Annotated in this window: 99 protein-coding genes, 2 tRNA genes and 1 pseudogene (2 of these 102 cut by a window edge); 46 read left to right on the top strand and 56 right to left on the bottom strand. The window is 75.3% G+C overall.

The window, feature by feature from the left end; genetic code table 11:
• The 6 genes from rho to argS all read right to left on the bottom strand — a co-directional run.
• Positions 1-889, bottom strand: partial view of a transcription termination factor Rho gene (rho, locus tag AB1207_RS16640; protein ID WP_367639501.1) — the start only. Its footprint begins 1292 nt before the window's first position; the window shows 889 of its 2181 coding nt (coding positions 1-889); the start codon lies at positions 887-889; its stop codon lies off the left edge, out of view.
• A gap of 312 nt (positions 890-1201) precedes the next feature.
• Positions 1202-2203, bottom strand: coding sequence for a homoserine kinase (thrB, locus tag AB1207_RS16635; protein ID WP_437178964.1), 1002 nt, complete (start codon positions 2201-2203; stop codon positions 1202-1204).
• Positions 2204-2208: 5 nt separating this feature from the next.
• Complete coding sequence (gene thrC, locus AB1207_RS16630; protein ID WP_367639500.1) at positions 2209-3288, bottom strand: threonine synthase; 1080 nt, start codon at positions 3286-3288, stop codon at positions 2209-2211.
• Positions 3288-4586: a homoserine dehydrogenase gene (locus AB1207_RS16625; RefSeq protein WP_367639499.1), complete on the bottom strand. Its 1299-nt coding sequence runs from the start codon at positions 4584-4586 to the stop codon at positions 3288-3290. The genes thrC and AB1207_RS16625 overlap by 1 nt, the downstream gene beginning before the upstream one ends.
• A 113-nt stretch (positions 4587-4699) precedes the next feature.
• Positions 4700-6091, bottom strand: coding sequence for a diaminopimelate decarboxylase (lysA, locus tag AB1207_RS16620; RefSeq protein ID WP_367639498.1), 1392 nt, complete (start codon positions 6089-6091; stop codon positions 4700-4702).
• A 14-nt stretch (positions 6092-6105) separates the two neighbouring features.
• A complete protein-coding gene (argS, locus tag AB1207_RS16615; RefSeq protein ID WP_367639497.1) occupies positions 6106-7770 on the bottom strand; it encodes an arginine--tRNA ligase in 1665 nt (554 codons plus the stop codon).
• A 129-nt stretch (positions 7771-7899) separates the two neighbouring features.
• Here argS and AB1207_RS16610 point away from each other — a divergent pair.
• Both AB1207_RS16610 and AB1207_RS16605 read left to right on the top strand, forming a co-directional pair.
• Positions 7900-7974 (top strand) — tRNA-Arg (locus tag AB1207_RS16610).
• Between the two features lie 150 nt (positions 7975-8124).
• Positions 8125-8814 (top strand): SprT-like domain-containing protein, encoded by a 690-nt coding sequence (locus tag AB1207_RS16605; protein WP_367639496.1) that lies wholly within the window; start codon positions 8125-8127, stop codon positions 8812-8814.
• Positions 8815-8821: 7 nt separating this feature from the next.
• Here the strand turns inward: AB1207_RS16605 and AB1207_RS16600 are convergent, their stop codons facing one another.
• Together AB1207_RS16600 and AB1207_RS16595 are read right to left on the bottom strand one after the other, a co-directional pair.
• Positions 8822-9313 (bottom strand): glutathione peroxidase, encoded by a 492-nt coding sequence (locus tag AB1207_RS16600; protein WP_367639495.1) that lies wholly within the window; start codon positions 9311-9313, stop codon positions 8822-8824.
• 25 nt (positions 9314-9338) lie between these two features.
• Entirely contained in the window at positions 9339-10397 is a 1059-nt protein-coding gene (locus tag AB1207_RS16595; RefSeq protein WP_367639494.1) for an NAD(P)-binding domain-containing protein, read from the bottom strand.
• A 100-nt stretch (positions 10398-10497) separates the two neighbouring features.
• Between AB1207_RS16595 and AB1207_RS16590 the strand changes: the two genes are divergently transcribed.
• Entirely contained in the window at positions 10498-11058 is a 561-nt protein-coding gene (locus tag AB1207_RS16590; RefSeq protein ID WP_367639493.1) for a phosphoribosyltransferase, read from the top strand.
• Here AB1207_RS16590 and hrpB read toward each other — a convergent pair.
• The 3 genes from hrpB to AB1207_RS16575 are packed head-to-tail and all read right to left on the bottom strand — an operon-like array spanning position 11050 to position 16039.
• Positions 11050-13596 carry an ATP-dependent helicase HrpB gene (gene hrpB, locus AB1207_RS16585; protein ID WP_437178963.1) on the bottom strand — a complete coding sequence of 849 codons (2547 nt, stop codon included), beginning with the start codon at positions 13594-13596 and terminating at the stop codon, positions 11050-11052. The genes AB1207_RS16590 and hrpB overlap by 9 nt on opposite strands.
• Positions 13597-13600: 4 nt before the next feature.
• Positions 13601-14413 carry a hypothetical protein gene (locus tag AB1207_RS16580; protein ID WP_367639491.1) on the bottom strand — a complete coding sequence of 271 codons (813 nt, stop codon included), beginning with the start codon at positions 14411-14413 and terminating at the stop codon, positions 13601-13603.
• A gap of 24 nt (positions 14414-14437) precedes the next feature.
• Complete coding sequence (locus AB1207_RS16575; RefSeq protein ID WP_437178962.1) at positions 14438-16039, bottom strand: DEAD/DEAH box helicase; 1602 nt, start codon at positions 16037-16039, stop codon at positions 14438-14440.
• 247 nt (positions 16040-16286) lie between these two features.
• On the opposite strand from AB1207_RS16575, the gene AB1207_RS16570 reads away from it, so the two are divergent.
• Genes AB1207_RS16570 through AB1207_RS16555 form a run of 4 tightly spaced genes read left to right on the top strand, consistent with a single transcriptional unit; the run spans position 16287 to position 20330 of the window.
• Positions 16287-17372, top strand: coding sequence for a FecCD family ABC transporter permease (locus AB1207_RS16570; protein ID WP_437178961.1), 1086 nt, complete (start codon positions 16287-16289; stop codon positions 17370-17372).
• Positions 17369-18460 (top strand): FecCD family ABC transporter permease, encoded by a 1092-nt coding sequence (locus AB1207_RS16565; RefSeq protein ID WP_367639489.1) that lies wholly within the window; start codon positions 17369-17371, stop codon positions 18458-18460. The genes AB1207_RS16570 and AB1207_RS16565 overlap by 4 nt, the downstream gene beginning before the upstream one ends.
• Positions 18461-18489: 29 nt before the next feature.
• A complete protein-coding gene (locus AB1207_RS16560; protein WP_367639488.1) occupies positions 18490-19338 on the top strand; it encodes an ABC transporter ATP-binding protein in 849 nt (282 codons plus the stop codon).
• A 53-nt stretch (positions 19339-19391) separates the two neighbouring features.
• Positions 19392-20330 carry an NAD(+)/NADH kinase gene (locus AB1207_RS16555; RefSeq protein ID WP_367639487.1) on the top strand — a complete coding sequence of 313 codons (939 nt, stop codon included), beginning with the start codon at positions 19392-19394 and terminating at the stop codon, positions 20328-20330.
• 39 nt (positions 20331-20369) lie between these two features.
• Here the strand turns inward: AB1207_RS16555 and AB1207_RS16550 are convergent, their stop codons facing one another.
• Complete coding sequence (locus AB1207_RS16550; RefSeq protein ID WP_367639486.1) at positions 20370-21227, bottom strand: hypothetical protein; 858 nt, start codon at positions 21225-21227, stop codon at positions 20370-20372.
• Between the two features lie 132 nt (positions 21228-21359).
• Here AB1207_RS16550 and AB1207_RS16545 point away from each other — a divergent pair, with 132 nt between their 5' ends.
• On the top strand, positions 21360-21722 hold the full coding sequence (locus AB1207_RS16545) for a PRC-barrel domain-containing protein (protein WP_367639485.1): 363 nt from the start codon (positions 21360-21362) through the stop codon (positions 21720-21722).
• Between the two features lie 33 nt (positions 21723-21755).
• On the opposite strand, the gene AB1207_RS16540 is transcribed toward AB1207_RS16545, so the two are convergent.
• Together AB1207_RS16540 and AB1207_RS16535 are read right to left on the bottom strand one after the other, a co-directional pair.
• Positions 21756-22808 carry a hemolysin family protein gene (locus AB1207_RS16540; protein ID WP_367639484.1) on the bottom strand — a complete coding sequence of 351 codons (1053 nt, stop codon included), beginning with the start codon at positions 22806-22808 and terminating at the stop codon, positions 21756-21758.
• On the bottom strand, positions 22805-24163 hold the full coding sequence (locus AB1207_RS16535) for a hemolysin family protein (protein WP_367639483.1): 1359 nt from the start codon (positions 24161-24163) through the stop codon (positions 22805-22807). Before AB1207_RS16535 ends, AB1207_RS16540 begins: the two co-directional genes overlap by 4 nt.
• A 193-nt stretch (positions 24164-24356) precedes the next feature.
• Here AB1207_RS16535 and AB1207_RS16530 point away from each other — a divergent pair.
• A pseudogene (locus tag AB1207_RS16530) lies at positions 24357-25292 on the top strand (HD-GYP domain-containing protein); the annotation flags it as partial.
• Positions 25293-25728: 436 nt separating this feature from the next.
• A complete protein-coding gene (locus AB1207_RS16525; RefSeq protein ID WP_367639567.1) occupies positions 25729-26613 on the top strand; it encodes a pentapeptide repeat-containing protein in 885 nt (294 codons plus the stop codon).
• Between the two features lie 24 nt (positions 26614-26637).
• On the opposite strand, the gene AB1207_RS16520 is transcribed toward AB1207_RS16525, so the two are convergent.
• The 3 genes from AB1207_RS16520 to AB1207_RS16510 are packed head-to-tail and all read right to left on the bottom strand — an operon-like array spanning position 26638 to position 30569.
• Positions 26638-27447 (bottom strand): alpha/beta fold hydrolase, encoded by an 810-nt coding sequence (locus tag AB1207_RS16520; protein WP_367639482.1) that lies wholly within the window; start codon positions 27445-27447, stop codon positions 26638-26640.
• A gap of 19 nt (positions 27448-27466) precedes the next feature.
• On the bottom strand, positions 27467-28921 hold the full coding sequence (locus tag AB1207_RS16515) for a GuaB1 family IMP dehydrogenase-related protein (protein ID WP_367639566.1): 1455 nt from the start codon (positions 28919-28921) through the stop codon (positions 27467-27469).
• A 55-nt stretch (positions 28922-28976) separates the two neighbouring features.
• A complete protein-coding gene (locus AB1207_RS16510; protein ID WP_367639481.1) occupies positions 28977-30569 on the bottom strand; it encodes a methyl-accepting chemotaxis protein in 1593 nt (530 codons plus the stop codon).
• Between the two features lie 191 nt (positions 30570-30760).
• Between AB1207_RS16510 and AB1207_RS16505 the strand changes: the two genes are divergently transcribed.
• The 5 genes from AB1207_RS16505 to AB1207_RS16485 all read left to right on the top strand — a co-directional run bounded on the left by AB1207_RS16505 (position 30761) and on the right by AB1207_RS16485 (position 38124).
• Entirely contained in the window at positions 30761-31534 is a 774-nt protein-coding gene (locus AB1207_RS16505; RefSeq protein WP_367639480.1) for a response regulator transcription factor, read from the top strand.
• Positions 31531-32709, top strand: a complete 1179-nt coding sequence (locus AB1207_RS16500) for a sensor histidine kinase (RefSeq protein WP_367639479.1) — start codon at positions 31531-31533, stop codon at positions 32707-32709. Before AB1207_RS16505 ends, AB1207_RS16500 begins: the two co-directional genes overlap by 4 nt.
• Before the next feature lie 100 nt (positions 32710-32809).
• Positions 32810-36652 carry a multifunctional oxoglutarate decarboxylase/oxoglutarate dehydrogenase thiamine pyrophosphate-binding subunit/dihydrolipoyllysine-residue succinyltransferase subunit gene (locus AB1207_RS16495; protein WP_367639565.1) on the top strand — a complete coding sequence of 1281 codons (3843 nt, stop codon included), beginning with the start codon at positions 32810-32812 and terminating at the stop codon, positions 36650-36652.
• Positions 36653-36794: 142 nt separating this feature from the next.
• Positions 36795-37397, top strand: a complete 603-nt coding sequence (locus tag AB1207_RS16490; protein WP_367639478.1) for a GDSL-type esterase/lipase family protein — start codon at positions 36795-36797, stop codon at positions 37395-37397.
• Positions 37398-37416: 19 nt separating this feature from the next.
• Complete coding sequence (locus AB1207_RS16485) at positions 37417-38124, top strand: uridine kinase family protein (RefSeq protein ID WP_367639477.1); 708 nt, start codon at positions 37417-37419, stop codon at positions 38122-38124.
• Here AB1207_RS16485 and AB1207_RS16480 read toward each other — a convergent pair.
• Positions 38063-38815 carry an AAA family ATPase gene (locus AB1207_RS16480; protein WP_367639475.1) on the bottom strand — a complete coding sequence of 251 codons (753 nt, stop codon included), beginning with the start codon at positions 38813-38815 and terminating at the stop codon, positions 38063-38065. The genes AB1207_RS16485 and AB1207_RS16480 overlap by 62 nt on opposite strands.
• A 17-nt stretch (positions 38816-38832) precedes the next feature.
• Between AB1207_RS16480 and AB1207_RS16475 the strand changes: the two genes are divergently transcribed.
• The 4 genes from AB1207_RS16475 (at position 38833) to AB1207_RS16460 (ending at position 43353) form a co-directional block, all read left to right on the top strand.
• Complete coding sequence (locus AB1207_RS16475) at positions 38833-40575, top strand: DUF7800 domain-containing protein (RefSeq protein ID WP_367639474.1); 1743 nt, start codon at positions 38833-38835, stop codon at positions 40573-40575.
• 74 nt (positions 40576-40649) lie between these two features.
• Positions 40650-41579 (top strand): ABC transporter substrate-binding protein, encoded by a 930-nt coding sequence (locus AB1207_RS16470; RefSeq protein WP_367639473.1) that lies wholly within the window; start codon positions 40650-40652, stop codon positions 41577-41579.
• The gene (locus tag AB1207_RS16465) at positions 41576-42553 is read left to right on the top strand and encodes an amino acid ABC transporter permease (RefSeq protein ID WP_367639472.1); all 978 of its coding nucleotides are present in this window, start codon (positions 41576-41578) and stop codon (positions 42551-42553) included. Before AB1207_RS16470 ends, AB1207_RS16465 begins: the two co-directional genes overlap by 4 nt.
• Positions 42550-43353, top strand: coding sequence for an amino acid ABC transporter ATP-binding protein (locus AB1207_RS16460; protein WP_367639471.1), 804 nt, complete (start codon positions 42550-42552; stop codon positions 43351-43353). The genes AB1207_RS16465 and AB1207_RS16460 overlap by 4 nt, the downstream gene beginning before the upstream one ends.
• Here the strand turns inward: AB1207_RS16460 and AB1207_RS16455 are convergent.
• The 4 genes from AB1207_RS16455 to AB1207_RS16440 all read right to left on the bottom strand — a co-directional run bounded on the left by AB1207_RS16455 (position 43350) and on the right by AB1207_RS16440 (position 47053).
• Positions 43350-44156 (bottom strand): alpha/beta fold hydrolase, encoded by an 807-nt coding sequence (locus AB1207_RS16455; protein WP_367639470.1) that lies wholly within the window; start codon positions 44154-44156, stop codon positions 43350-43352. The two genes, AB1207_RS16460 and AB1207_RS16455, sit on opposite strands and share 4 nt — an antisense overlap.
• Before the next feature lie 47 nt (positions 44157-44203).
• The gene (locus AB1207_RS16450) at positions 44204-45145 is read right to left on the bottom strand and encodes a PDR/VanB family oxidoreductase (protein WP_367639564.1); all 942 of its coding nucleotides are present in this window, start codon (positions 45143-45145) and stop codon (positions 44204-44206) included.
• 1 nt (position 45146) lies between these two features.
• Positions 45147-45917 (bottom strand): MOSC domain-containing protein, encoded by a 771-nt coding sequence (locus AB1207_RS16445; RefSeq protein ID WP_367639469.1) that lies wholly within the window; start codon positions 45915-45917, stop codon positions 45147-45149.
• A 260-nt stretch (positions 45918-46177) separates the two neighbouring features.
• Positions 46178-47053 carry a DUF3626 domain-containing protein gene (locus AB1207_RS16440; protein WP_367639468.1) on the bottom strand — a complete coding sequence of 292 codons (876 nt, stop codon included), beginning with the start codon at positions 47051-47053 and terminating at the stop codon, positions 46178-46180.
• 65 nt (positions 47054-47118) lie between these two features.
• Here AB1207_RS16440 and AB1207_RS16435 point away from each other — a divergent pair, with 65 nt between their 5' ends.
• Both AB1207_RS16435 and AB1207_RS16430 read left to right on the top strand, forming a co-directional pair.
• Positions 47119-47637: a DinB family protein gene (locus tag AB1207_RS16435; protein WP_367639467.1), complete on the top strand. Its 519-nt coding sequence runs from the start codon at positions 47119-47121 to the stop codon at positions 47635-47637.
• 44 nt (positions 47638-47681) lie between these two features.
• Complete coding sequence (locus AB1207_RS16430; RefSeq protein WP_367639465.1) at positions 47682-49814, top strand: methyl-accepting chemotaxis protein; 2133 nt, start codon at positions 47682-47684, stop codon at positions 49812-49814.
• Here the strand turns inward: AB1207_RS16430 and AB1207_RS16425 are convergent.
• Together AB1207_RS16425 and AB1207_RS16420 are read right to left on the bottom strand one after the other, a co-directional pair.
• Entirely contained in the window at positions 49796-50671 is an 876-nt protein-coding gene (locus tag AB1207_RS16425; RefSeq protein WP_367639464.1) for a YhjD/YihY/BrkB family envelope integrity protein, read from the bottom strand. The two genes, AB1207_RS16430 and AB1207_RS16425, sit on opposite strands and share 19 nt — an antisense overlap.
• Positions 50668-51672 (bottom strand): GlxA family transcriptional regulator, encoded by a 1005-nt coding sequence (locus AB1207_RS16420; RefSeq protein ID WP_367639463.1) that lies wholly within the window; start codon positions 51670-51672, stop codon positions 50668-50670. Before AB1207_RS16420 ends, AB1207_RS16425 begins: the two co-directional genes overlap by 4 nt.
• 101 nt (positions 51673-51773) lie before the next feature.
• On the opposite strand from AB1207_RS16420, the gene AB1207_RS16415 reads away from it, so the two are divergent.
• Together AB1207_RS16415 and AB1207_RS16410 are read left to right on the top strand one after the other, a co-directional pair.
• Positions 51774-51911, top strand: a complete 138-nt coding sequence (locus tag AB1207_RS16415; protein WP_367639462.1) for a hypothetical protein — start codon at positions 51774-51776, stop codon at positions 51909-51911.
• Positions 51908-52594, top strand: coding sequence for a maleylpyruvate isomerase family mycothiol-dependent enzyme (locus AB1207_RS16410; protein WP_367639461.1), 687 nt, complete (start codon positions 51908-51910; stop codon positions 52592-52594). Before AB1207_RS16415 ends, AB1207_RS16410 begins: the two co-directional genes overlap by 4 nt.
• A 12-nt stretch (positions 52595-52606) precedes the next feature.
• On the opposite strand, the gene AB1207_RS16405 is transcribed toward AB1207_RS16410, so the two are convergent.
• A complete protein-coding gene (locus AB1207_RS16405; RefSeq protein ID WP_437178967.1) occupies positions 52607-53701 on the bottom strand; it encodes a type IV pilus twitching motility protein PilT in 1095 nt (364 codons plus the stop codon).
• Between the two features lie 184 nt (positions 53702-53885).
• Here AB1207_RS16405 and AB1207_RS24505 point away from each other — a divergent pair, with 184 nt between their 5' ends.
• Positions 53886-53960, top strand: coding sequence for a 50S ribosomal protein bL37 (locus tag AB1207_RS24505; protein WP_099052597.1), 75 nt, complete (start codon positions 53886-53888; stop codon positions 53958-53960).
• 69 nt (positions 53961-54029) lie between these two features.
• Here AB1207_RS24505 and rsrA read toward each other — a convergent pair whose 3' ends face one another.
• The 3 genes from rsrA to AB1207_RS16385 form a co-directional block, all read right to left on the bottom strand.
• Complete coding sequence (rsrA, locus tag AB1207_RS16395; protein ID WP_367639459.1) at positions 54030-54332, bottom strand: mycothiol system anti-sigma-R factor; 303 nt, start codon at positions 54330-54332, stop codon at positions 54030-54032.
• Positions 54329-55135 (bottom strand): sigma-70 family RNA polymerase sigma factor, encoded by an 807-nt coding sequence (locus AB1207_RS16390; protein ID WP_367639458.1) that lies wholly within the window; start codon positions 55133-55135, stop codon positions 54329-54331. The genes rsrA and AB1207_RS16390 overlap by 4 nt, the downstream gene beginning before the upstream one ends.
• A 73-nt stretch (positions 55136-55208) precedes the next feature.
• Positions 55209-56048 carry an SOS response-associated peptidase gene (locus AB1207_RS16385; RefSeq protein ID WP_367639457.1) on the bottom strand — a complete coding sequence of 280 codons (840 nt, stop codon included), beginning with the start codon at positions 56046-56048 and terminating at the stop codon, positions 55209-55211.
• 87 nt (positions 56049-56135) lie between these two features.
• On the opposite strand from AB1207_RS16385, the gene AB1207_RS16380 reads away from it, so the two are divergent.
• The 4 genes from AB1207_RS16380 to AB1207_RS16365 all read left to right on the top strand — a co-directional run bounded on the left by AB1207_RS16380 (position 56136) and on the right by AB1207_RS16365 (position 65040).
• Positions 56136-56666 (top strand): DoxX family membrane protein, encoded by a 531-nt coding sequence (locus tag AB1207_RS16380; protein ID WP_367639456.1) that lies wholly within the window; start codon positions 56136-56138, stop codon positions 56664-56666.
• A 100-nt stretch (positions 56667-56766) separates the two neighbouring features.
• The gene (gene aroA, locus AB1207_RS16375) at positions 56767-58158 is read left to right on the top strand and encodes a 3-phosphoshikimate 1-carboxyvinyltransferase (protein ID WP_437178960.1); all 1392 of its coding nucleotides are present in this window, start codon (positions 56767-56769) and stop codon (positions 58156-58158) included.
• Complete coding sequence (rsgA, locus tag AB1207_RS16370) at positions 58155-59204, top strand: ribosome small subunit-dependent GTPase A (RefSeq protein ID WP_367639560.1); 1050 nt, start codon at positions 58155-58157, stop codon at positions 59202-59204. The genes aroA and rsgA overlap by 4 nt, the downstream gene beginning before the upstream one ends.
• Positions 59205-59325: 121 nt before the next feature.
• Entirely contained in the window at positions 59326-65040 is a 5715-nt protein-coding gene (locus AB1207_RS16365; protein ID WP_367639455.1) for a diguanylate cyclase, read from the top strand.
• 10 nt (positions 65041-65050) lie between these two features.
• Here AB1207_RS16365 and AB1207_RS16360 read toward each other — a convergent pair whose 3' ends face one another.
• Positions 65051-65737, bottom strand: a complete 687-nt coding sequence (locus AB1207_RS16360; protein ID WP_367639454.1) for a vitamin K epoxide reductase family protein — start codon at positions 65735-65737, stop codon at positions 65051-65053.
• Between the two features lie 147 nt (positions 65738-65884).
• On the opposite strand from AB1207_RS16360, the gene hisN reads away from it, so the two are divergent.
• The 4 genes from hisN (at position 65885) to AB1207_RS16340 (ending at position 69449) form a co-directional block, all read left to right on the top strand.
• Positions 65885-66697, top strand: a complete 813-nt coding sequence (gene hisN / locus AB1207_RS16355; protein WP_367639453.1) for a histidinol-phosphatase — start codon at positions 65885-65887, stop codon at positions 66695-66697.
• A gap of 7 nt (positions 66698-66704) precedes the next feature.
• The gene (locus AB1207_RS16350; protein ID WP_367639452.1) at positions 66705-67505 is read left to right on the top strand and encodes a CPBP family intramembrane glutamic endopeptidase; all 801 of its coding nucleotides are present in this window, start codon (positions 66705-66707) and stop codon (positions 67503-67505) included.
• Complete coding sequence (locus tag AB1207_RS16345; RefSeq protein WP_367639451.1) at positions 67502-68668, top strand: mechanosensitive ion channel family protein; 1167 nt, start codon at positions 67502-67504, stop codon at positions 68666-68668. Before AB1207_RS16350 ends, AB1207_RS16345 begins: the two co-directional genes overlap by 4 nt.
• 94 nt (positions 68669-68762) lie before the next feature.
• Positions 68763-69449, top strand: coding sequence for a SemiSWEET family transporter (locus tag AB1207_RS16340; RefSeq protein ID WP_367639450.1), 687 nt, complete (start codon positions 68763-68765; stop codon positions 69447-69449).
• Here the strand turns inward: AB1207_RS16340 and AB1207_RS16335 are convergent.
• The 3 genes from AB1207_RS16335 to AB1207_RS16325 form a co-directional block, all read right to left on the bottom strand.
• The gene (locus AB1207_RS16335; RefSeq protein WP_437178959.1) at positions 69433-69915 is read right to left on the bottom strand and encodes a GNAT family N-acetyltransferase; all 483 of its coding nucleotides are present in this window, start codon (positions 69913-69915) and stop codon (positions 69433-69435) included. The two genes, AB1207_RS16340 and AB1207_RS16335, sit on opposite strands and share 17 nt — an antisense overlap.
• 23 nt (positions 69916-69938) lie before the next feature.
• Entirely contained in the window at positions 69939-71372 is a 1434-nt protein-coding gene (locus tag AB1207_RS16330) for a glucose-6-phosphate dehydrogenase (RefSeq protein ID WP_367639449.1), read from the bottom strand.
• Positions 71373-71462: 90 nt separating this feature from the next.
• Positions 71463-71723 (bottom strand): hypothetical protein, encoded by a 261-nt coding sequence (locus tag AB1207_RS16325; RefSeq protein WP_367639448.1) that lies wholly within the window; start codon positions 71721-71723, stop codon positions 71463-71465.
• 333 nt (positions 71724-72056) lie between these two features.
• Here AB1207_RS16325 and AB1207_RS16320 point away from each other — a divergent pair, with 333 nt between their 5' ends.
• Positions 72057-74036 (top strand): anthranilate synthase family protein, encoded by a 1980-nt coding sequence (locus AB1207_RS16320; RefSeq protein ID WP_367639447.1) that lies wholly within the window; start codon positions 72057-72059, stop codon positions 74034-74036.
• Here AB1207_RS16320 and AB1207_RS16315 read toward each other — a convergent pair.
• The 7 genes from AB1207_RS16315 to AB1207_RS16285 form a co-directional block, all read right to left on the bottom strand.
• Positions 74020-74721, bottom strand: a complete 702-nt coding sequence (locus AB1207_RS16315) for a response regulator (RefSeq protein ID WP_367639446.1) — start codon at positions 74719-74721, stop codon at positions 74020-74022. The genes AB1207_RS16320 and AB1207_RS16315 overlap by 17 nt on opposite strands.
• Positions 74718-75923 carry a sensor histidine kinase gene (locus tag AB1207_RS16310; protein ID WP_367639445.1) on the bottom strand — a complete coding sequence of 402 codons (1206 nt, stop codon included), beginning with the start codon at positions 75921-75923 and terminating at the stop codon, positions 74718-74720. Before AB1207_RS16310 ends, AB1207_RS16315 begins: the two co-directional genes overlap by 4 nt.
• A gap of 43 nt (positions 75924-75966) precedes the next feature.
• Positions 75967-76620, bottom strand: coding sequence for a hypothetical protein (locus AB1207_RS16305; protein WP_367639444.1), 654 nt, complete (start codon positions 76618-76620; stop codon positions 75967-75969).
• A gap of 91 nt (positions 76621-76711) precedes the next feature.
• The gene (locus tag AB1207_RS16300; RefSeq protein WP_367639443.1) at positions 76712-79270 is read right to left on the bottom strand and encodes a polynucleotide kinase-phosphatase; all 2559 of its coding nucleotides are present in this window, start codon (positions 79268-79270) and stop codon (positions 76712-76714) included.
• Positions 79267-80682: a 3' terminal RNA ribose 2'-O-methyltransferase Hen1 gene (locus tag AB1207_RS16295; RefSeq protein ID WP_367639442.1), complete on the bottom strand. Its 1416-nt coding sequence runs from the start codon at positions 80680-80682 to the stop codon at positions 79267-79269. The genes AB1207_RS16300 and AB1207_RS16295 overlap by 4 nt, the downstream gene beginning before the upstream one ends.
• Positions 80683-80775: 93 nt before the next feature.
• A tRNA-Met gene (locus tag AB1207_RS16290) sits at positions 80776-80849 on the bottom strand.
• Positions 80850-80913: 64 nt separating this feature from the next.
• Complete coding sequence (locus AB1207_RS16285; RefSeq protein ID WP_367639441.1) at positions 80914-83958, bottom strand: UPF0182 family membrane protein; 3045 nt, start codon at positions 83956-83958, stop codon at positions 80914-80916.
• Positions 83959-84127: 169 nt separating this feature from the next.
• On the opposite strand from AB1207_RS16285, the gene AB1207_RS16280 reads away from it, so the two are divergent.
• On the top strand, positions 84128-84715 hold the full coding sequence (locus tag AB1207_RS16280) for a PPA1309 family protein (RefSeq protein WP_367639440.1): 588 nt from the start codon (positions 84128-84130) through the stop codon (positions 84713-84715).
• A gap of 298 nt (positions 84716-85013) precedes the next feature.
• Here the strand turns inward: AB1207_RS16280 and AB1207_RS16275 are convergent, their stop codons facing one another.
• Entirely contained in the window at positions 85014-86177 is a 1164-nt protein-coding gene (locus AB1207_RS16275) for a YlbL family protein (protein ID WP_367639439.1), read from the bottom strand.
• Positions 86178-86364: 187 nt separating this feature from the next.
• On the opposite strand from AB1207_RS16275, the gene AB1207_RS16270 reads away from it, so the two are divergent.
• Positions 86365-87960 (top strand): zinc-dependent metalloprotease, encoded by a 1596-nt coding sequence (locus AB1207_RS16270; protein WP_367639438.1) that lies wholly within the window; start codon positions 86365-86367, stop codon positions 87958-87960.
• A 30-nt stretch (positions 87961-87990) separates the two neighbouring features.
• On the opposite strand, the gene AB1207_RS16265 is transcribed toward AB1207_RS16270, so the two are convergent.
• The 5 genes from AB1207_RS16265 to AB1207_RS16245 form a co-directional block, all read right to left on the bottom strand.
• Entirely contained in the window at positions 87991-89220 is a 1230-nt protein-coding gene (locus AB1207_RS16265) for an ROK family transcriptional regulator (RefSeq protein WP_367639437.1), read from the bottom strand.
• A gap of 32 nt (positions 89221-89252) precedes the next feature.
• On the bottom strand, positions 89253-90623 hold the full coding sequence (locus tag AB1207_RS16260; RefSeq protein WP_367639436.1) for a sugar ABC transporter permease: 1371 nt from the start codon (positions 90621-90623) through the stop codon (positions 89253-89255).
• A gap of 8 nt (positions 90624-90631) precedes the next feature.
• Positions 90632-91423, bottom strand: a complete 792-nt coding sequence (locus AB1207_RS16255; protein WP_367639435.1) for an ATP-binding cassette domain-containing protein — start codon at positions 91421-91423, stop codon at positions 90632-90634.
• A 74-nt stretch (positions 91424-91497) separates the two neighbouring features.
• Positions 91498-92592 carry a sugar ABC transporter substrate-binding protein gene (locus tag AB1207_RS16250; protein WP_367639434.1) on the bottom strand — a complete coding sequence of 365 codons (1095 nt, stop codon included), beginning with the start codon at positions 92590-92592 and terminating at the stop codon, positions 91498-91500.
• 207 nt (positions 92593-92799) lie between these two features.
• Positions 92800-93531, bottom strand: coding sequence for a M48 metallopeptidase family protein (locus AB1207_RS16245; protein ID WP_437178966.1), 732 nt, complete (start codon positions 93529-93531; stop codon positions 92800-92802).
• A gap of 234 nt (positions 93532-93765) precedes the next feature.
• Between AB1207_RS16245 and AB1207_RS16240 the strand changes: the two genes are divergently transcribed.
• Positions 93766-93924: a DUF5679 domain-containing protein gene (locus AB1207_RS16240; protein WP_366169429.1), complete on the top strand. Its 159-nt coding sequence runs from the start codon at positions 93766-93768 to the stop codon at positions 93922-93924.
• A 68-nt stretch (positions 93925-93992) separates the two neighbouring features.
• Positions 93993-94802, top strand: a complete 810-nt coding sequence (locus AB1207_RS16235) for a hypothetical protein (protein WP_367639433.1) — start codon at positions 93993-93995, stop codon at positions 94800-94802.
• Positions 94803-94827: 25 nt separating this feature from the next.
• Here the strand turns inward: AB1207_RS16235 and AB1207_RS16230 are convergent, their stop codons facing one another.
• From AB1207_RS16230 to AB1207_RS16215, 4 genes are all read right to left on the bottom strand, one after another.
• On the bottom strand, positions 94828-95037 hold the full coding sequence (locus AB1207_RS16230; RefSeq protein ID WP_367639432.1) for a hypothetical protein: 210 nt from the start codon (positions 95035-95037) through the stop codon (positions 94828-94830).
• A 38-nt stretch (positions 95038-95075) separates the two neighbouring features.
• Complete coding sequence (locus AB1207_RS16225) at positions 95076-95342, bottom strand: WhiB family transcriptional regulator (protein WP_367639431.1); 267 nt, start codon at positions 95340-95342, stop codon at positions 95076-95078.
• Between the two features lie 191 nt (positions 95343-95533).
• The gene (locus tag AB1207_RS16220; protein WP_367639430.1) at positions 95534-95806 is read right to left on the bottom strand and encodes a hypothetical protein; all 273 of its coding nucleotides are present in this window, start codon (positions 95804-95806) and stop codon (positions 95534-95536) included.
• A gap of 175 nt (positions 95807-95981) precedes the next feature.
• Positions 95982-98075 carry an ATP-dependent DNA helicase UvrD2 gene (locus AB1207_RS16215; RefSeq protein ID WP_367639429.1) on the bottom strand — a complete coding sequence of 698 codons (2094 nt, stop codon included), beginning with the start codon at positions 98073-98075 and terminating at the stop codon, positions 95982-95984.
• A 320-nt stretch (positions 98076-98395) separates the two neighbouring features.
• On the opposite strand from AB1207_RS16215, the gene AB1207_RS16210 reads away from it, so the two are divergent.
• Positions 98396-98656 (top strand): mycoredoxin, encoded by a 261-nt coding sequence (locus tag AB1207_RS16210; RefSeq protein WP_367639428.1) that lies wholly within the window; start codon positions 98396-98398, stop codon positions 98654-98656.
• 92 nt (positions 98657-98748) lie between these two features.
• Positions 98749-99294, top strand: a complete 546-nt coding sequence (locus AB1207_RS16205; RefSeq protein WP_367639427.1) for a nucleoside/nucleotide kinase family protein — start codon at positions 98749-98751, stop codon at positions 99292-99294.
• Positions 99295-99303: 9 nt separating this feature from the next.
• Here the strand turns inward: AB1207_RS16205 and nudC are convergent, their stop codons facing one another.
• Positions 99304-100275 carry an NAD(+) diphosphatase gene (gene nudC / locus AB1207_RS16200; RefSeq protein ID WP_367639426.1) on the bottom strand — a complete coding sequence of 324 codons (972 nt, stop codon included), beginning with the start codon at positions 100273-100275 and terminating at the stop codon, positions 99304-99306.
• A gap of 41 nt (positions 100276-100316) precedes the next feature.
• On the opposite strand from nudC, the gene AB1207_RS16195 reads away from it, so the two are divergent.
• From AB1207_RS16195 to AB1207_RS16185, 3 genes are read left to right on the top strand one after another with little or no spacing between them, the layout of a single operon-like run.
• Complete coding sequence (locus AB1207_RS16195) at positions 100317-101240, top strand: phosphotransferase (RefSeq protein ID WP_367639425.1); 924 nt, start codon at positions 100317-100319, stop codon at positions 101238-101240.
• Positions 101241-101245: 5 nt separating this feature from the next.
• On the top strand, positions 101246-102025 hold the full coding sequence (locus AB1207_RS16190; protein ID WP_367639424.1) for an endonuclease/exonuclease/phosphatase family protein: 780 nt from the start codon (positions 101246-101248) through the stop codon (positions 102023-102025).
• A 52-nt stretch (positions 102026-102077) separates the two neighbouring features.
• Positions 102078-102851: an NAD-dependent epimerase/dehydratase family protein gene (locus AB1207_RS16185; RefSeq protein ID WP_367639423.1), complete on the top strand. Its 774-nt coding sequence runs from the start codon at positions 102078-102080 to the stop codon at positions 102849-102851.
• A 13-nt stretch (positions 102852-102864) separates the two neighbouring features.
• Here AB1207_RS16185 and AB1207_RS16180 read toward each other — a convergent pair whose 3' ends face one another.
• Positions 102865-103308, bottom strand: coding sequence for a MarR family winged helix-turn-helix transcriptional regulator (locus AB1207_RS16180; RefSeq protein ID WP_367639422.1), 444 nt, complete (start codon positions 103306-103308; stop codon positions 102865-102867).
• Positions 103309-103381: 73 nt separating this feature from the next.
• Here AB1207_RS16180 and AB1207_RS16175 point away from each other — a divergent pair, with 73 nt between their 5' ends.
• Positions 103382-104347, top strand: coding sequence for an NAD(P)H-binding protein (locus AB1207_RS16175; protein WP_367639421.1), 966 nt, complete (start codon positions 103382-103384; stop codon positions 104345-104347).
• 28 nt (positions 104348-104375) lie between these two features.
• Here AB1207_RS16175 and AB1207_RS16170 read toward each other — a convergent pair whose 3' ends face one another.
• The 4 genes from AB1207_RS16170 to AB1207_RS16155 are packed head-to-tail and all read right to left on the bottom strand — an operon-like array spanning position 104376 to position 112478.
• Positions 104376-107753: an ATP-dependent helicase gene (locus AB1207_RS16170; RefSeq protein ID WP_367639420.1), complete on the bottom strand. Its 3378-nt coding sequence runs from the start codon at positions 107751-107753 to the stop codon at positions 104376-104378.
• On the bottom strand, positions 107753-111169 hold the full coding sequence (locus AB1207_RS16165; RefSeq protein ID WP_367639419.1) for an ATP-dependent helicase: 3417 nt from the start codon (positions 111167-111169) through the stop codon (positions 107753-107755). Before AB1207_RS16165 ends, AB1207_RS16170 begins: the two co-directional genes overlap by 1 nt.
• A gap of 56 nt (positions 111170-111225) precedes the next feature.
• Positions 111226-112125 carry a methylenetetrahydrofolate reductase gene (locus tag AB1207_RS16160; RefSeq protein WP_367639418.1) on the bottom strand — a complete coding sequence of 300 codons (900 nt, stop codon included), beginning with the start codon at positions 112123-112125 and terminating at the stop codon, positions 111226-111228.
• Entirely contained in the window at positions 112122-112478 is a 357-nt protein-coding gene (locus tag AB1207_RS16155) for an MGMT family protein (RefSeq protein ID WP_367639417.1), read from the bottom strand. Before AB1207_RS16155 ends, AB1207_RS16160 begins: the two co-directional genes overlap by 4 nt.
• 55 nt (positions 112479-112533) lie before the next feature.
• Between AB1207_RS16155 and AB1207_RS16150 the strand changes: the two genes are divergently transcribed.
• Complete coding sequence (locus tag AB1207_RS16150) at positions 112534-113016, top strand: pyridoxamine 5'-phosphate oxidase family protein (protein WP_367639416.1); 483 nt, start codon at positions 112534-112536, stop codon at positions 113014-113016.
• 3 nt (positions 113017-113019) lie between these two features.
• On the opposite strand, the gene AB1207_RS16145 is transcribed toward AB1207_RS16150, so the two are convergent.
• Positions 113020-113823, bottom strand: a complete 804-nt coding sequence (locus AB1207_RS16145) for a DUF3152 domain-containing protein (RefSeq protein ID WP_367639415.1) — start codon at positions 113821-113823, stop codon at positions 113020-113022.
• Positions 113824-113996: 173 nt separating this feature from the next.
• Between AB1207_RS16145 and AB1207_RS24500 the strand changes: the two genes are divergently transcribed.
• Together AB1207_RS24500 and AB1207_RS16135 are read left to right on the top strand one after the other, a co-directional pair.
• On the top strand, positions 113997-114407 hold the full coding sequence (locus tag AB1207_RS24500) for a DUF3107 domain-containing protein (RefSeq protein ID WP_437178958.1): 411 nt from the start codon (positions 113997-113999) through the stop codon (positions 114405-114407).
• Positions 114404-115343 carry the 5' portion of a DEAD/DEAH box helicase gene (locus AB1207_RS16135; protein ID WP_367639414.1) on the top strand. 734 nt of this gene lie beyond the right edge of the window, so 940 of the gene's 1674 nt are visible here — the first part of the coding sequence; its start codon is at positions 114404-114406; the stop codon falls past the right edge of the window. Before AB1207_RS24500 ends, AB1207_RS16135 begins: the two co-directional genes overlap by 4 nt.

Below are 115343 nucleotides of genomic sequence, written 5' to 3'. Positions count from 1 at the left end.
GACGCTCGGTGCGCTCCGTGCGGTCGCCGGAACGCTCGCTCCGGTCCTCGCGGCCCTCGGGACGGTTGTCGGAGCGACCCTCGCCCCGGTCCGCGCCCCGGTCCGCGGTGCGCTCCGGCCGGTCCTGGCGGTCCTGGCGGTCCTGGCGGTCCTGGCGGTCACGGCGGGACTCGCCGTCGGCGGCGTCGCGACGCGGCATGTTCGGCAGCTCGACCTGCTGGTCGGGCTCACGGACACGGTCACGACGGGCGCGCTCGCGGCGGGACAGGCGCGGGGAGGAGTCCTCGCCACGCTCGCCGCGCTCAGCACGGTCGGAGCGCTCGCCGCGCTCGGGGCGGTCACCGCGGCCGCGGGTGAAGTCGTCGAGCGTGGGCTCGGTGCGCGGGGCGGGGTCGGCCTCGGGGGACGACGGCTGCGCGGGCACCTGGGCCGCGGGCTGCTCGTCGGCGACGGCGGGCTCGGGCGTCGTGGCCGGCGGAGCCCCTGCGGGAGCACCGGCGCGGCGCGACCGCGAGCGGGGAGCCTGCTGGACGGGCTGCTCGGCGGGCTGCTGCTCGGCCGGCTCGGTGGGCTGCTGCACGGCGGCGGGCTGCTCGACCGGCTGCTGCACTGCGGGCTGCTGCACCGTGGGCTGCTGGACGGCGGGGGCCGCGGCGGCGGGAGCCTCCGCACGCGCGCTGCGCTGCGCCGTGCCGGACTCGTGCTCGCGGATGGCGGCGAGCAGGTCCACCTTGCGCATGCGGCCGGTGCCGGTGATGCCCAGCTCGGACGCCAGGGCCTGCAGCTGCGGGAGCCGCAACGCGGACAGGCTGCCCGTGCGGCGCGCGGGCGCCCCGGAGGCGTCTGTCGCCGTGCCGTCGGTGGCGGCGATGTCGGTGGTGTCGGTCACGAAGGTCCTTCCCCCTCGTCGGTGCGACTGACCGGTGGATCCGGCGCTTCGTCGGGTCCGGGGGTGTCGCGGTGACTGCCCGATGGGCAGGATGGGAAATCCACGGCCACGCGAAGAAGCGCGGCGAGAACGTGGAGACGCACCCGGAGACGGGGAACGGACGCAGCAGGGACGGTTCTCGGCTCGAGAGAGCCCCACCGTGAGTGTCCCGCCGTGGGTGCTGCCTCCAATGCTAACACCCGGCGGCGCGGGCGCAGTCACCGTCCCCCGTTCGGCGCACGGCGCGTCGCGCCCCCGATCCGCCGCGGAGCGTCAGGACCAGGCGACGCCGTCGGCGTGCACGGGCCGTGCGTGCACGTCCCACGCGCCCCCCGCGGCCACGGCGCGGACGCGGTCGACACCCGGCGCGTCGGTCAGCACGAGCACGCTCGGCCCCGCACCGGAGACGACGGCCGCCAGACCCTCGGACCGCAACGCCCGCAACAGCTCCGCCGACCGCGGCATCGCCGGGGCCCGCTGGGTCTGGTGCAGGCGCTCCTCGGTCGCGTCGAGCAGGAGCGAGGGGTCGGCCGTCAGCGCGTGCACGAGCAGACCGGCCCGGCCCGCCGTCAGCGCGGCGTCGGCGTGGGGAACGGTGGCGGGCAGCAGCGCCCGCGCCCGCGACGTCGCCAGCTCCTCGGCCGGCACGCACACGACGGCACGCACGTCGGGGTGGACGGGCAGGCGGACCGAGCGCACGGCGTAGGGGTGGGTCGGGTCGTCACCGCGCGTCCAGGCGATGGTGAAGCCGCCGTGCACGGCGGGCGCGGCGTTGTCCGGGTGCCCCTCGCGGCGGGACGCCTCCAGGAGGATGCGCGCCCGGGTCTCCTGCTCGTCCTCGACGACCGCCCCGGCCGCCAGGAGCAGCGCCCGGGCCGCGGCCAGGCCCGCGACGATCGCCGACGCGGACGATCCCAGGCCGCGTCCGTGCGGGATGACGTTGCGGCACACCACGTCCAGCCCGGGGGCGGTGTGCCCGGCGGCGGCCAGCTCCTCGCGCAGGACGCGCACGACGAGGTGGCGCTCGTCGGTCGGCACCGCACCGGCGCCCTGTCCCTCGACGCGCACCCGCAGACCCGCGTCCGCGACCACCTCCGCCCGGACCTCGTCGCAGAGGTCGAGCGCGAGGCCGAAGGCGTCGAACCCCGGCCCGAGGTTCGCGCTCGTCGCCGGCACCCGGACGGTCGCGGTCGTGCCGACCGGCAACGCCGCCAACGACCCTTGGCGGGACGGGCCCGGCACGGGGCCGGACCCGGAGCTGGAGCGGGGGTCCACGCTCCTCAGACCTCCACGCCGATGGCGCGGGCGATCGTGACGGCGTCGGGCTGGACGCGGACCGGCTCGACCGACCCCTCGGCGCCGGCGGCCAGCTGCAGCGCCCACTGCGGGTCCTTGAGCCCGTGCCCGGTCACCGTGATGACGATGGTCTGGCCCGGCTCGACCTCGCCGGCCTCGTGCGCGGCGAGCAGTCCGGCGACCCCCGCAGCGGAGGCGGGTTCGACGAAGACGCCCTCGCGCGCGGACAGCCAGCGGTGCGCGGCGAGGATCTGCTCGTCGCTCACGGCGTCGATGCGGCCGCCGGAGTCGTCGCGGGCGGTGGTGGCCCCGGTCCACGACGCGGGGTGCCCGATGCGGATGGCCGTGGCGATCGTCTCCGGCTCGTCGACGGGGTGGCCCTTGACGATGGGCGCGGCGCCGGCGGCCTGGAAGCCCCACATCTTCGGGGTGCGGGTCGCGACACCGTCCGCCGCGTACTCGGTGTAGCCCTTCCAGTAGGCCGTGATGTTGCCGGCGTTGCCGACGGGCAGGGCGTGGATGTCGGGGGCGTCACCGAGGACGTCGACGACCTCGAAGGCACCCGTCTTCTGGCCCTCGATGCGGTAGGGGTTGACCGAGTTCACGAGTTCGACCGGGTACGCCTCGGCGAGCTTGCGGGCCTGGTTCAGGCAGTCGTCGAAGTTCCCGTCGACCTGCAGGATCGTCGCGCCGTGGGCGACGGCCTGCGACAGCTTGCCCATGGCGATCTTGCCGTCGGGCACGAGGACCGCGCAGCGGATGCCCGCGGCGGTGGCGTAGGCCGCGGCCGAGGCCGAGGTGTTGCCCGTCGAGGCGCAGATGACGACCTCGGCGCCGTTCTCCTTGGCCTTGCTCATGGCCATCGTCATCCCGCGGTCCTTGAAGGACGCGGTCGGGTTGCAGCCCTCGACCTTGATGAGGACGCGGCCGCGCACGAGCTCGGACAGGTGGCGCGCGGGGACCAGCGGCGTGCCGCCCTCGCCCAGGGTGACCACCGGGGTGGCCTCGGTCACGGGCAGCCGGTCCCGGTACTCCTCGATGAGACCCCGCCACACGTGCGCCATCAGGCGTCCCCTCCCTCGACCCGCAGCACACCGGCCACGGAGTCCACGATGTCCAGCTGTTCGAGTTCGTCGACGGTGGCCGACAGGGCCGCGTCGGTGGCGCTGTGCGTCACGACGACCAGGACGGCGCGCCCGGCGTCGTCGTGCCGCTGCTGCACGGCCTCGATGGAGACGCCGTGCGCGGCGAACACGCCCGCGACCTGGGCCAGCACCCCCGGCTTGTCGGCGACGTCGAGGCGCACGTGGTAGCGGGTGACCGTGTCGGCCATGGGCTGCACGGCGAGCTGCGCGTACGCCGACTCCCCCGGCCCCCGGCCGCCGACGACCTTGTGGCGGGCCACGGCGACGACGTCACCCATGACCGCGCTGGCCGTGGGCTGCCCCCCGGCGCCGGGGCCGTAGAACATGAGCTGCCCGGCCGACTCGGCCTCGACGTAGACGGCGTTGAAGGCACCGCGGACGCCCGCGAGCTGGTGCTCGCGCGGCAGCATCGCCGGGTGCACGCGCACGGACACGGCCTCGCCGCCGTCGGCGTCCGTGCCGCGCTCGCAGATCGCCAGCAGCTTGACGACGCAGCCCTGCAGCTGGGCCGCGCGCACGTCCGCCGCGCTGACCTCGGTGATGCCCTCGCGGTGCACGTCGTCGAGGCTGACGCGCGTGTGGAAGGCCAGGGAGGCCAGGATCGCGGCCTTGGCGGCCGCGTCGAAGGCCTCGACGTCGGCGGTCGGATCGGCCTCGGCGTACCCGAGGGCCTGGGCCTGCTCGACGGCCTCGGAGAAGCCCATGCCCGAGGTGTCCATCTGGTCCAGGACGTAGTTCGTCGTCCCGTTGACGATGCCGAGCACGCGCGTGACGCGGTCGCCGACGAGGGACTCGCGCAGGGGACGCAGCAGCGGGATCGCCCCGGCGACGGAGGCCTCGTAGTAGAGGTCGACCCCGGCCTTGGCGGCCGCCTCGTACAGCGCCGGGCCGTCCGCGGCGAGGAGCGCCTTGTTGGCCGTCACGACGGAGGCGCCGTGCTCGACGGCCCGCAGGATGAGCGAGCGCGCGGGCTCGATGCCGCCGATGACCTCCACGACGACGTCGGCGCGCGTCACGAGCTCCTCGGCGTCGGTCGTGAAGAGCGAGGGGTCGACCCCCAGCCCGCGGTCGCGCCCCAGGCGCCGCACCGCGATGCCCACCAGCTCCAGCGGCGCACCCACGCGCGCCGCGAGTTCGTCGGCCTGCGTCGTCAGCAGCCGTGCCACCTCGGTGCCCACGACACCGCACCCGAGCAGCGCGACCTTCACCGGCTCCACAGCGTGTGCTCCCCACTTCCGTCCAGCAACGTCGTCCCGCCGTCCAGCCACTCGTGCCCCGGCCCGTCCGGCAGGAACCGGGCCAACCCTCTCACCCGCGGTGCGCGGGCCCCTCAGCCTGCGTCGAGCGCGAGCAGGTCCTCCGGCGTCTCGCGGCGCACCAGCAGGGACGTCGCCCCGTCCCGCACCGAGACGACCGCCGGTCGCGGCACCTGGTTGTAGTTGCTCGCCATGCTGCGGCAGTAGGCGCCGGTACCGGGCACGGCGAGCAGGTCACCCGCGCCGGCGTCGTCGGGCAGGAACTCGTCGCGCACGACGACGTCCCCGCTCTCGCAGTGCTTCCCGACCACGCGGGACAGCACGCCCGTCGCGTCCGAGGCGCGCGAGGCGATCGTCGCGGAGTAGTCCGCGTCGTAGAGCGCGGTGCGGATGTTGTCGCTCATGCCGCCGTCGACCGAGACGTACCGTCGGCGCGTCCCGCCGTCGAGCTCGACGTCCTTCGTCGCCCCGACCTCGTAGAGCGTGAAGGTGCTCGGGGCCGCGATGGCGCGGCCCGGCTCGACGGAGACGCGGGGCACGGCGATGCCCTGGACGAGGCACTCGCGGGCCACGATCTCGGCCATCCGGCCGGCGATCTCGCGGGGGGCCAGCGGCTTGTCCGCGGAGGTGTAGGCCACGCCGTAGCCGCCGCCGAGGTCGATCTCGGGCAGTTCGACCCCGTGCACGCGCTCCACGCGGCGGTGCAGCTCCAGCAGCCGGCGGGCCGAGACCTCGAAGCCGCCCATGTCGAAGATCTGCGAACCGATGTGGCTGTGCAGTCCGAGGAGCTGCAGCTCGGGCCGGGCCAGGGCGCGGGCGACGGCGGCCTCCGCCTGGCCCGAGGCCAGCGACAGCCCGAACTTCTGGTCCTCGTGCGCCGTCGCGACGTACTGGTGCGTGTGCGCCTCCACGCCCACGGTGACCCGCAGCATCACGGGCGCCACGACGCCCCGCTCACGGGCCAGGTCGGCGACGAGGTCGATCTCGCCCAGGGAGTCCACGACGATCCGGCCGACGCCGGCCTCGAGCGCCGTCGCGATCTCGCGGCGCGACTTGTTGTTGCCGTGCAGGGCGATCCGTCCCGGCAGGACACCGCCGCGCAGGCCGAGCTCGAGCTCACCGCCCGACGCCGTGTCCAGGTGCAGGCCGTCCTGGGCGATCCAGCGCGCGACGCCCGTGGCGAGGAACGCCTTGGACGCGTAGTAGACGTCCGCACCGCCGCACAGGTCGGCGAAGGCGTCGGCGAAGGCGTCGCGGAACGCCGTCGCGCGCGAGCGGAAGTCCAGCTCGTCGACGACGAACAGCGGGGTGCCGTGCTCGCGCGCGAGGTCGGCCACGCCGACCCCGCCGACGCGCAGGGCCCCGTCGTCGCCGCGGGCGACGGTGCGGGCCCACAGCTGCGGGAGCAGTTCGTTGACGTCGGCCGGCGGCGTGAGCCACGCGGGGACGACGGCGATGTCCGCCACGGGTGTCCCTCCCCTCACATGCGTTCCGGCGCCGAGACGCCGAGCAGGGCCAGACCGTTGGCGAGCACCTGGCGGGTGGCGTCGTTGAGCCACAACCGGGTGCGGTGCACGTCGGTCACGTCCTCGCCCGCGCGGGGCGTGACGCGGCAGGCGTCGTAGAACTTGTGGAACCGGCCGGCGAGCTCCTCCAGGTACCGCGCGACGCGGTGCGGTTCGCGCAGCTCCCCGGCGCGGCGCACGACCTCGGGGAACTCGGCGAGGGCGGCGAGCAGGAGGGACTCCGTCTCGTCGGTCAGCAGCGAGGGGTCGAAGGCGTCCTCGCGGCGCACCCCGGCCGTGGCCGCGTTCACGCCGACGTTCGCCGTCCGGGCGTGGGCGTACTGCACGTAGAAGACGGGGTTGTCGTTGGTCCGCTTCGTCAGCAGGTCCAGGTCGATGTCGATGCTCGAGTCGACGCTGGAGCGCACGAGGGAGTACCGGGCCGCGTCGACGCCGACGGCGCCGACGAGGTCCTCCATCGTCACGACCGTGCCGGCGCGCTTGCTCATCCGGACCGGGACGCCGTCGCGGACGAGGTTCACCATCTGGCCGATGAGGATCTCGAGGTTCACACCGGGTTCGTCGCCGAACGCCGCGCACATCGCCATCATCCGGCCGACGTACCCGTGGTGGTCAGCGCCGAGCATGATCACGCAGCGGTCGAACCCGCGTTCGCGCTTGTCGAGGTAGTACGCCAGGTCGCCGGAGATGTAGGCCGGGTTGCCGTCGCTCTTGAGGACCACGCGGTCCTTGTCGTCGCCGAAGTCGCTGGTGCGCAGCCAGGTCGCGCCGTCGGCCTCGTACATCCGGCCGAGGTCGCGCAGGCGCTGCACGGCGCGGTCGACGGCGCCGGTGCTGTGCAGGGAGTCCTCGTGGAAGTAGACGTCGAACTCGACGCCGAACTCGGCGAGGGACTGCTTGATCTCGGTGAACATGAGGTCGACGCCCTCGCGGCGGAACGTCTCCTGCTGCTGCTCGCGCGGCAGGTCCCGCAACCCGGGCACGCGGGCCAGCACGGCGTCGGCGATGTCGCCGATGTAGTCGCCGCCGTACCCGTCCTCGGGCGCGGGTTCCCCGTGGGCGCGGGCCAGCAGGGACCGTGCGAACCGGTCGATCTGGGCGCCGTGGTCGTTGAAGTAGTACTCGCGGGTGACCTCGGCCCCCGCAGCCTGCAGGACCCGGGCCAGGGAGTCGCCGACGGCGGCCCAGCGCGTGCCGCCGAGGTGGATCGGGCCGGTCGGGTTGGCCGAGACGAACTCGAGGTTGACCTTCTCCCCGCTCGGTGCGGCGGCGCGGCCGAAGGCCGGGCCGGCCTCGACGACGACGCGCGCGAGGTCGCCCGCGGCGGCGGCCTCGAGGGTGATGTTGAGGAACCCGGGGCCGGCGATGTCGACGGCCTGCACGCCCTCGACCTGCAGGAGGCGGCGCTGCAGGACGGCGGCGACCTCGCGCGGCGCCGTCCCGGCCTTCTTCGCCAGCTGGAGGGCGACGTTGGTGGCCCAGTCGCCGTGGTCGCGGTTCTTGGGGCGCTCCACGCGGACCTCGGCCGGCACGTCGGCGGGGTCGAGGGACAGCTCTCCGGCCGTCACGGCCGTGGTCAGGGCGTCCCTCAGGGCAGCTGAGAGCTCGGCGGGAGTCACGAGTGGCAAGCCTACCGGCGCAGCGCCTCCCCTCCGTCCGCCACCCACAGGGACGAACCGGACGCCGGGCGGGGCGGTCCTGGTCGGGGCGGGCACCCATCGCTGGTAGTGTCTGCGACGCACCGCAGGGCCCCCGTAGCTCAGCGGATAGAGCATCGGCCTCCGGAGCCGTGTGCGCAGGTTCGAGTCCTGCCGGGGGCACCACCACGAAGGGCGTCGCACACCGTGCGACGCCCTTTCTCGTCCCCGGGGGACGTCCGTCCCCAGGGCGCTCCCGGGCAGGACCCCCCGTGTCGGACGGCTGTGCTCTGATGCGGCGCGTCGGACAGGGCCGGGGTGAGGCGAGGGGTGCGGGTGGACGTGCGCGAGGCGCTGGTCATGGCGCGGGAGCTGGTCGCCCAGCACGGGCTGCACGGCTGGACGGTGGTGCTCGACCGGGCCAAGACGCGGGCCGGGGTCTGCCGGGCCGACCGGCGCGAGATCGGGCTGAGCGGACCGCTCACGGCGCTGCACGACGAGGCCGAGGTCCGGGACACCGTCCTGCACGAGATCGCGCACGCGCTCGTCGGTCCCCGGCACGGCCACGACGCCGTCTGGCGGGCGACGGCGCGGCGCATCGGCTGCTCGGCCGAGCGCACCTCCCAGGGACCGCGCCCGCCCGGCCCGTGGACGGGGACCTGCCCCGCGGGCCACGTCGCGACCCGCCACCGCCGCCCGGCGCGCGTCGTCTCGTGCGCGCGCTGCGGGCCGGGCTTCGACCCGTCCCACGTCGTCAGCTGGACCTTCCACGGCCGCCCGGTGGCCCCGTCCGCGCTGCCCGCCAGCTACCAGGAGGACTGGGCCCACCTGGCCGCCGGGAGCGTCGGCCCCGTCGTCCGGGACCGGCTGCCGGTCGGCGCCCGCGTGCGGGTCGGGGGCGGCGGGCCGCACGCGGGCGCCACGGGCGAGGTCGTGAAGGTGGGGCGGTCGCGCTACCACGTCCGGGTGCGGCGGGGCGTCCTCACGGTGCCCTTCGCGCTCGCCGAACCGTTGCGCCGCACGTGAACGGCGCTCAGGCCGGCAGGACCTCCTCGACCGCGGCCCGCAGGGCCGGGTCGTCGGGGGTCGTGCGCGGGCGGAAGCGGCCCACGACGCGCCCGTCGGGGGCGACGAGGAACTTCTCGAAGTTCCAGGTGACGTCGCCGGCCTCGCCGTCCGCGTCGGGGGTGGCGCTCAGGACGTCGTACAGCGGGTGGCGGTCGGGACCGTTGACGTCGGCCTTCGTCGTCATGGGGAACGTCGTGCCCCAGGTGGCCGAGCAGTACTCGGCGATCTCCTCGTCGGTCCCGGGTTCCTGGCCGTTGAACTGGTTGCAGGGCACGCCGAGGACGGTGAACCCGCGGTCGGCGAACTCCCGGTGCAGGGCTTCCAGGGCCTCGTACTGCGGGGTCAGCCCGCACCGGGAGGCCACGTTGACGACGAGGACGGCACGACCGTCGAGGGCGTCCGCGGGCAGCGGTCCGCCGGCGAGCGCCGTGAGGGGCACGGAGAAGGGGGAGCTCATGGGCGCAGAACGTACCCGCGCCCCGTCAGCGCCCCGCGAGGACCTCGTGGACGGCCTGCCGCGCGGCGCGGCTCGCCCCCACGGTGCTGGCCGACGGGCCGTACCCGACGAGGTGCAACCGGGGTTCGCGGACCACGCGGGTGCCGTCGACGAGGATGCCGCCGCCGGGTTCGCGCAGGTGCAGGCTGCGGAGGTGGTCCAGGGCCGGGCGGAACCCGGTGGCCCACAGGATCGCGTCCGCGCCCTGCCGGGAGCCGTCGGCCCACTCGACGCCGTCGGGCGTGATGCGGGAGAACGCGGGGTGGCGCTTGAGGACGCCGCGGTCGCGCAGGGCGGCGACCTCGGGGGTCAGCAGGAGACCGGTGGCCGAGACGACGCTGCCGGGTGGCTCCCCCGCCGCCACCCGCTGGGCCACGACCTCCACGGCGGCCCGGCGCGCCTCGACGTCGAAGTCCTCGCGGAAGACGGGCTCGTGGCGCGTGACCCACGTCGTGCCGACGCCGTGGGCGGCGAGGTCCTCCAGGTGCTGCACCGCGGAGATGCCCCCGCCGACGACGACGACGTGCTGCCCCGTGAACTCCTGCGGGCCGGCGTAGTCGGCCGTGTGCAGCTGCCGGCCGCGGAAGCTCCCGCGGCCGGGGTAGGACGGCCAGAACGGCCGGGTCCACGTCCCGGTGGCGTTGACGACCGCGCGGGCCGCGAAGGTCCCCGCCGAGGACGTGACGAGCAGGCGGGCCCCGGCGGGACGGACGTCGTGCACGACGACGGGCCGCCGCACGGGCATGCCGAGCCGCAGTTCGTACTCGGCGAAGTAGGCGGGCACGACCTCGCGGGCCGGGGCCTGCGGGTCCACCGCCCCGAGGGGGAAGCCGGGCAGGTCGTGGACGCCGTTCACGCGCGCCATGACGAGCCCGGGCCAGCGGTGGCGCCACGCGCCGCCGGGTTCGTCGTCCCCGTCGAGGACGACGTAGCCGCGTCCGGGGTCCAGCCCGGCGCGGTCGAGGAAGAAGGCGGCCGACAGACCCCCCTGGCCCGCACCGACGACGGCCACGTCGACGGTGTGCAGGGCGGGACTCACGTCCACCCCCGGCACCGTCGAGTGCGTGCACCAGTCGTCACGAAGAGTGATCGTAATGTCCCGCGGGCTCGCGCGTCGGGGAACGGCCCGCAGCTAGCCTCGCCCCGTGACCGCACCGTCCGCCTCCCAGCCCGACTCCGAGCCCGACTCCGAGCCCGACTCCGGGCCCGACACCGGGCCCGCTCCCGCCGACCGGGAGGTGCTGACGTGGTCGACCTTCGGCGACGCCGTCCGCGACCTCGCGACGAACATCGCCCGTGACGGCTTCCGGCCCGGCGTCGTGCTCGGCATCGCCCGGGGCGGGCTGCCGCTGGCCGCGGGCCTGGCGTACGCGCTGGACGTCAAGGAGACGGCCACCATCAACGTCGAGTTCTACACCGGCGTCGACTCCCGGCTGCCGGAACCGGTCGTGCTCGCGCCGTCGGTGGACCTCACCGAGCTCGCCGGCCGCGACGTGCTCGTCGTGGACGACGTCGCCGACACCGGCCGCACCCTCGGCGTCGTCGTCGCGCTGTGCGCCGACGCGGGCGTGCGGGCGCGTTCGGTCGTCGTCTACCGCAAGCCGACGACGACCCGGGAGCCGGACTGGGCCTGGCGCGAGACCGACCGGTGGATCGAGTTCCCCTGGTCGGCGCTGGGTCCCGTCCCCGGGGTCGTCTCAGCCTGAGCCGCGTCCCGGACCTCTCGCGGCGCGCGTGGTGCGCGCCGTGGGGACGGCGGTGGACGGGTCCTCCGGCCAGGGGTGCTTGACGTAGCGGCCGCGGTTCTCCGCCCGGACCGACGGGTAGACGCCGCGCCAGAACGACTCCAGGTCCGCCGTCACCGCCAGCGGCCGGCCCGCGGGTGAGAGCAGGTGCAGGACGACGGGGACCCGGCCCTCGACGAGCCGGGGCGTCGCCGTCCAGCCGAACGCCTCCTGCAGCTTCAGGGCGAGGACGGGCGCGGCCGGGTCGGTGTAGTCGAGCGCCACGCGCCGGCCGGACGGGACCGGCAGGTCGACGGGGGCGAGCTCGTCGAGGCGGCCCGCCTGCGGCCAGGGCAGGAGCGCGCGCATCGCGGTGAGCACGTCGATGCGCGCCAGGTCGCGGCGCGAGCGGACCCCCGCCAGCTGCGCGCCGAGCCACTGCGGCAGGGTCGCCAGCAGGTGCTCGTCGGACAGGTCCGGCCACGGACCGCCCTGCGCCGCACGGCAGCACGCGACGCGGGCCCGCAACGACCGGGCCGCGGCGCCGAAGGTCAGCAGCTGCAGCCCCTCGCGCCGGACGCCGTCGGCGACCGCCGCGGCGACGGCCTCGGCGGGCGGGTCGGCGAGGGGGCGGGCGGACAGCTCCAGCTCCCCCAGCCGCTCGACGCGACGGGCCCGCACGTCGCCGTCCCAGACGACCTCGTCGACCACGCGCACACCGACGACCTGGCGGGCGCTGTCCTCGTCGAGGGGCGCCGCCGCCCGGACCCGGGCCGCGGCCCGGCCGGGGGCGCGGTCGGCGGCGGCCACGGCCAGCCACGGCGCGCCGCGCAGCCCGCTGCCGGGCGCGAGCTCGACCCCCGTCCCGCCCGCGGTCGCGTAGGCGGTCCCGTCCTCGCTGCGGCGCCGGGCGACCCGCTCGGGGTGGGCCAGGGCGACGACGAGCCCCGCGGCCGCGTCCCGGGGCGTCCCCGGCCCCCTCCGGCTCGACGCCCCCGCGGGCAGCGCGGCGAGGAGCCGGTCCACCTCGCGGTGCCACGGGGTCCGGTGCTCGCGGTGGGCCGCGCGCCAGCGCGCGACGAGGTCGTCGCCGGAACCGGGACCGCCCTCTTCGGACAGCAGCGCGACGACCTCCGCGGCGGGGCGGGCCCCGACCCGGTCGGCGCCGTCGAGCAGGGCGCGGGCCAGCCGCGGGTGCAGACCGACGTCGGCCATGCGCCGCCCGAGCGGGGTGAGGGCGCCGTCCGCGAGCGCACCCAGGCGGTAAAGGACCTCGCGCGCGGCCGCGAGCGGACCGGGCGGCGGGGCGTCCAGCAGGGGCAGGTCGTCGACGTCGCCCCACCCCGCGCACAGCAGCGCGAAGGCGGTGAGGTCGGCGGTGAGGACCTCCGGCGCCGTGTGCGGGGTCAGCAGCGCGTGCTCGGCGGCCGACCACGCGCGGTAGACCGCCCCGGGAGCCTCGCGGGCCGCGCGGCCGGCGCGCTGGTCGGCGCCCGCCCGCGAGACCCGGACGGTGTCGAGCCCGCCGAACCCGCGCGCGTGGTCGAAGCGGGGCACCCGGGCGAGCCCCGCGTCGACGACGACGCGGACGCCGGGGACGGTGAGGCTGGACTCGGCGACGGCGGTGGCCAGCACGACGCGGCGCCGCTCCCCCGGCCTGAGGGCGGCGTCCTGCTCGGCCGCAGACCGCCTGCCGTGCAACGGGACGACCTCCGCATCGACGCCCGCCAGGCGCCCCCCGACGGCGCGGATCTCCCCGGTCCCGGGCAGGAACACCAGGACGTCCCCGTCGCGTTCGGCCAGCGCCCGCCGCACGAGTCCGGCGACGTGGTCGAGGAGGGCCGGGTCCACGCGCAGGCCGTCCGGCGGGCGCACGGGCCGCGCGGGCGGGCACCACTGCACGTCGAGGGGGTGGACGGGGGCGGTCGCCGTCACGACGGGCGCTGCGAGCAGCTCGGCCAGGCGCGGGACGTCGAGGGTCGCCGAGGCCGCGACCAGGCGGAGGTCCTCGCGCAGCAGCTCACGGGTCTGCAGCGCGAAGGCGAGGACGAGGTCGGCGTCGAGCTGGCGCTCGTGCACCTCGTCGAGCAGGAGGACCGAGACCCCGGGCAGCTCGGGGTCGCGCAGCAGCCGGCGCAGCAGCAGGCCCGTCGTCACGACCTCGACACGGGTGCCCGGCCCGACGCGCCGGTCGCCGCGGACGGCGTACCCGACCGTGCCGCCGACCGGTTCGCCGAGCAGCGAGGCCATCCGGGCGGCCGCGGCCCGGGCTGCCACGCGGCGGGGTTCGGCGACGACGACGCGGCCCGGGACACCGCCGCCGGGAGCCTGCGCCGCCAGCGCCAGGGGGACGAGCGTCGTCTTGCCGGTGCCGGGCGGCGCCTGCAGGACCGCGGCCCCGTGCGCCTGCAGGGTGGCGAGGAGCTCGGGGACGACGGCGCCGACCGGCAGCGCGTCGCGGTGGGAGGCGAGGAGGGTGGCGACGAGGACGTCGAGCGAGGTGGTGGGTCCCGGCGGCACCGGGTCATCCTGCCGGGTGCCGGCCCCGTCTCCGCCTGCGGTGCCGCAGGAACCGGACGCCGAGCGCCACGGCCCCCGCCAGGACACCCGCGAGCACCGCCCACTGGGGCGGACCGAGCACCGGACCGGCCGGTTCGGCGACGTAGCCGCCCTCGTCGAGGCCCGCGAGGCGCTCGAAGTGGTTGCGCGCGCCGGGGAAGAAGAAGTCGTCGACGCCGTAGGCGAGCGGGAAGGCGGCCGGGCCGGCCAGGACGGTGGCGACGGCCCACTGCGGCCGGTGGTGCGACTCGTGCCGGGCCAGGGCGGCCGCCTCGGCCGGGACGGTCGGGAAGCGCGGGGAGATGACCATGTCCCCGAAGTTCGTCGTCCGCTTGCCGGCGACCGCGACGGGGACGACCCCGACGTAGTAGTCGGCCGCCGCGTACCGGCACACGGACAGGCCGCGGGCGTCGGCGTAGAGCATCGCCAGCCCGGTCTCGGGCCAGGTCGCCACCTTCTGCGCCAGGACGCTGGGCGTGAGCGCCCCGACGTCGCTCGTGGACTCCCACTCCTCCCCCGGCGGGGCCGAGCAGACGGGGGCGTCGCCGAGGTCAGTGACGCTGCGCCAGGTGGTCCCGACGAGGATCAGCCCGACCGCGAGACCGGCCACGACCCCCTGCAGGACCCGCACGGGCGCCGGTCGCAGCGGCGCGTGCCGGCCGCGGAACCACCACCACAGGGCGCCGAGGACGCCGGCGACGAGGACCCAGAAGACGATGTGGACGGCGGCGCGGCTGTGCGGATGGGTGTACCCCCACCAGCGACGCCGCCCGCCCACCTCAGCAATCTAGGACGGTGCCGCTCAGCGCGTCGCGGTACCGGGCGAGCCCGCGCCCCCGCGGCCACCACGACCCCCGCGACGACGGCGACGCGGCGCGCCGCCGGGAGCCGCCCCGGCACCGGCCGCGGCCGGACGGCTCGCGGCCGCCGGAGCACGGCCACCGCTCGTCGCGGGTGCCGTCCGCGGCTTGGCCGTCCGCTGCGGCTGCGGCGGGGCGGTCGGGACGGGCGAGTCGGCGGGGTCGACGTAGGCGGCGGTCGGGCCGACCAGCTGCGCGGTGAGCGCGTGACCGGTGCCGACGGGCGTCCACCGCGGCGCGATGCCCGCCTGGCGCGCCAGCGTGCGGACGTCGCCGCGCTGGTCGGGGGTCGCCACCGTGACGACGAGACCGCCGGCGCCGGCGCGCGCCGTGCGGCCGGAGCGGTGCAGGTAGGCCTTGTGCTCGGTCGGCGGGTCGACGTGCACGACGAGACCGACCTCGTCGACGTGGATGCCGCGGGCCGCGATGTCGGTGGCGCACAGCACCCGGACCGACCCGTCGGAGAAGGCGCCGAGGTTGCGCTCGCGGGCGTTCTGGCTGAGGTTGCCGTGCAGGTCGACGGCGGGGATCCCGGCCGCGGTGAGCTGCTTGGCCAGCTTCTTCGCGGAGTGCTTGGTCCGGGTGAACAGGACCGTGCGGCCCCGGCCGGCGGCCAGCTCACGCACGAGGGCGGCCTTGGTGTCGGTGGCGACCTCGAGGACGTGGTGCTCCATCGTCGAGACGGGGGCGACGGCCGGGTCGACCGAGTGCACGACGGGCTCGGACAGGTACCGCTTCACGAGGACGTCGATGCCGTTGTCCAGCGTCGCCGAGAACAGCAGGCGCTGGCCGACGACCGGGGTCGCGTCCATGAGGCGCTTCACGCCGGGCAGGAAGCCGAGGTCGGCCATGTGGTCGGCCTCGTCGAGCACGGTGACCTCGACGGCGTCGAGGCGGCAGTGGCCCTGGCCGATCAGGTCCTCGAGCCGGCCCGGGCAGGCGATGAGGACGTCGACGCCCTGCGCGAGCGCCGTGACCTGCGGGTTCTGTCCGACGCCGCCGAAGACGACCGCCGTGCGCAGACCCACGGCCTGCGCCATCGGCGTCACCGAGGCCGCGACCTGGTTGGCGAGCTCCCGGGTCGGCACGAGGACGAGGGATCGGGGACGCGTGCTGCGGCGCGGGGTCTTCGACGCCGCGAGCCGCGCCACGAGCGGCAGGGCGAAGGCGATCGTCTTGCCGCTGCCCGTGCGGCCGCGGCCCAGGACGTCGCGCCCCGCGAGGGAGTCCGGCAGCGTGGCGGTCTGGATCGGGAACGGGCTGGAGACCCCGCGGGCGGCGAGGACGTCGACGAGGGCCTGCGGGACACCGAGCTCGGCGAAGGACCGGTCGTCGGCGACGACCTCGGTCACGGCGTCGGAGACGACCTCGGGACGCGCCGGGCGGGCGGCCTGCTCGCGGGGAGCGGTGCCCGGGGCGGTCGCGCGGCGACGGCGACGCGGCTGGGGCACGGAGCCGTCGGCGGGGACGCCACGGGTGGTGCCGGGGGTGGTGCCGGGGGTGGTGGTGGACGTGCGGGAGCCGCGGGACGCGGACGAAGTCACGGAGAGCCTTCCGGTGGTCGGACACGGGGATCGGCCGTGGTGCCCGACCGCACCCGTGGACCACGGGGGACCTGCGCCCGGGCGCACCCGGACTGAACACTCGACCGCGGTCACCTCCGGTGACCGCCGGCAACCACCCTAGTGGGCCGACGGGGAGGTGGCCGCCACCCCTCCATCGGCGCCCCCACTCCAGACCTCAGTCACCGGCGGTGCGCTCCTGGGAGTGGAGAGGCTAACCTCACCTCTCGTGCCCACCTCGACGCCACCGCGGCCGGCCGGCCCCGCGCCCGGCCCCGCCCCGGGTCCCGACGCGAGTCCGCTGCCGACCCGGCGTCGGCGCGTGCACCGCCCCACGGCCCTGCTGGTCGCGCTCGTCCTCCTGCTCGTCGCCGTCACGGCCAGCCTGGCCGTCGGGTCCCGCGAGATCCCGCTGGGCACCGTCGTCGACGCCCTGCGCGGTGCCGGCGGGAACGCCCAGGACGTCCTCGTGGTCCGCGAGCTGCGGGTGCCGCGGACCCTCGTCGGCATCGCGGTCGGCGTCGCGCTGGGACTGTCGGGCGCGCTCATGCAGGCCCTGACCCGCAACCCGCTCGCCGACCCCGGCCTCCTCGGCGTCAACGCCGGGGCGGCCGCCGCGATGGTCACCGCGGTCGGCGTCCTGGGCCTGACCTCGCGGCTGCAGCTCGTCTGGGCGGCCGTGGCGGGGGCGGCCGTCGTCTCGGTCCTCGTCTACCTGCTGGGGGCGACCGGACGCGGCGGCGCCACCCCGGTGCGCCTGGCGCTCGCGGGCACGGCGATCTCGGCGGCGCTCTACGCCTACGTCAGCGGGATGGTCCTGCTGGACACCCGGACCTTCGACCGGTTCCGGTTCTGGCAGGTCGGCACGCTCGCCGGGCACGACCTCACCGTCGTCACCCAGCTCCTGCCCTTCTTCGTCGTCGGGACGGTCCTCGCGCTGAGCCAGGCCCGCTCCCTCAACGCCCTCGCGCTCGGCGAGGACTCCGGCCGGGCCCTGGGCGCGCACGTCGGCCGCACGCGCGTCCTGACGGCCGTCGCGGTCACGCTGCTGTGCGGCGCCGCGACGGCGGCCGCCGGCCCCATCGCGTTCGTCGGGCTGGCCGTGCCGCACCTGGTCCGCGCCCTCACCGGCCCGGACCAGCGCTGGGTCCTGCCCCTGTCCTGCCTCGTCTCCCCCGCCCTGCTGCTGTTCGGAGACGTCCTGGGGCGCGTCGTCGTCCGCCCCGGTGAGCTGGAGGTCAGCATCGTCACCGCGATCCTGGGGGCTCCAGTCCTCATCGCCCTCGTCCGTCGTCGCCGGCTGGCCCAGCTGTGAGCGCCGCGAGCTTCGACGGGGCCGTCCCCCGCCCGCGCGTGGCCGACGGGGCGCGTGCCGGACGCACCGTCCGGGCCGGGCGCGCGCTGTCCGTGCGGGTCGAGGGCCGCACGCTGACGGTCTGCGTCGTGCTCCTCCTGCTGCTGGCGGCCGTCGTGTCCGTCAGCCTCACCACGGGCGACTACCCGATCTCCGTCCCCGACGTCCTGCGCACGCTCCTCGGCCGGGGCGAGCGGGCGGACGAGTTCATCGTCCTGGGCCTGCGTCTGCCCCGCGTCGTGACGGGCCTGCTCGTCGGGGCCGCGCTCGGCGTCGCCGGGGCCGTCTTCCAGCTCGTGACGCGCAACCCGCTGGGCTCGCCCGACGTCATCGGGTTCACCTCCGGGGCCGTCACGGGCGCGCTCGTGGTCCTGCTCGTCCTGCAGCTCGGCGGCTGGGCCGTGTCCTTCGGGGCGCTGGTCGGCGGCGGCGTCACCGCGGCCCTCGTCTACCTGCTGTCCAGTCGCGGCGGCGTGCAGGGCTACCGGCTGATCCTCGTCGGCATCGGCGCCTCGGCCGTCCTGCAGGCGGGCAACAGCTACCTGCTCACCCGCTCGCGCGTGGAGGACGCCCAGTCCGCCCAGCTGTGGATCACGGGTTCGCTCAACGGGCGGGGCTGGGAGCAGGCGACGCCCCTGGGGATCGGCCTGGCGGTCCTGCTGCCCGTGCTGCTCGTGGCGGGCCGCTCGCTGACCCTGCTCGACCTCGGCGACGACGCGGCCCGGGCCCTCGGCGTCGACGTCGGCCGCACCCGGGCGCTCGTCCTCGTCCTGGCGACCGCGCTGACGGCCCTGGCCGCCATGGCCGCCGGTCCCATCGCCTTCGTCGCCCTCGCCGCCCCGCAGGTGGCGCGACGGCTCACGGGCGCGGTCGGGGCCGGGCTGGTCACCGCCGGCCTGACCGGCGCGCTCCTGCTGCTCGTCAGCGACCTCGCCGCCCAGCGCGTGTTCGCCCCCACCCAGCTGCCCGTCGGCGTCGTCACCGGCGCCGTCGGCGGGCTCTACCTCGCCTGGCTGCTCGTCTCGCAGTGGCGCCGCGGTCGCGGCTGAACGCATTGACCCAACGATCGGAGAATCCCGTGGACACCCGGCTGCGCGGCGTCGACCTCACCCTCGCCTACGACGACCGCACCATCGCCCAGGACCTCGGCGTGGAGATCCCCGACGGGTCCTTCACCGTCATCATCGGGCCCAACGCGTGCGGGAAGTCGACGCTGCTGCGGGCCCTGGCGCGGATGCTCAAGCCGAAGCGGGGAGCGGTCTACCTCGACGGGGAGGAGATCCACTCGCTGCCCGGCAAGGAGGTCGCGCGGCGACTGGGCCTGCTGCCGCAGACCGCGACCGCCCCCGACGGCATCACGGTGGCCGACCTCGTGGCCCGTGGCCGGTTCCCGCACCAGAAGCTGCTGCGCCAGTGGTCGCGCGACGACGAACGCGCCGTCGACGCAGCGATGGCGTGGACCCGGGTGGGCGACCTGGCCGACCGCACCGTCGACGAGCTGTCCGGCGGGCAGCGCCAGCGCGTGTGGATCGCGATGGCCCTGGCGCAGGAGACGCCCATCCTGCTGCTCGACGAGCCGACGACGTACCTCGACATCGCGCACCAGATCGAGGTGCTCAACCTCTGCGCGCAGCTGCACGAGGAGCAGGACCGGACGATGGTGGCCGTCCTGCACGACCTCAACCACGCCGCGCGCTACGCCACGCACCTCGTCGCGATGAAGGACGGCGCGGTGCTGGCCCAGGGCGACCCGTCGCAGGTGGTGACGGCCGAACTCGTCGAGGCCGTCTTCGGTCTGCCCTGCGTCGTCGTGCCGGACCCGGAGACGGGGACGCCGCTCGTCGTGCCCCGCGCCCGCACCAGCCGCCTCGGCCGGGACGCCCCGCAGCACTCCCAGCACGGCGTGGGCACGCGGGAACCGGCCTGAGCCCTCGACCCCCCGGTCCCGGGCCCGCGCGCAGGCCCCTTAGCGTGTCGCAGGTGCACCCCGGACACGTCGGCCGCCTCGGACTCGTCGTGCACCCCGTGCGCGACACCGTCGAGCAGGCCCGCGTCGTCGAACGCTGGGCGAGCGAGCACGGCAAGGAGGTCGTCGGGCTCCGCACGGACGCGACCCGGCTGCCGGACTCCGTGACGCGGGTCGGTGTCGAGGAGTTCGCCGCCACCGTCGACGCCGTCGTGAGCCTGGGCGGCGACGGCACGATGCTCGGCGCCCTGCGCCTCGTCGCGGGGAGCAAGGTGCCCGTGCTGGGCGTGAACCTCGGCCACCTGGGGTTCCTCGTCGAGCTCGAGCCGAGCGAGCTGCCCGGCGCCCTGGAGCGCATCGCCGCCGGGGACTTCACCGTCGAACCGCACCTGTCGCTGCGCACCGAGCTGCACACCGGCGACGAGCGGCGCGAGGCCGTGGCGTTCAACGACATCGCGCTGGCCCGCACGCCCGGCAAGGGGACCGTGACGGCCGCGCTGTCGGTGGCCGACCAGCGCATCGGCTACCTGCGCTGCGACGCCATCGTGCTGGCCACCCCGACGGGGTCGACGGCCTACAGCTACGCGGCGGGCGGGCCCGTCGTCTCCCCCGCCGCCGACGCCCTCCTCGTCACCCCCGTGGCGCCGATGTCCGGCATCGGGCGGCCGATCGTCCTCGGCGTCGACGAGACCGTCCGCCTGGAGCTGCTGGAGGGGTCCGGACCGCCCGTGGTCGAGGTCGACGGGATCGCCGCCGGCGAACTGCCGCCGGGGTCGGTCATCGAGGTGCGCGCCGAGCGCGACGCCGGGCACGTCATCCGCCTCGACGCCGCCGGTCACGGCCGGCGGGCGCGCGTGAAGCTCAGCCTCCTCGACCTGCCGCTGCTGCCCGAGGAGATGCTCGAACTCGTGCCGAAGGAGCTGCGCCGCAGCGAGTCCACGCGCACCCGCTGACCCGCGCGGGGTTCGGCGGGGTCAGCGGGAGCGGCGGTCTCAGTCCGCCGCGGTGGCGTCGGCGCTCGAGCGGGCCGCCGGCAGCGCGGACGCCGGGGCGCTCGCGTCCTGCTGGGCGGCGGACCGTCCCGTCGAGGTGGCCGTCGGCTCCGACGTCGACCGGCTGCCCGAGGTCGGGGTGTCCGTGGGCGAGCTCGTCGAGGTCGGGTCGTCCGTCGCGGTCGCGGTGGCGGACGAGGTGGGCTCGTCCGTCGAGTCGGCCGTCGCCGTGTCCGTGCTCGTGGCCGTCGCGGTGTCCGTGGCGGTCGCGGTGTCCGTCGGGGTCGCCGACGGGGTGTCCGTCGGGGTCGGGGTGGACGGAGCCTGGGTCAGGGAGTTCCCGACGATGCCCTGGCTGACGGGCGAGGTGGTCCCCTGCCGCTCGGCCGCGACGCTCTGCCCGCTGACGGACTCGTAGACGAAGATCCCGCCGACGCTCAGCACGAAGGCGAGGACGCCCAGCAGAACGGCGTTGCGCGCGCGGAACCCCCTGCGCCGCGGCGGTTCCGGCGTCGGGGACCCGGGGGTCGGCACGGGCTGGCCCTCCTCGACCGGCGGGTCCGCGCGGTCGGGGTGCTCGTCCTGGGCGGGCGGGACGGGCCCGGTGCGCCGCTCGCGGGCCTTGCGGGCGGCCTCCAGGACACGGTCGCGGCTCGCGCCGAGGTAGTGCCCGTAGACCGCCGCGGCCGTCGACGCGATGACGCTGCCGAGGGCCGCGCCGACGAGGGTGCCGTAGGTGCCGAGGGACTTCAGTCCGGCCAGCAGGACGGCGGAGGTCACGGCCGCGCCGGCTCCGCCCGCGATCTGCAGCCAGTTGATGGTCAGGGTCGTCCGCGTGGGGGGTGTCTGCTCGCTCATGCCGCCACCCATGGTCGCAGGCGTCCCACGGCGGTCCGGGCAACGCCCCGGTCGGGTCCTGTGAAGGCCCTGGTCCGGGCCCCGCCGGGAGCGGGGTCGCGCCGAGGCTCCGGCCCCGCCAGAGTGTGGGCCATGACGATCCTCGTGCAGGACCTGAACCAGTGGAAGGGCGCGCCCGTCCTCGACGTGAGCGACGCCAAGGTCGGGACCCTCGCGTCCGTGTACGTGGAGGCCGCCACCGACGAGTGGCTGTTCGCCGCCGTCGAGACCGGCCTGGTGGGGTTCAAGAAGGTCGTCCTCGTCCCGCTGGACGGCGCCGCGGTCGGCCGTCACGACATCCGGGTCGCCTTCCCCAAGGAGACCGTCAAGGCGGCCCCCACGTTCGGCACCGACGAGGAGCTCGGCCCGGACGACGAACCGCGCATCTACGCCCACTACGCCATGGACTACGCCCCTGCCGACACCCCGAGCGGGCGGCGGCTCGCGCGCCGCTGACCCACCCGCTCCCTCACTCGCGCCCGCTCCTGCTCAGGAGCGGGCGCGCTGCATGGCGTCGCTGACCTCGCCGACGAGCTCCTCGAGCACGTCCTCGAGGAAGACGACGCCGGTCACCGCCCCGTCGGCGTCCACGACGCGCGCGAGGTGCGCGCCGGTGCGGCGCATCGCGGCCAGGGCGTCCTCGACCTCCTCGCCCGCGCCGAGGGTCCCGAGCGCGCGGATGCGCTTCTCGGGCACGGGCTCGGCGTAGCGGTCGGGGTGCTCACCGGGGTCGGCGTACAGGATGTCCTTCAGGTGCAGGTACCCGTGCAGGTCGCCGGCGGTGTCCACGAGCGGGAACCGGCTGAACCCCGTGCGGGCCACGAGGGCCTCCACGTCGGCGGGCGAGGAGCCGACGGGCAGCGTCCGCAGGTCCGCCAGCGGGACGGCGATGTCGCCGACCGTCCGGTCGGAGAACTCCAGCGCACCGGTGACCAGGCCGCCGGAGTCGTCGAGCGTCCCCTCCCGGCGGGACTCCGCGACGATCGACTGCACCTCCTCGACGGTGAACGCGCTGGACACCTCGTCCTTGGGCTCGACGCCCATGAGCCGCAGCGCCGCGTTCGTCAGCGCGTTCAGCGCCCGGATGAGCGGGCCGATGACCCGGCCGATCGCGACGAGGGGCGGGGCCAGGACGAGGACCGCGCGGTCCGGGCCGGCGATCGAGAGGTTCTTGGGGATCATCTCCCCGACCACGACGTGCAGGTACGTCACGATCGACAGCGCGATGACGAGGGAGACGGGGTGCACGAGCACCTCGGGCAGGTGCACGGCGTGGAACAGCGGTTCGAGCAGGTGCGCGATGGCCGGTTCGGCCACGGCCCCCAGGCCCAGGGAGCACAGCGTGACCCCGAGCTGGCAGGCCGCCAGCATGAGCGAGACGTGCTCCATGGCCAGCAGGGCCGACCGGGCGCGGGCGCTGGTCTCGGCGAGCGGCTCGATCTGGCTGCGCCGGGCGGACAGCACCGCGAACTCGGCGCCGACGAAGAAGGCGTTGCCCAGGATCAGCAGGGCGGCCACGACGAGGGATGCCTGGTTGCTCACGCCGGACCCCCGTCCGCCACGGCCCCGGCCGGCTCCGCGCCGACCGCAGGGCCCGGGGAGGGGCGGGGCCGCAACCGCAGCCGCTCCACCCGCCGGCCCTCCATGCGCGCCACGCGCAGGACCGCACCGTCGACCTCGACCTCGTCCCCGACGACGGGGATGCGGCCGAGCCGGGCCATGACGAACCCGCCGACCGTCTCGTAGGCCGGGTCGTCCGGCACCTCGACGTCGGTGGCGTCGCGGACCTCGTCGGGCCGCGCGAGGCCGGGCACCGTCCAGGACGCGTCGCGGTGCTGGCGCAGCCCCCCGCGGTCGCGGTCGTGCTCGTCGGAGACGTCGCCGACGATCTCCTCCACGAGGTCCTCCAACGTCACGACCCCGGCCGTGCCGCCGTACTCGTCCACCACCACGGCGAGCTGCAACCCCTTCTGCCGCAGCTGCAGCAGCAGCGGTTCGAGCGTGAGGGAGTCCGGCACGCGCCGGGCGTCGGTCATGAGCGCCGCCGCGGGCACGTCGTGCCGGCGCGACGGCGGGACGGCCACGGCCGCCTTGAGGTGGACGACGCCGCGCACGTCGTCGTCGTCGTCCCCGGTCACGGGGAAGCGGGAGTGCCCCGTCGCGCGGGCGCGCGCGACGACGTCGGCCGCGGAGTCCTCCAGCCGCACGACCTCCATCCGCACCCGCGGGGTCATCACGTCGGCGGCGGTCTGGTCGCCGAACAGCAGCGAGCGGCTGATGAGGTTCGCCGTGCCCTCGTCGAGGGTGCCCATGTCGGCCGAGCGGCGGACCAGCGCCGCCAGCTCCCGGGCCGAGCGGGCCCCGGACAGCTCCTCCTGCGGTTCGACGCCGATGGTGCGCAGGAACCAGTTGGCGCTGCCGTTGAGGACGCGGATGAGCGGTCCCGTGAACCAGGTGAACCCGCGCTGCAGCGGCGCGACGACACCCGCCGTCCGCAGCGGCACCGACAGCGCGAGGTTCTTGGGGATGAGCTCGCCCACCACCATCGAGAACGCCGCGGCGATGACGACGCTGACGATCCCGGCGACGGTGTCGGCGAGCCGTTCGGAAAGGCCGAGGGAGGTCAGCGGGCCGTTCAGCAGGGAGGCCAGGGAGGGTTCGGTGAGGTAGCCGACGAGCAGCGTCGTGAGCGTGATGCCGACCTGGGCGCCCGACAGCTGGGTCGACAGCGTCCGCAGCGCGGGCAGGACGCCGGCGGCGCGCCGGTCGCCGTCCTCGACGGCCTTCTCGACGGTGAACCGGTCGAGGGTGACGAACGCGAACTCGGCCGCGACGAAGACGGCGGTGCCGAGGGTGAGGAGGATCCCGACGAGCAGGAGGAGCCACTCGGTCAGCACCCGGGGTCCCCCGGTGAGAGCTCCCCGGCGACCGCCGGGCGCGGATGGTGGCTGCTGGAGTGAGGGTCGGGGTCGACCCGTGCATCTGAGCTCATGGCGATAGCGATGGTAGTGGCACGTTCCGGGACCGGGCCCGCCCAGGCCCGGCGTCCACGGACGGCGCAGCGGCACCGGCCCGCGCGCCCCCGGGCGGGTGAAACGTCCCGGGAACGGCTCAGGAGGGCGCCCACCGCGCCGAGACAGGACCGTGACCGCAGGACCCACCCAGAGCTACGGCCGACAGGCGCCGGCCGTCCGCTGGCGTTCCCGTCCGGTGCTGGCGGTCCTGGTCCGCCTCACGGCGACCTTCGGACCGGTCCTCGTCGCCCTCGCCCTGGGGGCCGCGGCCGCCCGGTGGCTCCCCGCCGACCGCGTGGGTCTGCCCGGGCTCGCGTGGCTGGTCCTCGTCGTCACCGGGTCGAGCGCCGTCCTGTTCGGCCTGACCCGCTGGCTGCGGCGCCTCGTCCCGCTGTCGGCCCTGCTGCGACTGAGCCTCGTCGTGCCGGACAAGGTCCCGAGCCGCTTCGCCGTGGCGCGCCGGACGTGGTCCCCCTCAGCGCTCCCCCGCGCCGCGACCGGCGGGGCGGGCGACTGGCTGCTGCACCTCGTCGGCACGCTGGCCAGCCACGACGCCCGCACGCGCGCCCACGCCGAGCGCGTCCAGGCGTACGCCGCCCTCATCGGCCGCGAGATGGGCCTGTCGTCGCAGGACGTCGACCGGCTCAGCTGGGTGGCGCTGCTGCACGACGTCGGCAAGGTGCACGTCCCCGTCGAGATCATCAACAAGGCCAGCCGCCCCACCGCCGAGGAGTGGGCCTGCCTTCAGCAGCACCCGGCCCACGGCGAGCACCTCGTGGAACCGTTGCGGGACTGGCTGGGCGACTGGCTGGACGGGGTCGTGCAGCACCACGAGCGCTGGGACGGGCAGGGCTACCCGACGGGTCTGGCCGGCACCGGGATCTCCCTCGCGGCGCGTGTCATCGCCGTCGCGGACACCTACGACGTGATCACCTCGGCCCGCTCCTACAAGAAGCCGATGTCGGCCGAGCAGGCGCGGGCCGAGCTGACCCGTTGCGCCGGAGCGCAGTTCGACCCCGACGTCGTCCGTGCGCTGCTCGGCGTCGGGATCGGCCGGCTGCGCTTCGTCGCCGGACCGACGACGCTGCTCGCGTCCCTGCCCGGGGTGGGTTCCGCACCGGCGCAGGCGGCCTCCGGGCTGTCCGCGGCCGCGCAGACGGCCGGCGGGCACCTGCTCGGGGCCGTCCTGACGGCCTCGCTCGGGGTCGGCACCGGTGCCGTGGCCGCCGGGGCCGTCGCCGACGTGCTGCCCGCCCAGGTGGCGCAGGCCGCGGTCGACAGCGCGTCGACGGCCCCCACTCCTGCGGCCCCGCCGCCCACCAGCACGCTCGCCACGGCCCCCGTCTCCCCGGGCACCCCGACCGCTCCTGGCGTCCCGGCCGACCCGGCCTCCACGTGGACGCCCCGGGCGGGGGCCGACCCCTTCCGCCCGCTGACGACCCTCAGCGGTGCGGGCGCGTCCACGGGGGCCGCGCCGTCCGGCGGTTCGTCGTCCGCGGGCACCCCTGCGCCCACCCCCGCGCCCACCCCCGCGGGCACCCCCTCCGGCACGCCCTCTCCGACCCCGAGCAGCCCGTCGGGCACCCCCTCGGGCGGTGGTGGGGACGGTGGTGGCGGCTCCGGCCGGGACGCCCGCCGCCCCGACCGGCCGCCCCACGTCGGCCCCCACCCCCGCACCCACCGCCGCACCCACCACCGCACCGACGGCCGCGCCCACCACCGCGCCCACCACGGCACCCACCAGCGCCCCCACCTCGGCACCGACGTCCGCCCCGAGCGCGACGCCCACCACCCCGACGAGCGCCCCGACGCCCACGTCGACCCCGACCGGCACGCCCACCACCAGCCCCACCACCAGCCCGACCCGCACCCCGACCGCGAGCCCGACCAGCACCAGCCCGACAGCGAGCCCGACCCGCACCCCCACGACGAGCCCGACCGCCGGTCCCACCGCCAGCCCCACGAAGAGCGCCGGCGCGGACTGCGCGCGGGCCCGCGCCGGTGCCCGGGACCTGTCCGGGGCACGGCTGGACGGGTGCAGCCTGTCCGGGGTGAACCTCAGCGGCCGCGACCTGCGGGGAGCGGTCCTCGCGGGGAGCGACCTCACCGGCGCGAACCTCTCGGGCTCGGACCTGCGCGGGGCGGTCCTGGACCGCACCACCCTGACCCTCGCGAACCTCAACGGCGCGGACCTGCGCGGGGCGACGTTCCGCGGGGCGACCCTGCTGCTGACCAACCTGTCCGGAGCGCACTGGGACAGCGGCACCTTCTCGGGTGCGGTCGTCCTGTCGGTGACGGGCTTCCTGGGGACCCTCGTCGGTTCCTCCCGCTGACGGCGGGAGCGGGGTCGCCGCGCCTCAGAACAGCGTGTCCCCGCCGAGGAACGTCTCGAGCGGGGTGACGCAACGGCGCGCCGCCCGCAGCAGGGAGTCGTGGCCGCACCCACCGGCCACCAGGGCCGTCGCGGTCGGGACGGCGGCGGCCATCGCGTGTGCGGCGGCGCCGAAGAACGCCGGGGACTTCTCCCCCGTGAGCAGCAGGGCGCGCGCCGGCAGGTCGGCGTAGACGTCGGCGGGCCCGTCGAACTGCAGACCGGCGCGCGTCTCGGCGAGCACCTGCGGCAGCCGGGCGGCCGTGGAGCGTCCCCACTCGGTACGGGCGAGCACACCGCCGAGGAGCCGCTGGACGCGCTCGGTGCGGGCCACGGCCTGCAGCGAGGACGTCCGCAGGTGCCGGTCCAGGTGGGCCAGCGCCAGCTCGGGGGCGTTCGTCGCGAGCGCCCGGGCGGCCTGCTCCAGCGCTTCCTCCGGCACCGACCCGTCGATGGGCAGGACGGCGTCGTAGACGGCGACGCGGTCGACGCACCGGTCGAGCAGCCCGGCCGTGGCCAGCAGCGCGACGAGCCCCCCGAGCCCGTGGCCGAGGACGAGCCGGGCCCCCGTGCGCGTGAGGACCGCACCGAGCAGGGCGACGTCGTCGGCCACGGCGTAGCCCGCCCCGTCCCGGCCGGTCTGCTCCCGGTCGTAGCGGTGCACGGTGAAGCGGGCCGCGAGCCGGTCGGCGAGCTTGCCGTAGTCGGCCGCGGGCCGGGCGCCGTGGACGAGGACGAGCCCCGGCCCGGCGCCGGACGTGACGACGTCGACGGGCGAACCGTCCGCGCGCCGCACGCCCTCGAGGATCAACCGGTCACCACCCCGTGGGGAGCGGGCGGCCCTCGTCGTAGCCGGCCGAGGACTGCAGGCCGACGACGGCGCGCTGCGCGAACTCCGGCACGGTGCGCGCCCCCACGTAGGTGAAGGACGACCGGACCCCGGAGGTGATCTGGTCGAGCAGGTCCTCCACGCCCGGCCGGGCGGGGTCGAGGTGCATGCGCGAGGAGGAGATGCCCTCCTCGAACAGCCCCTTGCGGGCGCGCTGGAACGGGGAGTCGGCGCGGGTGCGGGCGGCGACGGCGCGCGCCGAGGCCATGCCGAAGCTCTCCTTGTACTCCCGGCCGCCCGCGTCGACGGCGAGGTCGCCCGGGCTCTCGTGGGTGCCCGCGAACCACGAGCCGACCATGACCTGGCTCGCCCCGGCCGCCAGCGCGAGGGCGACATCGCGGGGGTGGCGCACACCGCCGTCGGCCCAGACGTGGCCGCCGAGCTCGCGCGCGGCCTGCGCGCACTCCAGGACGGCGGAGAACTGCGGGCGCCCCACGCCGGTCATCATCCGCGTGGTGCACATGGCACCGGGGCCCACGCCGACCTTGACGATGTCCGCGCCGGCCCCGATGAGGTCGCGCACCCCCTGCGCCGTGACGACGTTGCCCGCGACGACCGGCACGGCCGGATCCAGGCCCCGCACGGCGCGCAGCGCCTCGAGCATCTTCTCCTGGTGGCCGTGGGCGGTGTCCACCACGATCGCGTCGATCCCCGTGTCCAGCAACGCCTTCGCGGTGGCGGCGACGTCGCCGTTGATGCCGACGGCGGCGGCGATCCGCAACCGGCCCTGCGCGTCGAGGGCGGGCTTGTAGACGGTGGAGCGCAGCGCGCCGGTCCGGGTGAGGGCACCGACGAGGACCGGCCCGTCACCCTCGTCGCGCACGACGGGCGCGAACCGGCGGCGGGTGGCGTGCAGGACGCCGAACGCGGCCTCGAGGTCGTCCTCGACCGAGGCGTCCACGGTCACGGGCTCGCGGCTCATGACGGTGCCGACCTGGGTGAAGCGGTCGACGTCGGCGCAGTCGGCCGCGGTGACGACCCCGAGGACGTGCCGGTCCTCGTCGAGGACGACGGCCGCACCGTGCGAACGCTTGGGGATCAACGCGAGGGCGTCGGCCACCGTGTCGTGCTCGCGCAGGACGACGGGCGTCTCGAAGACCGGGTGCCGGTCCTTGACCCAGGCGACGACCTCGGCGACGACGTCGAGCGGGAGGTCCTGCGGCAGCACGACGAGGCCGCCGCGGCGGGCGACGGTCTCGGCCATGCGCCGGCCCGCGACGGCCGTCATGTTGGCGACGACGACCGGCACCGTGGTCCCGGTGCCGTCGTCGGTCGACAGGTCGACGTCCAGCCGCGAGGTCACCGCCGACCGGGACGGCGCCAGGAAGACGTCGTTGTAGGTGAGGTCGTGGCGGGGCCGCTGGCCGTCGAGGAAGTGCACGCCACCAGGGTAGGTGGCGGTCACCCCGTCGATCCCCGTCCGCCCTGGGAACGCCTCAGAGCCGGAAGGAGCCCACCGCGGCGCGCAGGTCGGCGGCGGCGCCGGAGACCTCGTCGGCGGCGGCCTGGGTGGCCCCGGCGTCCGACGTCGTCCGTGCAGCGGCCGAGGCGATCCCGGAGATGTTGTTCGTGATCTCCTGCGAGCCGTTCGAGACCTCCGAGACGTTGCGCACCATCTCGGCGGTCGTGGCGGACTGCTCCTCGACAGCGGCGGCGATGGTCGCCTGCAGGCCGTCGATGCGGCCGATGACCTCGGTGATCTCGCCGATGGCGGCGGCGGCCGAGGCGGCGTCGGCCTGGGTGGCGGCGACACGGCCGACGATCTCCTCGGTCGCCCGGGCGGTCTGCTGGGCGAGCTCCTTGACCTCGCCAGCGACGACGGCGAACCCCTTGCCCATCTCCCCGGCCCGGGCCGCCTCGATGGTCGCGTTGAGCGCCAGCAGGTTGGTCTGCTCGGCGATGGAGGTGATGAGCTTGACGACGTCGCCGATCTCGCGGGAGGACACCGACAGGCGCTCGAGGGTGGCACCGGCCTCCTGCGCCGAGGCGACGGCCGCCGACGCGACCGAGGAGGCGTCGGCCGTGGAGGCCGCGATGTCGCGGATGGCCGCGCTCATCTCGTCGCCGGCGGCGGCGACCGTGCCGACGTTGGCGGCGATGTCGCCCGAGGCGAGCAGGACGACGTCCGCCTGGGCGGAGGACTCCGCCGCGCCGGAGGACAGGCGCTGCGAGACGTCGGTGAGGGCACCGGAGGCCTGCTGCAGACCCTCGGCGGAACGGCCGATGGCGCGGACGGTGGCGGCCACCTGGTCGAGCGCGGTGTTCAGGGCCAGCGCGGTGCGTCCGACCTCGTCCCGGCCGACGACCTCGACGCGCTCGTCGAGGCGACCGGCGGCGAGGGCCTCGGCGACGCGGCGGGTGCGGTCCAGCGGCCGGGAGATCGAGCGGGTGATGACGACGCCCATGGCGACCGCGAGCGCCAGGGCGCCCAGGGCCACGGCGCCGACGAGCAGACGGGCGGTCCGGTAGTCGGCGGCGCCCTCGGCCGCGTCGCGGGCAGCGGCGGCGGTGAAGGTGTCCTGGACGCGCTGCAGCTCGTCGTTCGTCGTGGACTGCCCGATGCCGCCCGCGGTCACGGGGACGGAGTCGTCGTTGCGCGTGTCCATCATCTTCTGGGCCTGGCCGGCCAGGGCGAGGTCCATGAGGACGGAGGTGCCGGCCGTGTACTCGTCCAGGGCCTTGTCGACGGCGTCGAGCTGGGCGGCCGGCACGACGGTGGCCTGGTCGCGGAACGTCTTCCAGGTCGAGCGGACGTCGGCGAGGGTCTCGTCGAAGGTCGCCTCCGCCTTCGGCGAGGGCGCGAGGGCTGTCGCGAAGAGGTCCTTGGTGGCGCGCTGGTACTGCGTCCGCACCTGCCCGAGGGTCTGCTGGCCGGTGACGTACTCCGCGCTCACCGTCTGCAGGCGGTCCTGCGCGCTCGCGAGCTGCACGAGGCCCACCCCCGCGGCGGCGAGCAGCAGCACGCACAGCACGGCGAAGCTGGCGGTGATCTTGGTGCTGACCCGCAGGTCGAGCAGGAACCGCGGCACGTCGTCTCCCGGGTGCGTCGCGCGAGCGCCGTCGGACGAGCGGCGCTCAGCTCCATCGACGGGCCGGGACGCCTCCTGAGACGCAGGTCACGCAGCGTGCTCGCGGAGAGCGTGTGCAGGGCTCGTGCACACAGCCGCCGTCCGGCTGCTGTCCGGGTTCACCGGGCCCGGACCGTCCTACGCTGGCCGTCATGAGCATCGGAACCACGTCGGCGCCCCAGGGTGGCGGGCACCAGAACGGTCAGCCGCCGCGCACGGCCGTCGTCGTCGAGGACGAACCCACCATCGCCGACGCCGTCGCCCGCCGGCTGCGCGCAGAGGGCTACACCGTGGAGACGGCCGGGGACGGCCCGTCGGGAGTGGAGCTGTGCGAGCGGGTCTCCCCCGACGTCGTGGTGCTCGACGTCATGCTCCCGGGGTTCGACGGCCTCGAGGTCTGCCGCCGGGTGCAGGCGTCGCGGCCGGTGCCGGTCCTCATGCTCACCGCGCGCGACGACGAGACCGACAAGCTCGTGGGCCTCGGCGTGGGCGCCGACGACTACATGACCAAACCCTTCTCGATGCGCGAGCTGGTCGCCCGCGTCAACGGCCTCGTGCGGCGCGTGGAGCGCGCCCGGGCCCTCGTGGGGGCGCCGGAGCCGGCGACGGAGGCCATGCGCTTCGCGGTCTCCGACGGCGAGCTGGAGATCGACCGCGCCCAGCGCCGGGTCCGCCGGGCCGGGAACGAGGTGCACCTGACGCCGACGGAGTTCGACCTGCTCGTGTGCCTGGCCGAGTCCCCGCGCACGGTCCTGACCCGCGAGAAGCTGCTCGAGGAGGTGTGGGACTGGGTGGACGCCTCCGGCACCCGGACCGTCGACAGCCACGTGAAGGCGTTGCGCCGCAAGCTCGGTGCCGACCTCGTGCGCACCGTGCACGGCGTCGGCTACGCCTTCGAGCCCTCCGGCGGCCAGGAGGCCCTGTGACGAGCGGCGCCTCCCCCGACCCCGCGGGCACGGGCCTGACCGGCCCGATCCCCATCAGCGGGGCCGCCCACGACGCCCGGGTCCGCGCGGCGAAGACCGCGACCCGCCGGCCCTGGCCGGACGTCCGGCCGCTGGACCCGGTCCACTCGATCAAGACCAAGCTCGGCCTGCTCGTCGCGGCGTCGGTGACGCTCGCCTCGCTGCTGGTGTGGGCGGGCCTGCGGCTGGCCGAGATCCACATCGGTCCCCGCTACACGCTGCCCGCCTCGATCGTCGTGACGCTCGTCTTCACCCAGCTCCTGGCCCGCGGCATGACGTCGCCGCTGCGCGAGATGACGGCCGCGGCGCGGGCGATGGCGACCGGTGACTACTCCCGGCGGGTGCGCTCGACGTCCAACGACGAGGTCGGCGAGCTGGCCGACGCCTTCAACCGCATGGCCGAGGACCTCGAGGCCGTCGACCGCGAGCGCCGCGAGCTCGTCGCGAACGTCAGCCACGAGCTGCGCACGCCCGTCTCGGCGCTGCACGCCGTCATGGAGAACCTCGTCGACGGGGTGACCGAGCCGGACCAGGAGACGCTCAACACCGCGCTGGCGCAGACGGAGCGGCTGGGCCGGCTCGTCGAGCAGCTGCTGGACCTGTCCCGGCTGGACGCCGGGGCCGTCGAGCTGGACCGCGAGTACCTGGCGCTGGAGCCGTTCCTGGCGCAGGCGACCCGCGCGATGAAGATGACGGGCCGCGACGTGGAGTTCGTGCTCGACGTCGACCCGCCGGACCTCGACGTGCTCGTCGACTCCGCGCGCCTGCACCAGGTGGTGGCGAACCTGCTGGACAACGCCTCCCGGCACTCCCCGCCGGGCGGGAAGGTCTTCGTCTCGGCCGTGGCGGTGGGTCAGGTCGTCCGCATCACCGTGCAGGACCAGGGCCCGGGCATCGCCGACGCCGACCGCGAACGCGTCTTCGAGCGCTTCCAGCGCGGGAGCGCGCGCACCGACGGGGGCACCGGTCTGGGTCTGGCCATCGCGCGGTGGGCGGTGCAGCTGCACGGGGGCACCATCCGTGTCGCGCCGACCCCGCCTGAGGGCGGGTGCCGCATCGACGTCCACCTCCCCAGAGTCACGGACGACGCACCTGGTGTGACGAAGACCGCAGGGTCGGCGGCGGCCCGCCCCTAGGGCGGCGGGCAGCCGCATACCACACCGGGATAGGGTGGACGAGCGCCCGCAGTCGATCACGAACACCCGTTCGGTCATCCAGGAAGAAGGCGACACCGCCGTGCCATCACAGCCCTCGCACCACGAGGACAAGATCGCAGCCACCTTCGGTCCCAACGAGTGGCTCGTGGACGAGCTGTTCGAGCAGTACAAGGCCGACAAGAACTCCGTCGACAAGGCGTGGTGGGACTTCTTCGAGGACTACTCCCCGGCGGAGAACCCGGCCGGGTCGACGAGGTCCTCGGGCGCGAACGGGACGAACGGCACCAACGGCTCGGCCCAGGGCACGCTCGACAAGGGGACGACGGGGTCCACCACCTCGACCACCCCTCCGCCGCCCGCTCCCACGCCCGCCCCCACCCCCGCCCCGGCGGAGGCGCCCGCGGAGCCGGCGGCGAAGGCTCCCGAGAAGGCCCCCGAGAAGGCTTCGGAGAAGGCCCCCGCGAAGGCCCCGGCCAAGCCGGTCGAGAAGCCCGCCGCGAAGGCCCCCGAGAAGCCCGCGGACGCGCCGGCGGCCCCGGCCGAGGACACCGTCTCCCCGCTGCGCGGCCCCGCCGCCCGGGTCGTGACGAACATGGAGGAGTCCCTCGAGGTCCCCACGGCGACGAGCGTGCGGGCCGTGCCGGCCAAGCTGCTGGTCGACAACCGCATCGTCATCAACAACCACCTCAAGCGCGCCCGCGGCGGCAAGGTGTCCTTCACGCACCTCATCGGCTTCGCGGTCGTCGAGGCCCTGTCGGCCATGCCGTCGATGAACGCTGCGTACACGACGGACGCCAAGGGCAAGCCGGCCGTCCTGCAGCCCGCGCACGTCAACCTCGGCATCGCGATCGACCTGCCCAAGTCCGACGGTTCGCGCCAGCTCATGGTGCCCGCGGTGAAGAACTGCGAGAGCAAGGACTTCGCGGAGTTCTGGGCCGCCTACGAGGACGTCGTGCGACGGGCCCGCGGGGGCAAGCTGACGACGCAGGACTTCGCCGGCACGTCGATCTCGCTGACGAACCCCGGCACCATCGGGACGGTCCACTCGGTCCCCCGCCTGGTCAAGGGCCAGGGCGCCATCATCGGCGTCGGCGCGATGGAGTACCCGGCCGAGTACCAGGGCGCCAGCGAGGAGACGCTGACCCGGCTGGCCGTCAGCAAGGTCATCACCCTGACCTCGACGTACGACCACCGCATCATCCAGGGCGCCGGGTCCGGGGAGTTCCTGCGGATCGTGCACACCAAGCTGCTCGGTGAGGACGGGTTCTACGACCGCGTCTTCCAGGCGCTGCACATCCCGTACCAGCCCATCCGCTGGACGCCGGACATCTCCATCAGCCACGACGACCAGATCAACAAGACCGCGCGGCTGGTCGAGCTGATCCACGCGTTCCGGGTGCGCGGCCACCTCATGGCCGACACCGACCCGCTGGAGTACAAGCAGCGGATGCACCCCGACCTCGAGATCGAGACGCACGGCCTGACGCTGTGGGACCTCGACCGCGAGTTCCCCACCGGGGGTTTCGGCGGCAAGGCGCACATGAAGCTGCGCGACGTGCTCGGGGTGCTGCGCGACTCCTACTGCCGCACCGTCGGCATCGAGTACATGCACATCCAGGAACCGGACCAGCGCAAGTGGATCCAGGACCGGGTGGAACGTCCCTACGCCAAGCCGACCGCGGCCGAGCAGCTGCGCATCCTGCGCCGCCTCAACGCGGCCGAGGCGTTCGAGACGTTCCTGCAGACGAAGTACGTGGGGCAGAAGCGCTTCTCCCTCGAGGGCGGGGAGTCCGTCATCGCCCTCCTCGACGCGCTGCTCTCGCGCGCGGCGACGAACGGGATGGACGAGGTCTGCCTCGGCATGGCCCACCGCGGCCGCCTCAACGTGCTGACGAACGTGGCCGGCAAGAGCTACTCGCAGGTGTTCCGCGAGTTCGAGGGCATGCAGGACCCGCGCACGGTGCAGGGGTCCGGCGACGTGAAGTACCACCTGGGCACCGAGGGCACGTTCACCGGCGAGGACGGCGAGCAGACGAAGGTCTACGTCGCCGCGAACCCCTCCCACCTCGAGGCCGTCGACCCGGTGCTCGAGGGCGTGGCGCGGGCCAAGCAGGACCGCATCAACCTCGCGGGCGCCTCGTTCCCGGTGCTGCCCGTCCTCATCCACGGGGACGCGGCCTTCGCCGGTCAGGGCGTCGTGGCCGAGACGCTGAACCTGTCGCAGCTGCGCGGGTACCGCACGGGCGGCACGGTGCACGTCGTCATCAACAACCAGGTCGGGTTCACCACGGCCCCGGCGTCCTCGCGCTCGTCGGTGTACTGCACCGACGTCGGCCGGATGATCCAGGCGCCGATCTTCCACGTGAACGGCGACGACCCCGAGGCGTGCGTCCGCGTGGCGCAGCTGGCGTTCGAGTTCCGCCAGGAGTTCGACAAGGACGTCGTCATCGACATGGTCTGCTACCGCCGCCGCGGCCACAACGAGGGCGACGACCCTTCGATGACCCAGCCGCTCATGTACAACCTCATCGAGAAGAAGCGCTCGGTGCGCAAGAGCTACACCGAGGGCCTCATCGGCCGCGGGGACATCTCCGTGGAGGAGGCCGAGGAGGCGCTGCGCGACTACTCGGCCCAGCTCGAGCGCGCGTTCGCCGAGACCAAGGGCACCAAGAACGGCGGTTCCGGCGACGGCGACAGCCGCGGTGGCCTGGAGAAGCCGTCCGCGCAGGAGGCCGACGAGCAGGCGCCCGCGCAGGCGCGCGAGACGGCCGTCGACGCGGCCGTGCTCAAGCACATCGGCCAGGTGCAGGCGAACCCGCCGGAGGGTTTCACCGTGCACCCCAAGCTGCGCCAGCTCCTCGACAAGCGCGCGCAGATGTCGACCGAGGGCGGGATCGACTGGGGCTGGGGCGAACTGCTCGCCTTCGGCTCGCTGCTCATGGAGGGCACGCCGATCCGGCTCTCGGGCCAGGACTCCCGCCGCGGGACGTTCGTCTCCCGGCACGCGGTCCTCACCGACCGCGTGACCGGCGCGGAGTGGACCCCGCTGCTGTACCTGGGCCGCGAGGGCGCCGAGCAGGGCAAGTTCTGGATCTACGACTCCCTGCTCTCGGAGTACGCCGCGATGGGCTTCGAGTACGGGTACTCCGTCGAGCGCCCCGACGCCCTCGTGCTGTGGGAGGCGCAGTTCGGCGACTTCTTCAACGGCGCGCAGACCGTCATCGACGAGTTCATCGCCGCCGGTGAGCAGAAGTGGGGCCAGCGGTCCTCCGTCGTCCTGCTCCTGCCGCACGGCTACGAGGGCCAGGGCCCGGACCACTCCTCGGGCCGCATCGAGCGGTTCCTGCAGCTGTGCGCCGAGGACAACATGACCGTCGCGGTCCCGTCCACGCCCGCCAGCTACTTCCACCTGCTGCGCCGGCAGGCGTACGCGCGGCCTCGCCGTCCGCTCATCGTCTTCACCCCGAAGTCGATGCTGCGCCTGAAGGCCGCGACGTCGGCCGTCGAGGACTTCACGACGGGCACGTTCCAGGAGGTCATCGGCGACCAGGGCGGGCTGGACCCCGCCACCGTCGACCGGGTGCTGCTGTGCTCGGGGAAGGTCTACTGGGACCTCGTCGCCGAGCGCACCGCGCGCGGTGACACCTCCACCGCGATCGTGCGCCTGGAGCAGCTGGCCCCGCTGCCGGTGCAGCAGGTGCTCGCGGTCCTGTCCCAGTTCCCGAACGCCGAACCGGTGTGGGTGCAGGAGGAGCCGGCGAACCAGGGCGGCTGGTGGCACGTCGCGATGGGCCTGTTCCCGTCGCTGGCCGCCAAGCTGCGCCTCGTGTCGCGGCCGGCCTCGGCCTCCCCCGCGGCCGGGTCGGCCAAGCGCCACCAGGCCGAGCAGCGCGCGATCGTCGAGGACGCCTTCCGCCGCTGACCACCCGCCGTCGACCAGGGACCCCGTCACCCGAGAGGGTGGCGGGGTCCTTGCGTCCGACCGACTATCCTCGCCCCGGACCCGGAGACCACCGGGCCCCACGGACGACGAGGAGCACGACCCGCGTGAGCGAGGACCAGCAGTGAACGGCCGCTACGACGTGCGGGTGTGCCTCGTGGGCGACGAGTTCGTCACCGGGGTCGGCGACCCCCGAGCGCTGGGCTGGGTGGGTCGCGTCTCGGCCCGCACCCCGCGCGAGGACCGCGACGTGACGTTCTTCCCGCTCGGCGTGCCCGGGGAGACGACGACCGAGCTGAACAACCGCTGGCGCGAGGAGACCTCCCGCCGGTTCGTCGGCGGCGACGAGCACCGCCTCGTCGTGGGTCTCGGCCACGCCGACCTCGACGCGGGGACGACGCTGGCGCGCAGCCGCCTCAACCTCGCCAACGTCCTCGACGAGTGCGAGGCCCGCGGGCTGCCGACCCTCGTCGTGGGCCCCACGCCCGTCTCCGACGCCGAGCGCAACGACCGGATCGGCGACCTCGCCGACGCGTTCGCCGACGTCTGCGCGCGCCGCCGGATCGCCTACGTCGACACGTTCTCCCCGCTGCTGGAGCACGAGGACTGGTACGCCGACCTCGCCGCCTCCGACGGCACGCACCCCGGCCAGGCCGGGTACGGGCTGCTGGCGTGGCTCGTGCTGCACAGCGGTTGGTACGACTGGCTGGGCGTCCCGCAGCCGTGACCCGCCCGGTCGTCCCCCGGTGAGGTTGCACGACGGGGAACCGCCCGCCGGGCCGTGGCGTCGCGCCACGGCCGGCGAGGTCCTCGACGTCCTGCTGGCCGGGCTCGACCCGGCGGGCCGGACGGTCGTCGCGGTCGACGGCCGCAGCGCGGCCGGCAAGACGACGCTGACCGCGGCCCTGCACACCGAGGCGACGCGGCGGGGCGTGCCCTGCGCCGTCGTCCACACCGACGACATCGCCTGGTTCCACGCGTTCTTCGACTGGGCCGACCTGCTCGCCGACGGCGTCCTGCGTCCCTTCCGCGCCGACGGCGCCGTGCACTTCGTCCCGCCCGCCTGGCGGCCCCGCGGCCGCGAGGGGGCCGTCGAGGTGGCCGCCGGGACCCGCCTGCTGCTCGTCGAGGGGGTCGGCGCCGGCCGCCGCGCGGTGAGCGCGCTGCTCGACGCCGTCGTGTGGGTCCAGTCCGACGTCGACGTGGCGCGCGTGCGGGGACTGGCGCGGGACGTCGCCTCCGGGGTGAACGGCGACGCGGCGCAGACGGAGGCGTTCTGGGACGAGTGGGACCGCGAGGAGGTGCCGTTCCAGGCGGCGGAACGGCCGTGGGACCGCGCCACGCTCGTCGTCGCCGGCTCCCGCGGCGCTCAGGCCCCCGGGACCTTCGAGGTCAGCCCAGGACCCGCCGCCAGTACCGCTCCGGAGCGTCCAGGAAGAACCGCCAGTTCCTGACGACCGGCAGGTCCTCCCAGTCGACGGGCGTCAGCCCCCGCTCGTCGACCTGCAGGATCCGCGCCCCGGGCAGCGCCGTCAGCAGCGGGGAGTGCGTGGCGCACAGCACCTGCCGGCCCTCGGCCGCCATGCGCGCGAACGAGGCACCCAGGACGAGCTGGTTCTCGAAGGACAGCGCCGACTCCGGTTCGTCGAGCAGCAGCAGGCCGACCTGGCGCATCCACGCCGCCTCGAGCACGCCGAGGAACGACTCGCCGTGGCTGAGGTCGTGCAGCCCGGAGTGCGCCTCGGACCCCACGTCGCGCAACCAGGAGTAGAAGCGGTGCATCGTCTCGGCCCGCAGGAAGAACACCTCGCGGAACCGGGACGTCCCGCGCACCACCTGCAGCCGCTCCCCCAGCCCCGAGCCGTCCACCGGGTCCTCGTCCCGCCCCGGCGCGTGGCGGCGCAGCCCGCCCTCAAAGTGGACCCCGAGCGCGTGGCCGATCCCCTCCACGAGCGTCGACTTCCCGGCCCCGTTCTCCCCGACGAGGAACGTGACCCCCGCCGGGACCTCCAGACCGCGGGTCAGCAGCTGCGCCACCGCCGGGACCGCGTCCGGCCACCGCGCGGCGTCCACGACCGCACCCGGAGCGGGCCGCAGGCCGCGCAGCAACCGGTCCGCGCGGCGGGCAGCGGCAGCGGGGGTCACGGGTCCAGGATGGCCCGGTGCCCGTCGCCCTCCTCGGTCCGGTCCTGCGCCACGTCGACGCCACCAGCGCCACGGTGTGGGTCGAGGTCGACGAACCCGGTCTCGTCCACGTCGACGTGCGGCTGCCCGACGGCACCGTGCGCACCGCCTCGAGCCCCACGCTGACCCTGCACGCCCACCACTTCGGGCTCGTCGTCGTCGAGGACCTGCCGGCCGGGGCGTCGCTGCCCTACGGGGTCCGGCTCGACGAGGCCCCGGTGTGGCCGCCGCCGCGCGCGGGCTGGGCGTGGCCGAAGAGCCGCATCCGGACCGCCTCCCCGGGGGCCGAGGTCCGCATCGCCTTCGGGTCCTGCCGCCGCGCGGGCGACGACGGTGAGGAGTCCACGCGGCTCGTCGGCGTCGACGCGCTGTCGGCCATGGCGCACCGGCTGCGCGACGACGCGCTGGCCCCGCCGCCGGACCTCCTGCTCTTCGTCGGGGACCAGGTCTACGCCGACGACCCCAACCCCGGCATCGTCGACCGGCTGCGGGAGCGGCACGCCGGACGCCCCGACGAGGACCCCGAGGTCCGCGACGAGATCGGGGACTTCGAGGAGTACACCTGGCTCTACCACGAGACGTGGGGGCCGGACCCGGTGCGCTGGCTGCTGTCGACCGTGCCGACGTGCATGCTCCTGGACGACCACGACCTGCGTGACGACTGGAACACCTCCGACGTGTGGCGCGCGGAGGTCTCGCAGCGGCCGTGGTGGCGCGAACGGGTCACCGGCGCCTTCGGCAGCTACTGGATCTACCAGCACCTCGGCAACCTCTCCCCCGCCGAACTGGCCCGGGACCGCCTGCTGGCTGTGCTGCGCGAGATCGAGGACGACGACGAACGGGACGAGGTCCTCGACGAGTTCGCCCGCACCGCCGACGCCGACCCGTCCTCGGCGCGGTGGAGCTTCACCCGCGAGCTCGGCACGACGCGGCTCGTCGCGGTCGACTCCCGGTGCGCCCGCCGTCTGACGCCCGGCGAGCGGCGGATGACCGACGCGACCGAGTGGGAGTGGATCCGCGAGGAGGCCCTGGCCCCCGGTGCCCGCCACCTGCTGCTGGCGACGACGCTGCCCGCGTTCCTCCTGCACGGCATCCACCACGCCGAGACGTTCGACGCCGCCGTCGCGGACGGGCGGTTCGGCCGTCGGGCGGCGGGGTGGGGCGAACGGTTGCGGCAGGCCGCCGACCTGGAGCACTGGGCGGCCTTCCACCCCTCGTTCGTCGACCTCGTCGCCCTCCTCGGGCAGGTCGGCCGCGCGCCGGAACCCCCCGCCAGCGTCCTCGTGCTGTCCGGTGACGTGCACTGCAGCTACACCGCACGCGTCGACGTCCCCGGCGTGGACCCGGACCGCACGGTCGTCCACCAGCTCGTGATGTCCCCCTTCCGCAACCCCCTCGAACGCGGCATGCAGATCGCCAACCGCGTCCTGGACCGCGGTCCCGTCCGGGCGCTGGTGCGCGGGCTGGCGCTCCTGGCCGGTGTCCGCGAGGCGGACGTCGCGTGGGAGGTCGAGCACGGACCGTGGTTCGACAACGGCGTCATGACCGTCGTGCTGGGTCCGGACGGGACGGCCGGGGTCGAGGTGGAGCACGCCGGACGCTGCCAGGGGCTGCCCCGGTTGCGCCGCACGCTCACCCGCACGCTCACGCGCCCCCGCACGCGCACGATGCGTGGCGCACCGGGTCCTAGTGTGACGAGTGCGTTACGAACGGGGGTTTGACCGGGCGGGTTGCACATCCACCCGTTCACCTGGTCCACACTGTGCTCGCTCGACACCCGCCACCGGAGGTACCCGTGCCTGCTCGTCCCACCGTCCGCCGCTCCCTGCTGGTCACCGTCGGTGCCCTCGCCGCGGTCGGCCTCACCGCCGCCGGCTGCGGCTCCGACTCCCTGTCCGGGGGGTCCGGCTCCTCCTCCTCCACCACGTCGGCCGCGCCCTCGGGCAGCGCCGACGCGTCCCTGAAGGCGATGCTGCCCCAGAGCGTCCAGGACAGTGGTGTCCTGCGCGTGGGCACCAACGCCGAGTACGCGCCCAACGAGTTCCTCGAGGGCACGACGATCAAGGGCATGGACATCGACATCATGAACGCCGTGGGCGCCAAGCTCGGCGTGAAGGTGGAGTACTCCAACGCCAGCTTCGACTCCCTCATCACCGGCGTCACCGGCAACCGCTACGACGCGGCCATCTCCTCGTTCACCATCAACGCCAAACGGCTCGAGGCGGTGAACATGGTCCAGTACTACAACGCCGGCACCCAGTGGGTCGTCGCCAAGGGGAACCCCGAGGGCATCGACCCCGACAACGCCTGCGGCCAGGCCGTCTCGGTCCAGACCGGCACCACCCAGTCCGACGACGACCTGCCCAAGCGCCAGGAGGCCTGCAAGGCCGCCGGCAAGCCGGAGATCCAGGTCCTGTCGTTCGACTCCCAGGAGGACGCCACCGCGGCCGTCGTCCAGGGCCGGTCCAAGGCCATGCTCGCCGACTCCCCGATCGCCGCGTACGCCGTCAAGCAGACCGGCGACAAGCTCCAGCTCGCCGGGGACGTCTACGACGCCGCCCCCTACGGCATCGTCGTCCCCAAGGCCGAGACGCAGGCCGCGCAGGCCATCTCGACCGCCCTCGGGGAGATCGCGAAGGACGGCGCGTACGAGGCCGCGCTGACCCCGTGGGGCGGGGAGAACGGGGCCGTCACCGAGTTCCCGGTCAACCCCGCCGCGTCGTGACGACCCCGGACGGCCCGGGCGCTGCGGAGGACGAGCGACCCGGGCGGATCGACGCGGTCGAGGTGCGCCACCCGTGGCGGTGGGTGGCGCTCGCCGTCATCGCCGTGCTCGCGCTCATGCTCGTGCACCTGCTGGTGACGAACCCGGCGTTCGACTGGCCGTTCACCCTCGAGGTGATGAACCAGACGATCGTCATCCGCGGCCTGCTCGTCGGAACCCTGTTCACGACGGTGTGCGCGATGGTCATCGGCATCGTCGGCGGGGTTCTCCTCGCCGTGCTGCGGTTGTCCGACAACCGCGTGCTGGCCGGGACGGCGTGGGCGTTCACCTGGTTCTTCCGGGCCGTCCCGCGCTACGTCCTGCTGTCCATCACCGGCGGTCTCGGCGCCCTGTTCGCGACGGGGCTCTCGATCGGCGTGCCGTTCGACTTCCTGCTGACGCAGTGGTTCGGGACCCCCGACCTGCGGCTGCTGACGATCTCCCAGACGAGCCTGTACGCCCTGTTCGGCGGCGTGTTCGGCGGCATCGTGGGCCTCGGCGCGTCCGAGGCCGCGTACATGGCCGAGATCGCCCGCGCCGGGCTCCTCAGCGTCGACAAGGGCCAGCACGAGGCCGCCGAGGCCCTCGGCATGTCCAAGCGGCTCGCGATGCGGCGGATCGTCCTGCCGCAGGCGATGCGCGTCATCGTGCCCCCCACGGGCAACGAGGTCATCGCCATGCTGAAGGACACCTCGTTGCTGGCGGCGATCCCCGTCACGACGGAACTGTTCTTCCGGGTGAGCCAGATCAAGAACACGACCTACCAGGTCATGGCCGGGAACATGGCGGCCGTCCTGTACTACCTCATCGTCACCTCGATCCTCATGGTCGGGCAGTACTTCCTGGAGAAGCGGTTCAGCCGCGGGTACGGCGGGACACCCGCGCGACGTCCCGCGGCCGCCGGCGTCTCCCTGGGCCCCGGGGGTGCCAAGTGAACGGACCCCAGACCCAGCCGCTGGTGAAGGCGCGCAACGTCCACAAGAACTTCGGCGCGGTCGAGGTGCTGAAGGGCATCGACCTCGACGTCCACGCCGGCGAGGTCGTCTGCCTGCTCGGTCCGTCGGGGTCGGGCAAGACGACGTTCCTGCGCTGCATCAACTCCCTGGAACGCATCGAGGCGGGCCGCATCTGGGTCGACGGCGACCTCGTGGGCCTGGCCGAGCGCGGGGGCCGGCTGCACCGGCTGAACGACGTGGAGATCGCCCGGCAGCGCCGCGACATCGGCATGGTGTTCCAGCGGTTCAACCTGTTCCCGCACATGAGCGCCCTGGAGAACGTCGTCGAGGCGCCCATCCGGGTCCGCGGCGTCGCCAAGGCCGAGGCGCACCGGCGCGCGCACGAACTGCTCGAGCGGGTCGGCCTGGCCGACCGGGCGCAGAACTACCCCGCCCAGTTGTCCGGCGGCCAGCAGCAGCGCGTCGCGATCGCCCGGGCGCTGGCGATGCAGCCCAAGCTCATGCTGTTCGACGAGCCCACCTCGGCGCTGGACCCCGAACTCGTGGGCGAGGTGCTGGCCGTCATGCGCGAGCTCGCGGCCGACGGCACGACGATGCTCGTCGTGACGCACGAGGTGGCGTTCGCCCGGGACGTGGCCGACCAGGTCGTGTTCATGGACGGCGGGGTCGTCGTGGAACGCGGCGCCCCGGCCGACGTCATCGGCAACCCGCGCGAGGAACGCACCCGGACGTTCCTGGCCCGGATGCTGCACGACGCGCAGGACCAGCCCCCGGCCTAGCCGCGCCAGAACTCCCGCAGGCTCCCGGCGACGACGCCGGGAGCGGCGCTGGCCGCGACGTGCGACTGGCCCTCCCACACGACCCGACGGGCGTGCGGGAGGGCCGCCGCCAGGGCGTCCATGCCCGAGGCCAGCGGTTCCCAGGTGTCGGCGCCCTCGGCCAGCAGGACCGGCACCGCCGGCCGCAGCGCCGACCAGCGCGTCACGTCGACGGCGTCGCCGGCGAGGGCCTCCAGGTCGTGGGTCCAGCCCTCCTCCAGCCGGGCCGCCTCCAACGGGTCCGGGTCGGCGAGGGTCGACATCGCGGCCAGCAGGGGTTCGGGGACGCGGGAGACCTCCCGGGCCAGCAGGTCCGCCGCGGCGCGGTGCTCCTGCGCCGCCACGAGGCCCCGGTACCGGACGAGGACGTCCTCCAGGTGCGGGCCGGCCAGCAGCAACGGCGGTTCGACGAGGGCGAGCGAGCGGATCCCGGCCGGTTCCGCGAGCGCCGTGTGCAGGGCGAGCGTCGCCCCGTAGCTGACGCCGAGCAGGTGCACGTCGGACTCGGTGACGGCCCGGACGGTCTCCAGCAGGGTCCGCACGTCGTGCACCTCGGCCTCGAAGCTCTTGCGGCCGAAGCCGTTGGGGCTGGGCGGGTAGCCGCGGCGGGCGAACCGCCACACCTCGAAACCGTCCAGGTGGGCCGCGAGCGGGGCCAGGGAGTGCAGGCCGCCGCCGGAACCGTGCAGGGCCAGGACGGGTTCGCCGGTCCCGCTGCGCCGCACGGCGAGCCCGCCGATGCGGTCGGTGGTGACTGTGTCCACGAACCGCAGCGTCCCACCGGGGCGGGGCGCTGGCTAGGGGCCGACGCTCAGGGACCGACCAGCAGTTCGTCGTCGAGGGCGCGGGAGACGCAGGGCATGACGTGGTCGGCGCGCTGCTCGGAGGTCAGGACGAGGTCGCGGTGGTCCGCCGCCCCGCCCAGGAGCCGCAACCGGCAGGTGCCGCAGGTGCCGGACCGGCACGAGGCGTCGACGCCCACCCCGGCCTCGCGCAGGGCCGCGAGCATGGTGCGGTCCGCCGGGACCTCGACCCGCGCTCCCGTGGGCTCCCAGACGACGGTGAAGGGGGTGCGCCGGCCGCCGAGGGGGTCGACGCCGGCGAAGTCCTCGACGTGGACGCGGCTGGGCCGCCAGTGGGCGGTGAGGGCGAGCACCTCGTCCACGAGCGCGGTGGGACCGCAGCAGTAGACGCGGGCGTCGTCGTCGGGGTGCTCCAGGAACGGCCACAGGTCGAGGCGGCCGCGCTCGGCGCTGTGGTGCAGCAGCGTGCCGTCCGCCCCGTCGAACTCGTCGAGGAAGGCGGTGTCCTCGCGGGTGCGCGTCAGGTAGACGAGCTGGACGTCCGCGCCGCCACGGGCCCGCGCCTCGGCGACGAGCGCCCGCACGGGGGTGATGCCGATCCCGCCGGCGATGAACAGGTATCGCTTCGCGCGCTGCAGGGAGAAGCCGTTCGCGGGCCACGTCACCTCGAGGGTGTCCCCGGGGCGGACGTCGTCGTGCAGGCTGACCGACCCGCCCCGGCCGCCGGCGTCGCGGCGCACGCAGACGACGTACTCCTGAGGACGGCGGCCGCCGGGTTCGACGAGGCTGTAGCTCCGGCGCTCCCCCGACGGGGTCGTGACGGTGACGTGCGCGCCGCCGCGGTAGGCCGGCAGCGGTGCCCCGTCGGGGTCGCGCAGGACGAACCGGGCGACGGCGGCCGTCAGGTCGGTCCGGTCCGCGACGACGAGGCGCATCGGGTCGGGCTGCACGTCACTCAAGGGTGTCTCCCACCGCGAGGTCCCCACCGTCGACGACCTCGACGTAGAAACCCATGACTTCGTGGCCGTAGGTGCGCGAGAGGAGCTGCGGCACGGGCAGGTCGCGCCGGCCGGTGGCCGGGTCGACCTCCGTCGCGGCGCACCGCACGGTCGGGGACGTGCCGCGCACCCGCACCCCGCCGAGGGAGAACTCCCGGCCCACGAGGTCGAGCTCGGCCCACGCGTCGAGCCCGTCGAGGTGGACGTTGGCGCGGAACCGGTGCGGGTCGAGCACGGTCCCCGTTCGCTGGGCGAGGTCGCGCACCGAGGCGAGGTTCAGGACCGAGATCCACTCCATGGCCTCGTCCGAGGAGTGCGCGGTGTCGGTGTACCGGCGCCCCGGATCGCGGGCGAGGACCGGTTCGGTCCCGGGCGGCAGGTCGAGGACGCGCGCGTAGAACTCCCGCAGCTGCGCCACGCCTTCTGCGGTGCCGAGGTCGGCGGCCAGGACGCGGTGCCCGCGGACGTCGACGGTGTACTCCCCCGTCGCCGGGTCCAGGTGCGTCGTCAGCGCCGCCAGCCGCTCCTCGGCGACGAGGACGTAGAACTCGCTCTTGGAGATCCCGTGCTGCATCCCCGGTTCGTACGCCCCACCAGGCCGGGCGAGCGCGATCGTGCGGTCGTGCGGCACACCTCGGCCCGCGGTGAGCGTCACGCGGTCCAGGGGCTGCGGCGTCATCCCCTTGACGGGGTGGACGAACAACCCGTCGACGTGCGCAGTCACGGGGGCAGCCTACGGGGGCGCGCCGCCAGTGGTCCGTCGCCTCGCGCGGCCTCGGGACACCCACCGGTGTCACCACGACGCACGCTCGGGACACCCACCGGTGTCACCACGTGGGGTGAGGCGTGGGTGCCCCTCGACGTCGCCCCGGCGACGCGCAGCGGACACTCACGGATGCACCCACGCCCAGTTCCACGAGTGTCCCCGTGGGTGTCCCCGTCGGTGTCCCCGTGGGTGTCCCAGAACCGCGTTCCCCGGACCCCTCACCCCCGGAACCCGAAGCGCGCGAGGCAGTGCCAGACCCGCTTGAGGGTCTGCCCGTCCACTCCCCCGGCCCGCTCCCCCGCCCACGCGGCCGCCCCGATCCCCGCCGGGTCCAGGGTCCCCCCCGACCGCGCGGCCAGCTCCGCACCCGCGGCCGCGACGTCCGGCCCGCGGTACGCGACGATCTCGGGACGGGTGAAGTCGCTGCGGCGCAGCGCGAACCCGGCGTGCCGCTCGACGGGGACCCCCGGCACGGCGGGGCCGCGGAACGACGGGTCGAGCACGAGCGCCTCGACGTCGCGGGCGATGAGGAGGGGGCCGTGGACGTGCGCCTCCACGTAGTCGTCGAGCGGGTCGGCCGGCGGGTCGGCACCCCTCGCCGCGTCCGCCAGACCGAGGAGGTCGCAGCGGTCGGCGGTCCCCACGTCCACGGGGTGGAACGCGGAGTCGGGCCAGCAGGAGGTGGTGCGGCGCAGCACCTCCGCCCGCAGCCGCAGGTGCGCGGACCCGAACCGCACCGAACCCCCGGCCGGCAGGTGCCGGTGGTCGAGCGAGCCGTACACCGGACGCTCCCGCGGCGGCGCGTCGTCGTAGGCGCCGCCGAACAGCCGGCTCTCCCAGACCCACCGGTCCCCGCCCGGGTGGGCGGTGAGCCCGCCGCCGCTCGTCCCGGTCGCGAACTGCGACAGGTGGACACCGTCGGCCGCGATCGCCTCCAGCGTCGTGCGCGGCTGGCCGGACCGGTCGACGCCGGCCGGTCGGTCGGGGTGGAAGTGCACGGTCACGCGGACGTCGGGGGGCAGCGGACCACCGCGCGCCCGGGCCCGGACGTGCGCGATGGCGCGCGCCGCGCGGTCCCCGTCGGGTTCCTCCACGGACACATCGTCCCCGACACCCGCAGGTGTGGCCGAGGCCTGGGCGCCCCCGTAGATTCGCCGGCATGACGCTCGTTCCGTACACGGCGGGAGAGAAGCCGAGCCTGGTGGCCAGCCTCCAGCGCCACCGCGAAGCCGTCCTGTGGAAGCTGGAGGGCCTGGACGACGAGCAGCTGCGGCGACGGGTCGTGGGCTCGGAGATCACCCTCCTCGGCACGGTGAAGCACCTCGCGAGCGTCGAGTACGGATGGTTCTGCTCGACCTTCGGGCGTCCCAGCGACGAGATCCCGTCCGCCGTCCTGGACGAGGACCCGCAGGCCGACTGGCGCATCCACCCCTGGGAGACGACCGAGGGCGTCCTCGCGTACTACGAGCGCGCCCGCGCGGCGGCCGACGAGGTCGTGCGCGAGCTGAAGATCACCGAGCGCGGGACCGCCTGGCACGGGGCGACGGTCACGCTGCGGTGGGTGCTGCTGCACATGGTCGAGGAGACGGCGCGGCACGCCGGGCACGTGGACGTCCTGCGCGAACTCGTCGACGGGCGGACCGGCGACCACCGCGAGGGCACCACGGCCGTGCGCTGAGACGTTCTACTCAGGTTCTAGCTGGTCACGGCCGATCCAGGGTCGTGGTCTTCTCCCTCCGTCCCCGCTCGCTGCGTTCGCAACTCCTCCTGCCCGGTGTGGGCGCCGTCGTCGTCACCGCCGGCCTGATGAGCGGTCTGTCCGCCCTGCAGGTGCACGACCTGTCCGGCGACACGTCCGGTGACGTGCGGGCGATGTCCGAACGGTCCCTGCGCGACACCGGCTCCCAGGTGCAGACGACGGTCGCGGCCCAGGCTGCGGCCGTGCAGAACTGGCTGGACTCCGACCTGCGCGTCACCTCCGACCGCCTCGGCCAGTTCGGTGCGGCGCGGCTGGACGCCGGGGAGTCGGCGACGTGGACCGCGACGAACCAGGTCACCAAGGACAAGACCACCGTCACGCTGCCTCGCCTCGAGTTCGGCGGCACGTGGCTGGGCCAGCAGGCCGACCCGCAGGCCCTCGTGCCGGCCATCGACGAGTCCGCCCGCCTGACCGGCGCCGCCGTCACCGTCTTCCAGAAGATGAACGACGCCGGGGACATGCTCCGCGTCGCGACGACCGTCGTCGGCACGAGCGGCTCGCGCGCCATCGGGACCTACATCCCCGCCACGGGCGCGGACGGCAGCAAGAACGCCGTCGTCGCCTCCCTGCTGGCCGGGAACACCTACCACGGCACCGCGACCGTCGTGGACAAGCCGTACGTCACGGTCTACGCCCCGCTGAAGGTCGGCGACGAGGTCGTCGGTGCGGTCTTCGTCGGGCTCCCGCAGGCCGACGTCACGGCGTCGCTGCGCCAGGCCCTGTCCGCGTCCACCCTGGGCAGCAACGGGTTCTACGCCGTGTTCTCCGACGCCGCCGCGAGCGCCGGGACCGCGGTCGTCGCCCCGGACGGCGCCCAGGACGGCCAGCCGATGGCCGACGCGACCGACGCCGACGGCAAGGCCTACGTCAAGGACATCCTGGCCGCCGCCAAGGCGCTGCCCGCCGACGGGACCACGACGACGACCGTGCGGCTCGCCTCGGGCAGCTACACCGTCGGCGTCTCGCGCTACCCGGCCTACAACTGGGTCGTCACGAGCTGGCTGCCCGACGCCGACACCGCCGCCGTCACCGGCCGCGTCACCGAGGGCGGGGCCGCCCTCGTGCGGCACACGGCGCTGCTGGGCCTGGGCATCGCCGTCCTCATGGCGGCCGTCATCGCCCTGCTCGCCCGGACCCTCGTGCGCCGCATCGGCCGCCTCACCGACGTCCTGCGCCGCGTCGCGGCCCGCGACCTGTCGGCGACCACCCTGGCCCCGGGCGAACGCCACGGCGACGACGAGATCGGCACCATGGGCCGTGCCCTCGACGAGGCCACCGACGCCGTCCGCGACGCCCTGGCGGCCGTGAGCGCCGGCGCGGCCCGCGTCACGCAGGCCGCCGGTTCACTCGACGGCGCCAGCGACCGCCTCGCCGGCGCCGCGGAGACCACCGCCTCGGAGATCACCCAGGTCACCGGGGACGCCACCACGGTCTCCGACGGGGTCCACGAGGTCTCGGCGGCCGTCGAGCAGCTGCGCGCCGCGGCCGACGAGGTCTCCGCGACGGCCAGCAACGTCACCGTCGTCGCGGCCGACGCCGTCCAGCTCGCCCAGACCGCGACGGGCACCGTCGAACGCCTCGGCGGCAGCTCCCAGCAGATCGCGGACGTGCTGCGCACCATCACGGCCATCGCCGCGCAGACGAACCTGCTGGCGCTCAACGCGACCATCGAGGCCGCCCGCGCGGGCGAGGCCGGCGCCGGGTTCGCCGTCGTCGCCGAGGAGGTCAAGGAACTCGCCCGGCAGACGGCGCAGGCGACCGAGGAGATCGCCCCGACGCTGACCGCCGTGCAGTCCGAGGCGGCCGCGGTGCGCTCGGACATCGCCCGCATCACCGAGACGATCGCGCACATCGACGAGCTCCAGGCGACGATCGCGGCGGCCGTGGCCGAGCAGCTCGCCACGACGACGTCGGTCAGCGGAACCCTGCACACCGCGGCGGGCCGTTCCTCCGGGATCGCCTCGGCGCTCGCCGGGACCGCGGGTGCGGTGCAGGGCACCACCGACGAGGTCCGCGCCGTGCGGGGTTCGGTCGGCGAACTCGCCGCCGTCGCCGGTTCCCTCGACGACCAGGTGCGTCAGTTCACCCTGCGCTGAGCGGGTTCGGTGACCCGGCCGAGCCGGCGGTCGCGGTGGCGCTGGAGTTCCAGCGTCACCGCGTACCCGTACACCGTCAGGGCCGTGAACACCCACAGCCACAGGCAGACCGCGACGGCCGCCCCGACCTGGGTGTACCCGCCGAAGGGTGCACCGAGGTCGACGGGGATCGCGAGGAACAGCACGAAACCCTGCAGGAAACCCGACACGAACGCCCCCGTGGAGTAGGCGCCCCACAGCGCCGCCCACCAGCCCGTGCCCACCGGGCCCAGCACCTTGTAGACGTAGAGCAGGACGGGCGAGACGACGAGCCAGTCGACGTTCAGGGCGACGTAGACGGCGAGCGCGGAACTGCCGGGCGTCCCGGAGCCGAACAACCGCACCAGGAACGGCGCGACCTCCAGCACCGCGAGGAAACCCGCGGGCGCGAGCAGCAGCAACGGCAGGGCGCGCGCCCGGACGGCCCAGGCCCCGACCCGTCCCCGCACGGCGACGGGCGCGGGTTCGGGGTGCCGGACGCTGATGCGGGCGAAACCCCGGCGCAGCCCCTCCCCGTACACGGTGGCCGGGATGAGGGCGACGACGACGGCGACCCAGCCCACGTCGACGGCCGTCTCGGCGAGGTCGCGCACCACGACGCCGGCCCCCTGCGCGGTGGGCAGCGCGCGGCCCACCGCGTCGGCGAGGCGCAGCACCTGGTCGGGCCCGATGACGGCCGCCAGCAACCGGACCACGACGACCAGCGAGGGCACGAGCGCGATGGCCGCGTAGAACGTCACGCCCGCCGAGACCAGGAACAGGTCGTGGCCCTGCAGGCGGGTGTGGACGTCGGCGAACAGGCGGCGCAGGAACCTCATGCGCCGGCCGGCAGCAGCCGCACCGCAGCCGGTGACCGCGCCCCCCGGTACGCCCGCCGGTAGGCGGTGGGGGTCGTCCCGACGAGCCGCAGGAAGTGCTGGCGCAGCATGGCGGCCGACCCGAAACCGCAGCGGCGAGCCACGTCGTCGACGCTCTGGTCGCCCTCCTCCAGCAGCAACCGGGCGGCCGCAACCCGGCGTTCGAGCAGCCAGCGGTGCGGGGTGACGCCCGTCTCGGCCCGGAACCGGCGGGCGAACGTCCGCGGGGACATCGCCGCCGCCCGCGCCCAGGCCGCGACGTCGATCTCGGTGTGGAGATGGCCTGCGGCCCAGTCCAGTGCAGCGGCGAGGGACTCGTCCGCGCAGGGCCGCACGGGCGCCTCGACGTACTGCGCCTGCCCGCCGTCGCGGTGCGGGGGCACGACCATCCGCCGCGCGATGGCCGTCGCCACGGCCGTCCCGTGGTGCTTGCGGACCAGGTGCAGAGACAGGTCGATCCCCGCGGACGTGCCCGCGCTGGAGGCGACCGGCCCGTCCTCGACGTAGAGCACGTCGGGCACGACCTCCACGAGCGGGAAGCGGCGCGCGAGTTCCGCGGCGTAGAGGTAGTGCGTCGTGGCGCGGCGGCCGTCGAGGAGGCCGGCGTGGGCGAGGGTGAAGGACCCGCTGCAGAAGCTGGCCACCGTCGCGCCCCGGTCGACGGCTGCGTGCAGCCGCTCGACGAGTTCGGGGGTCGGCGGGCCGAAACCCCGCTTGGTCGGGGTGACGATGACGAGGTCCGCCTCGTCCAGCCGGTCGAGCCGGTGGTCGGCGGTGAGGCTGAAACCCTGCCGCGAGGCGACCGGACCGTCGTCCTGCGTGCACACGGCGAACCGGAAGGAGGGCACGCCCTCCTCGGTGCGGTCGATGCCGAACACCTCGCAGGCGACGGAGAACTCGAACGCCGAGAACCCCTCGTCGACGACCACCGCCACGTCGTGCAGGTCACCGCTGGTCGCCATGCCGAGCAGTGTGCCAGCGTCCGGCGACCTTGGCAGGATCTGGGCGAACCTCGGCAGAGCTGCCACTCGTCCGGCCGGTCCCGCCGGACGACGCTGGACGCGTGTCCAGTGACCTCACCGCCCTCGCGGTGCTCATCGTGCTCGTGGTGCTGGCCGTCGCCGCACCCCTCGTCGGCGCCGACACCCGGACCTCGCGCGAGTGGTCCCAGGACGGCCCCGTCCCCCGGCCCCGCCCGTGACCGCGCCGCACCGCGCCGCCCTCCTCGCGCGGCAGGCGGAGTTCCTCGCCCTCGCCCGGACGGCCCCGCCGACCGCGGTCGTGCCCGGGTGCCCGGGCTGGACCGCCCTCGACGTCGTCACCCACCTGACGGGTGTGCACCGCTGGGCGGCGGCGATGAGCCGGACGGCACCGGGTGCTCCGGTCCCCGCGGACGACGACCCCGCACCGGCGGACGACCCGGCCGGGGCCTACGCGGCCGCGGCGGCGGACCTGCTCGTCGCGCTCGACGAGGACCCCTCTCGACCGTGCACCACCCTCACCGGCGCCGGGACGGCCGGCGACTGGTACCGCCGGCAGGCCCACGAGACGCTCCTGCACGCCTGGGACCTCGCCGACGCGGCCGGCGCTCCGCGCACCGGCTCCGGGGCGCAGGTCGCGGACGCCGTCGAGGAGGTCCTCGACACGCTGCTGCCCCGCCAGGTCCGGCTCGGGCGCACCGCGGCGCCGGAGGTGGCGGTGCGCCTCGCCGGCTCGCGGCGGTGGGTGCTGGGCTCCGGGCCCGTGGTCGCCGAGGTGGCCGGCCCCGACGCCGCGCTCCTGCGGCTGCTCTGGGGCCGCACCCCGCCGACCGACCCGGGTCTGGTCGTCACGGGCGACCGCGAGCGAGCGGCGGACGTGCTGTCCGCCGCCCTCACGCCGTGAGGGCGGCGGCCGTCAGGCCAGGATCCCCAGGCGCCGCAGCTCGACCGCCAGGTCGTGCGGGCTGGACGCGGCGCTCTGCGCGTCCTCGAGGGTGACGACGCCGTCGCGGACCAGCGCGACGAGGTGCTGGTCGAACGTCTGCATCGCGTAGTACTGGCCCTCCTTGATGAGGTCGGTGATCAGGCTCGTCTTGTCCGGGTCCGTGATCGCGTCGGCGATGCGGCCGGTGTTGATGCAGATCTCCATGACGACGCAGCGGCCGGCCCCGTCGGCGCGGGGGACGAGGCGCTGGCAGACGATGCCGCGCAGCGAGCCGGCGAGGGCGAGCCGCACCTGCTTCTGCTCGTGCGGGGGGAAGAAGTCGATGATGCGCGAGATCGTCTCGGCCGCGTCGATGGTGTGCAGCGTCGACATGACGAAGTGGCCGGTCTCGGCCGCCGACAGCGCCGCCTTGACCGTCTCCTGGTCGCGCATCTCCCCGACGAGGATGACGTCGGGGTCCTGGCGCATGGCCGCCCGCAGCGCCGTGGTGAAGTCGGCGGTGTCCAGCCGCACCTCGCGCTGGCTGATCATCGACCGGTTGTCGGTGTGCAGCACTTCGATCGGGTCCTCGATCGTCACGATGTGGCTCTCGCGGACCTTGTTGATGTGGTCGATCATCCCGGCCAGCGTCGTCGTCTTGCCCGAACCGGTCGGCCCCGTGACGAGCAGCAGCCCGCGGTGCTCGAGGGCGAGCTGCTCGATGACGGGCGGGACGCCCAGACCGGACAACGGCACCGCCTGGGCGGCCACGCGCCGCAGCACGAGGCCGACGGACCCGCGCTGGCGGAAGGCGTTGACGCGGAAGCGGCCCGCGCCGTTGGGGAGGCTGTAGGCGAAGTCGGCCTCGTTGGTGCGCGAGAACTCCTCGACGAGGTCGGGGCGCAGGATCTGCTCGAGCATCCGCTCGGTGACGTCGGGGGTCAGCGGCGGCGCCTGTAGCGAGCGGAGCCGGCCGTCGATCCGGATGCGGGGCGGGGACCCGGCCTTGCAGTGCAGGTCGGACCCGCGCAGGTCGACCAGGGCCCGCAGGTACGGCGTGATGAGCACGTCCGTCGGCGCGGCCACGTGCCCGGCGCTGCGCGACTCCTCGGTCCCCTGCGTGATCGTCACCGTTGCCTCATCGGGAGGGGCGGGGGCGACCTTGAGCACTCCTCACCCCGTGGGACGATGGATGGCGGAGCAGGTCTGCACCCAGCACGACCGCAGGCCCTGCACGGACCCGTTCGACCGCACGACGAGGAGGACCGCCATGAGCAAGCGAGGCCGCAAGCGCCGCTCGCGCAAGGGCAACGCCGCGAACCACGGCAAGCGCCCCAACGCCTGAGGACGCGCACCAGAAGGACGAGGGCCCCGGATCCAGTCGGATCCGGGGCCCTCGTGGTGCGTGCGTCGCTCAGCGCAGCGGCGTGCTCGACGAGACCGCGCTGACCTCGGTGATCGAGACGAGGATGCGCGCCCGCAGCGTCTGGGGGGCCTCCTCGCACGGGCAGCCGTCCCGGATGACCTGCTTGAGCTTCTCGTCCTCGGCGAGCTGGGCCAGGCAGCTGGCGCAGTCCTCGAGGTGGGCGCGCAGCTTCTCGCAGTCCAGGTCGGGCATCTCGCCGTCGAGGTACTCGAACGCTCGGTCGAGCACCTCGCGGCAGCGCGACACCTCGGTCTGCGCCTCGTCGGGAGTGACTTCCTCGGACGTGCTCACGACGCTCCCTCCGTGCTGGGCGCAGCCCCCGAGACGCCGCGGTCGACGGCGTAGTCGCGCAGGAGTTCACGCAGCTGACGACGACCGCGGTGCAGCCGGGACATCACCGTCCCGATCGGGGTGCCCATGATCTCGGCGATCTCCTTGTACGCGAACCCCTCCACGTCGGCGAGGTAGACCGCGAGGCGGAAGTCCTCGGGCACCTGCTGCAGCGCCCGCTTGACGTCGGAGTCGGGCAGGTGGTCCAGCGCCTCGGTCTCGGCCGAGCGCAGACCCCGGGAGGTGTGCGACTCCGCCCGCGCGAGCTGCCAGTCCTCGATCTCGTCCGAGTGGGACTGCTGGGGTTCGCGCTGCTTCTTGCGGTACGTGTTGATGTACGTGTTCGTCAGGATCCGGTACAGCCACGCCTTGAGGTTCGTCCCCGGCGTGAACTGGTGGAACGCGCCGTAGGCCTTGGCGAAGGCGTCCTGGACGAGGTCCTCGGCGTCGGCCGGGTTGCGGGTCATGCGCAGCGCGGCGGAGTACAGCTGGTCCAGGAACGGCAGGGCGTCGCGCTCGAAGCGCGCGGCGCGCTCGTCGGCCGTCTCCTGCGCCAGGATCTCGGCCGGGTCCTCGGTGGCGACCCGTGCGGTCTGTTCGGTCATCGCGCTCGAGCCTAGGCCCTGCGCCGGGGCACCGCCCCCGCGCGGGGGCCTGCCCGCCGGCCGTCGACCGGGCGGGCCGAGCGGACCCCGGGCCGGGGTGCGCGGCTCGATCCGGCGCGCTGACTCGCGTGCGGGTTCGAGGGCTGGGGCGAACGGCATGACCGGGTCAACGCCGTGACCGGCGCCACCATTCCAGGCCGCTGCGCGGGTTCCGGGGCCGGGTCGCGCCTCGTCAGCCACCCAGCAGCTCGCCCGTGCGCAGGTCGACCACGCCCTCGAGCTCGTCCAGGGGCACCGGGTCGAGGAGGTCGGGGTCGGTGTTGCGGACGTTGCCGACCCGCCGGGACACGGGGTGCGCCTGAAGCGCCCCGCCGAGGAAGAGGTCGCGCGGGACCGCGTCGAGCAGCGACTGCACGTCGTCGGCGTCGTCGAGGGAGGGGTCCAGCCAGGCGTCGCGCAGGTCCCGCGGCACCACGACCGGCATGCGCTCGTGCAGGCGGTCCAGACCCGCCTCGGCGGCCGTCGTGACGACCGCGAAGGAGACGAGCCAGCGCGTGGGGTCGTCCTCGGCCTTGGCCGGGTCCTTCCAGAACTCGTAGATCCCGGCCAGCGACAGCACCGAACCGTCGGCCGCCCCGACCGCGAAGGGCTGCTTGCGGGGCTTGCCGCCCTCGGTCGCCGTGCCGCTCGTCTGCCACTCGTACCAGGCGTCGACCGGGACGAGGCAGCGCCGGGCGACCGCGGCCTTGGCGAAGGCCGGCTTCGACAGCAGCGACTCAACGCGCGCGTTGACCATGCGCGCCGCGCCGGAGGCGTCCTTGGACCAGCTCGGCACCAGCCCCCAGCGCAGGGCGCGCAGGGACCGCGTCGGCGGGGCGTCCGGTTCGTCCTTGCGGAAGCGCTCGAGCACGACCGGCGGGGTCGTCGTCGGCGCGACGTTCGTCGACAGCGTCACGACGGGCCCGGGACCGGACCCGCCCGGCGACCCGCCCGGCGACAGGGTGTCCTCGTCGACCTCGAACTCCTCGACGAGGTCGTCGACGTCTCTCCTCAGGGCGTAGCGACCGCACATGCGTCACACCCTGGCAGCCACCTCCGACACGCGCCCCGGGGCGGGCCCGCGTTCGCGGTGATCACGGGTTTGCGGTAGGCAACTCCCATGACTGTGGTGCGACGAGTGGCCCGACCGATGCTGGCGGCGATCTTCATCAAGAACGGCATCGACCAGCTCCGGCACGCCGGTGACCTCGCCCCCTCGGCCGAACCGCTCGTGCACCGTGCGGCCGGCCCGCTGCGCCTGCCCGACGACCCGGTCCTGCTGGTCCGGCTCAACGGCGCCGCGATGGCGGGTGCGGGCGTCCTGTTCGCGCTCGGCAAGGCCCCGCGGCTGGCGGCGACCGTCCTGGCGGCCACGGCGGCCCCCAGCGCCTACGTGAACCACCCGTTCTGGTCCGAGAAGGACTCCGGCGTGCGCAAGGAGGTCCTGCACGACTTCCTGGTCGACGTCGGCCTCCTGGGGGCGGCGCTGCTGGCCGCCGCCGACACCGCGGGCAAGCCCGGGGCCCTCTGGCGCGGCAAGCGCGCCGGCCGCGACGCCCAGCGCCTGGCCCGCCTCGCCGCCCACGAGGCCGTGCACGCGGCCGAGCTCGGCAAGAAGGACGTCCAGCTCGCGGCGGCCAAGCTCACCTGAGCCGCGAGGACCGCTCGTCGACGCCCGGGCCACGCCCGGTGTCCCCAGGACACCGGTGTGTGGCTCGCTGCGTGTCGGGGGCGGCTGCGAGGATGCCCCCGTGACATCGAACGATCCGTCCAGCAGACCCTCGAGCCCGGCCGCCGGTGACGGTCCGCTGGGTGACGGTGCGCGCGGTGACGGCGAGCTGTGGGCCGCCCCCACCGCCGCCGGTCCCCTCGACGCCGTCGTCCCGGTGCCGGGCTCGAAGTCGCTGACGAACCGCTACCTCGTGGTCGCCGCCCTCGCCGACCGGCCCTCGGTCCTGCGCGACCCGCTCGTCTCGCGGGACACGGTCCTCATGGCCGACGCCCTGCGCAGCCTCGGCGCCGACGTCTCCGAGATCGCCGAGGGAGGGCACCGCGGCGACCGCCCGGGCGAGCAGTGCTGGGTCGTGCGGCCCGGTCCCGTCACCGGCGGTGTCCGCGTGGACTGCGGTCTGGCCGGCACGGTCATGCGCTTCCTGCCGCCCGTGGCGGCCCTCGCCTCCTCCCCCGTGGAGTTCGACGGCGACGAGCGGGCCCGCGAGCGCCCCATGGGCGCCGTGGTCGACGCCGTCCGCCAGCTCGGCGCGCAGGTCGAGGACGGCGGCCGCGGCCTGCTGCCGTTCACCGTTCGGGGCCCGCAGGAGGGGCTGCGCGGCGGGACCGTCCGCATCGACGCCTCCGCCTCCAGCCAGTTCGTCTCCGCGCTCCTGCTCGTCGGCGCCCGCACGCGCGAGGGGCTGGAGGTCGTCCACGACGGCCCGCCCATCCCGAGCCTGCCCCACATCCAGATGACGGTGGAGGTCCTGCGGGACGCCGGCGTCGTCGTCGACGACGCGACCCCCGGCCGCTGGCTCGTGGAGGCGGGCGAGATCAGCGCCCTGGACGTCCACGTCGAACCGGACCTGTCGAACGCCGGCCCGTTCCTGGCCGCGGCCGCCGCGGTCGGCGGCCGCGTCCGCGTCCCGGGCTGGCCGCAGTCGACGACGCAGGCCGGCGACGTCCTGCGCGACGTCCTGGACCAGATGGGCGCCGAGGTCACGCTCGACCGCGACGGCCTGCTCGTCGAGGGCACCGGTGAGCTGTACGGGCTGGACCTGGACCTGCACGAGGCCGGCGAACTGGCCCCCGTCATCACGGCGCTCGCCGCGCTGGCCAGCTCCCCCACCCGGTTGCGCGGCATCGCGCACCTGCGCGGGCACGAGACCGACCGCCTCAAGGCCCTCGTCACCGAGGTCAACGCCCTGGGGGGCCGCGCCGAGGAGACGGCCGACGGGCTGCTGGTGCACCCGGCGACGCTGCACGGCGGGGTGTTCCGCAGCTACGCCGACCACCGGATGGCCACGGCCGGCGCCGTCCTGGGCCTCGCGGTCGAGGGCGTGCTGGTGGAGGACATCGGGACGACCGGCAAGACGCTGCCCGACTTCCCGGGGATGTGGGCGGCCATGCTCGCGGGGGTCGGCGCCTGAGCCCCCGCCAGCGCGGTCCCGTCGGTCGCTTCGACGAGGACGACGTCCGCATCCGGCCGAACCGGCGGGGTTCGCGGCCGCGCACGAAGGACCGCCCGGCCCACGCCGACGCCGTCGCGGGGTTCGTCGTGGCGGTCGACCGCGGCCGCTCGACGTGCCTGGTCGGCGAGGGCGGTGCGCACGCACGGCTCGTGACGGCCATGCGCGCGCGGGAGCTGGGCCGCCAGGGCGTCGTCGTGGGCGACCGCGTCGGGCTCGTCGGGGACGTCACGGGCGCCACGGACACCCTGGCGCGCATCGTGCGCATCGACGAGCGCCGCACGTCCCTGCGGCGCTCGGCCGACGACACCGACCCGATCGAGCGCGTCGTCGTGGCCAACGCCGACCAGCTCGTCGTCGTGACGGCCGTCGCCGACCCCGCACCGCGCTCGCGCCTGGTCGACCGCTGCCTCGTCGCGGCCTACGACGCCGGGATGACGCCGTTGCTGTGCCTGACCAAGGGCGACCTGCGGCCGGCGTCGGAGGTGCTGGACACGTGGGCCCCCCTCGGGCTGGACGCCGTCGTCACCTCCCGCGGCCCCGACGGGCTGGCGGGGCTGGACGCCGTCCGCGAGCGCCTGGCCGGCCGGGTCAGCGTGCTCGTGGGGCACTCCGGGGTGGGCAAGTCGACGCTGGTCAACGCGCTCGTGCCGGACGCCGCGCGCGCGACGGGGCACGTCAACGCCGTGACCGGGCGGGGCCGGCACACGTCCACGTCCATGGCCGCGCTGGCGCTGCCCGGTGGCGGCTGGGTCGTCGACACCCCGGGCGTCCGCTCGTTCGGCTTGGCGCACGTGGCCCCGGAGTCGGTGCTGCGGGCCTTCCCGGACCTGCTGCCCGGGGAGGCCGAGTGCCCGCGCGGGTGCACCCACGACGAGGCGGACTGCGCCCTGGACGCCTGGGTGGAGCAGGGCCGGGCGGGGGCAGCCGGGCCCGCTCGGCTGCAGTCGTTCCGCCGGTTGCTGGCCGCCCGGCGCAGCACGCGCGACGACGCCGCGGCGCCATGATCCCCGGCCACTCGCCGTCCACAGGTGATGCCCTAGGGTGACCGTCGACCGGTCGGCGACGAGGGAACGGCTCTTCATGGGGGATGTGAGCTCCACCTGGCCCCGCGGTCGCGGAGCGGCCGTGCCCGAGGGCACCGTCGCGCCCGGACGACCCGCAGGGCCCGGTCGCCCCGCCGTGCCCGGGCCGGCCTCGGCTCCGCCCCCGCTGACCCTGGGGACCACCGAACCGCCCTGGACCGTCCTGCGCGAGCTCGGGCGTGGCGCCGGTTCCGTCGTGCACCTGGCCCTCCGAGGCGACCGCGAGTACGCCGTGAAGCGCCAGCGCACCGGCCACGGCGCGAACGTCGGGGCGGGGACGAGACCCCGGCGCGGCGACCAGCTCGAGACCGCCGACGCCGACCGCACCCTGCGCCGCGAGGCGGCCCTGCTGGCCAGCGTCCACCACCCCGGCCTGACCCGCGTCCACGCGGTGGCCGAGGTCGAGGGCCGCCTCGCCATGGTCATGGACGCCCACGACGGGACGTCCCTCGCGGACCTGCTGCACTCCCCGCCGCTGACGGCCAGCGGGACCGGCGCGGACCCGGCGGACCTGCCGTCGGGGCTGCTGTCGGTGCCCGCCACGCTGCGCCTGCTCGTCGACGTGTGCGACGCGCTGCACGCGCTGCACGCGACGGGTCTGGTGCACCGCGACGTGAAGCCGGCCAACGTGCTGGTGACGCGCACCGGCCGGGGCGTCCTCGTGGACCTCGGCGTGGCCCACCTCGACACCGGGGCGCCCCCGGGGCCGGCGTGGCCGGTCGAGGCCCCGTCCGACGCCGGTGCGGGCCGGCCCGACGGGCCGGACCGACGCCGCCGCGAGCCCGGGACCGCGGGCGCGGCCGACGCCTCCGACGCCGAGGCCGGCGCGCTGCTGTACCGCTCCCCCGAGCAGGCCGGCGTCGTGCGCAGCCCCGTCGACCACCGCTCCGACCTGTACTCCGTCGGCGCCGTGCTGCTGGAGTGCCTCACCGGCCGCACCCCCGTGGAGGGCGCGGACGCGACGCAGGTGCGCCGCCGCCTGGCGCGGTTGCGCCCCCTCGACCTCGACGGGCTCGGACCGGACGTGCCGCGGCCGCTGGGCGTGCTGCTGCGCCGGCTGCTGGCCCGCGACCCCCAGGACCGTCCGCACGACGCGGCGGCCGTCGCCGACGAGCTCGCCCGCATCGCGGCCGACACCGCCCCCGACATCGCGCTGGGGCGGCGCACCTGGACCAGCCCCGCCGACGGACCGCTGCTCGAGCGGGGCCGGCAGACGGTGGCGCTCGAGGCCGCCTGGGACGGCGCCCGCGCCGGGTCCGGCGGCCTCGTCCTCGTGCGGGGCGCGGCCGGCTCCGGCCGGTCGGTCCTGGTGGACCGCCTGCGCCGCAGGGCGGTCGCGCAGGGCGGGGCCGCGGTGGTGCTCGACAGCACGACGTCTCCGAGCTCCCCCTTGAGCGCCCTGCGCCGGGCGATGGCGGTCGCGGGCCTGTCGACCGCCGACGTGTCCTCGGAGGCCACGGGCGAGGACGAACCGCGCCCGCAGGCGCTCGCGGAGGAGCTGCTGCAGCACGCCGCACGCACCGGGCCGCTGCTCGTCGTGCTCGACGACACCGAGCACGCCGACGCCTCGACGCTGGCGGTGCTGCGCTGGGTCGCGGGCGAGTGCTCCGACCTCCCGCTGCTCGTCGTCCTCGTCGACCGCGTCCGCACCTCCGAGGACGACCTCGACGGCATCCCCGGTTTCGACACCGCCCGGGCGCTGGTGCTGGAGGTGCCGCCGCTGTCGGACGCCGCCGCCCGCGCCGTCGTGCGTCGCCGGCTGCCCGGCGCCGTGGTCACCGACTCCGTGGCCACGGCCCTCGTCTCGCGCGCCGCGGGCAACCCCGGCGCCCTGCTGGCCCTGCTGACGACGCTGCTCGACGAGGGTGGCCTGCTGCCGGACTGGGGCCACTGGCGCCTCGAGCACGCCGCCCTCGAGGCCGTCCCCGTCGCGCCGCGGCTCCTCAGCGCGCTGCTGCGCCGCGTCGACGAGCTCCCGCCGGGGCACCGGCACGTGCTGCGGCTGGCGGCCGCGTGCGGCCGGTCGGTCGACGACGACCTCGTCCTGCGCGCGGCGGCGCCGCAGTTGGGCGCAGACGCTGTCCACGCCGGGCTGACCGCGGGGGTCGCGGCCCGGCTCCTGCGGGCGCTGCCGCACGGTCGGCACGAGTTCTGGCACCAGCAGGTCATCGACGCCGTCCTGGAGGGCGTCGACGAGGTGGAACGGCGGGCGCTGCACGCCCGGCTGGCCCGCGTCCTGCGCTCCGACACCCGCGCTGACACCCGCTCCGAGAGCCGTCCGGACCCGCGCGCCGAGACCCTCCCCGTCGACCGGGACGCCCTGTTCGCCTGCGCCCACCAGCACCTGCGCGCCGGTGACGCCGTGGCTCCCGCCGACGTCGTCGACGCCTGCGCGGTCGCCGGCGTCGAGGCCGCCCGCCGGTCCGCGCCGGAGACGGCCGTCGCCCTGCTGACCCACGCCGTGCAGACGGCCGCCACCGCGGGTCTGGACCTGGACCCGCGGCTGCGCCGGGTCCTGGCCGCCTGCCTGGCCCGGCAGGGCCGCCACGCCGAGGCCCGGGCGCACCTGGAGGAGCTGACCGGCGCCGCGGGCGACCCCGTGGACCGGGCCGTCGTGCTGGGTGAGCTGGCGACCGTGCACCGCCACGAACGCACCGCGGCGGGCGCCGGCCGCGCCCTGCGGGCCGCGACCGACGGTCTCGGCGCGCTCGACAGCCCACGCCCGACCGGTCCGGCGGGCTGGTGCACGTTCGCCCTCACGTCGCTGGCGGTCCTGCTGGCCACCGTGCTGCGCCGCGCCCACCGCCACGACAGCCGCCACCGGCTCGACTCGGCGCGCGAGGTCGAGCAGGCGACGCTCGAGGGCGCCCACGCGGTGCTCCTGCGCGAGGCCGCCGCCGCCGACCTGCAGCTGGGCAGGCCGCGCGCCGCCGCCCCGACCGCCGTCGCGTCCTGGGTCCACGCGCTGCGCGCCCGGCGCGCCGACCTCGTCCGCGACGCCCGCTGGACGCTGCGGGCCGCGCTGCTGCAGGCCGCGACCGGCCGGCTCACGCTGCTGCCGGTCCGGCTCCCCGGGACGGGCAGCCTCGTCGGCCGTCCGCTGACGCCCGCCTGCCCCCGCGGGGCGGCCGAGGTCGACCCGGTGATCCTGGCGTCGTTGCGGCTGGCGGACGGGGTCCGGCGGCTGCGGCGGCGCGGGACCTGGCGCGCCGTCGCCGACGTGCTGGAGGAGGACGGGCAGTGGCTGGACCTGCCCGCCCACGTCGCCGGGACGCTCGCCGTCGCCGTGGAACGGCTGGCGGCCGGGCACCTCGGCGCGGCGACCGCCTGGCACGAGCGCGCCGTGCGCCGCGTGCGGGAGGACACCGCCGTCCCGGCCGAGCTGGAGCTCCTGCGCGCCGCCGTCCTGGGCGCCAAGGGCCGCCCCGGTGAGGCCGGTGACGTGCTGGACGCGCTGCAGCGCAGGGCCGACGACCCGGTCGGCGGCCCCGCCGGCGACTCGGCTGGCGGCACCAGCGGTACCGGCACCCCGCAGCCCTCGCCCCTGCACTCCTGGTACCTGCTGCTGGCGACGACGAACTGGCTCGTGCAGCAGGTCGACCTCACCGAACGCTTCGACGCCGTGGCCCGGCAGGTCCTGCGCGCGGCCCGCCGCACACCGTTGCGCGGGGCGAGCGAGGTCCGCTGGGCCCTGGTGCTCGTCGTCCGCGGGCGGATCGCGCAGCTGCGGGCCGCGGCCGACGCGGGCGACGCCGGCCGGGTCCAGGACCGCGAACGGGACGTGCGGGAGGCGCTGCGCGCACTGGCGCGCGGCGGCGTGCGCCACGCCGGCCGCGGCAGCGCCGTGCAGGCCGCCCACGTCGACGTCGTGCGGGCCGCGGCGCTGCACGCGCTGGGCGCCCCCACCCGGGCCCGGCTGCTCCTGCGCCGCGCCGAGGTCCGGGCCAGCCGGCTCGACGCCCCCCTCGTGGACCACCACGTCCTGCTGCTGCGGGCCGACCTGCTGGAGCAGACCGGCGCGCACCCCGACGCCGAGCGGTTGCGGTGGATGGCGACGGCCCTGGCCGAGAAGCACGGCTGGGTGACGCTCGTGCAGCGCGGTCGCGCCGACCGCGCCCCCACCCAGCCCTCCGGGCCCGGGGCGGCCGCGGGCGGTTCCTGGACCCCCGCGCCGGGACGGCGCCGGCGCCTGCTGTCCGCCATGCGCGACGTCGGCCACGCGGCCCAGGTCCTGGACCCGCAGGACGTCGTCCGGCTCGCGCTGGACCAGGCCTGCGAGGTGCTCGGGGCCGACCGCGCCGTGCTCGCGGTGCTCGACCCCGACGACGAGCTCGTCGTCTTCGCCGGACGCACGCGCGCCGGCACCGACCTGCCGCACCAGGGCCCCGTCGACCCCGCGGCCGCGCGGGCGGCCCGCACGGGCCGCCCGGTCGTGCGGGGGGCGCTGGAGTCCGCGGCCGCCGCCTCGGCCCGGGGCGCGCACAGCGCGGACGAGGTGGCCCGCAGCGTCGTGGCCGTCCCGCTGCTCGTGCGCGGCCGCCGCACGGGCGTGCTGTCGGCCGTGAGCACGGTCGCGCAGGGGGCGTTCGGCCGCGGCGACGTCGAGCTGCTGCAGCTGATCGCCGGTCAGGTCGCCGCGTCGCTGGAGACCGCGCGCGCCGCCCGGCTGGAGATCGAGGTCCACGGCGCCCAGCGCGAGCGCGACCTGGCCGAGGCCGTCCGCCGCGTGACCGAGGAGGTCTCGGGCAGCCTGGACCTGCCCACCGTCCGGCGGCGTCTCGTGCGCTCGGCCCTCACCGAGCTCGGCGGCCGCCGCGCCGCCCTCGTCCCGGTCGCCGCGGGCCCGGCGCTGCACGCCGACCCGCCCGCCCTCGTCGCCGCCGCCGCGGCCCCCTCGGTCCGGGAGGTCGCCTGGAGCCGGGACTGGCAGGGCGAGGCCGACTGCGCCGCGCTGCTGGAGAGCGCCCACGCGGTGACCGGCGATGGCATCGGCGAGCGGCGCCTGCCCTCCCGGCTGGCCGGTCTGCTGGACCTGGCCACCGGACCGGCGGCCGAGCGGCCCGACCCCGCCGAGGAACTGCCGTCACCGTGGTTGGTCGTGCCGCTGAAGGACCGCACGGGCCAGGTCGCCGAGGCCCTCGTCCTGGTGGGCGGCCCCGACGGGCCGGCGGCGCGCACCCACGTGGCCGAGGCCCTGGCCGCCCCCGCCGCCATCGGCCTGGAGAACGCGCGCCTGTTCGCCCAGGTCGAGCACCTGGCCCGCACGGACTCCCTCACCGGCGTCGCCACCCGCGGTCACCTGCTCCGGCTCGGCGAGCAGCGGGTGCGCCGGGCCGCGACCGGCCGCACCGTCGCCGTGGTCATGGTGGACGTCGACCACTTCAAGTCCGTGAACGACACCTACGGCCACGCCGCCGGCGACGAGGTCCTGACCACGGTGGCGCGCCGGCTGCAGCACGAGACGCGCGAGACCGACGTCCTGGGCCGCTACGGGGGCGAGGAGTTCGCGGTCGTCGTCACGAGCCCGGCCGACGAGGCGCACGGGACGCTCGACGCGCGCGAGGTCGCCGAACGGCTGCGCCAGGGCGTGCGCCGCACCCCCGTGGAGGTCCGCGGCCAGCAGCTGCAGGTCACCGTCAGCGTCGGCGTCGCGGTGCTGCGCGAGGGCGAGCAGCTGACCGACGTGCTCGCCCGCGCCGACACCGCGCTCTACCGCGCCAAGGACGCGGGCCGCGACGTCGTCGTCGTGGCCCCGTGAGGCGCAGGGCTCAGAGCAGCGTGCTCCAGTAGCTCCAGAACTTCGTGCCCACCATGACCAGGACGGCCGCGTAGCTGAGGACGATGAGCAGGACGCGGTAGTCGACGACGACGCGGGCGGCCCCCCGCGCCCCGGCCGGGACAGGCAGCAGCCCGCGGTCCAGCGCGTCGGCCACGTGCGTCCAGAAGGTGGGGATCACGACGGCCCACACGACCATGCAGTACGGGCACAGCGCGTGGATCGAGTACAGGCTCTGGCTGATGAGCCACCCGACGAAGACCATCCCCAGCGTGATGCCGAGGAGGTAGCCGCGTTCGACGAAGCGCGGCAACGCCACGCGCGACAGGACGAGGACCCCGAGGAACGTCGAGACCGCGAAGGCCGCGATCCCGATGAGCGGGTTCGGGAAGCCGAACAGCGCCGCCTGGTGGGTCTCCATGACGCTGCCGCAGGAGATGATCGGGTTGATGCTGCAGCTGGGGACGTAGCCGGGGTCCTGCAGCAGCCTGATCTTCTCGACCGTCAGGGTGAACGCCGCGACGAAGCCGAGGACCCCGCCGAGCAGGAGCAGCAGACCGCGGGTGCGCCGGGACACGGGCAGGGCGGACAGGTGTCCGGAGGGTTCGTCCCCCGCGAGCGGGCCGTCCTCGAAGTGGTCCTCGGGCAGCTCCTCGACCCGGTCCGTCGTGCCGGCCATGCGTCGTCCTCCTCCTCGACCCTGGGGTCGTGTCCACCGGGTGCGTCCACCCGGTCCCCAGGATCCTCGACAGCCCTGGACGTCACCTGAACGGGTCAGTCCGCGCGGGACCGCGGCCAGGGACCCACCGAGCGGTAGGTTCGCGGCGTGTCGCAACCCCCCGTCTCCCCCACCCGGCCACGTTACGACGACGACCTGCGCCTGGCGCACGTCATCGCCGACCAGGTGGACGGCCTGACGACCGACCGGTTCAAGGCCCAGGACCTGCAGGTGGAGACGAAGCCCGACCTGACGCCCGTCAGCGACGCGGACCGCACGGCCGAGGAGCTCATCCGCTCCCAGCTCAAGCGCACCCGGCCGCGGGACGCCGTGCTCGGCGAGGAGTTCGGCCTCGTCGGCCACGGCGCCCGGCAGTGGGTGGTCGACCCCATCGACGGCACGAAGAACTTCGTCCGGGGGGTGCCCGTGTGGGCCACCCTCATCGCGCTGCTCGACGACGGCGTCCCCGTGGTCGGCGTGGTGTCGGCCCCGGCGCTGGGGCGCCGCTGGTGGGCGGCGACCGGTTCGGGCGCGTGGACGGGCCGCAGCCTGTCCTCGGCCACGCGCATCTCGGTGAGCTCGGTGTCCTCCCTCACCGACGCCTCGCTCGCCTACTCCTCGCTGTCCGGCTGGGAGGACAGCGGTTCGCTCGACCGCTTCCTGGACCTCACCCGCGCGGTGTGGCGCACCCGCGGCTACGGCGACTTCTGGTCGTACATGCTGCTGGCGGAGGGCGCCGTCGACATCGCCGCCGAACCGGAGCTGGCGCTGCACGACATGGCCGCGCTCGTGCCGATCGTCACCGAGGCCGGGGGGCGCTTCACGTCCCGCGCGGGGGTCGACGGACCGCACGGCGGGAACGCCGTCGCCTCCAACGGGCTGCTGCACGCGGCGGCCCTGGAGCACCTGGGCGACCGGTGACCCGGTCGTGAACCTCGCCCCCGCCGCGTGGCCGCGCGCGGACGTCGTCACCGACGCGCGCGCCCGCCGGTTGCTGGTCTGGGAGGTCGTCGCGGTCTTCGCGGTCTCCCTGGGGATGAGCGGGGTGCGGGCGCTCGTGAGCTTCGTCGGCATCCTCACCGCGCCGGTCGCGATCAACGCCCAGACCTCGACCGTCCTGGGCAGCTACGCCCCGGACCGGCCCTGGCTGGACCTGGCGCTGCAGCTGGTGTCCATCGCGTCGGGGCTTGCGCCGGTCTTCCTCGTCGGCTACCTGCTGGCCCGGGACGGACGATCGCTGCGGACCCTGGGCTTCGACGGCCACCGGCTCGGCCGCAACGTGCTCGCCGGTCTGGGCCTGGCAGCCGTCATCGGCGGCTGCGGGCTGCTGCTGTACCTGGGCGCGCGGTCGGCGGGGCTGAACACCAACGTGGCCGCCTCGACCCTGCCGGACACCTGGTGGGCCGTGCCCGTCTCGGTCATGGCGGCGGCCGAGAACGGGATCCTCGAGGAGGTGCTCGTCGCCGGGTACCTGCTGCACCGGTTGTCCCAGCTGGGCTTCCGCTGGTTCCCGGCGCTGCTGGTCAGCGCGCTGCTGCGCGGGTCCTACCACCTGTACCAGGGCGTCGGCGGCTTCGTGGGCAACGTCGCGATGGGTCTGGTCTTCGGCTGGGTCTACCAGCGGTGGGGCCGGACGACGCCGCTCGTCGTCGCGCACACGGCCATCGACGTCGTCGCCTTCGTCGGGTACGCAGCCCTCGTCGGGAAGGTGAGCTGGCTGCCCGGATGAACCTCGCCTACGGTGGGTCCGGTCCGCAGGACGTCGATGTCCACACTCGACCGACCGCAGGAGTTCCCATCCCGTTCTCGATCAGCACCTCCGTCTGGCTCACGATCGGCGTCGCCCTCGTGGCCGCCGCCCTGGCCGCGACCGTCGGCGAGCTCGTCGCCCTCGGCGTGCGCCGGCTGGGCCGCAAGCACGAGATCCTCGCCACGCTGGCCCAGCGCGGGCGCCGTCCGCTCGCCGGGTTCCTCGGCACGATCGCGGCCATCGCCTCGCTGAGCATCTACACCCAGCCCGCGGACTGGCGCGAACCCACGCTGACGGTCCTGCGGCTGGTCGCCGTCGCGTTCGGGGCGGGGCTCGCCATCGTCGCCGCGAACGTCGTGCAGGACGTGCTCCTGCTGCGCTACCGCATCGACGTCGCCGACAACCGGCGGCAGCGGCAGCGCCGCACGCAGGTGGCCCTCGTGAAGCGCCTCGTGGTCGCGCTCATCATCGTCGTGGCGGTCGCCGCCATGCTGCTGACGATCCCCGGCGCCCGCGGCATCGGGACGAGCGTCCTGGCCTCGGCGGGGTTGCTGTCCGTCGTCGCCGGTCTGGCCGCGCAGACGTCGCTCGCGAACGTGTTCGCCGGTCTGCAGATCGCCTTCACCGACGCCGTGCGCGTCGACGACGTCGTCGTCATCGAGGACGAGTACGGCAACATCGAGGACATCACGCTGACCTACGTCGTCGTGCGGTTGTGGGACCAGCGCCGGCTGATCCTGCCCTCGACGTACTTCACGACGACCCCGTTCGTGAACTGGACGCGGAACTCCGCCGACATCATCGGCGCCGTGGAACTGTCGGTGGACTGGACGGTCCCGGTCGAGCAGGTCCGTTCCCGCGCAGAGCGTTTCGTCCGCGCCCACGAGCTCTTCAACGGCCAGACGTTCTCCGTCGCCGTCACCGAGACGAGCCCGCAGGCCGTGACGCTGCGGGTCCTCGTCAGCGCCGACTCCGGTGGCGACCTGTTCGACCTGCGCTGCGCCGTGCGCGAGGACCTCGTGGGGTTCCTGCAGCGCGAGCACCCCGACGCGCTGCCCAAGGTGCGCCTGGTCTCCCCCGGGTCCGACTCCCTCGTCCACGCCCCCGCGCACGTCCCCGCCCAGGTCGCGCACCGGTCCTGACCGCGCCGCCCGCTGGGGTGTGAGCCAGCTCTCACCCCGGCAGCGGCGTGACCGGGCTCAAGGCGGGACCCGGTACCAGTCGATGCACAGGCACGTGCCTTTCGCGTCCCTCGTCCCCCTGCTCGGTCTGCTCGCCGCCGGTCTCGGCGTCCTCACCGGTGTCCCCCAGGTCCTGCGTCTGCTGAAGGACCCCGACGCGACCGGTCTGTCGTACTCCTCCGCGGTGCTGGGGGCCCTCGCGTCGGGCACCTGGCTCAGCTACGGCGTCGCCCTCCTCGACCCGGCGCAGCTCCTGGCGAACGTCCCCGGCGTCGTGTGCGCGGTCGTCACGGTCGTGCTCGCCGGTCGCCGCCTGCACGTGCCGCTGCGGCACGCGGTCGCCGCCGTCAGCGCCTGGGTCCCGGTGGTCGCCGCGGCGTTCGTGCTCGGTGGCCCGGTCGTCGTCGGGGTGCTGGGGACCACGGTCTCGCTCGTGAAGATGCTGCCGCAGATCGTCACCGTCTTGCGCCGCGCACCGCTGACCGGCCTGGCGCCGTCGACGTTCGTCCTGACCCAGGTGTCCGCGACGCTGTGGACGGTCTACGGCCTGGCGACCGGGCAGGGTTCGGTCGTGGTGTGCTCGGCCGTCACGGTCGTGCTCGCGGGGGTCGTGCTGTCCCGCCGCTGCCCGCCGCTGGCGGTGGCGCGCGCCCTGCACGCCGGTCGCTTCGGCGTGCCCGGCCAGCTGCTCGTGCGGCCGTTCGTGCTGGCCCGCCGCGCCACGCTCACGCTGGCGGCCTGAGCTCCTTCTCCAGGTGGGCCAGGGGCACGCCCCGGTCGTCGACCGACGGCTCGCGCTGCACCCGCACGTACCCGGCCCGCTCGTAGCGGGCGACCGTCGCCGTCGACCGTCCACCGGTGAACAGGGCGAGCCGGTGGACCGACGGCGGCAGGGCCTCCTCCAGAGCGGTCAGCAGCGCGGTGCCGATCCCCTCGCGCTGCCGGTCGGGCGCGACGGCGAGCCGGCCCACGTGGCCGACGTCGCCGTCGAGGCGGACGCGGACGCCGCCCACGAGGCGCCCGCTCGCGGTCGCGGCGACGAGGACGACGACGGCCGGGTCGGTCAGGACGGCCCGCACCGCGTCGAGGTCCTCGCGCATGGGCGGCAGGAACGGGTCGCCGTAGCGCTGGGCCTCGGCGACGAACGCGGCCCGCTGGACGGTGAGCAGTTCCCCCGCGTCACCGTCCACCGCGGGCCGGACCCGCACGCCCCCCGCCGTCAGGCGCTCCGTCAGCGCAGGAACCACTGCCCCGGCGCCGCGAGCTCGTCGACGCTCTCGGGACCCCACGTGCCGGGCGCGTAGGGCTGGACCTCCGGACGGTCCTGCGAGAACCGCTCGATGCAGGTCCACGCGGCGCGCAACCCCTCGACGCCGGTGAACAGCGACCGGTCGCCCGTCAGGACGTGCTCGATGAGGTGCACGTACGGCAGCGCGGGACTCGTGCCCTCGAAGGAGTCCAGCGGCAGCGTCGCGGTGCCCTGCGCCAGGCCCCCCGCCACGCCGGGACGGCGGACCGTGACGGCCACGTCGAACGCGCCGCCCTCCAGGAGGGAGAAGCTGATCGTGGAGGGTGCCACGTCCTGACCGGCGTACGGGCCGTCGGCGGGTGCCTTGAGGACGAGCGTGACGCGCTGCTCGTCGGCGGCCATCTTCTTGCCCGAGCGCAGCAGGAACGGCACGCCCCGCCAGCGGTCGTTGTCGACCCAGACCCGGCAGGCGGCCAGGGTGTCGGTGGTGGAGTCGTCCGGGACCCCGTCGATGTCGGTGTACCCCTCGAACTGCCCGAGGACGACCTCGGCGGGGTCGAGTTCGCGGAAGTCCTGCAGCGCAGCGTCTCGCGCGGCCTGCAGCGCCCCCGGGCCGAGGTCGGCAGGCGGTTCCATCGCGACGGTCGCGGCCATCTGGAACAGGTGCGTGACGATCATGTCGAGGAACGCGCCGGTGGCGTCGTAGAAGCTGGCGCGCTGGGCGACGTCGAGGGTCTCGGCGATGTCGACCTGGACCTGGGCGACGTGCTCGGCGTTCCAGATGCCCGCCAGCCACGGGTTCGCGAAGCGGGCGTGGATGACGTCCTGCTGCGCCTCGAACGCGAGGAAGTGATCGATGCGGAAGACCTGCTCCTCGTCGAACACGCGCTGGACCTCGGCGTCGAGTTCCTCGAACGTCTCCAGCGACGTGCCGTAGGGCTTCTCGTAGACGACACGGGACCCCTCGACGAGACCGTGCGCCGCGAACGCCTTCGTCGTGTCGAGGAACGCGCCCGGCGGGATGGCGAGGTAGTGCACGAGCTGGACGTCGTCGCCCAGGTCGGCCCGGGCCTCGCCGAGCACGTCGAGCAGCTGCCCCGGGTCGTCGGCCGTGAACCCGCCGCCGGCGAACAGGAGGTTGGCGGAGAACTCGTCCCAGGGGCCGTCGGAGGGCTGCGGGCCGAACTCCTCGAGGGCCTCGCGCAGGAAGTCGCGGAACTCCTCGTGCGACTTCTCCCCGCGGCCGCTGCCGATGAGGCGCCACTGCTGCGGCAGCCGGCCGAGCCGGGCCAGTTCGAAGAAGGCCGGCGAGACCAGCCGGCGGGACAGGTCCCCGGTGGCCCCGTAGACCAGGAAGATGGTCGGGCGGTCGGTCGCCTCGGACTGCTGTCCGGGCTGCTCTGCGCTCTGGCTCACACTCGGCACCGTATTGCCCGCCCCGAGGCGGCGCGCACCGGGTCCGGCTCCGGTGTCCCGTGCCCACCGCCCACCGGACCAGGACCGGTCTCACCCACCGGAGGTGCGCGCCCGGCCGAAGCTCAGGCCGAGCACGGCGACACCCGTGGTGAGGAGCGCACCGACGACGTCCTGCCGCCCGGACCGTGCGTCTGAGCAGGCCGTCACGACCTCGATCGACTGGTCGCCGAGGTCACTACCGCCGAAGGCAGAACCGCACCCGAAGCTCGTCAGGGGCGTGGGGGCGATGCCGAGCAGGAACCCGCCGACGAGCAGGGCGCCCGCGGCCAGGCGCAGGGAGAGGGCGTGCACGGTGGTCTCCTCCGGGGGTCGGTGCGCCGACGCTAGCGCTCCGCCCCCGGCAGCGTGGCCAGCATCCGACCAGGCACCGAGACCCGGACCTCCGGCACCCCGGGCGGGGTGGGGACCAGCCCGACCCCGCCGTCGAGGCCGTACCGCTAGGGTGTGCCCGTGACCACCACCGCTCCCCGTCAGGGAACCGCCCGCGCACTGCGCAGCGGTGCGTGGTGGTGGGTGTCGGCGGTCGCCTGACGCTCCCAACGTCCCGGTGGCCGCCCTCGTCGAGAGGCCGGACACCGGACGACCCCTCGACGGACGGCTCCCCCAGCCCCTCGAGGAGAACCCATGACACCCGGCCAGACCCCTGACCAGTCGATCGCCGACCTGCTGTCCCCCGGTGCGGGCCCCTTCGCCCTGCTGCGCCGCCTCGACCCCCGCACCGGTCTGCCCGGCCCGGTCGAACTGCTGCGCGGCCCCGTCGAGGTCGTCGAGCGCCTCGCCGACGTCCCGCTGCGCCCGGCCGCCGAGCAGGTCGGCCGCGACGCCCTGGCCCTCGTCCCGTTCCGGCAGCTGCGGGAACGGGGTTTCGAGGTCCACGACGACGGCACCCCGCTGCAGGTGCTGCGCGTCGAGTCCGCCGTGGACCTCGCGCTCGAGGACGCTTTGCGCGCCCTGCCCGACGACGAGGTCGCCCTGCGCGACGTCGCCCCGGACCTGTCGGACGAGGACTACGCCGACGTGGTGCGCCGCATCATCGACGCCGAGATCGCCGAGGGCAGCGGCGCGAACTTCGTCATCCGCCGCGACGTCGACGGCGTCATCGACGGGTTCTCCGCCCGCACCGCGCTCAGCCTGTTCCGCCGCCTGCTCGTCGCCGAGCAGGGCGCGTACTGGACGTTCGTCGTCCACGTCCCCGCAGGCTCCGACACCGAGGCGGGCTCCTCGCGCACCCTCGTCGGCGCCTCGCCCGAGGTGCACGTCCGGATGGCCCGGGGCGAGGTCGTCATGAACCCCATCTCCGGCACGTACCGCTACCCCGCCACCGGCCCGGACCCCGACGGTCTCGTGCAGTTCCTCACCGACCCCAAGGAGGTGGAGGAACTGTTCATGGTGGTCGACGAGGAACTCAAGATGATGTGCTCCGTCGGCGACCTCGGCGGCGTCGTCCACGGGCCGTACCTGCGGGAGATGGCGAACCTCGCGCACACCGAGTTCGAACTGCGCGGGCAGTCCACCCTCGACGCCCGGGAGGTGCTGCGGCAGACCATGTTCGCCGCCACCGTCACCGGTAGCCCGGTGCAGAGCGCGTGCCGCGTCATCCGCCGCTTCGAACCCTCCGGCCGCGCCTACTACGCCGGGGCGCTGGCCCTCCTGGGCCACGACGGCGAAGGTGCGCAGACCCTCGACTCCCCCATCCTCATCCGCACCGCCGACGTGCGCGCGCAGGGTTCCACCGCGACCGTCCGCGTCTCCGTCGGCGCCACCCTCGTGCGCGGTTCCACCCCCGAGGGCGAGGTCGCCGAGACCCACGCCAAGGCCGCGGGCGTCCTGCGCGCCCTCGGTGCGCTGCCCCCGCTCCCGCCCCGCACGGGCACCGACGGCGCCCCCGTGCGCCGGGTCCCGCTGGCCTCGGACCCGCGGATCGCCACGCTGCTGGCCTCGCGGCGCGACCGGCTCGCGACGTTCTGGCTCGAACCGCAGGCCGCGCCCACGGGCCCGGTCCTCGGCGAGGCGCTCGTCGTCGACGCCGAGGACACGTTCACCGCGATGCTCGTGCACCTGCTCGCCGCGGCCGGGCTGCGCGCCCGTGTCCTGCGCTACGACGACCCGGCCCTCGACGGCGCCCTGGCGGCCCACGACGGTCTCGTCCTGCTCGGTCCCGGACCCGGCGACCCCGAGGACGCCTCGGACCCGCGCATCGCCCGCCTGCAGGGGCTCGCCCGGGACCTCTCGGCCGCGGCGCGGTCCGGGGGGAACCCGCTGCTCGGCGTCTGCCTGGGTCACCAGCTGCTGTCCGGCACGCTGGGTCTTCCGCTGCGCCGCAAGGACGCCCCGCACCAGGGCACCCAGCTCGAGGTGGACCTGTTCGGGAACCCCGTGACCGTCGGGTTCTACAACTCGTTCACGGCGCGCCTCGACGAGGCCGACGCGGCCCGGCTGACGGCCGAGGGCGTCGAGGTCGCGACGGGCCCGGCCGACGAGGTCGTCGCCGTCCGCGGGGAGGGTTTCGCGGGGATCCAGTTCCACCCCGAGTCCGTGCTGACCCTCGGCGGGCCGGCGGTCCTGCGCGGCCTGGTGGAACCCCTGCTCACGCGCCGGGGCTGACGAGACCGATCTCGTAGCCGAGCACGACGGCCTGGACGCGGTCGCGCAGCCCCAGCTTGGTGAGGATGCGGCTGACGTGCGTCTTGGTCGTCTGCTCGGCGATGAACAGTTCCGCGGCGATCTCGGAGTTCGACAGGCCCCGGGCGATGCAGACGAGCACCTCGCGTTCGCGCGGTGTGAGGTCGGCGACCGCGGCCGGGGCGTGCGCGGCCCGCTGCCGCGTGGTGACGAAGTGCTCGATGAGGCGGCGGGTGATGACGGGTGAGAGCAGCGAGTCCCCCGCCGCCACGGCCCGGACCGCGTCGACCAGGGCCTCCGGGGTGGCGTCCTTGAGGAGGAACCCGCTGGCCCCGGCCTGCAGCGCCGAGAACACGTAGTCGTCGACGTCGAACGTCGTGAGGACCAGGACGCGCGGCGCCGGGTCGAGGCCCGCGGCGACGATCCGCCGGGTGGCCTCCAGCCCGTCGAGCACGGGCATCCGCACGTCCATGAGGACCACGTCGGGGCGTTCGCGGGTGACGACGCGCACCGCCTCCTCGCCGTCGGCGGCCTGCCCCACGACCTCGATGCCGTCCTGGGCCGACAGCAGCGCGGAGAACCCCGCGCGGATCATCGCCTGGTCGTCCACGACGACAGCGCGGACGGGGCGCTCGGCGGGGTTCGCAGCGGGGTCCTGGAGGCTCACGCTCCACCCTCCCACGGCAGCGTGACGCGCAACGAGAACCCGCCGTCGTCCGTCGGCCCCGCCTCGACGGAGCCGCCGAGCAGGGACGCGCGCTCCCGCACGCCGACGAGGCCGTGACCCCCCGAGTCGGCGGGCACGACGGGGGCCGCCCCGTCGGCCTCCGGCACCGGTCCGTTGCGGACCTCCACCACGAGGACCGGCCCGTCCGCCCCGACGTGGACGGCCACGTCGACCAGCACGACGGCCCCCGTCGCGTGCCGGACGACGTTCGACAGGCCCTCCTGCACGATGCGGTGCACGACGACCCCGACGGCACTGGGGACGGCCCTGCGCTGCAGCGTGTCCGCGACGTGCAGCGACACGGTCGACCCGGCCCGGCGGGCGCCCTCGGCGAGGTCGGCCAGTCCCTCCAACCCGGCGCGGGGGGCGAGTTCCGCCCCGTCGGCGGAGTTCCGCAGGACCCCCAGGAGGGTGCGCATCTCGGCCATCGCCGTGCGCGACTGCGCCGCGATGTCGTCGAACTCGGCGCGTGCCTGCGGGGACAGGTCCGGGATCCGGTACTGCGCCGTGGTGGCCTGCACCCCGATGACGGACATGCTGTGCGCCACCACGTCGTGCAGTTCCCGGGCGATGCGGTTGCGCTCCTCGACGACGACGCGGCGCGCCTGCTCGAGTTCGGTGTCGCGCCGCGAGCGGGCCAGTTCCTCGCGGACGCGGCGGCGGGCCCCGATCGCGCACCCCGCGCCCAGGACGAGGGCGGAGTTCGACGTGTAGACGACGAGGTTCACGACGTCGGCGTCGGAGTTGTTGAGGACCCAGGCCACGACGATCGTCACCAGCAGGCTGCCGAGCCACGCCGTGACAGCCGTGCGGAACAGCCGCCGCGCCCCGAGCACGCCGAGGACGAGGGCGAACGTCAGCAGGCTCGGGACCGTCCACGGCCAGGGTCCGCGGTCGGGGTCGGCGCCGACGGCGACCAGGACGACACCGAGCAGAGCGGCGGCGGCGCCGAGTTCGGCACGCCACATCGCCGTGACGAGACCGCCGCACTGCAGCAGCACCGCGACGAGGGCGAGCTCGGCCGCGACGCCGTGCACGGCCGCGCTGACGGGTGCGCCGACGGCGTAGAGGGTGATGGCCAGGAGCACGACGAGGGTGCGGCCCGTGGCCCACGGGGCGAGCGCGGTGCGGACCCGGCGCACCCGGGGTGCCCGGAAGGCCCTTGGTGCCCGACTCGGGCGCGGCTCAGCCCGCGAGCGACGCCGCAAGGAGCCCACCCCCCTCGCGCACGGCACGCAGGGCGGCGCGGACGAGCGCCCGCACCCCCAGCAGCGCCCCGCCGAGCGCGAGCCCGGCCAGCACCGTCAGCCACGGGCGGGCCAGCAGCTCGGCCACGAGCCCCGGCCCCGTGGCGGCGAGCCGTTCCCCCGTCAGCAACCCCAGGCACAGCAGGACGCTGACGCGGACCGCGGTGCACAGCGCCACCCAGGCGGCGAAGCGGCGGTAGCGGACCCCGGCCCAACCCGCGGCGAGGAAGGCCGGGACGGCTCCGACGTCGACGAGCTTGGCGCCGGCGACGAGGGCCGGCAGGTGCTCGGTGGCGCGGCGGGCGAGCGCGTCCTGCCGGTCGGCCGTGAGCCCGAGCCGGGCCGCGAGCGCCGCCGCGCCCCGCCCGGACCGCCCGGCGCGGCCCGCGCGGCGGGTGAGCCGGCCCAGGAGGAACAGCCCGGAGTCCAGGACGAGGTCGGTGCCGAACGCCAGCAGCCAGACCGCCACGAGCGCCGCGTGCCCGGCGCCGACGAGGGCTCCGCCGGCGAACGTCGCCACCGGCCCCTCGGCCACCATCGCCGGCAGCAGCGCCGCGTACGGGCCGTGCAGCAGCCCCGTCCAGTAGTCCATGGGTCCAGTCCACCGCACGCGCCACCCCCGGGTCGTCACTCCGGGGGCGGCGTCGGGGCGTAGCTCCCCGGTAGGGGGTCGGGCCGGGCGGTCACAGCCGGGGGTCGACCGGTTCGGACTCCAGCGCCAGCACGCCCACGACGCACTCGTGGACCCGCCACAGCGGTTCGCCCCGCACCGCCCGCTCCAGCCCCTCCAGGCCGAGCGCGTGCTCGCGCAGGGCCAGGGAGCGCTTGCGGCCCAGGCTGCGCTGCCGCAGCCGCTCCAGGTGCTCGGGCTCGGCGTAGTCGGGCCCGTAGACCAGCCGCAGGTACTCCCGGCCGCGGACCTTCAGCGCGGGCTGCACCATCCCCGTGCCGGTCCGCACGCGGTTGGCCAGGGGTTTGACGACCATCCCCTCCCCGCCGGCGGCGGTCAGCCCCTCCCACCACGCGGTCCCCTCGGCGCAGGACGCGGCGTCGGTGACGTCCACCCGCAGGCGGCGCGTCGGGGTGAAGCGGTCGGACGCGGCGACGAGCCGGTCCGCGACGCCCAGGTGCCAGTCGTGCGGGCGGTCGGCGAACGTCGCGCTGCTCGCGGCGGGCACCGCGAACGGCGCGAACCGGACGCCGTCCAGGCCCTCGGTGGGCCAGCAGTAGCGTCGGTAGGCGTCGGTGAACCGTTCGACGTTCTCCACGCGGGACCGGGTGCGGGACAACAGGTCCGCGACGTCGAGCCCCCGAGCGGCGGCTCGTTCGAGGGCGCCGACCGCGACGGGCAGGGCCGCCCGGCCGGCCGCGCCCATCGCGGCGAAGCGACCGCGCAGGAGTTCGCGGGCCTTGGCGTCCCACGGCAGCAGTTCGCCGTCGAGCAGGACCCAGTCGCCGAGCTCGTCGAACAGACCGGTGGTCTCCAGCGCCGTACGCAGCTCCCCGACGAGGACCTCCGTCGCGGCGGGGTCGAAGAAGCTGCGCCCCGTGCGGGTCCAGACGGCGCCGAGCGCCCCACCGGGAGCCCCGAACCGTTCCCGGGCCACCCGCTCGTCGCGGCAGACGAGGGCGAGGGCCCGCGACCCCATGTGCTTCTCCTCGCACAGCACCTCGGCGACGCCCTCGGCCGCGTAGGCCGTGAACGCCTCGTCGGGGTGCTCGAGGTGTCCCGGACGGCGCGAGGTCGGGACGGGCGCCGTCGTCGGGGGCAGGTGCAGCAGCCACCGCGGGTCGACGGCGAAGCGTGACACGACCTCCAGGGCCGCGGCCGCGTTCTCCTCCCGGACGGTGACGCGGCCGTGGTCGGCGGTCTCGACGACGCGCTTGCCGAGCACGTCGGTCACGTCGAGGACGTCGGGGTCGCGCACCGCCGCCCGTGCCGCGTCGGCGGTCTCGGCCGACGTCGGGAACGGGCGGGCCGGTGCGTGGTGGACCCGGCGCGCCGGGACGGCGACGAGCTCGCGCTCGGGGTACCGCAGCGCCGTGAGGTGGCCGCCGAAGACGCAGCCGGTGTCGACGCAGATCGTCCTGTTGACCCACTCCGGGGTCGGCACGGGCGTGTGGCCGTAGACGACCGTCGCGGCGCCCCGGTAGTCCTCCGCCCACGGGTACCGCACGGGCAGTCCGAACTCGTCGGTCTCCCCCGTCGTCTGGCCGTAGAGGCAGAACGCCCGCACCCGGCGCGAGGCGCGGCCCTGGTAGCGCTCCAGCAGCCCGGCGTGAGCGACGACGAGCCGGCCGCCGTCCAGGACGTAGTGGGAGACCAGGCCGTCGAGGAACCGCTCGACCTCGCGGCGGAACTCCTCCGGTTCGGCGGCCAGCTGCTCCAACGACTCCGCGAGGCCGTGGCTCACCTGCACCTGCCGGCCGCGCAGGGCGCGCAGCAGCTTGTCCTCGTGGTTGCCCGGCACGACGAGGGCGTGGCCGGCGGCCTGCATGCCCATGACCAGGCGCAGGACGCCGGGGGTGTCCGGGCCGCGGTCGACGAGGTCGCCGACGAAGACGGCCCTGCGGTCGGCGGGCGGCACGGCGTCGACGGCCCGGCCCTGGGAGTCGGTGACGAGCCGGTAGCCGAGCTCGGTGAGGAGGTCGGTCAGCTCCTCGCGGCAGCCGTGGACGTCGCCGACGACGTCGAAGGGGCCCTGTTCGGAGCGCAGGTCGGTGAACAACCGCGTCCGGATGACCGTCGCCGCCTGCACCTCCTGCACCCCGCGCAGCACGTGGACGACGCGGAACCCCTCGCGCTGCAGGTTCTTCAGCCCGCGCTGCAGGTCCGCCCGCTGCCGGCGCAGGACGTGGGCGCCGAAGCTGCGGTCGGTCCGCTCGGCGTTGCGGGCCGCGCAGACGTCGAGCGGGACGTCGAGGACCACCGCGACGGGCAGGACGTCGTGGGACCGGGCCAGGTCCACGAGGGAGCGGCGCGCCGACGGCTGGACGTTGGTCGCGTCGACGACCGTGAGCCGGCCGGCGGCCAGCCGCTTGCCCGCGATGAACCCGAGGACGTCGAAGGCGTCCGCGGTCGCGGACTGGTCGTTCTCGTCGTCGGCGACCAGGCCCCGGCAGACGTCGCTGGACAGGACCTCGGTCGACAGGAAGTGGGTGCGCGCGAACGTCGACTTGCCCGAACCGCTCGTCCCCACGAGGACGACGAGGCTCAGCTCGGGGACGGTGACCTCGGTCATGCCGCCACCTCCCCGTCGGTGCGCGAGAACACGGCCAGCTGGGTGGGGGTCCCGGTCGCGGCGTCGGCGGCGCCGATGCCGAGGAACCGGACGGAGTACCCCCACCGCGCGGCGACGGCGCCGACCCAGTCGGCGAACTCGGCCCGTGTCCACTCGAACCGGTGGTCGGGGTGGCGGAAGCCGCCGTCCTGCAGGGAGGGGTAGTGCACGTTGTGCTCCGCGTTCGGGGTGGTGACGAGGACGTGGGTGGGCGCCGCCTCGCCGAACACCACGCGTTCGAGGGCGGCCAGCCGCGGCGGGTCGACGTGCTCGACGACCTCCATGAGGACGGCGGCGTCGAAGCCGCGCAGGCGCTCGTCGCGGTACGTCAGGGAGCTCTGGAACAGCGTCACCCGCTCGTCGTGGCGCTCGTCGAGGTGCAGGCGGCGGGAGGCCTGCCGCAGGGCCCGCACGGAGACGTCGGTGCCCGTGAGCGCCGTGAACCGCGCGTCGGTGAGGAGGGCGGCCAGCAGCTGCCCCTGCCCGCAGCCGAGGTCGGCCACGCGGGCTGCGCCGAGCTCGCGCAGGACGGCCACGACGGCGTCCCGGCGCTGGACGGCGAGCGGGGTCGGCGCGTCGGCGGCTTCCTCCACCTCCGCCTCCGCGCCCTCGGCCTCCCGCAACCGGTCCAGGGCGTCGGCCACGAGCGGCCGGGAGTGCCGCAGGTACCGGCGGGTCACGAGCTCGCGCTCGGGGTGCCCGGCGAGCCAGGACCCGCCGCGGCGCAGCAGCTTGTCGACCTCGTCCCGACCGACCCAGTAGTGCTTGGTGTCGTCGAGGACGGGCAGCAGGACGTAGAGCTGGGCCAGGGCGTCGGCCAGGCGCAACTCGCCCGTCAGCACGAGGTCCACGTACGGCGAGGCACCCCAGCCGGGCACGGTCTCGTCCAGCGGCACGACCGTGGTCTCGACCGTCCAGCCGAGCGGGCCGAAGAGCCGGCGCACCAGCTCCTCGCCGCCGGCCCCGCGCTCGCCCGCGCACGGCACGGCGGGCACGTGGATGCGCAGCGGCCAGCGCACGCTCAGGAGGTCGGGACGGGCCGTGCAGCGACCCGCGAGGGCCGTGGCGAAGACGCGCCCGAGGGCGACGGACAGCAGGCTCGACGCGGCGTAGGGCCGGTCGTTGACGTGGTCACCGGCCAGCTCACCCCGCCCCGCCCGCGCGAGCGCGACCGGGTCGACGTCGAGGACGACCGCGACCTCGTGCTCCTCGGGTCCGCTCACGGGCGCCAGGACGTGCGTGGTGACGGCGCCGTGCTCGGCGACGTGGACGCGGTCGGGGTGCTTGTGCAGCAGGAACCCGAGGTCCCCCGCGGGGACCCCGGACGCCGGCCGCCTGGCCGTCAGGGTGAGGATCACGCCCCAGCTGATCACGGTGGGGCCCTCGGGCGCAGGCGGTTTGCCGGGGGAAATGGTTCGGGAACGACGAAGGCCCGGACCGTGTGGTCCGGGCCTTCGCCTCGTGAGTAGCGGGGACAGGATTTGAACCTGCGACCTCTGGGTTATGAGCCCAGCGAGCTACCGAGCTGCTCCACCCCGCGTCGTGAGACCAACCTTACGCGCTGGTGGACGGGAGGCCAAATCGCGGCCTCCCGTCCCGCATCGTCAGGGCGTCGGCGTCCCCGTGGGGGTGTCCCCGCCGGTGGGCGGGGCGCTGCTCGCGGACGGGGTGGACGTCGACTCCGGCGCCTGCCCCTCCTCGAGCCGGGCCTCGGCGCTGGTGGCGGCGTCGACCGCCGTGCGCAGCCGGTCCTGGGCCTCGCCGTAGGCGGTGAAGTCACCGCGCGACAGCGCCGCCGAGGAGTCGTTGATGGCCTGGCGGGCGTCGGTCAGCGCCTGCTGCAACTGCTGCTGCGGGGACCCCGACGGCGCCGCCGTGGCCCCGTCGGTCGGGGTGGCCGACGGCGACCCGGTCGGGGTCTGCGTGGGCGTCCCCGTGGCGCCGTCGGTGGATCCGCTGCCCGCGTCACCGGCCGTCGCGCCGGAGTCCCCGCCGAAGACCTCCTTGAGGGCCTCGTCGAGGGTGTTCGCGATGGCGATGTTGTCGCCGAACACCGCGACCACGCGGCTCAGGCGCGGGAAGGAGTTGTCCCCCGTGCTGCGCGCGTAGATGGGTTCGACGTACAGCATCCCGCCGCCGACGGGCAGCGACAGCAGGTTCCCGTAGATGACCTCGGACCCACCGCCGACGCTCAGCAGCCGGACCTGGTCGGCGACGGCCGTGTCGGACCGGATGTTGTTCTGGATCTGCACCGGACCGTTGACCGTCGTCGACTGCGGCAGCTCCAGGAGCCGGATCTTGCCGTAGTCCTCCCTCTTCTCCCCCGCCGCCGTCCCGGCGTCGGAGTCGACGGCCGCGAACCCGCGCAGCACCTGGGTGCCGGAGTTGTTCTGCGTGGAGGCCGGCACGTAGGTCGTCGTCAGGCTGAACCGTGCCGCGTCCTGGTCCGGCATCCGCAGCGTCAGGTAGTACGGCGGCTGCGCGGCGCGGGCGTCGTTCGGTCCCTCGGGAGCGGTCGGGTCGGCCGGGACGTTCCAGAAGTCCTGCCCCGTGAGGAAGGACGCCGGGTCGGTCACGTGGTAGCTCGACAGCACCTCGCGCTGCACCTTGAACATGTCCTGCGGGTAGCGCAGGTGCGACATGAGCGAGGCGTCGATGTCCGCGAGCGGTTTCACCGCACCGGGGAACGCCTTCATCCAGGACTTCAGGACGGGGTCGGACTCGTCCCACTCGTACAGGGTCACCTTGCCGGAGTAGGCGTCGACCGTGGCCTTCACCGAGTTCCGGACGTAGTTCACGGTGCGGTCCTGCAGGGCCTGCACGCTGCTGCCCTGGGTCTGCGTCAGCCGGTCCGCGGTCGCTTCGCCGAGTTCGGTCTGCGCCGCGTACGGGTAGGACGACGACGTCGTGTACCCGTCGAGGATCCACACGACGCGACCGTCGACCACGGAGGGGTAGGCGTCGCCGTCCATCGTCAGCCACGGGGCGACCTTCTCGACGCGCTCGCGCGGGGTGCGGTCGTAGAGGATCTTGGAGTCCGGGTTCACCGAGCTCGACAGCAGGATGTTCTGGTCGCCGAACTTCAGGGCGTAGACGAGCTTCTCGAAGAGGTTCCCCACGTCCACGCCGCCGGAGCCGTCGTACTGGGTCGTGGCGAACCCGCCGGCCGAGCTGTCCGGGTAGTCGATCTCGTTGTCGCGGCCACCGACGATGGAGTAGTCGGTCGTCCCCTCGCCGAAGTAGATCCGCGGCTCCTCCACGTCGATCTCCCCCGTGGTGGGGACGTTCGACTCCAGGTAGCTGGGGCTGCCGTCGGGCGCGCGGTCGTTCCCGCGCGCGACGACGACGCCGTAGCCGTGGGTGTAGATGGTGTGCTCGTTGACCCAGGTCCGCTGGTTCGGCGCCAGCCCGGCGAGGTTCAGTTCGCGGGCCGCGACGACGGCGTCCTGGGGGGCCCCGTCCACTCCCGTCGGGTACCGGTCGACGTCGAGGATGTCGGGGAACTTGTAGTACCCGCGCTGGCCCTGCGTCTGCTGGAACGCCGCCCCGACGACCGAGGGGTCGAGGAGCCGGACGCTGGGGATCGTCTGGGCGTCCTGGCTCAACTGGCCGGACTCGGCCGTGGTGTCGGCCTGGTAGGACTGCACGTCGATGTCGGCGAGGTCGTACGCCGACCGCGTCGCCTCGATGTTCTTCCCGACGTACGGGGCTTCCAGCGCCTGCCGGTTCGGGGTGACCTGGAAGCGCTGCACGGCCCACGGGTAGATGCCGCCGATGGCGATCGCGCTGACGACGAGCAGGCCGGTGCCGATGGCCGGCAGCCGCCACGACACCCCGGCGGCCGCGGCGATGAACAGCAACGCCACGACGACCGCGATGATCGCCAGGATCGCCTTCGACGGCAGCACCGCGTGGTCGACGACGTACGTCGGGCCGACGACGCCGTTGACGTGACCGGCCGGGCTCACGAGCGTCTCGTAGCGGTCCAGCCAGTACCCCACGGCCCGCAGCAGCAGGAACGCGGCGGCCAGGGAGGCGAGGTGGATGCGCGCGGCGCGCGTCGTGCGCTGGCCCCCGCCGGACAGCCGCAGCCCGCCGTAGAGGTAGTGCGCCGCGAGACCGGCGATGCCGCCGAGCACGACGGCGGCCGTGAGGAAGCTCACGATGAACGTCAGCCACGGCAGGGTGAAGACGTAGAACCCCTGGTCGATGCCGAACTGCTGGTCGTTCGTGCCGAAGTCGGTGCGGTTGAGCCAGAGCAGCACCGTCTCCCAGCGGCTCATCGCGACCGATCCGCCGAACAGGCCGGCGGCCACCGACAGGGTGATGACGACGACGCGGCGCAGCGGTTCGAGGGACTCGCGGTACCGGTCCAGGCCCGCCTGCTCCGTCGACATGGGCGCGTACACGGGGCGGCTGCGGTAGCCGATGGTCAGCGAGACCCCGACGGCCGCGGCCAGCAGGAGGCCGCCGACGACGAACAGGCCGAGCTGCAGCCACAGCTTGGTGGTGAAGGTGGAGAGGAACCCGAGTTCGCCGAACCACCACACGTCGGCCGTGATGCGGGTGCCCACCACCACCGCGACCAGCAGCGCCACGAGGATGAGGACGGTGGGCAGGGCTGCGCCCCGGCGACGACGCCGGAGCACCGGCCGCGATGGACGGCGTGGGGGAAAGCTCACAGCCAGGCAACTTACAAGCCCCCGTCCGGGTGCCCCGCGTCGAGCGTTGCGGCGCGATCGTGACCGGATCGTCACCTCGGGCCACTGCAGCACCGACGTCGGCGTCCACCCGACGGGCCGTGGGACCATCGGGGCCGTGAGTTCCGACGCCAGCACCCGGTCCGCCCCCGTGTCCCCCGGCCCCTCCGGGCTGTGGCGGACGGTCGCCGAGATCGAGCGCTACGTGGCCTCCGACGGCTGGGGCGCGCCCCTGCGCCTCTTCGCCCTCGTGCGCACCGCCGACGCCCTGGACCGCGATCCGAGCCTCGCGCGCCGGCTGCCGCCGAACGTCCTCGACGAGGCCCGCGCCGACCCCGACCACCTGACGTCCGTCGAGCAGGAGGGCGTCCCGGCCGTCGAGGACCTCAACGAGCTGCTCGGCCAGCTGGCCTGGCCCGCCGGGGTCGACGGCGCCGCGCTCGTGGTCGAGAAGATCCTCGTGCCGCCGGACGCCGAGGCCGAGGTGCGCGCCGCCACCTCCAGCGACGACGAGGAGGGCCGCGCCCGCGCGCTGGCCGCCCACCCGCTCGCCGAGGACGTCCGCATCGCCGTCGGCGTCCTGCGCGACGGCCGGCACGAGTGCGCCGTCCGCTCGCGCTCGAAGGACTCCGACGGGGAGGTCGCGACCGGCGCCGACCTCGTGCCGGGACTGGTCGGGGCGCTCGCCGCCACCCTGCAGGACTGAGCCCGCCGGGCTGCCGGCCCGCCGGTCCCGCCCGGTCCGACGCGCCCGCACACCCGGGGGACACCCATCGGGACACCCACGTGGAGCGAGCTGTGGGTGTCCCCGACGCGTCGCCCCCACGACGTCGAGCAGACACCCACGGCTGTTCCCACGCCCGGTCCCACGCCCGGTCCCACGTGGGTGCAGCCGTCGGACCGGCGCGGACGTCGTGGGGGCGACGTCGACGGCGTTCCCAGACCCGGTCCGAGGTCGGACCGGTCGTGGGACCAGGATCAGGGCCGGGCCAGCGGCACGCGGGTCAGGACTGCTCGCACGTCGCGAGCGTCGACCCCTGGCCCTTCCCGATCGCCTCGACGGCCAGCCGCGCCTCGTGCAGCGTCGAGATCGGCACCACCGTGATGCCCGACGGCGTGGCCCCGCGCACCTGCGAGCACTCCTCGCGCGGGGCGAGGAACCAGCGGGCCCCGTCCTGCTGCGCACCGATCACCTTCTGCCGCAGACCACCGATCTGCTGCACGGTGCCGTCGGCGGCGATCGCGCCCGTCCCGGCGATGTGCTGGCCGCCCGTCATGGCCCCCGGCGTCAGCTCGTCGACGATCGCGAGGGCGAACATCGTCCCCGCGCTCGGGCCGCCCACGTCGTCGATGGCGATGTCGATGGTGAAGGGGAAGCGGTAGTCGACGTGCGGGGTGATCCCCAGCAGCGTCGTGCCGTTCGCGGCGACCGTCCGCGTCGTGACGGTCCGCGCCTGCCCGCCGCGCGTGATGCCCAGACGCACCTCGGCGTCGCCGGGCAGGGCCCGGACCGCGGCCTGCAGCGCGGGGAAGTCGGCGACGTCGCGGCCGTCGACGCTGGTGACCACGTCGCCGGGTCGCAGGACGTCGGCGGCGGGGACCTGGGCGTTCACCTCCTCCACCTGGGTCGTCGTCGTGCTCGGCACCTCGATGCCCAGCTCGGTGAGGGCCGCGACCTTCGCGTTGGTCTGCGAGCCCGTCATCTCGGCGGCCGACTGCGCGTCGGCCTCCTCCTGCGACTGCTGCGGGGGGAAGTACAGCTCGCGCGGCACGACGTTGACGTCGGGGTCGATCCAGTCCAGCAGGGTCTCCCCCAGGCCCATCTCCAGACCGGGACCACCGCGCAGGGAGACGGTCGTCAGGTCGAGCTGACCGTCGGTCGGGTAGGTCTGCCGTCCGGAGATCTCCACGAGCCCCTTGCCGTCCGACGGGCTGCCCAGCACGTCCGTGACCGGTCCGGGGCTGAGCGCGACGTAGGGGACGTGGACGATGCCGAAGACCGCCGCGAGCGCGATCGCCACGAAGGCCGACAGCGAGAGCAGGGTGCTGCTCGCCCCCATCGCACCGCTGCGCGCCGCCGCCTCGGCGGTCGGGTCCTCGGCGGGCGGTCGACCGCGGAGCGTCCCCGCGGGGTCCGTGGCCGGGTCCGGTGCGGGGTCGCTCGACACCCCGTCACCCTACGGTCGCCGGCTGGGAGGGCGCCGGACGTCCGCTGCACCCCGTCCACGCACCCCCGGCCGAGCCGTTCGCCCACGGCGCAACCGGCGCCGACGGCGGAACGGCCGCCACCCGCCGCTCGTCGGGCCAGGGGCGGGAGGCCATGATGGACCCGCAGGTCGACGAGCGGAGGACACGGTGGGCCAGCGAGACGACGTGACGCCGGGCGAAGAGCCGGAGGAGGGGCGCGACCGCCCCGAGGACGGCCAGGAGGGCCAGGGCGGGCGCGAGGAGCGTGGCGGGCAGCCGGGCTTCCGACCGTCCGGGACGCCCGGGAAGAAGCCGGAACCGCGCAGCGGGGACTCCGGCGGCCCGGCCAACCCCCTCGAGGAACTCCTCGGTCCCCTCTTCGGCGGCCAGTTCCCCGGGGGCCAGTTCCCCGGGGGCCAGTTCCCCGGTGGCTTCCCGGGCGGGTTCCCCGGCGGCGCTCTGCCGCAGGGCATCCCGGGCTTCGGCGACGCGGGCTTCGACCCGGCCATGATGGGCCAGATCCTCGCGCAGCTGCAGAAGTTCCTGTCCAACCCCTCCGACGAGCCCGTGAACTGGGAGGTCGCCCACGACCTCGCCCGGCAGGCCGCGGCCGCCAAGGGCGACCCCACGCCGCACGCGGTGGACCGCCGCGAGGTCGACGACGCGCTGCGTGTGGCCGACCTCTGGCTCGACGGCGTCACCGACCTCGCGCAGGCCGCGACGTCCCTGGAGGCGTGGAGCCGGGCGGAGTGGGTCGAGAAGACGATGCCCGTGTGGCGCCAGCTCGTGGAGCCGATCGCCGCGAACGTCGCCTCGGCCATGGGGGACGCGATGGCCTCCCAGGCCCCGCCGGAGATGGCGGCGATGCTCGGGTCGGCCGGCGCCATGCTGCGCCAGGTCGGTGGCGGCGTCTTCGGGATGCAGGTCGGGCAGGCCGTCGGCCAGCTCGCCGGCGAGGTGCTGTCGACGACCGACGTCGGGCTCCCCCTGTCCCCCACCGGTCGCGCCGCACTGCTGCCCGAGAACGTCCGTGCGTTCGCCGACGGCCTCGAGGTGCCGATCGACGAGGTCCGCCGCTACCTCGCGCTGCGCGAGGCCGCCCACCAGCGCCTGTTCGCCCACGTGCCGTGGCTGCGCGCGCACCTGCTGGGGTCCGTCGAGTCGTTCGCCCGCGGCATCTCCGTGGACACCGACCGGATCGCCGAGGCCGCGCGCCAGGTGGACCCCTCGAACCCGGAGTCGCTGCAGGAGGCCATGCAGTCCGGCATCTTCGAACCCGAGAGCAGCCCGGAGCAGAAGGCCGCTCTCGCCCGCCTGGAGACGGCGCTCGCCCTCGTCGAGGGCTGGGTCGACCACGTGACGCACGAGGCGGCGGGGAACGTCCTGCCGCACGCCAACGCGCTGCGCGAGACGATGCGCCGCCGCCGCGCCACGGGCGGGCCGGCCGAGCACGCCTTCGCCGTCCTCGTGGGGCTGGAGCTGCGTCCGCGCCGGGCGCGCGAGGCCAGCGCGCTGTGGGAGCAGCTGCTGACGCGCGGTGGCCGCAGCGCGCGGGACGCGGTCTGGGACCACCCCGACCTGCTACCCGTCGCGGCCGACCTCGACGACGCCGACGCCGCGACGCGCTTCGTCGACCGCCGGCTCGACGGCTCGGGCCCGCGGGGCGGGGAGCCGGTCGAGGACGACATGGACGCGGCGCTGCGCGAGCTGCTCGACGGCGGCTCCGGCGGTGCCGAGGGCACGGGCGAGGACCCGAAGGCCTGACCCCTCCGGACCCGGCGAGCCCGGACCCGCTCACCCCTGCAGGACGGGGTCCGGGTCCGGGCTCTCCTGCGTCAGGGCCAGCGGGTCCTGCAGCAACCGCGTGAAGGCGAGCTCGGCCGCGCCCAGGACGGTGGAGCCCTCCCCCAGCGCCGACGTCCGCACCGTGATCCCGGCGCGCATGGCGGGCATGACGAGCCGGTCGACCCACGGCATGACGTCGTCGCGGACCTCGGGCCACAGCCGGTGCCACAGCCCCTCGCCGAGGACGACGGCCTGCGGGTCGAAGAGGTGGACGATGTTCGCCAGCCCCCGGGCGAAGGCCCGCGAGAGCTTGTCGCGGGTGCGGCGCGAGACGACACCGCCGGCGGCCAGACGGGCGAGGACGAGGTCGGCGATGTCGGGGGCGTCCGGGTCGAGGTCGAAGGGTTCGGCCCAGGCCGCGGCCAGCGTCTCGCTCTCCCAGCAGCCCCGGCTCCCGCAGCGGCAGGCCCGTCCGTCGGGGTCGACGCTGACGTGCCCGACCTCCCCGGCGTACCCGCGGTGGCCCGTCAGGGGGTGCCCGCCGGTGAGCACGCCGCCACCCAGACCGTAGGTGCCGCAGAGGTAGACGACGTCGCTCAGCCCCACGGCCGCCCCGCGGCGGTGCTCGGCGATGAGCCCGAGGTCGGCGTCGTTGGCGACGTCCACCCGCAGGCGCTGCCCGGTCGCGGCCTCCAGCCCGGCCGCGACCACGTCGGCGAACGGGGCGTCGCGCCAGTCCAGGTTCGGGGCGTGGGCGATGACCCCGTCGCCCGCGCGCACGAGGCCGGGCACCGCGACGCCGACACCGGCGAGCAGCCCCGGCGGCGACTCCGCGAGCAGGTCGCGGGCCGCCGCGGCCAGCAGTTCCGCGGCCCGCGCGGGGGTCGGCGGGGCGGAGGTGGCGACCGTGCGGCGCCCGCGCACCGCGCCGCCGAGGCCGACGCGGACGACCTGGACGGCGTGCACGTCCACGTAGCCGGCGAGGACCTCGGCGCCGTCGGTGCGCGGACGGACCTCCAGGGAGGGCCGGCCCACCCGCCCGGGCGCCCCGTCCGAGGGGGCCTGCTCGACGAGCAGGCCGGCCTCGACGAGGGCACCCACGAGGGCCCCGATGGTCGAGCGGTTGAGGCCGAGCTCGCGGGTCACCTCGGCCCGGGTCACGCCGCCACGGGCGTGGACGAGGCCCAGGAGCGTCGAGAGGTTGTGCCGCCGGACGTCCTCGGTGCCCCGACCACGCACACCCCCACCCGCCGGCCCGTCCACGGACGGGCTCAGACGGCCGAGGACGCGCGACGGCGCCGGGAGACGGCGTCGACCGTCGCGGCGAGCAGCAGGACGGCGCCGGTCACGAGGTAGTTCACGTACTGGGCCTGGCCCAGCAGGCCGAGGCCGTTGGCGATCGCCGCGATGACGAGACCGCCGATGACGGCGTTGGACACGCGGCCCTTGCCGCCGAACAGGCTGGTGCCGCCGATGACGGCCGCGCCCACGCCGAGCAGCAGCGTGTTCGCCCCACCGGAGCCGGGGGCGACGGAGTTCAGCCGCGAGGCGTCGATGACGCCGGACAGGGCTGCCAGCGAGGAACCGATCATGAACACCGACATGCGGATGCCGCGGACGGAGATGCCGGCCCGGCGGGCCGCCTCCGGGTTCCCGCCCACCGCGTACACGTGCCGACCGTAGCGGGTGCGCCCCAGGACGAGCGTCAGCAGCACGAGGAGCACCGCGATGAGGGGCACCGACCACGGGACGCCCGCCAGCTGGATGCTGGCCACGCGGGCGCGGTTCCGGCTGAGCACCGCCGTCACCACGACGAGGACGGCCAGCACGACGACCAGGCGCGCCACGACGACGCCGAGGTTGTCCCGGGACAGCCCGCGACGACGCTGCCCCGCCCACCGTCCGAGGCTCACTGCGGCGTACCCCAGGCCGGCGACGGCGGTGAGCACCCACCCCAGACCGACCGGGACGTTGGAGTTGGCGATGGCGACGATGACGTCGTCGCGCACGGCGATGGTGCCGCCCTCGCCGATGAGGCGCAGCGTGATGCCCTGCACCCCGAGGAAGAACGCGAGGGTCACGACGAAGCTGGGGATCCCGACCCGGGAGACGAGCAGACCGATGAGCGTGCCGAGCACGAGCCCGGTCGCCAGGCCGGCCAGCAGGCCGATCACCCAGTTCACGCCGCCGGAACGCAGGACGAGCGCCATGACCGCTGCCGACGCGCCCCCGGCGACACCGGCGGACAGGTCGATGTCGCCGAGCAGCAGGACGAACGTCAGGCCCATGGCCAGGACGATGATCGAGGACGCCTGCACGAGCAGGTTCGCGATGTTCCCCGGCGTCGGGAACGTGTCCGGGCGCAGGGCGGAGAACAGGACGAACAGCACGACGAGGCCCGCGACGGCGGGCAGGGAGCCGATGTCGCCGCCGCGCAGCCGGGCCACCCAGGCCGCGATCCCCTCGCGGAAGGTGGGTTCGGCGGCGGGCTGGGCCAGGGCGCTCCCGCCGCTGCCCGTGGCGCGGGCGAGCTGGACGATGCGTTCCTGCTCGGTGAGCGGAACCCCGTCGGCGTCCGGCGCGGTGCTCGGTTGGGCGGTTCCCTCCGGCCCCTGGGGCGGGAGGTGTCCGGTGGTCGACATGGGTCTCCTCAGACCGGGGCGGAAGCGGTGGCGGGCGCGAGACCGAGGTCCCCGGAACGGCCCGTGGTGATGAGTTCGACGACCTGGCTGCTCGTCACGTCGCGGGTGCGGACGGTCGCGGCGGACCGCCCGAGGTAGAGCGCGGTGATCTGGTCGGCCACCTCGAAGACGTCGCTGAGGTTGTGCGAGATGAGGACCACGCCGAGGCCGTTGTCGGCGAGCCGGCGGACGAGGTCGAGGACCTGCCGGGTCTGGGCCACGCCGAGCGCGGCCGTGGGTTCGTCCAGGAGCACGACGCGGGAGTTCCACAGCACGGCCTTGGCGATCGCGACGGTCTGCCGCTGCCCGCCGGAGAGGCTGGAGACCAGTTGCCGCACCGAACGGACGGTGCGGACGGACAGGCTCGCCAGGGTCTGGCGGGCGAGTTCCTCCATGGCCGGCTCGTCGAGCAGCGGACCGCGCAGCTTCTCCCGGCCGAGGAACATGTTCTGGACGATGTCGAGGTTGTCGCACAGCGCGAGGTCCTGGTAGACGACCTCGATGCCGAGCGCGGCGGTGTCGCGCGGGCTGGTGACGGTGACGGGGCGGCCCTCGAACAGGTACTCCCCCGCGTCCGTCGGGTGGATCCCGGCGATGCACTTGACGAGCGTCGACTTGCCCGCGCCGTTGTCGCCGACGAGGGCGGTGACCTCGCCGGCACGGACGTCGAGGTCGACGCCGTGCAGGACCTGGACGGCACCGAAGCTCTTGTCGATGCCGCGCAACGACAGCAGCGGGGAGTTCTCGATGGTGGAACTCATGGGCCCCTCCTTCGGGAGCACGGCCCACCCACCGGGCCGCGGGGGCCCGGTGGGTGGACGGTCGGACGGTCCGGTCAGGAGATGCCGAGTTCGGTGCAGTCGGCGGCGAAGTCACCGGTGCACAGGTCGGACGCCTTGACGAAACCTGCGTCGACGACGGACTTCACCTTGTCGCGGGTGATGAGCTGCGGGTCCAGCAGGATCGACTTCACGTCGCGCTTGCCGGTGGTGTCCTGGACGGTCCCGGTGGTCTTCGGGGTCTCGCCCTTGATGAGGGCGATGGCGATGTCGGACAGCGCCTTCGCCTCCTGGTCCACGGGCTTGTAGACCGTCATGCACTGCGACTTGGCGAGGATGTTCTGCAGGCCCTGCGTCGTGGCGTCCTGGCCGGTGACGGCCACCTTCCCGGCGAGGCCGTTCTTGGCCAGGATCGAGATCGCCGCGTTGCCGAGGCCGTCGTTGGCGGCCAGGACGCCGTCGATCTTGCCGCCCTGCTGGGTGAACATCTGCTCGAAGATCGTGGCCGCCTGCTGGTTGTCCCAGTCCGGCACGGCCTGCTCCGCGACGACCTTGTAGTTCGTCATCGGGTCCAGGACGCTGTGCGCGCCCTTGGAGAACTGGGTGGCGTTGTTGTCGGTCGGGGAACCGTTGAGGTAGACGATGTTCTTGTCCCCGCTGCCGAGGCACTGGGCCAGCCCCTGGCCCTGCTCCTCGCCGACCTTGGTGTTGTCGAAGGAGACGTAGTAGTCGGCGGAACCGCCCAGCGTGAGGCGGTCGTAGTCGATCGTCTGGACGCCCTGCTTCTTGGCCTTGGCCTCGATGGCGGCGCCGGAGTCGGAGTCGAGGTTGACGATGGCGAGGACCTTCACGCCCTCGGTGAGCATCTGGTCGGCGATGGTCTGCATGTTCGACGCGTCGCCCTGGGCGTTCTGGATGTCGGCCTTCACCCCGGCCGCCTCGAACGCCTTCTGCAGGAGCGGGCGGTCGAAGGACTCCCAGCGGGCCGACGACTTCGTGTCGGGCAGGATCACGCCGACCTCGGCGGCGGAGGAACCCCCGCCGCCCCCCGAGGCCGAACCCGTGGACCCCGCGTCGCTGCCGCCGCAGGCCGACACGAGGAGGACGCCGGCGACCGCGGTCGCGAGCAGGACGGAGGATCGAGTGCGCATGGATGCCCCTTCGCATCTTCCTCTCCCGGCGGTCGTCGCCGGAAGTAAGTTGTGCGCCGCAACATACGCTCGCGCGTCCGCGCTGACCAGATCCGTGACCGTGTTGTGACCTGCACGCGCCCGCTGGTCGACCGAGGGCGCACGCAGGGGCCGGACCCGCGTCGTGCCGGTCCGGTGGGGAGGAGCAGGTGGGCGTGGGGAGGGGACTCAGCCGGTGGTCGGCAGGACGTCGGGCGCGGGGCCCGTTCCGGCATCGCCGAGCTCGTCGTCGACCTCGTCGTCCTGGTCGTGGTGCCCCGGACCCTCGTGGCCCGTCGCGTGGTCGATGCCGGCGAGGAAACCGCGGGCCCGTTCGGTGCGCGGGTAGGACTCCAGCAGCCCCCAGAACTGCCGCGAGTGGGTGGGCACGAGCAGGTGCGCCAGCTCGTGCAGCAGGACGTAGTCGAGCACCCAGCTCGGCATCCCCTGCAGCCGGCTGGAGAGCCGGATGCTCGCGTCGGCGGGGGTGCACGAGCCCCAGCGGTGGTGCTGGTTGTCGACCCACGTCACCGACTGCGGACGGGCCAGGCCGTCGAGGTGGCGGCGGGACAGCTCCCGTGCCCGGTCGAGGAGGTCGCCGTCGAGGGGGTTGCGGCGGCGGTCCGCGGCCTCGAGCCGCGTGACCATGCGCTCAACCCACTCGCGCTCCTCGACGGAGCTGAACCGGGCGGGGATGAGGACGACCGTGCGGTCCCCGTCCCGGTAGGCCGAGACGGTGCGGGTGCGGCGCCGGCTGCGACGCACGTCGACGTCGCGCAGGTCCAGGACGGGGTGAACGGGAGGCTGTTCGTCCGACTCGCGAGCGGGCTCGGCGGGGCGCTCGACGACGGAACCGTCCACGTGCGGGGACGCCGTGCCGAGGACCGCAGCACCCTCTTGGTGAGCCCTCACCTCCGGCAGGTTACCCTGCGCCCCCGCGCGACGGGCCTGGAGTGATCATCGGGACGCGTCGTGTCCGGTCCAGCACGGTCCGCCACGTGTCCGCCCTGCGTCCCCGGTGCCCGCACGCCGCTCGGGCGCGCCGACGCGCCCCGCGGGCCCGCACGCGGCACCATGCCGACAGCAGAACGGCCCACCACCGTGGACCGGCCGTCCCCGGACCGCACCGGTCCGGGCCGACACAGAGGAGTGCACATGGCCGACACCTGGAGCGGCGAGTTCTACTGCGTCAAGTGCAAGGAGAAGCGGGAGGCCGAGGGGCAGGTCGTCGAGACCAACGGCCGCCGCATGGCCAAGGGGAAGTGCCCTGTCTGCGGCACCAACCTCAACCGCATCCTCGGCAAGGCGAGCTGACCCGCCCCCGCGGCCGGGCCTGTGGACGACGCACGGGTGCGGCGGACCGGCTGCGGCACAGTGGCCGCGTGCCCGGTCCCCCGCTCGGTCCCCCGCTGACGGCTCCCGCACCACCGGCGTCGCCCGTCCCCGCGGGGGTGCCCGTCGTGCGGCGGCCCGACGGCCTCCTGCAGGTCGGCTCCTCCCCGCGGACCGCGGTGCTGCGCACCGACGTCCCGACGACCCCGGGTGCCGGGCGTCGCGCGGGGACCCCGGACGAGCTGCTGGCGTGGGCCGCCTACGACCCGGCCGGCCCGACGCCCGCGCAGCGAGCGCGGGTCCGCGAGCGTGCGACCGTGGCGGTGGCCGGCTCCCCCGCCGTCGTGGACGCCCTCGTGCCGTTGCTGGCGGCCTCGGGGGTGGGCCGGCTCGTGTGCGACCGGCCGCTGGCCGGCACGACGCCCTCGCAGGGCCCGGCCGACCTCCTCGTCCTCGTCGACGACCACGCCGCCGACCCGGTGGCCTGCGACGGGGTGCAGGCCGACGGGGTGCCGCACCTGTCGGTGGTGCTGCGCGACACCGACGCGCTCGTCGGGCCGCTCGTGCTGCCCGGGCGGTCGGCGTGCCTGCGCTGCCTGGACCGGTGGCGCAGTGACGACGACCCGCTGTGGCCGGCCGTGCGGACCGGGCTCCTGGCAGCGGCCGCACGTCCGGCCGACACGGCCGCCGCCCAGGTGCTCGCCGGCCTGGCCGGGTTGCAGGTCCTGACGCACCTCGACGGCGGCCGGGCCGCGACGGTCGGGGCGATGCTCGAAGTGCTGCTGCCCGAGGGCCGGGTGCGGTACCGCTGGTGGCGGCCGCACCCGGCGTGCGGGTGCACGGACCTGCCCGTCCCCTGACGGGGGCGGGCAGGTCGCGGACGGGTCAGACCGCGAGCAGTTCGCGGTCCTCGCCGGTGGTGCTCTCCGCCAGTTCGGCGGCGCGGTCGGCGCGGACCGCGAGGACGAGCGCCCGGCGGGCGGCGACCTCGGCCCGCCGACGGGCCCGCAGAGCGCGGGCGGTCCGGATGCGGGCGGCGTCGCGGTGCGCGGCGGCCACCCGTTCTCGGAGCAGTTGTTCCTCGACGTACGACATGGCGACTCCTGGGGTTCTCACGTGGGGTCCCCGTCCGCTCAGGCGGCGACGGGGTGCTTGCGGGGACGGCCGCGGGGGCGCTTGCGGGGTACGACGACCCCGGCGAGCACGAGCTGCCCGCCCCAGACGCCCCAGGGTTCGGCGCGCTCGAGAGCGCCTGCGAGACAGGCGTTCGCGAGCGGGCACTCCTGGCACAGCGACTTGGCGAGTTCGACGTCCTCCGGCTTCTCGGCGAACCAGAGTTCGGAGTCGAAGCGGCGGCAGGGCAGCGGGTCCGGCGTGTGGCGGCGGCTCACGCCGCTCACCTCCCTCTCTCGTCCGGTGGTTCCGGTGGTGCGGTCGGTGCGGGTGATCGGTCGGGTCCGGCGGATCGTGGGCTGGGTGTTCAACTGTTTCTCCGGCGGTGGTGGTTCGGCGTCGAAGAGCCCACGAACGCAAAATGGCCGCGGACCCGAGGTGTCGGGATCCGCGGCCTGGAGGCTGCCGGTCGAGAGGTCTAGACCGGTGGACTCGAGGTCGAGGGTCCCGCAGACGGGAAGAGGGAGGCGCCGTAGGCACCCGTGACGTCCATGACGTCCTTGCGCAGCCGCCCGTCGATGGCCGGCAGCAGGCGCACTCCACCCGTGGAGACGACCCGGGTGGAGGCGTGGCTGCGCTCCCACGGAGCGCACGCGGACGCCGGGACGGCGGTGCGGACGGGCAGGGCGACGGGAGCGGCGATCGGCGAGATCTGCGTCGTCGCGATCTGCATCGTGGTGTTGCTGTCCATCGGTCCGCCCCCCTCTCGTGCACGTCCGCGCAGGCCCGGTGGCCGCGCTGTGGTGTTCCTGACTCTAGGGGCACCCGCGCGAGGACGACAACGTCTTTTTCCGCGCGTCGTCCGGACGAGTTTCCCGGCCGGTTTCAACCACCTCGTGACCCGTTGTCGCGCAACGGGTCGAGCATCAGCCGGCGAGGACCTCGAGGACCTCGTCGCCGTACTTCTCCAGCTTGGCCGGACCGACGCCCCCGATGCGGGACAGGTCGGTCGTGTTGGTGGGCACGGCTTCGGCGATGGCCATGAGCGTGGCGTCGGTGAAGACGACGTAGGCCGGGACCTCGGCGGCCTTGGCCGTGGCGCTGCGCCACTCGCGCAGCTTCTCGAAGACCGCCTCGTCGTAGCTGGCGGGGCAGTCGGCGTGCCGGCGCAGCTTGCGGTCCACCGCGACGCTCAGCGCGCCGCCGCAGACGCGGCACGTCATGGGACCGGAGCTGCGCTGCTTGGCGGCCGACCCACCGCCCGCCGGCCGGCGACCGGCCGGGGTGGCCTGCGGACGGACGGCGTCGAGGAACCGGGAGGGTTTGCGGGTGGCCCGGCCGCCGGGGGTCCGGGAGTTCGCCCAGGACAGGTGGATCCCCTCCCGCGCGCGGGTGACGCCGACGTACAGGAGCCGTCGCTCCTCCTCCACGTCCTCCGGGGTCTCGGCGAACGAGATCGGCAGCAGCCCCTCGCTCACCCCCACGAGGAACACCACGTCCCACTCCAGGCCCTTGGCGGCGTGGAAGGAGGCGAGCGTCACGCCGTCGACGGTGGGCGCGTGCTGGGCCTGGCTGCGCTCGACGAGCTCGTCGACGAGGTCGGCCACGGTCGAGCCGGGCCGCTTCTGCGCCAGCTCGTCGGAGAGGACGACGAGGGCCTGCAGCGACTCCCACTTCTCGCGGGTGGCGCCGGCGGCCGTGGGGGCGGTGGGCGCCCAGCCCACGGAGCCCAGGACGGCGCGGGTCTCCTCACCGAGGTCGTGCCCGGGCAGGGCCGAGCGCGCGGCGCCGCGCAGGAGCACGACGGCGTCGCGCACCTCCTTGCGGGAGAAGAACCGCTCCCCGCCGCGGACGACGTAGCCGACCCCCGCGTCCGCGAGCGCCGACTCCAGCGCCTGCGACTGCCCGTTGGTGCGGAACAGCACGGCGATGTCCTTGGCCGAGCGACCGGCGCGGATCTCCGCCGCGATGCGCGCGGCGACCCCGGACGCCTCGGCCACGTCGTCGTCGTAGGCCGTGAACGACGGCGGCGGGCCCGAGGGCCGCTGGGCGATGAGCTCGAGGCGGGCGCGGGCGTGCAGGCCCGTCGCCTGCGAGAGGACGGAGTTCGCCAGCTGCACGACCTCCGGCGTCGAGCGGTAGTCGCGCACGAGGCGGACGACCGTCGCGCCCGGGTGGCGGCGGGGGAAGTCGAGCAGGTGCTCGGGCGTCGCGCCCGCGAAGGAGTAGATGGTCTGGCTGGCGTCGCCGACGACGCACAGGTCCTGCCGGCCACCGAGCCACAGGTCGAGCAGGCGCTGCTGCAGCGGGGAGACGTCCTGGTACTCGTCGACGACGAAGTGCCGGTACTGCTCACGGACCGTCGCCGCGACGTCGGGCCGCTCGTCGAGGATGCCCGCGGTCAGCAGCAGGACGTCCTCGAAGTCGATGACGGCGCGGTCGGTCTTGACGTCCTCGTACGTCCGCACGAGCCGGGCGACCGTCGCCAGGTCGAGGCCGCCGGGCTCGCCCCGCCCGGCCGCAGTGGCGACGCGGACGTAGTCGTCGGGGTCGACGAGCATGACCTTGGTCCACTCGACCTCCGCCGACAGGTCGCGCACCCGCGTCCGGTCGGCCTGGATCCGCAGGCGGTGGCACGCGTCGGCGATGAGCGAGGCCTTGTGCTCCACGAGGTTCGGCAGCGTGCCGCCGATGGACTGCGGCCAGAAGAACTGCAGCTGCCGCAGCGCGGCGGCGTGGAACGTGCGGGCCTGGACGCCGCCGACCCCGAGGTCGCGCAGGCGCGTGCGCATCTCCCCCGCCGCGCGCGCGGTGAAGGTCACCGCCAGCACGCGGTTGGGGACGTAGGCGCCGGAGTGCACGCCGTAGGCGATGCGGTGGGTGATGGCGCGCGTCTTGCCCGTGCCCGCCCCGGCCAGCACGCACACCGGCCCGTCGAGCGTCGTGGCCACCTGGCGCTGCTCGGGGTCCAGTCCGTCGAGCACGCCGTCGGCGTCCTGCCGGGTCGTCGGGGTCGTCATGAGGTCCGTCATCGCCCGGGCATCTTCCCCCACACCGGCGGTGCTCCGCCGCACCCGGGGCGGCGCGTTGTGGACGACGGGGTCACCGCGGGGTGGGTGGTCGGGTGGCCGGCGGGGTGGGTCGTCGTGCACGGGGTGGCCCCGTGCCCGATCACTGCGCACGGGGTGGCCCCGTGCCCGCGGGCCCATCGCCCCCGGGCGGACCAGGTCGGGCGAGCCGGGCGCCGCGCCGTCGGGGAAGATCGGGACGGGCGCCAAGGTTGCAGCGGGCGTCAGGGATCCACAGTCCGTGGTGAGGACGAACGAAGGAGCGGGACGACGTGTCCACGATCGAGGCCCCGGCGGCCGGCAGCGTCACCATGTTCACGACGACGTGGTGCGGCTACTGCCGCCGTCTGAAGTCGCAGATGGACCGCGAGGGCATCAGCTACTCCGAGGTCAACATCGAGGAGGTCCCGGACGCGGCCGAGTACGTCATGCAGGTCAACGGCGGCAACCAGACCGTCCCGACCCTGCTGTTCCCCGACGGCTCCGCGGCCACCAACCCCTCGCTCGCCGAGGTCAAGGCCAAGCTCTCCTGACGGGATCCACGACGAGCACCTTCCGGCCCACCGGTCCCCGCGAGTTCGCGGACCGGTGGGCCGCGTCGTTGCCGGCGGGGGCGCGCGTCGGCGTGGACGGCGCCGTCGACGCGGACACCCTCTGGTACGCCGAGCACCTGGCGCAGGCGCTGCGCGACGCCGCCCGGCCCGTCCTGCTGACCACGTGGCAGGGGTTCTGGCGGCCGCGCTCGCTGCGGTACGAGTTCGGCCGCGACGACCCGGACGCCTACCTCGACGGCTGGCTCGACGTCCCCGGCCTCTACCGGGAGGTGCTGGAACCGCTCGACGCGCCGACCGGACGCCGGTGGGTGCCCTCGCTGTACGACCCCGAGACCGACCGCGCCTCCCGCGCGCGTCGTGAGGACGTGGCCGACGACGCGGTGCTGGTGCTCGCCGGGTCGTTCCTGCTGACCAACACGCTGCGCTGGGGGTTCGACGCCGTCGTGCACCTCACGACGTCGGAGGCGGCCATCCGCCGGCGCGTCCCCGAGCAGGACGCCGACCGGGTCGTGGGCGGGTGGCAGCGCTACCTCGCCACCGAGGGCCCGGTCGACGCGGCGACGGCGGTCCTGCGGTGCGAGGACCCCCGTCACCCGGCCGAGCTCCTGCGGGACTGAGCGGGACGCTCAGACCCAGGGCCGGTCCTCGACGGGCAGCGGCCCGCCGTACCAGGCCTCGATGAGCCGGCGGGCGATCGAGACGCCCGGGGGCGGCAGCACGCCGCCGGTCCGCAGCTCCTCGGCCAGCTCCTCGCGGGAGAACCAGCGGGCCAGGGCGATCTCGTCGCCGTCGACCTTGATGTCCGTCGTCGTGGCGCGCGCCGCGAAACCCACCATGAGGCTGGCCGGGAACGGCCACGGCTGGCTGCCGAGGTACCGGACGTCGTCGGGTTCGGTGCCGATGACGATGCCGGCCTCCTCGAACGCCTCGCGCCGCACGGTGTCCTCGAAGCACTCCCCGGGTTCGACGAAACCCGCGAGCACGGAGTAGCGGTTGGCCGGCCAGATCGGCTGGTGCCCCAGCAGGAGCCGGTCGTCCGGCGAGATGATCGCCATGATCACGGCGGCGTCCGTGCGCGGGAAGTGCTCCTTGCCGTCCGGCTCGGCCTTGACCCAGCCCGACGTCGTCGCCGCCAGCGGCTGGCCCGTGCGCGGGGAGAACCGGGTGACGGCGTGCCAGTTGCCCATGGCCAGCGCCTCGGTGAACAGGCCCGCGTCGCGCGCCGGCAGCTGCTCCCCCACCTCGCGCAGACCGCGCCACTCCTCCCCGCCGGCGGCGCCGTCGGTGCTCTCGGGTTCGGCCTCGGCCGAGACGAGGGCCACGTGGTGGACGCCGTCCTCCACGCCCAGGTACAGCTGCAGGTCCTCCGGGCCGGGCGCGGCGACCTCGCCCGGCGCGCGCAGCACCAGGCGCGGCCCCTCCGGCGTGTCCACCACGGGCGCCCGACCCGCGTGGACCTGCAGGACGAGGGTGTCCGGCGAGGCCCACAGCTCGGCCAGGCGCGAGGCCGGCGTGCGGTCCACCCCGTTGCGGTCGACGTGCTGGCGGGACAGGGCGAGGTTGCGCAGCGGAGGGCTCGGGAGCGGCACGGGGGTCACACCTGCACCCTAAGCAGCCCCCCGCGCAATACCGTGGGGGCGTGCCAGCCCGCTCGCCCCGTGTCCTCGCCGCCCTCGCCACCGCCGCCGTGCGGAACCTGGACGTGGTCGCGGCCGGTCCGGCCGAGGACGACGGAGCCGACTTCGACGTCGCGCTCGCGGTCGGCGCCGACGGCACGCGGTACGTCGTCCGCGCCCCCCGACGGGCCGCGGCGGCCGCCGCCCTCGACGCCGAGGTCGACCTGCTGACGGGGCTCCACCGGCTGCACGACCCGCTGCCCTTCGCCGTGCCCGAGGTCGCCGGGACGCTGGCGCTGCCCGACGGCGGCCGCTGCGTCGTGCACCCCGAGCTGCCCGGCCACCCGCTGGACCCGGGCACGCTGCGTCCCGGTCCGGGGCTGGCCGCCTCCCTCGGCACAGGCCTGGCCGCCCTGCACCAGATCGACGGCTCGGTGTTCAGCGAGGCCGGCGTCCCGGTCTACGACGCCGAGGAGTACCGGCGCCGGCGGCTGTCCGAGCTGGACCGCGCCGCCGGGACCGGTCACGTCCCCCCGCGCCTGCTGACCCGGTGGGAGGCGCTCATGGAGGACGTCACCCACTGGCGCTTCGCGGCGACCCCCGTCCACGGCGACCTCGTGGGCGAGCACGTGCGCACCGACGGCGCGAGCGTCACGGGCGTCACGGGCTGGGTGGACGCCAAGATCGCCGACCCCGCGGACGACTTCGCGTGGCTCGCGGTGGGTGCGGACCCGGACGCCCTGGAGTCCGTGCTGGAGGCCTACGCCCACGCGCTGCCCGAACCGCCCGACCCCGACCTGCTGCTGCGGGCCCGGCTGGCCGGCGAGCTCGCGCTCGCGCGCTGGCTGCTGCTCGGGCTGCGCATCGAGGACCCGGAGATCGTCGAGGACGCACGGCGGATGCTCGACGAGCTCGCCGCCCACGCCGACGCGACCCCCCTGGGCTGAGCGGCGTGCGCGTGCGCCTGGCCTCGGTCAACGCGGCCTCGGGCCGGGACCTGCGCAGCGGCCGGGTCGACACGCCCGCCCTCGTCCACGCGGTGGCGCGCCTGGACGCCGACGTCGTCGCGGTCCAGGAGGTCGACCACCTGCTGCCGCGCAGTGGCGGTGTCGACCAGACCGCGCTGCTCGCGGCCGGACTGCGCGCGCACGGCTGGTTCGCGGCCACCGTCCACGGCACACCCGGTGCGCCGCAGGGGATCCGGGACGCCCACCGGACCGTGCCGGACGAGCCGTCCTACGGCATCGCTCTCCTCGTGCGCGGGGCGTTCGACACCGCGCTGGGCTTCCGGGAGCTGCGCATGCCCGCCGGCCGCGGCCGGCTGCCCGTCCTGGACCCGGCGTCCGGACCACGGCTGGTGCCGGACGAGCAGCGCGTCGTCGTGGCCGCCGTCGTCCAGACACCGGCCGGTCCGCTGAGCGTCCTGGGCACCCACCTGTCGTTCACCCCCTGGCAGGCCGGCCGCCAGCTGCGCTCGGTGCGGGAGTTCGCCCGCACCCTGCCCCGCCCGCTCGTCCTGCTGGGCGACCTGAACCTGCCCCCGGGGATCGTCCGGCGCGTGCTGCCGTGGCGACCGCTCGTGACCGGGCCGACGTTCCCGGCCCCCTCGCCCAAGGTGCAGCTCGACCACGCCCTCGCCGACGGACTCGACGAGCAGGTCCGGGTCGAGTCCCGCATCGAGCAGGTCGGGGGCAGCGACCACCGGGCCGTCGTCGTCGACCTGCACTTCTGAGCCCTTCCGGGACCCGGTCGCTGCGACCGCAGGCCCGTGCCAGGGTCGGACCGTGGCCGCTCCGCTGCTCCTCACCGGCGCCTCCGGGCGCGTGGCCCGTCTGCTGCTGCCGGCGCTGAGCGACCGGCCGCTGCGGCTGCTGGACCGGACCGCGCCGGCGGACCCGTCGGAGGTCCCCGCGGGCGCCGAGGTGCTCACGGGCGAGCTGACCGACCGCGCCCTGCTGGCCCGGGCCGTGGACGGGGTGGACGCGGTGGTGCACCTCGCGGGCGACCCGAGCCCCACCGCGACGTGGGACGACCTGCGCGGCCCCAACGTCGACGGGTTCGCCGCCCTGCTCGGCGCCGCGTCCGAGCACGGCGTGCGCCGCGTGGTCCACGCCAGCTCCGTCCACGCGATGGGCCGGTACGAGGCGAGCGGTCGCGTTCCCGTCGACCCGACGTGGGCACCGGCCCCCTGCTGCCCCTACGGCGCGACGAAGGCGTTCGACGAGGCCGTCGCCGGCGTGTTCTCGCACCGGTGGGGGCTGAGCACGATCGGCCTGCGCCTGGGGGCCACCGTCCCCGCCCCCACCGTCCGCAGCCAGCTGCGCGGCTGGTTGGGCCCGGAGGACCTGCGCGACCTCGTGACGAGGGCGCTGCAGACCCCGGTCGTCGCGGGCGTCTACCCCGCGGTCTCCGGCGCGGAGCACCCGCACTGGGACCTGCGGCTCGCCGCCGACGACCTCGGCTACGTCCCGCGCCTGGACTCCAGGGACCACGCCGCCGCCGTCGAGGACGACGGGACGGACGTGGCGACGTGCCCGCCGCCGGACCCGGTGGGGTGAACAGCGGGGGCCGTCACCCGTCGACGCCCGGCTCGCGCACCAGCCGCAGCAGGACGTCGTTGAGGGCGGCCGCCTCCTGCGGTGCCAGGCCCAGCTGGTCGGGTCGGTTGGCGTCCTGGAGCCGAGGCCAGACCGCCGCCAGGAGGTCCTGACCGGCGGCCGTCAGCACCAGGGGGTTGCGGCGGCCCTTGCCCCGGTCCTCCTCGCGCGCCACGAGCCCCCGCGCGACGAGGCCGTCGAGCACGCCGCTGAGCGACTGGGGGCGGACGAGCACCTCCCGGGCGAGCCGGGCCTGCGTGAACCTCTCCCCCGTCGCCAGGTGCGACAGCACGCCGAACTGGACGGGCGACAGCCCATGGTCGGCGAACAGCTGCGTCAGCTCGCGCTGCGCCCGGTGGGCGGCGCGGATGAGCGTCCAAGTGACGAGCCTGTCCAGGTCGTCCGTCGTCAGGTCCACGTCGAGTTGCCCTCCTCCCGTCTCCGGGCCGTCGTTGCACCAACAGGTTCCTGATTCTCTCCTGGAGGTGGACGTGGACACCCGCACTGACACCCGTGCCGGCGCCCTCACCAGTCCGGCGCCCGACCCGGCCCGCACCGGCCGCCCGCACCGGGTCCTGGTCACCGGGGCCACCGGCGACATCGGCCGCTGCCTGCTCGACGAGCTGACCGCCATGGGGACCCCCCTGCGGGTCACGGGGCGCCGGCCCGAGCAGCTGCGTGCCTTCGCCGACCGCGGCGTCGAAGCGGTCCACGGCGACCTCGACGACCCCGCGAGCCTGCGGGCGGCGGTGGCCGACTGCGACGTGCTCTTCCTCAACACCCCGCCCGGGCCGCACCAGTTCCGGCAGAACCGGGACGCGGTCGACGCCGCCGTGGCCGCCGGGGTCGAGCACGTCGTCAAGGTCTCGGCGTCCGACGCGAACCCGCGCTCGGCCATCCCCTGGGCGCGCGACCACGCCCTCGCGGACGCCCACCTGGCGCGCAGCGGCCTGTCGTGGACGCGTCTGGAACCGGGGGCGTTCTTCAAGAACCTCCTCGTCGAGGCCGCGGCGATCCGCCGGGGCTGGCTGCCGCAGACCAGCGGGCACGGCGCGACGGCCTGGACCGACGTCCCCGACATCGCCGCCGTCGCCGCGCGCGTCCTCACCGACCCCACGACCCGCGGTGGCGCCGGCGAGGACGGCCGCGCCTACCGGCTGACGGGCGAGGTCCCGCTGTCCTACCCCGAGGTCGCGGCCGGTCTCAGCGCGGCACTCGGTCACCGCGTCCGCTACGTGCACGTGCCGGCACCGGCGTTCCACGCGGTCCTGCGCGCCACGGGCGTGCCCGCCTGGCAGGCGCGCGGGCTCGTCCACCAGTTCGTGGACGTGGTGCGCCGCGGCGCGGACGACGGCCGACGGTGCACCACCGACGTGCCCGACCTGCTGGGCCGGCCCGCTCGGACGGTCGCCGACTTCGCCCGGGACCACCGCGCGGCCCTCACCCCCTCGCGCTGACCGTCGCGCTGACCCGGCCGCGTCCCGCTCACGCCACGGGCGCGGCCGGCACCGACCGGACCAGCCGCTCGAGGTCGTCGGCGTCCAGCAGGTCGACCGGTCGCACGGTGTCCCCGGTGGAGGCGTAGAAGAACGCAGCGCTGACGTCCTCGAGCGGGACGCCGTGCCAGCGCGACCACGCCAGCCGGTAGACGGCGAGCTGGACGTCGCGGGCCCGGGCGCCCTCCCCGTCCGGCGGGCGTCCGGTCTTCCAGTCCACGACGTCCCAGCGCGTCCGGCCGTCTCCGCCCGTCGTGGCGAAGACGGCGTCGATGCGCCCGCGCACCACGAGGTCCGCCACGGGCGTCTCGACCGACACCTCGACGGCGACCGGGTCCCGCGAGGCCCACTCCGAGGCCAGGTAGGTGCGTTGCAGCGCAGCCAGTTCGCGGTCGGGTGCCGCGTCCTCGTCAGCCGATCCGGGCAGGTCGACGAGGTCCAGCAGCGAGCTGGCCGTGAACCGTTGCTCGAGCCAGGCGTGGAACGCGGTCCCGCGCCGGGTGGCCGGTCGCGGCTCCAGCGGCACCGGCCGGCGCAGCTGCAGCGCGAGCGCGTCGGGGTCCTGCGCGAGGGCGACGAGGCGGGAGGCCGACAGGTGCGCCGGCAGCAGGACGCTCGGGGCCTGGTGGGCCGCGGCGCGCTCGGCCAGCAGCAGCGCGGTCTGCTCCCGCCAGGACCGGACCTCCTCGTCCACCACCACGTCCACCACGTGCCCGTCGTCGACCTCCGGGCCCTCGCCCGCCAGGACGGCCCGGACGAGGGCGGCCCCCGCGTCGACGTCGACGCGGCGCGAGGCCAACGGGTCCACGGGCCAGACGACGCGCTGCGGGTTCGCCGTGCGCGGGTTCACGGCGTCCGGCTCGGGCCGCGGGGTTAGCGGGAGCGAGACCAGCCCGGGCACGCTGCCCGGTGGCGCCTCCAGCACCTCCAGGAGGAACCGCGACGGCTCCCGGGGCCTGGTCGCCTCGTCCCAGAAGGCGCCCGACAGCAGCAGTTCCTCCTTGGCCCGGGTGAAGGCGACGTACGCCAGCCGCCGCTCCTCCGCGAGCTGGTGGTCCCCGCAGGCCGCCAGGAACTCCTCCCGCGCCGCGTTCAGCTCCTGCTGCGTCGAGGCCGACGTGATGGCGAACTCCGGCAGGCTCGTGCGGTCCCCGCGCAGCGGGTACGGCAGCACGCCGAGGGAGCTGCTGCCCCCCAGCCACCCCGGAGCGGTGTCCCCCGTGGCGGGGAAGCTCTTCTCCACCAGCCCGGGCACGGCGACGACGTCCCACTCCAGGCCCTTGCTCGCGTGGACCGTCAGCAGCTGCACCGCGTCCGTCGCGACGTCGGAGGCGCCCGGTTCCAGGCCGCGCTCGCGGACCTCCGCGGCGTCGAGCCACGAGAGGAACCCGCCCAGGCCCGGCCGCTGCGACCCGGCCGAGAAGGAGGCGGCCGCATCGGCGAGGGCGTCGAGGTTGCTGCGTTCGAAGGACGGCGAACTGCCCGGCCGGGCGGCCACTTCGACGTCGAGCAGCAGGGAGCGCTCCACCTCCCCCACCAGGTCGGCCACCGGCAGGTGCGTGCGGGTGCGCAGACGCCGCAACGTCCTCGCGAGCCGGGCCAGCCGGCGCAGCGCGCGCGGCGACAGCCCGCGGCCGTCCGGGCCCGTCCACCCCGCGGTCGGCAGCTCGTCGAGCGCCTCGACGAGGCTCACCGCCTCGACCTCGTCGGGCAGGACGACGACGTCGACCGGGTCCACGTCCGCGCCGTCCGCGCCACCTCCGTCGCCGCCGTGGTTCCGGCGGCGCTGGAGCTGCCGTGCCCAGGCGCCGAGCGCGGCCACGTCGCGCGGGCCGAGTCGCCAGCGCGCCCCCGTCAGCAGCCGGGCCAGGTGGTCACCGCGGCCGGGGTCGTGCAGGACGTGCAGCGTCGCGACGACGTCGGCGACCTCCGGCGTCGAGAGCAGACCGCCGAGACCGACGACCTCGACGGGGAGGCCGGCCTCGCGCAGCGCGCGCTGCAGCACGACGAACTGCGACCGCTTGCGGCACAGCACGGCCGCGGTCCGGCGGGGACGGACCTCGGCCCCGGGCACCCGGCGGGCGGCGGCGAGCCGCTCGGAGTCGGCGCGCCAGACTTCCGAGAGCCGGGCGGCGACCTCGGCCGCCTCCTCCTCCACGGTCGAGGCGAACGCGGTGCGGACGCGGCCGGTACCTGCGCCCGGGCGCGGGCGCAGGACCGCGACGCTGCCCGCGTCGAGGGCGTCGTTCAGCGGCCCGGCGACGACGTTCGCGGCCGCCAGGACGCCCACGTCGTTGCGCCAGCTCGTGGCCAGCGGCAGCCGGGCGGCGGGCGTGTCGTCGGCGCGGCGGAAGTGCGCGGGGAAGCTCACGAGGTTCCCCGCGCTGGCGCCGCGCCAGCCGTAGATCGACTGGTGGGGGTCGCCCACCGCGGTCACGGGGTGGCCGTCGCCGAACAGCGAGCGCAGCAGCGCGAGCTGGGCGTAGCTCGTGTCCTGGTACTCGTCGAGCAGCACGACGCGGTGCCGTGCGCGTTCGGTGGCGGCCACGGCCGGCACCTCGCGCGCCAGCCGCGCCGCGACGAGCACCTGGTCGCCGAAGTCGAGCTGGTCGGCCTCGCGCTTGCGGCGCTGGTACTCCCGCAGCAGCGGGACGACCTGCTTGCGGGCCTGCTGCACCGCGAGCAGGGCCGAGACCTTGGCGTACGGCTCACCGGGCACGCCGGCGCCGAACTTCGCCACGGCCTTGTCGTCCTTGGGCAGTGTCCGCACGAACGCCTCCACCTCGTCGACGAAGCCGATGACGTCCTCGGCGTCGACGAGGTGCTCGGCGCACTCGCCCGCGAGCTGCAGGAGCGCGGCGGCCAGCGTGGTCGGGGCGGCGTCGACCGCGGGCAGGTCCCCCCGCCACGTCTCGACCACCTCCGAGGCGAGCTGCCACGCCCCGGCGTCGGACAGCACCGTCGACTGCGGCTCGATCCCGAGCCGCAGGCCGTGGTCGCTCACGAGGGAGGCGGCGTACGCGTGGTAGGTCGAGACGACCGGCTCGCCCTCCCCCAGGGCGTCGTCGGCGGCCCCTTCGGCCCCGGGCGCCAGCCCGTGCGCCCGCAGGGCCCGAAGCCGTCGACGGACGCGCTCGGCGAGCTCCCCCGCGGCCTTGCGCGTGAAGGTCAGGCCGAGGACGTCCTCGGGGGCGACGAGGCCGTTGGCCACGAGCCAGACGACCCGGGACGACATCGTCTCCGTCTTGCCCGAGCCGGCGCCCGCGACGACCAGCAGCGGTTCGACGGGCGCCTCGATGACGGCGACCTGCTCGGGGGTGGGCGCGGGGCGGCCGAGCCGCTGCGCGATCTCCAGGGCGGTGAGCATCAGCGGCCCCCCTCCTCGACGACGCTGCGGCCGGCGTCCTGCGCCGGGCAGGAGCTGGCCACGGGGCAGTACCCGCAGTGCGGGCCGACGACGGCCTCGAAGGTGCCGGCCGCCATGCCCTGGGCCGCGTGCTCCACGAGCTCGCGGGCCCACGCCGGGTCCTCGTCGTCGTCGAGCGCGACCTGGTGCTGCTGGGGCGCCTTCTTCTGCGTCCCGCCGAGCTGGACGAGGGCCGCCCCGCCGGACGTGGGCGCGCCGGCGGGCATCGTGTGGAACGCCCCCTCCTGCGCAGCGAGCTGGTAGACGCCGAGCTGCGGCAGCCGGGCCACGTCGGCCTTGGACGGCTGCGTCTTGCCCGTCTTGAGGTCCACCACGACGGGGCGACCGGCGGCGTCGCGTTCGAGGCGGTCCACCCGGCCGCGGATGCGGGCCCGTCCGACGGTGACGTCGACGTCGAGCTCGACCCCCACGAGCGTGCGCCCCTCGCGGCGGGCCTCTCGGTAGTACTCCGCCAGCTTGTCCACCATGCGCTCGGCGCGGGCCCGGGCGGTGTCGGCGACCCAGCCGTCGGCCAACCCCAGGGTGGGCCAGAGCACGTCGAGTCGACGCCGCAGCTCGAAGGCGTCGGCGTCGGGCGCCTCGGCGGCGATGCGGTGGACGAGGTTGCCGATCGACTGCCCCGTGGAGTCGCCGGGCCGGGCGCCGGAGCTCTCCAGCAGCCAGCGCAGCCCGCACCGCTCGAAGCTCTCGACGCGCGAGGGCGAGACGGCGACCGGGTCGTCCGGGGCGCGCAGCGGACCGTCGTCGGTCAGCGCCTCCAGGCCGTACCAGTCGGCCGGGTCGGCGCCCGGCACCCCGGCGCGGGCGAGCTCGGCGAGCTGCCGGGCCGCGGCCGCGCGCCGCGGCGGGGTCTCGACGGCGTCGGGTGCGCAGACGACCTGCCGCAGACGGGCCACGAGCGCCGGCAGCGACACCGCCCGCGGCACCGTCGACAGCGGGCGCTCGTCGTCACCGTCCGCCCCGTCCGCGGCCGGGACGGTCGCGAGGTCTGCCACGAGGTCGACCAGGGCCGAGGGGCGCTCGTCCTCGGTGCGGACCGCGGTGACGACGAGCTCCTCACGGGCCCGGGAGACGGCGACGTGGAACAACCGCAGCTCGTCCTCGAAGACGGCCCGGCGGGCGCCGGGACCCTCACTGTCGCGCCCTTCCAGCACGTCGACGAGCGCCTGGGCGCCCAGGACGGACCCGCGCAGCCGCAGGTCCGGCCAGACCCCCTCCTGGACCCCCGCGACGACGACCAGGTCCCACTCCCGCCCCACCGCGCCCTGCGGGGTCGTCAGCGTCACGGCCCCGGCGTCCGGGGCGCGGTCGGCCAGCGTGTCCGAGGGGACCTCGGCGTTCTGCAGCTGCTCCAGGAACCGGGCCGCACTGCCCGCGCCCGGGAAGCGGTCGACGAAGCGACCGGCGGCCTCGAACAGGGCCAGGACGGCGTCGAGGTCGCGGTCGGCCCGTCCGGCGTCCGCCCCCTCGAGCGTGCTGCCCGCGAGCGCCGAGCGCTGCCAGCGCGTCGCGAGGCCGGTGGCGTCCCAGACCGCCCAGAGCACCGTCTCGGCCGAGGCGTCGGGGGCGAGGGCGGCGCGGCGGCCGGCGCGCAGGACGGCGGCGACGCGCTGGGCGGGGACCAGCGCCGGGTCGTCGGCCCGCACGCGCGCCAGGTCTCCCGTGGTCCCGTCGGCGCCCGGTTCGGCCCCGAGGTCGGCCTCGGGGTCGGCGAGGACCTCGGCGAGCGCGGCGGTGAGCACGACGTCGCTGCTGCGGCCGCCGCCGTCCGCCCGTTCGCTGCGCCGCAACGACTGCCGCAACCGGCGCAGGGCCACGACGTCGGCCCCGCCGACCGGGGAGGTCACGAGCTCGTGGGCGACGGCCTCGGTGAGCTCGGCCGGTTCGAGGACGACCGCGAGGGCCGTCAGCAGGGGCCGGACCGCCGGCTCGTCGCGCACGGGCACCTCGGCCAGCGGCACGGCCAGCGGCACGCCCGCGTGCGTGAGCCCGCGGCGCAGGGCGGCGGTGTGCCCGGCGGACCGGACGACGACCGCCATCTGCGACCACGGGACGCCGTCGAGGAGGTGTCGGCGGCGCAGCCGCTGGGCGACCCAGGCGGCCTCCTGCGTCGGAGACCCGAGCACGGCGACCTCGACGCGGCCCTCCCCGGCGCGCACCGGGACGGCCGCCCGTTGCGGCGCCCCGCCGAGGGCGCCCACCCGCTCGGCCACCGCGCGCGTGACCGCGCGCAGGGACGGCCGCTGGCGGTGGTCGGAGCCCAGGACCACCGCGGGCGCGGGGGCACCGCGGACGGCGAAGCGGTCGGAGAGCGCCGAGGCCGTGCGCGCGTCGGCGCCGCGGAAGCCCTGCGTGACGCTGTCGGGGTCGGCCGTCAGCACGAGGTCGCGGCCGCCGGCCACGGCCTCGAGGAGGCGGAGCCCGGCCTCGGACAGGTCGTGGGCGTCGTCGACGGCCACCAGGTCCCAGCGGTCGCGTTCGGCGGCCAGCAGCTCCGGCTCGGCGCGCAGCGCGGCGACGGCCTCGTCCACGACGGCGGCGGGGTCGTACGCCTCAGCCCGCCCGAGGGCGTTGACCTGCAGGTACTCCTCCAGGACGGCGGCCCCGGCGACCCACTCCGGGCGACCGTGGCGGCGGCCGAGCTCGACGAGGTCCTCGGCGCGCAGCCCTCGTTCGACGGCCCGCATCAGCAGGTCCCGCAGCTCGTTGCGGAAGCTGCGCAGCCCCCAGGAGGCCCGCGGGACGTCACCGGGCCAGTCGGGGGCGGCGAGCGCGCCGGTGAGGGTGACGCGGCCGTCGGCGTCGAGGTCGAACAGCTCGGCCGGGGCGTCCTCCGACGTCACGGCGAGGTGGCCGCGCAGCAGGTCGGCGAGGATCGCGTCCTGCTCGGCGCCGGAGATCAGGCGGGGCGGCGGGGCCCCCTCGTGCACGTGCACACGGCGCAGGACGCCGAAGGCGTAGCTATGCGGGGTGCGGGCCGCGGGCTGACCGGTCGTGCGGCGCAGGGCGTCGGACAGGTCGTCGCGCAGCAGGTCGGCCGCACGACGCGTGGGCGCGAGGACGAGGACGCGGTCGGGGTCGACCCCGTCGCGGGCGACGCGGGCGGTGACCAGGGCGCGGAGCGTGTGCGTGCGGCCCGTCCCGGGAGCCCCCACGACGACGAGCGGGCCGCTGCCCGGACGCGTCGCGACGACGGCGTCCTGGCGGTCGTCGGCCTCCGGCGCGTCGGCGACGAGGGGCACGGCGCGACGGAGCCGGGGCACCGGGGGCCGCCGCCGGCCCTCGCCCCCGCCGCCCTGCGCGCCCCCCTGGCCGGCACCCGCAGCACCCGCGTCCGTCACGTCCACCCTCAGCACGCCGTCATGTGACCACACGGCTCCGACACGACCTCCCGACGACACGTCGGAACCGCTCAGCGGGCGCCACCGGGACCGGCCAGCCCCAGCTCGCCCACGAGCGCCTCGACGTTGGAGGCGGCGTTGAGGGAGTACAGGTGCAGCACCTCCACGCCCTCGGCGAGGAGGCGACGGCCGTCCTCGACCGCCACCCGCATCCCCTCCTCGCGGAAGGCTCCGCGGTCGTCGAGGAAGGGGTCGAGGCGACGGTGCAGCCACGACGGCTCGTGACCGTCGGTCAGGCGGCGCGTCACCTCCAGCACGCGCGGGCTGGTCACGGGCAGCAGCCCCGGCAGGAGCGGGACGTCGCAGCCGGCGGCCGCGAGCCGGTCCCGCAACCGCAGGAAGTCCTCGACGTCGAACGTCAGCTGGGCGATCGCGCAGCGGGCCCCGGCGGCGAACTTGCCGAGGAGGCGGCGCAGGTCGGTGTCGAGGTCGGGCGAGTCGGGGTGCCCCAGCGGGAAGGCCGCCACCGCGACGGTGTCGGCGCCGTGCTGCAGCGCGAGGCGCACGAGCTCGTCGGCGTGCTCGAGCCCCTCGGGGTGCGGCTCCCACGGGGCGTGGGGGTCGCCGTCGGGGTCCCCCCGCAGGGCCAGGACGTCGCGCACACCGCCGGCGGCGAGCTCGTCGAGGACGTCGGCGAGCTGGGCCGTGGACTGGCCCACGGCCGTGAGGTGGGCCAGCGGCCGGACCGTGGTCTCGCGGGCCAGCCGGGAGGCGAGGTCGACGCTGCCGGCGCGGTCCCCGCCGCCCGCCCCGTAGGTGACCGAGGCGAACACGGGGGCCAGGGGCTCCAGGCGCTGCACGGCCCGCCACTGCCGCTGCGCGGTGGCCTCGTCGTGGGCCGGGGAGAACTCGACCGAGAAGCGGCGGCGGGCGGCGCGCAGGTCGTCCACCAGGGACGGGTGACCCGTCACGGGGCGGGCACCTCCTCCCACGGCGCCGTCCACGTACCCGCGTCCCAGCGGGCGCGGTCGAGGTCCACCCGCACGTCCACGGGGTCGTGGGCGAGCCGGCGCAACGGCGTCCCCTCGGCCCGCCAGCGGTGCAGCGCCTCGGGGGCCAGGGGCGGCGGCGCGCTGCCGTCGGCCCGCAGGACGCGCCACCAGGGCGCACCGGACCCGAAGCGGCGCAGCACGTTGCCGACGAAGCGGGGACCCCGGTCGCCGACGCGCGCGGCGACGTCGCCGTACGTCAGCACCCGCCCGGACGGGATGGCGTGGACCACCTCGAGGACCTCCTCGGCCCGGGCGGGCAGCGCGCTCTCCACAGCCGCAGCCTGTCAGAGGGGTGCTCGTGTCGGACCCGCGGTGCAGGGTGCCGCCATGACGAACGATCCCTCCCCCGGCCCGCGGTGGTCCGACGTCGAGGCCGGCGCCCCCGAGCTGGCGCGTGCCGTCCTGGCCCGCTTCGGCGCAGCCCGCCACCACGTGCTGGCGACGCTCTCGCGGGACGGGTCCCCCCGGGTGTGGGGCACCGAGGTCGACAGCTGGCACGGCGACCTGCTGCTCGGCTCGATGGTCCCGGCGCGCAAGCTCGACGACCTGCGCCGCGACCCGCGCTTCGCCCTGCACGCCCACACCGGGGACGGGTCGATGGCGGACGGGGACGCGAAGGTCTCCGGTCGCGCGGTGGTGGTCACGGACCCGGACGTCCTGGCCGCCTACACGGCCGACCGGCACCCGCCGGAGCCGTACGTCCTCCTGCGCCTGCACCCCACGGCGGTCGTCCTCACCGAGCTCGACGGCGAGCGCCTGCGCATCACGTCGTGGCGGGACGGAGCCGGCCCGCGCACGGTGGTGCGGTGAGGGTCAGGGGTGGGGCCACGGGTTGGGCAGCGCGCCCCGCAGCCCCTTGGTCTGCTGCATCATCACCGGCGCCAGTCGCCCGGGCCCGGGGTTGGGGTCGTGCCCGTGTCCGAGGACGTGGCCGATCTCGTGGTTGACGACGTACTGGCGGTAGCCCGTCCGGTCCTGGCCGTAGTCGGGGATGGCCCGCACCCACCGGTACCAGGTGAGGACGGCGGCGTCCCCGGACCGGCACGAGAGCGTGCCCATCGTCCGCAGCGGCCGGCACAGGGCGGCGGAGGTGTCGGGCGTGGCCAGCACGAGGCGCATCTGCGCGTCGCCGTCGGTGCGCGCGAAGCTCATCGCGCCGCCGGCGCCCCAGCTGCGCGGGTCGTTGAGGACGCCGAGGGCGAAGTCGGCGAAGGCGACGGGGTCGAGGAGACCGGCGGCGACGAGGTCCTGCTCGACCTCGACGCGCACGGTGCGGACGCGGGCCGAGGGCGGCGCGGACGAGGAGCCGGGGACGACGGTGAGGACCCCACCGCCGGACTGCGGGACGTCGGCGCCGAGCACGCCGGCGCGGACGTCGTCGGCCGTGAGGCCGGGCGGCAGTGCGGTCGTGGACGACGAGGGAGAGGAAGGGGACGGGGAGGTTTCCGCCGCGGCGGCGGAGGAGGCCGGTGCCGCACTCGTCCCGGGCGCGGACGACGAGGAGGTCGAGGAGACCGGTCCGGCGGACGGGGTCTGCCCCGTGCAGCCGGCGAGGAGCACCCCGGCTCCGCCCAGGAGCAGGGCGCGGCGGGCGGGGTCCGGGACGGCGGCGGGCACCCGCGCAGCATGGCACCCGCGCTCGGCGCGGCCGGGAGGTGCCGGGCGCGGCCCGACCGTCCGCCGGCAGCGAACCGGACGCCCGGTGTCGCGGCGGGGGACTAGCGTGGAGCCGGAGCCGTCTCGGGCGAGACGGCGGCAAGTCCAGATCGGCGACCCGGGAGGGGACTGCGGTGGAGGTTCGGATCGGCGTGCAGAACGTCGCACGCGAGCTGGTGTTCGAGTCGGCCCAGACCAGCGAGGAGATCACGAGCGCCGTCTCGCAGGCGCTGTCCGCCGGCACGGTGCTGTCGCTGGTCGACGAGAAGGGCCGTCAGGTCGTGGTCCCGGCGGCCTCGATCGGCTACGTCGACATCGGCGCGCCGCCGGGACGCCCACGCGTCACCCCGGCGACGCAGCCGGTTACCATTGCGGGGTTCAGGGTTGCCCGGTCGCCAGTCACGATCGGCTGCCGACTGCCGCGACGCGGCTGCACGCTCCGCCTGACGACGTTCCCCGCCGGTGGCTCCGACTTCTCGCCGAGCCGCTGGGGCGGGTCCTCCGCGGACGCGGCCGCGCTCGCCCCTTGCACGGGAGACGCATGACCGACACCAGCACGACGAGCGACGAGACCGACACCGTCGCCCCCACCGCCGAGGCCCCCGCGCTGCGCACCTTCGCCGAGCACGGCGTGGAACCGCGCATCGCCGCCTCGCTGGCCGGGGCGGGCATCACGACGCCCTTCCCCATCCAGTCCATGACGCTGCCCGTGGCGCTGACCGGGCACGACATCATCGGCCAGGCCAAGACGGGGACGGGCAAGACGCTCGGCTTCGGCGTCCCGCTGCTTCAGCGCACCGCCGTCCCCGGCGACGCCGACTACGACGCGCTGCCCGCGCCGGGCAAGCCGCAGGCCCTGGTCATCGTCCCGACGCGCGAGCTCGCGACGCAGGTCGCCGGCGACCTGACGACGGCGAGCCGTTCGTACCCCGCGCGCATCCTCACGGTCTACGGCGGCCGTGCGTACGAGCCGCAGATCGAGGCGCTGGCCAAGGGGATCGACGTCGTCGTCGGCACCCCCGGCCGCTTGCTCGACCTGGCCCAGCAGCGCCACCTGGACCTTTCGCACGTCACGTGCGTCGTCCTGGACGAGGCCGACGAGATGCTCGACCTCGGGTTCCTGCCCGACGTGGAACGGCTCCTGGCCCAGACCAACCCGGCCCGTCAGACGATGCTCTTCTCGGCGACCATGCCCGGCCCGGTCGTCGCGATGGCGCGCTCCTACATGCGCCAGCCCACCCACATCCGCGCGGTGGACCCCACGGACGACGGCGCCACCGTCGCCGCCATCACGCAGTTCGCCTACCGCACCCACGCCCTCGACAAGGTCGAGGTGCTCGCGCGGATGCTGCAGGCCACCGGCCGTGGGCTGACGATCATCTTCAGCCGCACCAAGCGCACGGCGGCCTCCGTCGCCGAGCAGCTCGTCGAGCGCGGCTTCGCCGCAGCCGCCATCCACGGCGACCTCGGCCAGGGTGCGC

Source organism: Kineococcus endophyticus, assembly GCF_040796495.1.
Classification (GTDB): domain Bacteria; phylum Actinomycetota; class Actinomycetes; order Actinomycetales; family Kineococcaceae; genus Kineococcus; species Kineococcus endophyticus.
The sequence above is the reverse complement of the archived record's forward strand: the minus strand, read 5'-3'. Positions and strand labels throughout refer to the sequence as shown.

What these genes read in the sequence shown, in the direction of transcription:
- AB1207_RS16300 (WP_367639443.1), bottom strand. Translation starts at nt 79,270, where the DNA reads ATGACCGAGGTCACCGTCCCCGAGCTGAGCCTCGTCGTCCTCGTGGGG.
- AB1207_RS16545 (WP_367639485.1), top strand. Translation starts at nt 21,360, where the DNA reads ATGACGATCCTCGTGCAGGACCTGAACCAGTGGAAGGGCGCGCCCGTC.
- thrC (WP_367639500.1), bottom strand. Translation starts at nt 3,288, where the DNA reads ATGGCGCACGTGTGGCGGGGTCTCATCGAGGAGTACCGGGACCGGCTG.
- AB1207_RS16550 (WP_367639486.1), bottom strand. Translation starts at nt 21,227, where the DNA reads ATGAGCGAGCAGACACCCCCCACGCGGACGACCCTGACCATCAACTGG.
- AB1207_RS16260 (WP_367639436.1), bottom strand. Translation starts at nt 90,623, where the DNA reads ATGTCGACCACCGGACACCTCCCGCCCCAGGGGCCGGAGGGAACCGCC.
- AB1207_RS16250 (WP_367639434.1), bottom strand. Translation starts at nt 92,592, where the DNA reads ATGCGCACTCGATCCTCCGTCCTGCTCGCGACCGCGGTCGCCGGCGTC.
- AB1207_RS16305 (WP_367639444.1), bottom strand. Translation starts at nt 76,620, where the DNA reads ATGGACTACTGGACGGGGCTGCTGCACGGCCCGTACGCGGCGCTGCTG.
- AB1207_RS16435 (WP_367639467.1), top strand. Translation starts at nt 47,119, where the DNA reads ATGACGCTCGTTCCGTACACGGCGGGAGAGAAGCCGAGCCTGGTGGCC.
- AB1207_RS16170 (WP_367639420.1), bottom strand. Translation starts at nt 107,753, where the DNA reads ATGCTCACCGCCCTGGAGATCGCGCAGCGGCTCGGCCGCCCCGCGCCC.
- AB1207_RS16360 (WP_367639454.1), bottom strand. Translation starts at nt 65,737, where the DNA reads ATGGCCGGCACGACGGACCGGGTCGAGGAGCTGCCCGAGGACCACTTC.
- AB1207_RS16220 (WP_367639430.1), bottom strand. Translation starts at nt 95,806, where the DNA reads ATGGACAGCAACACCACGATGCAGATCGCGACGACGCAGATCTCGCCG.
- AB1207_RS16390 (WP_367639458.1), bottom strand. Translation starts at nt 55,135, where the DNA reads ATGCCGTTCGCCCCAGCCCTCGAACCCGCACGCGAGTCAGCGCGCCGG.
- AB1207_RS16505 (WP_367639480.1), top strand. Translation starts at nt 30,761, where the DNA reads ATGAGCATCGGAACCACGTCGGCGCCCCAGGGTGGCGGGCACCAGAAC.
- AB1207_RS16345 (WP_367639451.1), top strand. Translation starts at nt 67,502, where the DNA reads ATGAACCTCGCCTACGGTGGGTCCGGTCCGCAGGACGTCGATGTCCAC.
- AB1207_RS16215 (WP_367639429.1), bottom strand. Translation starts at nt 98,075, where the DNA reads ATGACGACCCCGACGACCCGGCAGGACGCCGACGGCGTGCTCGACGGA.
- AB1207_RS16320 (WP_367639447.1), top strand. Translation starts at nt 72,057, where the DNA reads ATGACACCCGGCCAGACCCCTGACCAGTCGATCGCCGACCTGCTGTCC.
- AB1207_RS16420 (WP_367639463.1), bottom strand. Translation starts at nt 51,672, where the DNA reads ATGGCGACCAGCGGTGACCTGCACGACGTGGCGGTGGTCGTCGACGAG.
- AB1207_RS16600 (WP_367639495.1), bottom strand. Translation starts at nt 9,313, where the DNA reads ATGAGCTCCCCCTTCTCCGTGCCCCTCACGGCGCTCGCCGGCGGACCG.
- AB1207_RS16425 (WP_367639464.1), bottom strand. Translation starts at nt 50,671, where the DNA reads ATGAGGTTCCTGCGCCGCCTGTTCGCCGACGTCCACACCCGCCTGCAG.
- AB1207_RS16230 (WP_367639432.1), bottom strand. Translation starts at nt 95,037, where the DNA reads ATGTCGTACGTCGAGGAACAACTGCTCCGAGAACGGGTGGCCGCCGCG.
- AB1207_RS16385 (WP_367639457.1), bottom strand. Translation starts at nt 56,048, where the DNA reads ATGTGCGGTCGCTACGCCCTGAGGAGAGACGTCGACGACCTCGTCGAG.
- AB1207_RS16150 (WP_367639416.1), top strand. Translation starts at nt 112,534, where the DNA reads ATGACGAACGATCCCTCCCCCGGCCCGCGGTGGTCCGACGTCGAGGCC.
- AB1207_RS16380 (WP_367639456.1), top strand. Translation starts at nt 56,136, where the DNA reads ATGACTGTGGTGCGACGAGTGGCCCGACCGATGCTGGCGGCGATCTTC.
- AB1207_RS16255 (WP_367639435.1), bottom strand. Translation starts at nt 91,423, where the DNA reads ATGAGTTCCACCATCGAGAACTCCCCGCTGCTGTCGTTGCGCGGCATC.
- AB1207_RS16240 (WP_366169429.1), top strand. Translation starts at nt 93,766, where the DNA reads ATGGCCGACACCTGGAGCGGCGAGTTCTACTGCGTCAAGTGCAAGGAG.